At 71.5% G+C, this 115,343-nt stretch carries 97 protein-coding genes and 1 pseudogene (1 of these 98 running past the window's edge); 54 read left to right on the forward strand and 44 right to left on the reverse strand.

Features of this window, described 5'->3' with window-relative positions:
* Positions 1-919: 919 nt before the first annotated feature.
* Positions 920-1,498, reverse strand: coding sequence for a TetR/AcrR family transcriptional regulator (locus tag HCK04_RS19070; RefSeq protein ID WP_185948994.1), 579 nt, complete (start codon positions 1,496-1,498; stop codon positions 920-922).
* A gap of 203 nt (positions 1,499-1,701) precedes the next feature.
* On the opposite strand from HCK04_RS19070, the gene HCK04_RS19075 reads away from it, so the two are divergent.
* Together HCK04_RS19075 and HCK04_RS19080 are read left to right on the forward strand one after the other, a co-directional pair.
* Positions 1,702-3,135 carry an MFS transporter gene (locus HCK04_RS19075; protein WP_142648725.1) on the forward strand — a complete coding sequence of 478 codons (1,434 nt, stop codon included), beginning with the start codon at positions 1,702-1,704 and terminating at the stop codon, positions 3,133-3,135.
* Positions 3,136-3,154: 19 nt separating this feature from the next.
* On the forward strand, positions 3,155-4,057 hold the full coding sequence (locus HCK04_RS19080; RefSeq protein ID WP_142648726.1) for an oxidoreductase: 903 nt from the start codon (positions 3,155-3,157) through the stop codon (positions 4,055-4,057).
* Positions 4,058-4,074: 17 nt separating this feature from the next.
* Here the strand turns inward: HCK04_RS19080 and HCK04_RS19085 are convergent, their stop codons facing one another.
* The 7 genes from HCK04_RS19085 to HCK04_RS19115 form a co-directional block, all read right to left on the reverse strand.
* Entirely contained in the window at positions 4,075-5,769 is a 1,695-nt protein-coding gene (locus tag HCK04_RS19085; protein WP_142648727.1) for an AMP-binding protein, read from the reverse strand.
* A gap of 58 nt (positions 5,770-5,827) precedes the next feature.
* Positions 5,828-7,099 (reverse strand): TIGR02679 family protein, encoded by a 1,272-nt coding sequence (locus HCK04_RS19090; protein ID WP_142648728.1) that lies wholly within the window; start codon positions 7,097-7,099, stop codon positions 5,828-5,830.
* A complete protein-coding gene (locus HCK04_RS19095; protein ID WP_142648729.1) occupies positions 7,096-11,679 on the reverse strand; it encodes an SbcC/MukB-like Walker B domain-containing protein in 4,584 nt (1,527 codons plus the stop codon). The genes HCK04_RS19090 and HCK04_RS19095 overlap by 4 nt, the downstream gene beginning before the upstream one ends.
* Complete coding sequence (locus HCK04_RS19100) at positions 11,676-13,244, reverse strand: DUF2398 family protein (protein ID WP_142648730.1); 1,569 nt, start codon at positions 13,242-13,244, stop codon at positions 11,676-11,678. The genes HCK04_RS19095 and HCK04_RS19100 overlap by 4 nt, the downstream gene beginning before the upstream one ends.
* Positions 13,241-14,875, reverse strand: coding sequence for a TIGR02677 family protein (locus HCK04_RS19105; protein WP_142648731.1), 1,635 nt, complete (start codon positions 14,873-14,875; stop codon positions 13,241-13,243). The genes HCK04_RS19100 and HCK04_RS19105 overlap by 4 nt, the downstream gene beginning before the upstream one ends.
* A 432-nt stretch (positions 14,876-15,307) precedes the next feature.
* Entirely contained in the window at positions 15,308-16,168 is an 861-nt protein-coding gene (locus HCK04_RS19110; RefSeq protein ID WP_142648732.1) for a haloalkane dehalogenase, read from the reverse strand.
* A gap of 84 nt (positions 16,169-16,252) precedes the next feature.
* A complete protein-coding gene (locus HCK04_RS19115) occupies positions 16,253-17,068 on the reverse strand; it encodes an NAD(P)H-binding protein (protein ID WP_142648733.1) in 816 nt (271 codons plus the stop codon).
* Positions 17,069-17,597: 529 nt separating this feature from the next.
* Here HCK04_RS19115 and HCK04_RS42550 point away from each other — a divergent pair.
* On the forward strand, positions 17,598-19,055 hold the full coding sequence (locus HCK04_RS42550) for a family 43 glycosylhydrolase (RefSeq protein WP_142648734.1): 1,458 nt from the start codon (positions 17,598-17,600) through the stop codon (positions 19,053-19,055).
* A gap of 181 nt (positions 19,056-19,236) precedes the next feature.
* Entirely contained in the window at positions 19,237-21,690 is a 2,454-nt protein-coding gene (locus HCK04_RS19125) for an N-acetylmuramoyl-L-alanine amidase (protein WP_205830445.1), read from the forward strand.
* 55 nt (positions 21,691-21,745) lie between these two features.
* On the opposite strand, the gene HCK04_RS19130 is transcribed toward HCK04_RS19125, so the two are convergent.
* On the reverse strand, positions 21,746-22,399 hold the full coding sequence (locus HCK04_RS19130; protein WP_142648735.1) for a hypothetical protein: 654 nt from the start codon (positions 22,397-22,399) through the stop codon (positions 21,746-21,748).
* 324 nt (positions 22,400-22,723) lie between these two features.
* Between HCK04_RS19130 and HCK04_RS19135 the strand changes: the two genes are divergently transcribed.
* From HCK04_RS19135 to HCK04_RS19145, 3 genes are all read left to right on the forward strand, one after another.
* Complete coding sequence (locus HCK04_RS19135; RefSeq protein ID WP_142648736.1) at positions 22,724-24,016, forward strand: hypothetical protein; 1,293 nt, start codon at positions 22,724-22,726, stop codon at positions 24,014-24,016.
* Between the two features lie 117 nt (positions 24,017-24,133).
* Positions 24,134-24,685, forward strand: a complete 552-nt coding sequence (locus HCK04_RS19140) for a hypothetical protein (protein ID WP_142648737.1) — start codon at positions 24,134-24,136, stop codon at positions 24,683-24,685.
* Positions 24,686-24,797: 112 nt separating this feature from the next.
* Positions 24,798-25,025 carry a hypothetical protein gene (locus tag HCK04_RS19145; RefSeq protein WP_142617569.1) on the forward strand — a complete coding sequence of 76 codons (228 nt, stop codon included), beginning with the start codon at positions 24,798-24,800 and terminating at the stop codon, positions 25,023-25,025.
* 190 nt (positions 25,026-25,215) lie between these two features.
* Here the strand turns inward: HCK04_RS19145 and HCK04_RS19150 are convergent, their stop codons facing one another.
* Both HCK04_RS19150 and HCK04_RS19155 read right to left on the reverse strand, forming a co-directional pair.
* Positions 25,216-26,259 carry a glycoside hydrolase family 11 protein gene (locus HCK04_RS19150; protein WP_142648738.1) on the reverse strand — a complete coding sequence of 348 codons (1,044 nt, stop codon included), beginning with the start codon at positions 26,257-26,259 and terminating at the stop codon, positions 25,216-25,218.
* Positions 26,260-26,606: 347 nt separating this feature from the next.
* Positions 26,607-27,005 (reverse strand): ACT domain-containing protein, encoded by a 399-nt coding sequence (locus HCK04_RS19155; RefSeq protein WP_142648739.1) that lies wholly within the window; start codon positions 27,003-27,005, stop codon positions 26,607-26,609.
* 699 nt (positions 27,006-27,704) lie between these two features.
* On the opposite strand from HCK04_RS19155, the gene HCK04_RS19160 reads away from it, so the two are divergent.
* The gene (locus HCK04_RS19160) at positions 27,705-29,264 is read left to right on the forward strand and encodes an alpha-L-arabinofuranosidase B (protein WP_142648740.1); all 1,560 of its coding nucleotides are present in this window, start codon (positions 27,705-27,707) and stop codon (positions 29,262-29,264) included.
* Here the strand turns inward: HCK04_RS19160 and HCK04_RS19165 are convergent.
* On the reverse strand, positions 29,171-29,617 hold the full coding sequence (locus tag HCK04_RS19165) for a hypothetical protein (protein ID WP_142648741.1): 447 nt from the start codon (positions 29,615-29,617) through the stop codon (positions 29,171-29,173). The two genes, HCK04_RS19160 and HCK04_RS19165, sit on opposite strands and share 94 nt — an antisense overlap.
* Entirely contained in the window at positions 29,614-30,000 is a 387-nt protein-coding gene (locus HCK04_RS19170) for a PadR family transcriptional regulator (RefSeq protein ID WP_260617330.1), read from the reverse strand. Before HCK04_RS19170 ends, HCK04_RS19165 begins: the two co-directional genes overlap by 4 nt.
* A gap of 115 nt (positions 30,001-30,115) precedes the next feature.
* Here HCK04_RS19170 and HCK04_RS19175 point away from each other — a divergent pair, with 115 nt between their 5' ends.
* From HCK04_RS19175 to HCK04_RS19195, 5 genes are all read left to right on the forward strand, one after another.
* Complete coding sequence (locus tag HCK04_RS19175; RefSeq protein WP_142648742.1) at positions 30,116-30,685, forward strand: TetR/AcrR family transcriptional regulator; 570 nt, start codon at positions 30,116-30,118, stop codon at positions 30,683-30,685.
* Between the two features lie 19 nt (positions 30,686-30,704).
* Positions 30,705-31,880, forward strand: a complete 1,176-nt coding sequence (locus HCK04_RS19180) for a GDSL-type esterase/lipase family protein (RefSeq protein WP_142648743.1) — start codon at positions 30,705-30,707, stop codon at positions 31,878-31,880.
* Positions 31,881-32,110: 230 nt separating this feature from the next.
* Positions 32,111-33,460: a potassium transporter TrkG gene (locus HCK04_RS19185; protein ID WP_142648744.1), complete on the forward strand. Its 1,350-nt coding sequence runs from the start codon at positions 32,111-32,113 to the stop codon at positions 33,458-33,460.
* Position 33,461: 1 nt separating this feature from the next.
* Positions 33,462-34,115 carry a TrkA family potassium uptake protein gene (locus tag HCK04_RS19190; protein ID WP_240971594.1) on the forward strand — a complete coding sequence of 218 codons (654 nt, stop codon included), beginning with the start codon at positions 33,462-33,464 and terminating at the stop codon, positions 34,113-34,115.
* A gap of 227 nt (positions 34,116-34,342) precedes the next feature.
* Complete coding sequence (locus HCK04_RS19195; protein WP_142648745.1) at positions 34,343-35,383, forward strand: PP2C family protein-serine/threonine phosphatase; 1,041 nt, start codon at positions 34,343-34,345, stop codon at positions 35,381-35,383.
* A gap of 29 nt (positions 35,384-35,412) precedes the next feature.
* Here the strand turns inward: HCK04_RS19195 and HCK04_RS19200 are convergent, their stop codons facing one another.
* Entirely contained in the window at positions 35,413-35,886 is a 474-nt protein-coding gene (locus HCK04_RS19200) for a MarR family transcriptional regulator (protein WP_142648746.1), read from the reverse strand.
* A gap of 136 nt (positions 35,887-36,022) precedes the next feature.
* Between HCK04_RS19200 and HCK04_RS19205 the strand changes: the two genes are divergently transcribed.
* The 7 genes and pseudogenes from HCK04_RS19205 (at position 36,023) to HCK04_RS19235 (ending at position 44,012) form a co-directional block, all read left to right on the forward strand.
* A complete protein-coding gene (locus HCK04_RS19205; RefSeq protein WP_142648747.1) occupies positions 36,023-37,525 on the forward strand; it encodes an MFS transporter in 1,503 nt (500 codons plus the stop codon).
* Between the two features lie 160 nt (positions 37,526-37,685).
* Entirely contained in the window at positions 37,686-37,895 is a 210-nt protein-coding gene (locus HCK04_RS19210) for a hypothetical protein (protein ID WP_142648748.1), read from the forward strand.
* Between the two features lie 75 nt (positions 37,896-37,970).
* Positions 37,971-39,737, forward strand: a complete 1,767-nt coding sequence (locus tag HCK04_RS19215; RefSeq protein WP_142648749.1) for a thiamine pyrophosphate-dependent enzyme — start codon at positions 37,971-37,973, stop codon at positions 39,735-39,737.
* A gap of 209 nt (positions 39,738-39,946) precedes the next feature.
* A complete protein-coding gene (locus HCK04_RS19220; protein WP_142648750.1) occupies positions 39,947-41,200 on the forward strand; it encodes an MFS transporter in 1,254 nt (417 codons plus the stop codon).
* A gap of 135 nt (positions 41,201-41,335) precedes the next feature.
* A pseudogene (locus tag HCK04_RS19225) lies at positions 41,336-42,232 on the forward strand (NAD(P)-dependent oxidoreductase); the annotation flags it as partial.
* Positions 42,229-43,002: an SDR family oxidoreductase gene (locus tag HCK04_RS19230; RefSeq protein ID WP_142648752.1), complete on the forward strand. Its 774-nt coding sequence runs from the start codon at positions 42,229-42,231 to the stop codon at positions 43,000-43,002. The pseudogene HCK04_RS19225 and the gene HCK04_RS19230, both read left to right, overlap by 4 nt.
* Positions 43,003-43,064: 62 nt before the next feature.
* Entirely contained in the window at positions 43,065-44,012 is a 948-nt protein-coding gene (locus tag HCK04_RS19235; protein WP_142648753.1) for a hypothetical protein, read from the forward strand.
* 108 nt (positions 44,013-44,120) lie between these two features.
* Here the strand turns inward: HCK04_RS19235 and HCK04_RS19240 are convergent, their stop codons facing one another.
* Positions 44,121-44,978: an AraC family transcriptional regulator gene (locus tag HCK04_RS19240; RefSeq protein WP_260617331.1), complete on the reverse strand. Its 858-nt coding sequence runs from the start codon at positions 44,976-44,978 to the stop codon at positions 44,121-44,123.
* 106 nt (positions 44,979-45,084) lie between these two features.
* Here HCK04_RS19240 and HCK04_RS19245 point away from each other — a divergent pair, with 106 nt between their 5' ends.
* The 7 genes from HCK04_RS19245 (at position 45,085) to HCK04_RS19280 (ending at position 56,436) form a co-directional block, all read left to right on the forward strand.
* On the forward strand, positions 45,085-46,131 hold the full coding sequence (locus HCK04_RS19245; RefSeq protein WP_205830447.1) for a LacI family DNA-binding transcriptional regulator: 1,047 nt from the start codon (positions 45,085-45,087) through the stop codon (positions 46,129-46,131).
* Positions 46,132-46,436: 305 nt separating this feature from the next.
* Positions 46,437-48,650 carry an alpha-galactosidase gene (locus HCK04_RS19250; RefSeq protein ID WP_205830448.1) on the forward strand — a complete coding sequence of 738 codons (2,214 nt, stop codon included), beginning with the start codon at positions 46,437-46,439 and terminating at the stop codon, positions 48,648-48,650.
* Between the two features lie 46 nt (positions 48,651-48,696).
* Complete coding sequence (locus HCK04_RS19255; RefSeq protein WP_142648755.1) at positions 48,697-50,052, forward strand: extracellular solute-binding protein; 1,356 nt, start codon at positions 48,697-48,699, stop codon at positions 50,050-50,052.
* A gap of 185 nt (positions 50,053-50,237) precedes the next feature.
* Positions 50,238-51,191: a sugar ABC transporter permease gene (locus HCK04_RS19260; RefSeq protein ID WP_185948997.1), complete on the forward strand. Its 954-nt coding sequence runs from the start codon at positions 50,238-50,240 to the stop codon at positions 51,189-51,191.
* A complete protein-coding gene (locus tag HCK04_RS44260) occupies positions 51,188-52,099 on the forward strand; it encodes a carbohydrate ABC transporter permease (RefSeq protein ID WP_205830449.1) in 912 nt (303 codons plus the stop codon). The genes HCK04_RS19260 and HCK04_RS44260 overlap by 4 nt, the downstream gene beginning before the upstream one ends.
* A 176-nt stretch (positions 52,100-52,275) precedes the next feature.
* Positions 52,276-54,969 (forward strand): hypothetical protein, encoded by a 2,694-nt coding sequence (locus tag HCK04_RS19275; RefSeq protein ID WP_185948998.1) that lies wholly within the window; start codon positions 52,276-52,278, stop codon positions 54,967-54,969.
* A gap of 126 nt (positions 54,970-55,095) precedes the next feature.
* On the forward strand, positions 55,096-56,436 hold the full coding sequence (locus tag HCK04_RS19280; RefSeq protein WP_142648757.1) for a glycosyltransferase family 4 protein: 1,341 nt from the start codon (positions 55,096-55,098) through the stop codon (positions 56,434-56,436).
* Here the strand turns inward: HCK04_RS19280 and HCK04_RS19285 are convergent.
* Genes HCK04_RS19285 through HCK04_RS19295 form a run of 3 tightly spaced genes read right to left on the reverse strand, consistent with a single transcriptional unit; the run spans position 56,394 to position 58,490 of the window.
* Entirely contained in the window at positions 56,394-57,662 is a 1,269-nt protein-coding gene (locus HCK04_RS19285; protein ID WP_142648758.1) for a cytochrome P450, read from the reverse strand. The two genes, HCK04_RS19280 and HCK04_RS19285, sit on opposite strands and share 43 nt — an antisense overlap.
* Position 57,663: 1 nt before the next feature.
* Positions 57,664-57,864, reverse strand: a complete 201-nt coding sequence (locus HCK04_RS19290; protein ID WP_142648759.1) for a ferredoxin — start codon at positions 57,862-57,864, stop codon at positions 57,664-57,666.
* Positions 57,861-58,490, reverse strand: a complete 630-nt coding sequence (locus tag HCK04_RS19295; RefSeq protein WP_142648760.1) for a TetR/AcrR family transcriptional regulator — start codon at positions 58,488-58,490, stop codon at positions 57,861-57,863. Before HCK04_RS19295 ends, HCK04_RS19290 begins: the two co-directional genes overlap by 4 nt.
* A 125-nt stretch (positions 58,491-58,615) precedes the next feature.
* Between HCK04_RS19295 and HCK04_RS19300 the strand changes: the two genes are divergently transcribed.
* The 4 genes from HCK04_RS19300 to HCK04_RS19315 all read left to right on the forward strand — a co-directional run bounded on the left by HCK04_RS19300 (position 58,616) and on the right by HCK04_RS19315 (position 63,193).
* Positions 58,616-59,746 (forward strand): histidine kinase, encoded by a 1,131-nt coding sequence (locus HCK04_RS19300; protein ID WP_142648761.1) that lies wholly within the window; start codon positions 58,616-58,618, stop codon positions 59,744-59,746.
* Between the two features lie 200 nt (positions 59,747-59,946).
* Entirely contained in the window at positions 59,947-61,098 is a 1,152-nt protein-coding gene (locus HCK04_RS19305; protein ID WP_142648762.1) for a glutathione-independent formaldehyde dehydrogenase, read from the forward strand.
* A 140-nt stretch (positions 61,099-61,238) separates the two neighbouring features.
* The gene (locus HCK04_RS19310; protein WP_142648763.1) at positions 61,239-62,144 is read left to right on the forward strand and encodes a D-isomer specific 2-hydroxyacid dehydrogenase family protein; all 906 of its coding nucleotides are present in this window, start codon (positions 61,239-61,241) and stop codon (positions 62,142-62,144) included.
* Between the two features lie 302 nt (positions 62,145-62,446).
* Positions 62,447-63,193: a hypothetical protein gene (locus HCK04_RS19315; RefSeq protein ID WP_168066062.1), complete on the forward strand. Its 747-nt coding sequence runs from the start codon at positions 62,447-62,449 to the stop codon at positions 63,191-63,193.
* 116 nt (positions 63,194-63,309) lie between these two features.
* Here the strand turns inward: HCK04_RS19315 and HCK04_RS19320 are convergent, their stop codons facing one another.
* The 5 genes from HCK04_RS19320 to HCK04_RS19340 form a co-directional block, all read right to left on the reverse strand.
* Entirely contained in the window at positions 63,310-64,521 is a 1,212-nt protein-coding gene (locus HCK04_RS19320; protein ID WP_142648765.1) for a fumarylacetoacetate hydrolase family protein, read from the reverse strand.
* Complete coding sequence (locus HCK04_RS19325) at positions 64,518-65,699, reverse strand: mandelate racemase/muconate lactonizing enzyme family protein (protein ID WP_142648766.1); 1,182 nt, start codon at positions 65,697-65,699, stop codon at positions 64,518-64,520. The genes HCK04_RS19320 and HCK04_RS19325 overlap by 4 nt, the downstream gene beginning before the upstream one ends.
* An 8-nt stretch (positions 65,700-65,707) precedes the next feature.
* Positions 65,708-66,538 carry a carbohydrate ABC transporter permease gene (locus HCK04_RS19330; protein WP_142648767.1) on the reverse strand — a complete coding sequence of 277 codons (831 nt, stop codon included), beginning with the start codon at positions 66,536-66,538 and terminating at the stop codon, positions 65,708-65,710.
* Positions 66,538-67,350, reverse strand: a complete 813-nt coding sequence (locus HCK04_RS19335) for a sugar ABC transporter permease (RefSeq protein ID WP_205830450.1) — start codon at positions 67,348-67,350, stop codon at positions 66,538-66,540. The genes HCK04_RS19330 and HCK04_RS19335 overlap by 1 nt, the downstream gene beginning before the upstream one ends.
* 201 nt (positions 67,351-67,551) lie before the next feature.
* Entirely contained in the window at positions 67,552-68,691 is a 1,140-nt protein-coding gene (locus HCK04_RS19340; protein ID WP_168066064.1) for a sugar ABC transporter substrate-binding protein, read from the reverse strand.
* A gap of 263 nt (positions 68,692-68,954) precedes the next feature.
* Here HCK04_RS19340 and HCK04_RS19345 point away from each other — a divergent pair, with 263 nt between their 5' ends.
* Positions 68,955-69,722, forward strand: a complete 768-nt coding sequence (locus tag HCK04_RS19345) for an IclR family transcriptional regulator (protein WP_142648770.1) — start codon at positions 68,955-68,957, stop codon at positions 69,720-69,722.
* Between the two features lie 171 nt (positions 69,723-69,893).
* Here the strand turns inward: HCK04_RS19345 and HCK04_RS19350 are convergent, their stop codons facing one another.
* Entirely contained in the window at positions 69,894-71,237 is a 1,344-nt protein-coding gene (locus tag HCK04_RS19350) for an alpha/beta hydrolase-fold protein (protein ID WP_168066066.1), read from the reverse strand.
* A 788-nt stretch (positions 71,238-72,025) separates the two neighbouring features.
* Here HCK04_RS19350 and HCK04_RS19355 point away from each other — a divergent pair.
* Positions 72,026-74,986 (forward strand): immunoglobulin-like domain-containing protein, encoded by a 2,961-nt coding sequence (locus tag HCK04_RS19355; RefSeq protein WP_168066068.1) that lies wholly within the window; start codon positions 72,026-72,028, stop codon positions 74,984-74,986.
* Positions 74,987-75,076: 90 nt separating this feature from the next.
* A complete protein-coding gene (locus tag HCK04_RS19360) occupies positions 75,077-75,769 on the forward strand; it encodes an endonuclease V (RefSeq protein WP_142648773.1) in 693 nt (230 codons plus the stop codon).
* A gap of 24 nt (positions 75,770-75,793) precedes the next feature.
* On the opposite strand, the gene HCK04_RS19365 is transcribed toward HCK04_RS19360, so the two are convergent.
* The 6 genes from HCK04_RS19365 to HCK04_RS19390 form a co-directional block, all read right to left on the reverse strand.
* Complete coding sequence (locus HCK04_RS19365; protein WP_142648774.1) at positions 75,794-76,102, reverse strand: MTH1187 family thiamine-binding protein; 309 nt, start codon at positions 76,100-76,102, stop codon at positions 75,794-75,796.
* 69 nt (positions 76,103-76,171) lie between these two features.
* Positions 76,172-76,657 (reverse strand): DUF6194 family protein, encoded by a 486-nt coding sequence (locus tag HCK04_RS19370; protein ID WP_142648775.1) that lies wholly within the window; start codon positions 76,655-76,657, stop codon positions 76,172-76,174.
* Between the two features lie 124 nt (positions 76,658-76,781).
* A complete protein-coding gene (locus HCK04_RS19375; RefSeq protein WP_142648776.1) occupies positions 76,782-77,639 on the reverse strand; it encodes a universal stress protein in 858 nt (285 codons plus the stop codon).
* A 210-nt stretch (positions 77,640-77,849) separates the two neighbouring features.
* Positions 77,850-79,238 (reverse strand): cellulose binding domain-containing protein, encoded by a 1,389-nt coding sequence (locus HCK04_RS19380; protein ID WP_142648777.1) that lies wholly within the window; start codon positions 79,236-79,238, stop codon positions 77,850-77,852.
* 220 nt (positions 79,239-79,458) lie between these two features.
* On the reverse strand, positions 79,459-79,668 hold the full coding sequence (locus HCK04_RS19385; RefSeq protein ID WP_142648778.1) for a hypothetical protein: 210 nt from the start codon (positions 79,666-79,668) through the stop codon (positions 79,459-79,461).
* 152 nt (positions 79,669-79,820) lie between these two features.
* A complete protein-coding gene (locus HCK04_RS19390; RefSeq protein ID WP_142648779.1) occupies positions 79,821-80,528 on the reverse strand; it encodes a hypothetical protein in 708 nt (235 codons plus the stop codon).
* A 17-nt stretch (positions 80,529-80,545) separates the two neighbouring features.
* Between HCK04_RS19390 and HCK04_RS19395 the strand changes: the two genes are divergently transcribed.
* Complete coding sequence (locus HCK04_RS19395) at positions 80,546-80,737, forward strand: hypothetical protein (RefSeq protein ID WP_142648780.1); 192 nt, start codon at positions 80,546-80,548, stop codon at positions 80,735-80,737.
* Here the strand turns inward: HCK04_RS19395 and HCK04_RS19400 are convergent.
* The 3 genes from HCK04_RS19400 to HCK04_RS19410 form a co-directional block, all read right to left on the reverse strand.
* Entirely contained in the window at positions 80,722-81,474 is a 753-nt protein-coding gene (locus HCK04_RS19400; RefSeq protein WP_260617332.1) for a sulfite exporter TauE/SafE family protein, read from the reverse strand. The two genes, HCK04_RS19395 and HCK04_RS19400, sit on opposite strands and share 16 nt — an antisense overlap.
* Before the next feature lie 68 nt (positions 81,475-81,542).
* Complete coding sequence (locus tag HCK04_RS19405; RefSeq protein WP_142648781.1) at positions 81,543-81,986, reverse strand: protein-tyrosine phosphatase family protein; 444 nt, start codon at positions 81,984-81,986, stop codon at positions 81,543-81,545.
* Positions 81,987-82,056: 70 nt separating this feature from the next.
* Positions 82,057-82,308, reverse strand: a complete 252-nt coding sequence (locus HCK04_RS19410; protein WP_142648782.1) for a hypothetical protein — start codon at positions 82,306-82,308, stop codon at positions 82,057-82,059.
* A gap of 163 nt (positions 82,309-82,471) precedes the next feature.
* On the opposite strand from HCK04_RS19410, the gene HCK04_RS19415 reads away from it, so the two are divergent.
* A complete protein-coding gene (locus HCK04_RS19415; RefSeq protein WP_142648783.1) occupies positions 82,472-83,521 on the forward strand; it encodes a LacI family DNA-binding transcriptional regulator in 1,050 nt (349 codons plus the stop codon).
* 22 nt (positions 83,522-83,543) lie between these two features.
* Here HCK04_RS19415 and HCK04_RS19420 read toward each other — a convergent pair whose 3' ends face one another.
* The 4 genes from HCK04_RS19420 to HCK04_RS19435 form a co-directional block, all read right to left on the reverse strand.
* Positions 83,544-84,914: a GH1 family beta-glucosidase gene (locus HCK04_RS19420; RefSeq protein WP_142648784.1), complete on the reverse strand. Its 1,371-nt coding sequence runs from the start codon at positions 84,912-84,914 to the stop codon at positions 83,544-83,546.
* Positions 84,915-84,999: 85 nt separating this feature from the next.
* Complete coding sequence (locus HCK04_RS19425) at positions 85,000-85,839, reverse strand: carbohydrate ABC transporter permease (protein WP_142648785.1); 840 nt, start codon at positions 85,837-85,839, stop codon at positions 85,000-85,002.
* Complete coding sequence (locus tag HCK04_RS19430) at positions 85,832-86,737, reverse strand: sugar ABC transporter permease (protein WP_260617333.1); 906 nt, start codon at positions 86,735-86,737, stop codon at positions 85,832-85,834. The genes HCK04_RS19425 and HCK04_RS19430 overlap by 8 nt, the downstream gene beginning before the upstream one ends.
* 446 nt (positions 86,738-87,183) lie before the next feature.
* Positions 87,184-88,503: an extracellular solute-binding protein gene (locus tag HCK04_RS19435; RefSeq protein ID WP_142648786.1), complete on the reverse strand. Its 1,320-nt coding sequence runs from the start codon at positions 88,501-88,503 to the stop codon at positions 87,184-87,186.
* A gap of 949 nt (positions 88,504-89,452) precedes the next feature.
* Between HCK04_RS19435 and HCK04_RS19445 the strand changes: the two genes are divergently transcribed.
* Positions 89,453-90,478, forward strand: a complete 1,026-nt coding sequence (locus HCK04_RS19445) for an alcohol dehydrogenase catalytic domain-containing protein (RefSeq protein WP_142648787.1) — start codon at positions 89,453-89,455, stop codon at positions 90,476-90,478.
* Positions 90,479-90,572: 94 nt separating this feature from the next.
* Here the strand turns inward: HCK04_RS19445 and HCK04_RS19450 are convergent, their stop codons facing one another.
* Complete coding sequence (locus HCK04_RS19450) at positions 90,573-91,340, reverse strand: TSUP family transporter (RefSeq protein ID WP_142648788.1); 768 nt, start codon at positions 91,338-91,340, stop codon at positions 90,573-90,575.
* 150 nt (positions 91,341-91,490) lie between these two features.
* On the opposite strand from HCK04_RS19450, the gene HCK04_RS19455 reads away from it, so the two are divergent.
* The 3 genes from HCK04_RS19455 (at position 91,491) to HCK04_RS19465 (ending at position 94,336) form a co-directional block, all read left to right on the forward strand.
* Positions 91,491-92,804 carry an alpha-amylase family protein gene (locus HCK04_RS19455; RefSeq protein ID WP_142648789.1) on the forward strand — a complete coding sequence of 438 codons (1,314 nt, stop codon included), beginning with the start codon at positions 91,491-91,493 and terminating at the stop codon, positions 92,802-92,804.
* Positions 92,805-92,928: 124 nt separating this feature from the next.
* Entirely contained in the window at positions 92,929-93,489 is a 561-nt protein-coding gene (locus tag HCK04_RS19460) for a hypothetical protein (protein WP_142648790.1), read from the forward strand.
* Between the two features lie 340 nt (positions 93,490-93,829).
* A complete protein-coding gene (locus HCK04_RS19465; protein ID WP_142648791.1) occupies positions 93,830-94,336 on the forward strand; it encodes a pyridoxamine 5'-phosphate oxidase family protein in 507 nt (168 codons plus the stop codon).
* Between the two features lie 230 nt (positions 94,337-94,566).
* On the opposite strand, the gene HCK04_RS19470 is transcribed toward HCK04_RS19465, so the two are convergent.
* Positions 94,567-95,007, reverse strand: coding sequence for a GNAT family N-acetyltransferase (locus HCK04_RS19470; RefSeq protein WP_260617339.1), 441 nt, complete (start codon positions 95,005-95,007; stop codon positions 94,567-94,569).
* A gap of 280 nt (positions 95,008-95,287) precedes the next feature.
* Here HCK04_RS19470 and HCK04_RS19475 point away from each other — a divergent pair, with 280 nt between their 5' ends.
* Positions 95,288-96,511, forward strand: coding sequence for a beta-ketoacyl-[acyl-carrier-protein] synthase family protein (locus HCK04_RS19475; protein ID WP_142648856.1), 1,224 nt, complete (start codon positions 95,288-95,290; stop codon positions 96,509-96,511).
* Positions 96,512-96,519: 8 nt separating this feature from the next.
* Here HCK04_RS19475 and HCK04_RS19480 read toward each other — a convergent pair whose 3' ends face one another.
* On the reverse strand, positions 96,520-97,296 hold the full coding sequence (locus HCK04_RS19480; RefSeq protein ID WP_240971589.1) for a hypothetical protein: 777 nt from the start codon (positions 97,294-97,296) through the stop codon (positions 96,520-96,522).
* 106 nt (positions 97,297-97,402) lie between these two features.
* Between HCK04_RS19480 and HCK04_RS19485 the strand changes: the two genes are divergently transcribed.
* From HCK04_RS19485 to HCK04_RS19505, 5 genes are all read left to right on the forward strand, one after another.
* The gene (locus HCK04_RS19485; RefSeq protein WP_142648793.1) at positions 97,403-98,446 is read left to right on the forward strand and encodes an AAA family ATPase; all 1,044 of its coding nucleotides are present in this window, start codon (positions 97,403-97,405) and stop codon (positions 98,444-98,446) included.
* Positions 98,443-99,363, forward strand: a complete 921-nt coding sequence (locus HCK04_RS19490; protein WP_142648794.1) for a DUF58 domain-containing protein — start codon at positions 98,443-98,445, stop codon at positions 99,361-99,363. The genes HCK04_RS19485 and HCK04_RS19490 overlap by 4 nt, the downstream gene beginning before the upstream one ends.
* On the forward strand, positions 99,360-100,307 hold the full coding sequence (locus HCK04_RS19495; protein ID WP_142648795.1) for a VWA domain-containing protein: 948 nt from the start codon (positions 99,360-99,362) through the stop codon (positions 100,305-100,307). Before HCK04_RS19490 ends, HCK04_RS19495 begins: the two co-directional genes overlap by 4 nt.
* 80 nt (positions 100,308-100,387) lie before the next feature.
* The gene (locus HCK04_RS19500; protein ID WP_142648796.1) at positions 100,388-101,002 is read left to right on the forward strand and encodes a methyltransferase; all 615 of its coding nucleotides are present in this window, start codon (positions 100,388-100,390) and stop codon (positions 101,000-101,002) included.
* Positions 101,003-101,009: 7 nt separating this feature from the next.
* On the forward strand, positions 101,010-101,561 hold the full coding sequence (locus HCK04_RS19505) for an RNA methyltransferase (RefSeq protein ID WP_142648797.1): 552 nt from the start codon (positions 101,010-101,012) through the stop codon (positions 101,559-101,561).
* A gap of 164 nt (positions 101,562-101,725) precedes the next feature.
* Here the strand turns inward: HCK04_RS19505 and HCK04_RS19510 are convergent, their stop codons facing one another.
* Positions 101,726-102,289 carry an EF-hand domain-containing protein gene (locus HCK04_RS19510; protein WP_142648798.1) on the reverse strand — a complete coding sequence of 188 codons (564 nt, stop codon included), beginning with the start codon at positions 102,287-102,289 and terminating at the stop codon, positions 101,726-101,728.
* 71 nt (positions 102,290-102,360) lie between these two features.
* On the opposite strand from HCK04_RS19510, the gene HCK04_RS19515 reads away from it, so the two are divergent.
* The 6 genes from HCK04_RS19515 to HCK04_RS19540 all read left to right on the forward strand — a co-directional run bounded on the left by HCK04_RS19515 (position 102,361) and on the right by HCK04_RS19540 (position 108,252).
* A complete protein-coding gene (locus tag HCK04_RS19515) occupies positions 102,361-103,422 on the forward strand; it encodes an SDR family oxidoreductase (protein ID WP_168066070.1) in 1,062 nt (353 codons plus the stop codon).
* Entirely contained in the window at positions 103,419-105,089 is a 1,671-nt protein-coding gene (locus HCK04_RS19520) for a fatty acyl-AMP ligase (protein ID WP_142648800.1), read from the forward strand. Before HCK04_RS19515 ends, HCK04_RS19520 begins: the two co-directional genes overlap by 4 nt.
* Positions 105,086-105,382, forward strand: coding sequence for an acyl carrier protein (locus HCK04_RS19525; protein WP_205830452.1), 297 nt, complete (start codon positions 105,086-105,088; stop codon positions 105,380-105,382). The genes HCK04_RS19520 and HCK04_RS19525 overlap by 4 nt, the downstream gene beginning before the upstream one ends.
* A 113-nt stretch (positions 105,383-105,495) precedes the next feature.
* The gene (locus tag HCK04_RS19530; RefSeq protein WP_221889937.1) at positions 105,496-106,293 is read left to right on the forward strand and encodes a glycerophosphodiester phosphodiesterase; all 798 of its coding nucleotides are present in this window, start codon (positions 105,496-105,498) and stop codon (positions 106,291-106,293) included.
* A 138-nt stretch (positions 106,294-106,431) separates the two neighbouring features.
* Positions 106,432-107,781, forward strand: coding sequence for an MFS transporter (locus tag HCK04_RS19535; RefSeq protein ID WP_142648801.1), 1,350 nt, complete (start codon positions 106,432-106,434; stop codon positions 107,779-107,781).
* 126 nt (positions 107,782-107,907) lie between these two features.
* Entirely contained in the window at positions 107,908-108,252 is a 345-nt protein-coding gene (locus HCK04_RS19540; protein ID WP_030509898.1) for an RNA polymerase-binding protein RbpA, read from the forward strand.
* A gap of 121 nt (positions 108,253-108,373) precedes the next feature.
* Here the strand turns inward: HCK04_RS19540 and HCK04_RS19545 are convergent, their stop codons facing one another.
* The 3 genes from HCK04_RS19545 to HCK04_RS19555 all read right to left on the reverse strand — a co-directional run bounded on the left by HCK04_RS19545 (position 108,374) and on the right by HCK04_RS19555 (position 112,148).
* Positions 108,374-109,267 (reverse strand): universal stress protein, encoded by an 894-nt coding sequence (locus tag HCK04_RS19545; protein ID WP_142648802.1) that lies wholly within the window; start codon positions 109,265-109,267, stop codon positions 108,374-108,376.
* A gap of 119 nt (positions 109,268-109,386) precedes the next feature.
* Positions 109,387-111,576, reverse strand: coding sequence for an MMPL family transporter (locus HCK04_RS19550; RefSeq protein ID WP_142648803.1), 2,190 nt, complete (start codon positions 111,574-111,576; stop codon positions 109,387-109,389).
* A 23-nt stretch (positions 111,577-111,599) separates the two neighbouring features.
* A complete protein-coding gene (locus HCK04_RS19555; RefSeq protein ID WP_142648804.1) occupies positions 111,600-112,148 on the reverse strand; it encodes a TetR family transcriptional regulator in 549 nt (182 codons plus the stop codon).
* Positions 112,149-112,993: 845 nt separating this feature from the next.
* Here HCK04_RS19555 and HCK04_RS19560 point away from each other — a divergent pair.
* A complete protein-coding gene (locus HCK04_RS19560; protein ID WP_142648805.1) occupies positions 112,994-113,185 on the forward strand; it encodes a hypothetical protein in 192 nt (63 codons plus the stop codon).
* Positions 113,164-115,343, forward strand: partial view of a DUF222 domain-containing protein gene (locus HCK04_RS19565; protein WP_142648806.1) — the 5' portion only. It continues 616 nt past the right edge of the window; the window shows 2,180 of its 2,796 coding nt (coding positions 1-2,180); its start codon is at positions 113,164-113,166; the stop codon falls past the right edge of the window. The genes HCK04_RS19560 and HCK04_RS19565 overlap by 22 nt, the downstream gene beginning before the upstream one ends.

Below are 115,343 nucleotides of genomic sequence, written 5' to 3' on the forward strand. Positions count from 1 at the left end.
AGATGCGCCGGTGCCGTCGGGCTGTGACGAACAGGCGGCCAGCCCGGTGGCGGCCGCGAGGACCACCGCACCCATCCCGGCCGCACGCCGGCCGCTCGACCCTGGTCTCATGACGTGACCTCCTAGCGTTACGCGCCTGTTCCCGATCGGAGTCGAATCGGTTCGGCGAATCGGTTCGCCGACGATAGGCCCGCCCCGGTGCACCCGTCAATGGGGTACGCGGCCTGATTTCCGGGACGCCCGCCTGGAGGGAGCGCGCCGACATGATGACGACGATGTGCCGGAGAGGTTTCCGGTGCTTGACCGTTCGCGGCAGCGCCCTTATCGTCCGGTCGAATCGGTGCGCGAATCGATTCGACGCGTCCCGATCCCCGACCTCACTCACCGGGCAGGGGGCCGTCGCGGGTGAGCGCGGCCGGCCGGCGGACAGATCGGCGGACGACTCGGCGCCCCTGCCCGAATGGGACAGCGCATGGCCGTACCCTTGCCCGGGCGAGCACGCAGGCGCACGCCTCGCCCCCTTTCTCGCCCCGTCCGCGTGACGGCCGCGCTCCTCCTCGCCGCCGTGCCGGCGCACGCCCTTCCGGCGGACGGCGCCGCCGAACCGGCACTCGTCCTCCACTACGACTTCGACGGCGACCTGTCGAGCGGCGTCGTCGAAGACCGCTCCCCTCCGGCCTGGACGGGACCCTGTCCAATCCGGGCTCCGCCACGACCGCCGTGGGTCCCGACGGCACGCAGGCCCTGTCACTCCCCGGCGGGCCGACCGACTGAACGACCGCCCCTTCGTGACGATCCCGAACGGCCCGGCATCATCAGATGCGCTGAAGGTGGTCAAGCCGCTCGCCGGCAGCGGCGACGTGTACATCTACATGACCGACATCTACCGGAGTTTCCCCTACGAGTGGCCCGGCATGGTTCAGGCCGGGCGGGCCCGTACGCCGTCGAGGGCCATGCCCAGCACCCGCTCGCGCTGATCCTCGTCGACGAACCCGGCTCCGGTGATGCCGGAGACCATCCGCAGGACGTCGTCGAAGGTCACGTCGCCGCGGATCACCCCGGCCTCCCTCGCCCGGTCGAACAGCGGCTGCCCCGCCTCGTACATCGCGACGCGGCTCGACCGCATCATCTCCGAGTCGCGGTTGAGCGCCTCGTAGATGGCCCGTTTGGTGGCCGCGTAGTCCACGAACCGGCGCAGCCAGGCGGCCAGCGCCTCCCACGGCGGCAGGTCGGCGGCCTGCCGCGCGGCGTCGCACAGCTCGTCGATCTCGTCCAGGTAGACGCTGTCGAACAGGTCCTGCCGCGTGGGGAAGTTGCGGTAGAGCGTGCCGATGCCGACGCCGGCGCGCCGGGCGATGTCCTCCAGCGACGCATCCGTGCCGCGCTCGGCGAACGCCTCCCGCGCGGCGGCGAGCAGCGCGTCGAAGTTGCGCCGCGCGTCGGCGCGCTGGGGACGCCGCACCCTCGTCCGGGGGCCTTCGGCCGCCTTCTCGTTCACCGGTCTCCTCCCGAGGTTGAACCGGAGGGTTACCTCCGCTAATGTGGAGGCACGCCTCGACTTTAGCAGGCGGGCATTCGCGTTCGCGTCCCCCCCTGTGTCAACGCCCCCTGATCGTTCGCTTTGTCATGCGCCGTCCCCTCAACCGGGGCGTCGTCACCGGCGCGCCTCGTCGTGCCGGTTCCTCCTGTCGAAGGATCTCGATGTCACGCACCACCTCGCCGCAACGGCTGACCTTCCTCGCATTGGCAGCCGCCGTGGCCTCGTTCTCTCTGCTGCAGTCCCTGGTCAGCCCCGTGCTGTCCACCATCCAGCACGACCTCCACACCAGCCAGAGCGCGGTGACCTGGGTGCTCACCGCCTGGCTGCTGTCCGCGTCCGTCGCCACGCCGCTGCTGGGCCGCATCGCCGACATGATCGGCAAGGACCGCACGCTGCTCGTCGGGCTGGCCGCCATCGCGCTCGGCTGCGTCGTCGCCGCCGTCGCCCCCAACGTCGGCGTGCTGATCATCGCCCGGATCATCCAGGGCCTCGGCGGGGCCGTGTTCCCCGTGTCGTTCGGGATCGTGCGCGACGAGTTCCCCGCCACCCGGGTGCCCTCGATCGTCGGCATCCTGTCGGCCGTCATCGCGGTCGGCGGCGGCGTCGGCATCGTGCTCGCCGGCCCGATCGTGGACGTCGCCGGCTGGCGCTGGCTGTTCTGGATCCCGGCGATCATCGTGGTCGCCACCGCGTTCCTGGCGTACCGCAACGTGCCCCGGTCGCCGGTGCGCACGCCCGGCCGGGTCAACTGGGCGGCCGCGGCGCTGCTGTCCGGATGGCTGGTGGCGCTGCTGGTCCCGCTGAGCGAAGGGTCCGCCTGGGGCTGGGGTTCGGCCGCCGTCGTCGTGCCGCTCGCGGGCGCCGTGGTGCTGTTCGCCGCGTGGATCACGGTCGAGCTGCGCTCCCGCGACCCGCTGATCGACATGCGCATGATGCGGCTCCCGGCCGTGTGGACGACCAACCTGGTGGCCCTGCTGTTCGGCGCCGGGATGTTCGCCTCGTACGCGTTCCTGCCGCAGTTCATGCAGATTCCGGTGGGCGTGACCGGCTACGGATTCGGATCGAGCGTGACCGAGGCCGGGCTGCTGATGCTGCCCATGCTCGTCACGATGGCCGTCGCCGGCACCGTGAGCGGCCCGCTCTCGCGCGTCGCCGGGGTCAAGGCCCAGCTCGTGTGGGGATGCGCGCTCGGCGCGCTGTCGAGCGGCGGCATCGCCCTCTGGCACGACCGGCCCTGGCAGCTCGCCGTCGCGACCGCCGTCTTCGGTCTCGGTCTCGGCCTGGCCTACGCCTCGATGACCAACCTGATCGTGCAGAGCGTGCCGGCCGGCCAGACCGCCGTCGCCGGCGGGATGAACACCAACATCCGCACCATCGGCGGCTCCATCGGCACCGCCGCGATCAGTGCCCTCGTCACCGGCCACCTGCGCCCCGACGGCCTGCCGTACGAGTCGGGCTTCACCACCGCCTTCCTGGTGATGGCCCTGACCCTGGCGGCCACCGTCGCCGTTGCGCTGCTGGTGCCCGGGGCGCGCCGCCGTACGGCGCTCGCCGCCGAGGCGGCCGAGCGGGTCCCGGCGGGCGCGGCGCGCTGAAGATCAAGAGGAGATCATCATGCAGAGGACATGGCTCGTCACCGGCGCCTCCCGGGGCCTGGGACACGCGCTCGCTCACGAGGTGCTCGAACGCGGCGACCGCCTCGTGGCCACCGCCCGGCGGCCGGAACGGCTGGACGACCTCGTCCGGGCACACGGCGACCGGGTGCGCGCCGTCGCGCTCGACGTCACCGACGCCGCCGCGGCGCAGCGGGCCGTACGGCTGGCCGTCGAGGAGTTCGGCTCGCTGGACGTGCTGGTGAACAACGCGGGGTACGCGAACTCCTCGCCCATCGAGGAGACCTCCGACGAGGACTTCCGGGCGCAGTTCGAGACCAACCTGTTCGGCGTCGTCACCATGACCAGGGCCGCGCTGCCGGTGATGCGCGCGCAGCGGTCAGGTCACATCCTGCAGATCGGCTCGGTGGGCGGCCGGGTCGGGGGCACGCCGGGGCTCGGCGCCTACCAGTCGGCCAAGTTCGCGGTCGAGGGGTTCTCCGAGGTGCTGAACAGCGAGGTCCGCCCGCTGGGGATCACCGTGGTCATCGTCGAGCCCGGCGGGTTCCGTACGGACTGGGGCGGCTCGTCGATGCGCATCCCGCCGGTGGGACCCGACTACGAGCAGACCGTCGGCCGGGTCAACGCCTTCCGGCGCGAGGTGGACGGCGCCCAGCCGGGCGATCCCCGGCGGGCGGCCAGGGTGATCGCCGGGCTGGTCGACGTGGACGAGCCGCCGCTGCGGCTGCTGCTCGGCTCCGACGCGCTGCGCCTGGCCGAGCAGGCGTCCCGCGCCCGCGCGGCCCAGGCGGAGCGCTGGGCCGCCGTCAGCCGTTCGACCGACTTCGACGGCGTCGTGGGGCTGACCGAGGAGCCGGTCGCCCGCCTGCTCGGGCACGGGTCATCGGCACCCGGGGGACGCTGACGCCTCCTCCGGCAGGGTCAGGACCGCAGCTCGGGGAACTGGTCGTCCCGCCACTCCCCGGACAGCTCGGTGCCGGCCTGCGCGGCGTCGCTCTCCCTGGCCCGCAGCTCGACCCTGCGGATCTTCCCCGAGATGGTCTTGGGCAGCTCGGCGAACTCCAGCCGGCGCACCCGCTGATAGGGCGCGAGCCTCTCACGGGCGTGCCGCAGGATGGCCGCGGCGGTCTCCCGGTTCGGCTCCCAGCCCGCGGCCGGCACCACGTACGCCTTGGGCACGGCGAGCCGGATCGGGTCGGGGGCGGGCACGACCGCCGCCTCCGCGACGGCGGGGTGCTCGATGAGCACGCTCTCCAGCTCGAACGGCGAGATCTTGTAGTCGGACGCCTTGAACACGTCGTCGGTGCGTCCCACGAAGGTGATCGAGCCGTCCGCGTCCCGGACCGCGACGTCGCCGGTGTGGTAGAGGCCCCCGGACATGGCCCCTTCCTCACCGTCCAGATAGCCGGTCATCAGGTTGACCGGGCGGGCGGCCAGATCGAGGCAGATCTCGCCCTCGTCCGCCGGCCGGCCGGTCACCGGATCGACCACGACGACCGGGACACCGGGCAGGGGCCGGCCCATCGAGCCGGCCTTCACGGGGACGCCGGGCGTGTTGGCGATCAGCGCGGTCGTCTCGGTCTGGCCGTACCCGTCGCGGACCGTCAGCCCCCACGCCCGCTCCACCTGGGCGATGACCTCCGGGTTCAGCGGCTCGCCCGCGGCGACCGCCTCCCGCAGGCTGCCCGGGCCGTCGCCGAGGTCGGCCTGGATGAGCATCCGCCAGACCGTGGGCGGCGCGCAGAACGTGGTGACCCCGGCCCGGCGGATCTGCCCGAGCAGGGCGGCGGCGTCGAAGCGGGAGTAGTTGTGCACGAACACCGTCGCCTCGGCGTTCCACGGCGCGAAGAAGCAGCTCCAGGCGTGCTTGGCCCAGCCGGGCGAGCTGATGTTGAGGTGCACGTCGCCCGGCCGCACCCCGACGAAGTACATCGTCGTCAGGTGGCCGACCGGGTAGGACACCTGCGTGTGCCGCACGAGCTTGGGCCTGCTCGTCGTCCCCGAGGTGAAGTAGAGCAGCAGCGGATCGCCGGGCGAGGTCCGGGCCTCGAACGGCTCCGGCTCGGGCGTCGCGTAGGCGTCGCCATAGCGGAGCCACCCGGCCGCCTCGCCCACGCAGACGCGGCCGAACTCTCCCGGCACGCCGTCGAACTTGTGCGTGTCGGCCGCGTTGGCGATGACGTGCCGGACCCGCCCCCGCTCCACGCGGTCGGCGAGGTCGGCCGTGCCCAGGGCGGTGGTCGCCGGCATGATCACCGCGCCGAGCTTCATCACCGCCAGCATCGACTCCCACAGCTCGACCTGGTTGCCGAGCATCAGCAGCACGTGGTCGCCCGCGCCCACGCCCTGAGCGGCCAGCCACGCCGCCACCTGATCGGAGCGGCGGGCCATCTCGTCGAAGGAGTAACGCCGCTCGGAGCCGTCCTCCTCCACGATCCACAGCGCCGTCCGCGGGTTTCCCCGGGCGATCGCGTCGAACCAGTCCGTGGCCCAGTTGAACCTGTCGCCGAAGACGGGCCAGGCGAACTCGCGTGCCGCCCGCTCGGGGTCCTCCCTCAAGGAGAGCAGCAGGTCACGGGCTTCCCGGAAGACATGGGTGCTGGTCGTCTCGCTCACGGTGACTCCTTCGTCGCGCAGGCCACGGAGGTCAACGTACGACCGTGCCTCGCGCGTGTCACCCCCCAAGATCCGCCAGCAGGGGCTCGGCGACGGCCTCCTCGTAGACCGCGATCCCCTTCTCGCGCATAGAGTCCCCGAGGGCGGGATCCCAGGGTGCCGGCACCGGCCGCCCGGTGAGCCGCAGGTGCTCGTCACCTTCGAGGAGATCGCCGAGGTTCGCGAGACCCGCGAGGTAATCTGCGGCGGTCATGCGCCAGGGTTCCGCGCCGTAGCGCCGCGCCACGGCACCGGCCATGTCCACTCCCGGCCAGTCGAAGTCGCCGTGGTAGCGCAGCCGGGCCCCGCCGTGTACGGCTGTCCCCGCCAGCCGGTGGAAGGCCGTCGAGGGGCGTCCCTCGGTGCAGACGAGGGGCGGGCAGTCCGGCCCCAGCTCGGCGGCCGCGCGCCGCAGCACGGCCGGGTTCTCGCACACGTGCACCACCGGGGCGCGCAGGGTGATGGCGAAGGTGCCGAGCTGGTGGAGCGTGACCTGGAACGGCGTGCCGAAGCGGGCGGCGGCGGTCAGCCACTCCCCCAGCCCCTCCCCCTCCGCCGGCAGGTTCAGGACGAGGATCCGGCTGGCGAGGTCGTCGACGACCACCTCGTAGCGGTCCCACAGCTCCCGGCGTTCCTCCGCCGTGCCCGGGGCCGGAACGCCCGCGCGTATCGCCAGGGCCCGCAGCACCAGGGTGGACAGGCCGGCCGGATGGTCGAGGGTCTTGGGATGACCAGTGATCTTGGCGGCCAGCCCGGCGAGGGTGATCTCCGCGTCGTCCTCGGGTCGGGTCGTGAGGAACTCCAGGACACGGGCGGCCCTGGCGAGCGTCCCGGCCGTGCGCGGGCGGCCGGCGAGCCGGCTCGCGGTGCCGTCGCGGCTCACCGCGTCGAGCCACTCGCGGTACCACTCCGCGCTCTCGTACAGCAGGCTCTCCATCGCGGGCCGCACGGCCTCGTCGCGGGCGGCCCGGGCGAGGGCCGCCTCTCGGGGGCGGTTCCGCAGCGGCGGGCCGAGCGTCTCCAGCAGGTCGACCAGGCCAAGGCCACCGGTCCCGGCGCGTACGACGGCGTCGAGCTCGCGCAGGGTGACGCCGATGCGCTTGACGCCGGGTTCGCTGTAGCGGCCGGTGATGCCGATGAGCGCCTTGCGCTCCGCCTCGTCGGGATCGCCGACGCCTATCGAGCCCTCCAGGGTGCCGCCGTTGCCTTCCAGGCGGCGCCGCGCGGCCTGGAGCAGGCGGCGATACTCCGGCCCCCGGTAGCGCTCCACCGCTTTCGCGGCCATGGTCATACGCCGGCCTCCACCTCGTCGGGTTCGTCGTCGCCGTCGGCGGCGAGGAGGGTGCCCTCGGTCAGGGCGGGGGCACGGCGGCTCGGCCGGAAGCCGAGCAGCGTCTCGGCCAACTCCTCGTTGCCGGAGAACCCGGCGTCGGCGTCGATGGTCTGGGCGCCGTCCCAGAGCATCAGCATCGCCGACACCGCGTGCGCGCTCTTGTCGTGGTGCATGTCGTAGTGCGCGGCCATCGGCACGGTGTCGAAGTGGATCCACAGGTCGTGGCCGGTCATGAACAGATCGAGGCCGAACTTCACGGTCAGGCCCAGCAGCTCGGGCTTGTAGCGGTCGTCGATGCCGGCGAACGCCTCGTCCAGCGCGATCATGCGCGGGCACGTGGGCTTGGCGGACGAATAAAGGGCGTTGGCCGCGGCGAACAACGGGAGGTGGATGGCCGCCGACTTCTCGCCTCCGGACATCTCCTCGTGCTTGGCCCGGGTGAGCTTGACCTCCTTCTCCCCCGGCACGGCCAGCACCAGCTCGAAGCCGTACCAGGTGCGGTAGTCGAGCACCTCGGCCAGCGCCTGCCTGTAGGTGGCACGCGGGTGGGCGGCCCGGTAGTCGCGGATCATCTCCCGCAGCAGGCCGCGCAGCTCGGCCAGCCCGGCCGCGCCGAGCCCCTGCGCGTCCCTGTCGAGAAGCCGCGACACCGCGACCTGCCGGTCGTTCAGCCGGTCGGAACGGCCCCATCGGATGCCGATCCTGGTGCCGGACGACATGGGCCGTGACCGGGTGTCCTCGTTCATCCCGCGCACCAGGTCGCGCGCGGTGCGGACCCGGTCGTGCACCTGCTGGGCGAGCGCGGTCAGCAGCTCGTCCTCCAGCACGGTCCGCTCCCGCTCCTCCAGCAGCATTCCCTGCTCCTGGACGCGGTCGGCGACGCGCCGGGCGAACGCGGCGACCGGGTTGCGGCCGCCCTCGTCGCTGACGTAGACCATGACGACCCCGGTCGGGTCGTGCTCCAGGCGGTAGTCCTCGGCACAGCCGTCGAGTGCGTCCTGGAACGTCCGCAGCGAGCCCGACAGCCGGCTCGCGGTGTTCTTGAGCGCGCTCTCCCCGGGCACGCGGATGTCGGCCATCTCCGCGGCGAAGGCGTCGAGCAGCGCGGCCACGTCTCCCGGCAGCACCCGGCCCACCAGGGCGGCGGGATCCGGCGGCAGGCCGCCCCCTGCTCCGTCTCCTCGGGCTCCTGCTCCGGCCCCTTCCGCAGCGCCCTCCCCGTCTCCCTCCCCCGCGCTCTTTCCGGCGGCGGAGCGGGCGGACAGCTCGGCGGCCACCGACGCGGCCGCCTCCGCCGGTTCCGGCCAGCCGACGTGGACGGGCCACGGCGCGGTGGCGGTGACGCCGAGCAGCGGGCGCAGCTCCGGATGCGCGTACGGCCCGAACGCCGCGACGTGCTCGAAGAGGTGGCCGAGCGCCTGGCCGAGGGACGCCTGCCCGTGTTTGAGGTCGTTCTGCGCGACGATCAGCGCCTCGTTCTCCCGCGTGGCGGTGGCGGCGTGCTCCCCGCAGCGCTTGCGAACCTCGGCGAGGCGGCGCTCGGTCTCGTCGATCTGGGCGAGCACCTCGCGCAGCGGCGCGTCGAGTGCCTCCTCGCCCGCCCTGAGCTCCTCGGCGTCGGCCCGGTGCTCCCGCTCCTTCTCCTCCAGGGCGCGGGAGTCGGCGTCGTGCCGCTCGCGCTGCCGGGCGATGGCCGCCTGCCGCGACGCGAGGTCCCGCTCCTCGGACGCGGCCCGCTCGCGGCCGTCGTGCAGCCGCTGCGCCGTCGTGAGGAACTCGTCCACGGCCCGCGCGACCGCGTCGACCTCCTGTTCCGCGACGGGCATGCTCCGTTCCGCCGCGACCTGCCGCAGCCGCCTGCGTGCCGCGTCGACCTGCGCCACCGCCGCGTCGAGATCGCGGCGGCGGTCCGCGAGCACCGACCGCGCCTGGGCCAGCAGCGCGGACTCGCGGGAGACGCGGGTGACCGCCGCGACGACCTCCGTGACGGACGGCAGCTCCCGCCGGGCCCGGGCGAAGTCCGCCAGGCGGCGGTTCGCGCGGGCCAGGTCGCGCTCGGCGTCCTCGTGCGCCCGGATCGTCTCGCCGATCGTCTCGTCATACTCGGCGAGCCTGGCCGCACGGCGGTTCGCCCGGTTGGTGGCGCCGATGTATTCGGGTGACGACTTGGGCCGGGCGCCGAGGAGGAGCCCGAGGCCGAACTGGGCCCGGATGGTCACCGTCGGCACCGGTCCGCCCCGTCGTTCTCCCTGCCGTTCTCCCTGCCGTTCTCCCTGGCGATCCGCCTGCCGATCCCCGGGCCGATCCCCCGGCCGATCACTGTGGGGTGTGATCGCGTCGGCGACCACGACCGACCTCAGCACGTCCGCGACGACCGCCGCCGGCACGAGGTCCTGCTCCTCCGGCACGAGGACGTCGGCGAGCGTACGGCCGGACGGGCGGCTCTCCTCGGGAAGCGGGAGCAGGTAGCCGTCGGATTCCAGGACCGCGACGGCGTCGAAGGTGTGCCGCGCCTCCGGGTGCACCCAGGCGGTCAGCAGCCCCGCGCCGTACAGTGCGCCTTCGAGGCCGGCCGCCTCCTTCTCGTCGAGGCCGTCGGCGAACCGGACGAGCCGCCACAGCGGCGCCCCCGGCCGCCCGTCCCGGTCCGCCGTTCTGCGGTCGTCGTGCGGCGGCGCCTCGTCGCGTTCGGCCGCGATCTCCTCGCGTTCACGACGCAGGCGGACGAGGTCGGCGGCGAGGTCGCGCACCCGGGCGGACAGGCGTTCGGCGGACCTGGCCGCCTCCGTCCGCCGTTCCTCGGTCCGCACGCTGTAGACCTCGGCCAGGGACGGCGCCCCGGCGTCTCCGGCCTGGGCGAGGGCCTCCGCCAGCGCCGCCACGTCGGCGGGGCCGGCCACCGCCTCGTCTCCCGGAAACTCGCTGCGCGGGGACTCGTTGCCCGAATCACTTCCCGGAGACCCGCTACGCGCGGACTCATTGCCCGGGTCACTTCCCGGGCCCTCATCTCGGGGGGCCTCATCTTCCGGAGCCTCTGCCGGGCGGGCCCAGCGAGCGGCCCAGGCGTCGAGCGCCTCCCGCGCCCGGTCGCGTGCCGTCACCAGCGCGGCATCGGCGGCCTCGCACCGCGATTCCCGTTCCTCGACGTCCTTGTCCGCCTTGTCCCTATCGGCCTCCGCTCGCAGGCGGTCCCGCTCCGCGCCCGACACCCTGGCGATCTCGTCGCGGACCTTCGCGACGTCGTCCTTGCGGGCGGTGGCGCGTGCCCGCGCCGTCGTGAGCAGGTCCGCGCCCGTGTCGGCCGGGCCGTCCCCGTCGTGGGCGATCCCGGCCCGCTCCGCCGCGTCGGCGAGATCGGTGGCGTGCCGGACGATCGCCGCCCGCGCGCCCTCCAGCCGCTCCGCGAGCTCGCCCGCCTCCCCTTCGAGTGCGGCCAGGTGATCGGCGCCGTCCGCCAGCCGGGCGCGCTCGCGCTCGATCTCCTCGCCGGTCTTGACGATCTGGCGGCGGCGCAGCTCCAGCTCGCTCCGCGCACGGTAGGCGTCGTCCGCACGCAACGCGGCGAGGCGGCGCTCCAGCCCTTCGCGTTCGGCCTCGGCCGCGGAGGCCGCCGCCGCGGCGGCCTGGCGTGCGGCCGCCGCCCTCGTGCGTGCCTCCTCGGCGCGCACGAGCGTGCGGGCGTGCTCCACCGCGCCGTCCATCTCGGTCTGGATGCGGGCGAGCCGAGCCTTCGCATGAGTGCGCAGGTAGGCCACGTAGTCGGTCAGGAACGCGCGTACGGCCGCGTCGGCGACCGCGAAGTCGTCGAACTGCTTCTGGACCGCCGCGAGGTTCTCGAAGTCGCGGGCCGCCTGGTCGACGAGCTCCTCGTCGACGGGGCTGAGGCCCGAGGTGAGCGTGCCCGAGACCTTGTCGGGGTCGAGGTCCTTGGCCAGCAGCGGGCGGCGCAGCGCCAGCAGCAGGTCGAGGAGCTGCGTGTAGCGCTCCCTGCCCAGCCCGAACAGCCGGGCGTCCACCGCGTCCCGATACTGGGTGGCGGTCTCGCAGTGGGCGTCCGGGCCGAGGACGGCCTTGAGCTGCCGCTCGGTGAGGGGCCGGGAGTCGGGCGCGAGCAGCCCGAAGTCGACACCGAGGCGCTTGTCGGTGACGAAGAACGAGGTCCGCACCCCATCCCTGTGCCGGTGCGCGCGGATGCCGATGATGAGCGTGACGGTCTCGTCGGTCGCGTCGGGCTCCGCCCCGATCTCGCGCCGGGCGAACTCCATCCAGACGTAGCCGTACTCGGCTTCCTGGCCCCGGTAGAGCAGGTTGGACTTCATCGTGCGGTTCTCGCCGCTGAACGGGTCGAGCCGCCGTGCGTCCGCCACGCCGTCGAGGATGAACGGGAAGAGCACCTCCAGCGCCTTTGTCTTGCCCGAGCCGTTGTGCCCGCGCAGCACCAGACGCCCGTCGGCGAAGGCGAACTCCTCGTCCACGTAGTCCCAGACGTTGATCACACCGGCCCTGCTGGGCTGGAACCGGTCGCTCGGCGGCGTCATCGCCCCTCCTCCTGCGTGAACGAAACCTCCTGGCCGGCCGCACCCTGCCTCCCGGACGGACCCTGCCCCCCGACCCCACCCTGCGCCTCGGACGAACCCTGCGCCCCGGACGGACCCTGCTGCGCGGACGATCCCTGCTGCGCCGTGGTGTCCGGCTGCGCTGGGATGTCCGGCTGCGGTGAAGTGTCCTGCCGGGCAACCGGCTCGGGCAGCGCCACCAGCGCCAGCTGACCGCCCGATGTACGGGTGGGCAGGGCGGCCCGGATGTTGCGGTATCGCAGCGCGGCGGGCAGGACGAGCACGCCGCCCGGCACCGGCCTGAGCAGCAACAGGTCCGCGAGGAACCCGATGACGGCGTCGAGCAGTCCACGGGGATCCTGCTGCCAGGCGGAGGTGAACGAGGCCGCCCCGAACTCGTCGTACAGCTCGGTCGTCATCGTCTCCAGGCGGCTGCGCGACACGAACGGCGCCTCGGCGGGCACGGGCCGGTCGTCGGGCGACGACGGCTCGGCCTCGGACGGAGACCAGGCCAGCTCGGCGACGACTCCGTCGCGGGGCAGTCCCGCGTCCATCCGCGCCACGAGATCGGCCTGGTCGTCGGCGAGCGCGGGAACGGGCAGCGGCTCCGGCACGTGCTCGGGGTCCTCCAGCAGGTCGGCGATCTTCGCCAGCAGCAGCCCCGCCGCCCGGCTCACCGCGTTGCCCCGGCCAGGGAACGGCCGGTCGGTGAAGACGCCGCCCGGGTCGGCGAGCATGACGCCCTCCGCGCGCCGCTCCAGGACCAGGCCGGTGAACCGTACGAGGTCCTCGGCGAGGCCGGGGGCGCGCAGCGCGTCGGCCACATCGGGCTCGACGTCCGCGTAGTAGACCACGGGAAACTCGACGAGCAGCCGCCGCGCCCTGCGGGCCGGGTTCGTGTGCGGCGGCTCGTGCACCAGACCGGCCGCACTGGTGAGGTGCTGGACCGGCCGGGCCGGCTTGAACAGCACCGCGCAGATGTCGTGGTCGATGTCGTAGAGCGCGTCGCCTCGCTCGGTGTCGCGCGCCCACCACTCCAGGCTGCCGTCGGACAGCCGGAGCGCGCCGCGGTCCACCAGCCAGCCCAGCACGTCGACGACGGCGGCCTTGTGCGACCCGATCGCGGGGTCGAAGCCGAGGCCGTCGATGGAGTTGGCCAGCGGCGTGAAGACCCGCACCAGGTCGGCCAGGCTGATCTCGATCCGGGAGCGCTGGAACGACCCGAGCACCAGGCACAGGTACGCCAGCCGGCGGCGGTCGAACGGCTTGCCCTTGCGGGAGAAGATCGAGCGCTGCGTCTCGTCCAGGACGTCGAGATGGCGGACCAGCCGCACGTGGTGGGTCGTGGCGATCAGCGTGTAGCCGAGCAGCTCGCGGAAGTCGCGCGTCATCTCGTCGGCCCAGCGCAGCACCTGGTCGAGCACACCGGGACGCGGCCGGTCCTTGGTGATCAGGTCGCAGGTCAGCACGCGGCGAACCGCCTGCTGGTAGGAGCCGAGGTCGGCGGCGGAGACGCCGGCCGCGACCCGGGTGCGAGGCGTCGTCACCGGGCACCCCCTGCTTCCAAAGCTCGTGCTTCCAAACCCCGTGCCTCCAAACCCCGTGCTTCCAAGCCCTCCGCCCTCGAACCCGCTGCTTCCGAACCGGCCATTCCCGAGCCCGCCACGGGCGTCCGCCCGGCCAGCTCGACCCGGAACCCGGGCAGGTGGAGGAGCCCCTGCGTGGTGCGTACGGTGCTTCCGGTGTCGCACGGCACGAGCCGCACCATCACGGCGTCGTTGGCGCCTGACCCTCTCCTCAGGCGGCCTGCGACGACCGTGCGGCCCTCCAACGCCCGCGTCATCAGTTTCAGCAGCACCCGGGTCTCGGACTCGTCGAGCACCCTGCCGTGCGCGCCCAGCTCGGTCAGGTGACCAGCGGCCTCGCGCTCGGCCGCGCGTTCCGCGGCCTGCTCGCGCCGCAGCGCCGCCCGCGCGCCGGGGTTGCCGCGCACCGGCGTGGGCACGCCCGGCGTGGGCGCCTTGCCGCTGCGGAAGAGCGTGACCGACACCTCCACCCCGGGCGCGTCCCACCAGGTGGCCCGGGGCGAGATCTGTTCGGTGTCCTCGTGGGCCGTGCCCAGGTGCCGCGCGCTGCGCAGGTTGAACGCCGCGCCCATGAGCGCGTGGGCGGCGCCCTCGTCCGGGGCGTTCCAGACCCACTCGGCCAGGTGCCGCAGCTGGGTGGCCCGGTTGACGCCGCCGCGCTGCGCCTCCGAGATCTGCCGCAGCAGCGCGATCACCCCGGACACCGCGATGCGCGTCGCGTTGCGCAGCTCCGCCGCACGCGACTCCTCCGGCCCCTCCGGGGCGAACCACGCCCGCAGGACCGACCAGCGGCGGCGCCAGTCCTCCAGCCGTTCGTGGCGGTCCATGAAGGGCCGCTCGTCGGCGGCCGCCGCCCGGTCGAGCAGCGAGGCCAGGCCGCTCGCCTCGACGTCGCGTACGGCGGTGGCCAGGCGGGGCAGATAGCGGTCGAGCTCCGCCATGAACTCGGACATGTGCGTCAGCAGGGCGTTCTTGTAGCGCAGGAACGTCTCTGGGGAGGCGTCGGTGGAACGGATGATCTCGCCCAGCGTCACGTGGAAGTGCGCCGAGCGGCGCCCCATGTCCTCCATCACCGAGTCGAGCCGCGACAGCCGCCGGTAGACCTGCTCGCCCTCCCCCGCGCGGTTGGCCGCCGCGAGGGCCTTGAGGTCCTCCAGGATGTCGGAGAAGACCAGCCGCGACAGGTTGGCGTCCTGGATGCGGGCCGCGAGCAGCCCCTCGACCGAGGTGTACGCCCAGTAGCCGAGCTCGCTGAACTGGTAGACCGACTGCCTGTTGCGATAGCGGACGAGGTTGCCGGCCCGGGACGCGTCGTCGAACCGGTGCAGCACCCCGTCCGCGTGCAGGGCGTCGAGCCGGTCGCGCAGGTTGCCGTCGAACGTGGGGACCTCGTCGTGGAGCCGGGCCAGCTCGCTCAGGGCCGCCTGCACCTGCCCGGCGTCCACCTGCACCTGGTGGACCTCGCGCAGCCGGTCCATGGCCCGTAGGACCCAGAGATAGGCCACATGGTCGTCGCGCCTGGTGAAGTTGAACAGCCTGAACCGATCGCTGATCGCCAGCGAGTCGAGGTCCAACGCCCTGCGGTCCGCCATCCGGTCCCCCCGATCCGTGTCACCAAGCCGCGTCACCGAGCCGCGTCACCGAGCCGGGTCACCGCTCCGTGTCGCACCCACCCGATCGCGGAGTCCCGCCCACCAGGAGAGACGGGCGGGGCTCCGCGTGCCGAGAAGACCGTATTGGAGGGCACCGACAGTTGCGACTCGCGCGCGGCGGAGGACCCGCGGGGCTCAGCCGACGGAGAGGGGGCGACCGCCGGTCCGGAAGTCCATGCCGCCGCTCGACGACGTGACCGGCGTAGCCGGACCGGACGTCGCCGAGCGTCACGCGCCGGACCACCTGCCGGACCACCTGTTCGTCCCGAGCCGGTTCAGGACCGCCCTGACGTCCCCGGCACGCCGCGAAAACGCCTGGTCAAGGCTGCCCTGTCCCGAACCGCCCGGGAAGCCTCCACGCCGGCGAGGGTGTCACCGGAGCCCGTGCGCCTCGGCCCAGTCCGCGACGGCCGTGGCGATCAGCTCCGGGTGGTCTTCCGGGGTGTGGTGCCCGGCGACCTCGTCGAACCGCCGGATCTCCAGGCCGGCGAAGGTGGCCGCACACCAATCGATCATGTCCTGGTGCACCATCGTGCCGGGTCCGGGCGCGAAGGCGAGCAGCAGCTTCGGCACCTGCGGGCTGGCGGCCAGCCACGCGTCGTACGCCTCCACGCGTGCCACCACGTCGGCGGGCTCACCGCCCAGCGGCATCGAGCGCGCCCACCGCAGCAGCGGCAGGCGGCTCTCCCGCGTCGGGTACGGCTTGCGATAGACGGCCAGGTCACCGGGGTCCATGGGAACCGCGACGGTGCCCGGCAGCCCCTGTTCGATGAAGGCGTCGTCGTCCAGGATCATCTTCTCCCCGACACCCTCGGTCTTGATCGCCGCGAACAGCTCCCGGCCTCCTTCGGGGAACTCCTCCCAGGTCATCGGCTTGACGATGGTCTCGGTGACGGCGATGCCCCGCACCCGGTCCGGGTGGCGGGCGGCCCAGTCGAAGGCCAGCGCGCCGCCCCAGTCATGGCCGACGAGGACGACGTCGTCCAGGCCGAGCGCGTCGAACCAGGCGTCCAGATAACGGGCGTGGTCCGCGAAGGTGTACGCGATGCCGGGCTTGCCGGACTCACCCATGCCGATCAGGTCGGGGGCCAGCCGGCGGCCTCCGCCGATCGCGGGGATGACGTGCCGCCACAGGTGGGACGACGTGGGGTTGCCGTGCAGGAAGACCATCGGCGCCCCGGTGCCGGTGTCGTGGTAGTGGATGGCGGAGTCGAGAACGTGCTGAAGCGGCACGACAGGTCCTTTCGAGGGTGAGCAGCGTTGTTCGTTTCCGATCGGGCTGGGCCGGGCTCATCGGAAGGTCGGGCTGGGCCGGGCTCATCGGAAGGCGGCGGCGTTGCGGCCGGCCCAGTCGGCGAAGGACCGGGGAGCACGGCCGAGGACGCGCTCGACGTCCGGGCTCACCCGCCGCTCCGCGTCCACCGGCTCCCCCAGGATGGCGAGCGTCCCTTCGACCACCTGCTCGGGCATGAACCCCAGCATCTGCGCCCGCGCCTCCTCCCTGGTCTGCTCGGCGAACCGCACCGGCGCGCCGATCGCGGCGCCGATCGCCGCCGCGCGTTCCCGCGGCGTGGTCGGCGCGGGGCCGGTCAGCTCGTAGACGCGGCCGGCGTGCCCGTCCTCGCGCAGGACGGTCGCGGCGACCTCCGCGATGTCGGCCGGGTCGATGGTCGGCAGGCCGACGTCGCCGAACGGGGCGGCGGCCGTACGGCTCGCGCGGATGGGCTCCGCCCAGGCGTAGGCGTTGGAGTGGAAGCCGCCGGGCCGCAGGATCGTCCACTCCAGGCCGGACCGGCGCACCGCGTCCTCGAACGCGACGGGGTGGCGGTAGAACTCCGGCCTGGTGCCCGCTCCCTGCGAGGACAGCAGGACGACACGCCTCACGCCGCCCGCCCGGGCCGCGTCGAGGATCGCCTGCGGGTCCTGACCGGCCACCAGCAGGAACAGCGCGTCGGCGCCGTCGAAGGCGTCCTTGAGCCCGGCGGGATCGTCGAGGTCGCCCCGCACGTGCCGTACGCCCTCGGGCAGGTCGGCGGTGCGCCGGGAGACGGCGGTCACCCGCTCACCCGCGGCGGCGAGCAGGGCGACGACCTGGCCGCCGACGTTTCCGGTGGCACCCGTGACCACGATCATGATTGCTCCTCAGCAAGTTAGTTAGTTGACCGACTGAGAAGAACCGTAGCGACCGACGGAGCTCCTGTCGAGTCCAAGTGAGCCGACCGACTCAGAAGCCGGAGAGCGGCTCCGGTCCGGCCGTGCCCGGCATCTCGTTTCCCATGAGCACGGACATAAATGGCGATCAAGCCGGCTGAAACTTACACCGCCCTTGGTCGCGGACAATGCCTCGCCTCACCGTGGAACCACGGCGGCCGGTCCGGGCCGGGAAATCCGGAAAGACGGACGGCACCGGCCCCGCGACAAGAGTTTCCCGCGCGTTCTCAGCGGTCGCGCGCATTCGACCGGGCAGGCGCCGCATGGTCCGGCCTCGGATGACGGACCTTGACGACCCGGGAGCCGCCGCTGACACTGGGCGGCGACCTCCCGGAAACACCCTTGCAAAAAGGAGCGCCGGACGACCCGGATTGTTAGCGCTCACATAATTGCGTTCTCCTATTCATGTCCATTCACCCACCGCACCGCGTTCCGACGAGAGGCACGCCCCATGGACACCTCCGTACGCTCTCCCGCGTGGCCGCGCCGCGTCCTCGCGCTGGCGATCCTGGCGCTGCTCGCGATCTGTCCATCACTGGTGGCCGCCGGCCCCGCGCACGCGGCGTCCATCGACACGAGCGCGTCGTACGTGCTGGTCAACCGCAACAGCGGGAAGGCGCTGGACGTCTACAACAAAGCGACGAACGATGGCGCGCCCCTGGTGCAGTGGGCCCGCAACGACGGCGCCAACCAGCAGTGGCAGTTCGTCGACTCCGGCGGCGGCTACTACCGGCTCATGTCCCGCCACAGCGGCAAGGTCGTCGACATCTCCGGCCGCTCCACCGCCGACGGCGCCGACGTGATCCAATACACCGACAAGAACGGCACCAACCAGCAGTTCCGGGTCGTCGACACCGACAGCGGCTACGTCAAGCTGATCAACCGCAACAGCGGCAAGGCCCTCGAAGTGTGGGAGTGGTCCACCGCGGACGGCGGCCGCATCTCGCAGTACACCGACCTCAACGGCGCCAACCAGCAGTGGCAGCTCGTCAGGCTCGGCGGATCAGGCACGCCGACACCGCCCGTCTCCTACCCCGACCCGGGCTACGTCACCGGTGACGTCAACACGCACGACCCCGAGGTGACCAAGAAGCCGGACGGCACCTACCTGCTCGCCTACACCGGCAACGGCATCCGGCTCAAGACCTCGACCGACCGCACCAACTGGCGCGACGCGGGCGCGGCGTTCCCCGGTGGGGCCTCCTGGGCGCACGCCTACACCAACGGCGGCAACGACCTGTGGGCGCCGGACATCACCTACGTCAACGGCCGCTACTACATGTACTACGCGGCCTCGACGTTCGGCTCCAACCACTCGGGCATCTTCCTGGCCACCAGCACGACCGGCGCTTCGGGGTCGTGGACCAACCAGGGCCTGGTCATCGAGTCGAACACCTCCGACGACTGGAACGCCATCGACCCCAACCTCGTCATCGACGACCAGGGCCGCTGGTGGCTCGACTTCGGTTCGTTCTGGTCGGGCATCAAGATGGTCCAGCTCGATCCGGCCACCGGCAAGCGGCTGGACGGCACGATCCGCAGCATCTCGGGCCGCAACGGCGGCGCGATCGAGGCGCCGTTCATCTACCGGCACGGCGGCTACTACTACCAGTTCGTCTCCTTCGACCTGTGCTGCAGGGGCGCGTCCAGCACCTACCGCATCATGGTGGGCCGCTCCACCTCGATCACCGGCCCGTACGTCGACAGGAACGGGACGGCGATGACGTCGGGGGGCGGCACGCAGGTGCTGGCCGGGCACGGGAGCATCCACGGCCCCGGCCACCAGGCCGTGCTCGCCGACAACGACGGAGACATCCTCTTCTACCACTGGTACGCCGACGACGGCTCCTCCCGCCTGGGCATCAACAAGCTCGGCTGGGACAGCGCCGGCTGGCCCTACGTCTACTGACCACGGTGAGAACGCGAAGACGTGATCGACAGGCGAGGATTTTCATCTGACTCATCCTGTCTGGCGAAAAGTTACGATCTCGACGAGATTTGCGTGGCGCTCTGGCGTACGGCGGCGCGCAGAGGTGTGATTGCCCCTGCCTGATCACCCCCACAGGCATCCGAGAAGGGGTCGCACAACGTTGAGAACTCCACATCGAGGCGTCGCCGTCGCGGTAGCCGCGGCGGCGGCGCTGTTCCCCGCCGCGCCGTCCGCCCTGGCCTCCACCGCCGCGGCCGGGCCGCGGGTCTCCTGCACGGCGACGCTGTCGGCGCCGACACGCGACGCCGCCTTCGGCGAGGCGGCCAAGGCGACGGGCGCGCCGGAGCCGCTGCTGAAGGCCGTGGCCTACATGCTGTCCCGCTGGGACGACCACCAGGGCAAGCCGAGCTCCGACGGCGGCTACGGCGTGTTCGACCTCGGCGACCGGGCGCCCGAGGCGTGGGACGGCGCGGACAAGGGACGCGCGTCCGCGGCCACGAGCCAGATCGCGGCGGCGGCCGAGCTGACCGGGCTGACGGCCGACGCGCTGCGCCGCGACCCGAACGCCAACATCTGCGGCGGGGCCGCGCTGCTGGCGTCTTACCACGACGGCGGCGACGGCCTGAATTCCTGGCGGGACGCGGTGGCGCGGTTCGGCGCGAAGAACGACTTCGTCCGGCAGGTCTACCAGACCCTGCGCAGCGGCCAGAGCCGCGTCACCGCCGACGGGCAGCGGGTCACCCTCGCCGCCGACGAGTCGGTCGCCCTGCCCGCCGCGAAGCTCGCCGCCGACGCCGGGGTCGACTGCCCGGCCGGCCTCGACTGCGAGTGGCTGGAGGCGCCGTACGCCAAGGGCTCCCCCACCCTGCCGGACGGCACGACCGACTATGGCAACCACGACCTCGCCGACCGCACCGGGCCGGGCGGGCCGGAGATCGACTACATCGTCATCCACGACACCGAGGGCTATTTCGACCCCTCCGTACGGCTGGCGCAGGACCCGACGTACCTCGCCTGGAACTACACGATCCGGTCCTCCGACGGCCACATCGCCCAGCACCTCGACGCCAAGGACGTCGGCTGGCACGCCGGCAACTGGTATGTGAACATGCACTCCATCGGCATCGAGCACGAGGGCTTCGCCGGGACCGCCGCGTGGTTCACCGAGTCGATGTACCAGACCTCGGCCGCGCTGGTGAAGCACCTCGCGCAGAAGTACGGCGTCCCGCTCGACCGGGCGCACGTCATCGGTCACGACCAGGTGCCCGGCACCGTCCTCGGCGCCACCAAGAGCATGCACTGGGACCCGGGGCCCTACTGGGACTGGGACCACTACTTCGACCTGCTGGGCGCCCCGATCGGCGGCGACCGGAAGACCACCGCCGACGTCGCCCCGGGCGACGTGGTGGAGGTCCGCACCGGCTATCAGGACAACCCCCAGCCGGTGACCGGCTGCGCCGCCGCCTCCCCGCCCTCCCCCGACTGCGTCCAGGGAGCGGGCACCAACTTCCTGCCCCTCTACCAGTCGCCCTCCGAGACCGCGCCCCTCGCCGCCGACCCCGGCTGGAAGCCCGGCTCGACCGCGGGCACGACGTACGCGAGCGACATCAGCGCCCGCGTCGTCTCCGGCCACAAGTTCGTCGTCGCCCAGGTGCAGGGCGACTGGCTCGGCGTGTGGTGGGCCGGCTCCCTCGCCTGGCTGCACAACCCCGCCGACCGCCCCGTCGTGGTCCGTACGCAGGCCAAGACGGTGATGGTGAAGTCGGCGACGACCCCCGCCGACGTCTACGGACGGGCCTATCCCGAGGCGTCCGCCTACACCGGCACCGGCATCCCGGTGCAGGCGCTGTCGCCGCTGGAGTACAAGATCCCGGCCGGGCAGACGTACGCCGTGAGCGACGACGACGTGGTCACCGACTACTACCGGGCGACCACGTTCGACGGGTCGGGTCCCGGCGACCGCACCGACCTCAAGGGCCAGGACCGGTACTACCAGCTCTGGTACGCCCACCGGCAGGTCTTCGTCCGTACGGCCGAGGTGGACCTGCACGACGCCCAGCCGTCGCCGGTCTCCAGCACCGCGCCGCCGGTGATCAGCGGGGCCGTCAAGGTCGGGGGTGAGCTCACCGCCTCCCCCGGCACCTGGTCGCGGCAGGTGGCGGGCTTCACCTACCAGTGGTATGTGAACGGCGCGGCGGTCCCCGGGGCCACCGGGCCGACGTACCGTCCGGGTGTCCGGGACCTCGGCAGGAAGGTGCTCGTCGAGGTGACCGTCGACGACCCGTACTTCACCGCCGCGTCGGCACGCTCGGCGGCGACCGCGCCGGTGGCGCCCGGGACGTTCACCTCGGCCGAGCCGCCCATCGTGAGCGGAACGCCGAAGATCGGCCGCACGCTGACCGCCTCCCCCGGCACCTGGACGCCCTCGCCCGACAAGGTCGCCTACCAGTGGCTGCGCGACGGTGTCCTGGTCAAGGGCGCCACGGACCGCACCTATCACCTCAAGGGCCACGACCGCGACGCCCGCATCGCCGTACGGGTGACCGTGTCGGCGAAGGCCTACGCGAAGGCCACCGCCACCTCGGCGGCGACCCGGCCGGTGACCGCCCACTGAAAGCACGGCGGGGCCGGGGAAGCTCTCCTCCCCGGCCCCGCCGTCAGGCGTGCCGTCAGGGGTGGCGCGGGTAGGCCTTGACGAGCTTCGCGGCGGCCTTACGCGCCAGCGTCATGGTGTCCTTCCAGTGGTTCGCGCCGACGCTGATCCCCTGGACGACGGCGACCGCCGATCGGTGCCGGATCACCACGTAGTCGAAGTGGTACAGCTTGGTGCCCTGCCCTTCGTATACCGGGTTCGAGTCCTGGACCTCGAAGGCGTAGGCCTCCTGGCCCAGTTTGCCCGGCGCACGCTTGACGATCTTCACCATGTTACGCCGGTCGCCCGCGCCGTCGCAGGCCGTGGCGACCCGCTGGGCGGCGGAGGTCATCTTCTTGAGCGTGGCGGCGTCGCCCGTGTAAAGGCGCTCCCCTCCGGAGATCCGCCACAGGACGAGGGCGCTCTGCGCCGGCCGGTCGAACACCGCGTCGAACGCCCGCGCGGCGGTCAGGCAGCGGGCGTCGTCCATCTCAAGCCCGGTCAGGTCGAGCCGCTTGAGATCCATGGGCACCGTGCCCCCTGCCTTGCCGAGGTCCTTCGTCGTGACCAGCAGCTTCTTGAGTTGCGTACGGCTGAGCGGCCGGTCGGACGCCGCCGAGGCCGGGACCACGGCGGCGAGCGAGGCGGCGAGCGTCAGTGCGGTCACGGCGATCCGGGCCGGGTTGTTCATGCGGACGTCCTTTGCCGGTCGGGGGGAAACCTTGATCACATACTGACACCGACCGGCCGCGACCCGGGGGTATCGGGCCATTTTCTGGCGAAAAGTGGCATGCGAATGTCGCAAACACGGGGATCGCCCTTCATGAAACCCCGTGGCCTTTCCGCTCGGATAGAGGCGGGTGTCCTCCCACAGAATTTCCTCCTGTGCAGCGGCCTTCGTCCACGGGCCGCAGCGCAAGGGCCACTGAGCTTTCTCATGGGATTTCCCGGCATACTGTGACGCGCAGCGCATTGCGAGGAACCGCTTTCCCTGCTCGCACTTCAGGAGCCGACGATGGACGACGAGATTGAGCTGATCAGCGACGGCGATGGCCTGGCGGTCATCGGGAATCCGGCGGCCGTGGACCGTTTCCTCATGTCCGAGGGACTGCCGTCGAAGGATCTCGGACTGAAACGGCTCAGATCCGCTCTCGGCGCCGGGGCCGAAGCCGTACAGGTGGGGTCCGATATAGCCGCCAAGGCGGGCCGTTGGGTGAAGCTGACCGAGAAGTCCGCCCAGGCGATGAAAAAGTACACCCTGATGAAGGGGTCGAAAGGGGACGTCAGCCGAGCCGTGCTGACGGAGAACGGAAAGATCAAGGGACTCATGGAGATCGTGAAGCCCGGATCGTTCCTGACCAACCCGGCGGTCCTGGCCGGTGCCGCGGGGCTCATGGCGCAGCTCGCGATGCAGCAGACCATGGAGGAGATCACCGACTATCTCGCCGCCATCGACGAGAAGGTCGACGACGTGCTCCGCGCGCAGAAGGACGCCGTGGTCGCGGACATGATCGGAGTGGACCTCCTGATCGAGGAGGCCATGACCATCCGGGAGCAGGTGGGCCGGGTCTCCGAGGTCACGTGGTCGAAGATGCAGGCCACGCCGGTGACGATCGCACGGACCCAGGCGTACGCGTTGCGTCAGCTCGACGCTATCGCCGAGAAGATGGACGACAAGGCCAAGATCGGCGACCTCGCCAAGACGGCCAAGGAGGCCGAGGTCAAGGTCCAGGAGTGGCTGGCCGTTCTGGCCCGCTGCTTCCAGTTGCAGGACGCGATCGCCGTGCTCGAACTCGACCGGGTGCTGGAGGCGTCTCCGGAGGAGCTGGACGAGCATCGCCTCGCGCTTCGAGCCGCACGGCAGAACCGCCTGGAGCTCATCTCCCGGTGCACCGAGCACCTGCTGGCCCGTATGCAGGCGGCCGCCGCCGCGGCCAACGCGAAGGTGCTGCTGCACCCGACCACGGTCCCGGCCCTGGTGCAGTCGAGCAACCACGTCTCGACCGCCGTCGTCGACTTCCACGGACGGCTCGGGATCGAGCGCGATCGGCAGTCGATGGACGCTAGGCGATGGGCGGACGCGGCCGCGGAGGTGCGCGACAAGGTGCTCGAGACCGGAGCGGAGGGCCTCGACGTCGCCGTGCAGCTCGGCACGGAGACGTTCGGCCGGGCCAGATCCGTGATGGGCAGGCTCTCCAGCGAGATCGCCGAGCGGGCGCTCCGCCAGTTCGGGGACGCGTTCGGGGACGCGACAGGCGCACCGAAGCGGCCCGACGGGCCCGGCCCGGCGGAGAAAGCGACACCATGATCGTGTGGCCGGGACCCACATGGGTGGAGAGAGCTTCCACCGGAGGGTAGGAAACCACCTCAGCCGACGTCAGCGACGTTTGGCGTGCGCATGACTACTCCATGTAACCTCCTGGCCATGACGACGATCAATCGGGGGACGCTCCTGGAGCTGGTCCGCAACCGCCCCCTGCTCGCGGCGGAGCTCCTCGGGGACGCCTTCGCCACCGGCGACGAGGAGCCTGCCGGCGGAAAGGCGCTTCTGTGGCGGTTTCCCCGTCAGGACCACATGAGCCAGGACCGCATGAGCCACGACCACGTGGGCCCCGACCACATGAGCGCGGACGGGCCCGTCCTCGCCGCTCGTTATCGCGAGATCGTGGCCGATGCGCGCAGGGCCCGCGCACATCGGGCGGAAGCCGTGCTGGCGGGGCTGATCGCATTCCTGCGCGCCCGCGTCCGTGAGGATCTGGACCAGGCGCGCAGGAACGCGGACGCCGGGGAGCCCGGCTCGCACAAACTGGAGCGGGACCTGGCCGCGAAGCGGAGCCGTCTGGATTACCTGGAATCCGTGCTCGTCAAGGAGCTCTACCTGGCGATCGAGGAACATGCCCAGGCGGAGCATCTGCTGAGGCTTGAGGCGTCCGCGTACAACTGGCACGCCGATTATCAGGAAGCCTGGCGGCCCTGACCGGCGGCCGGCCCCCGTCCCGCCCGCCGCTCGGGGGTAGCGCGGAAAGGCGGCGGCCCCAAGACCGGGGGTTGGTTGTGACCAGTTCCGCGAGCAGCACATACTTGACGAGATGAAGCCAGCCAGCGGCGCGTCCCGCCGTCACCTGCCCACCAGTCCCTTCAAGCCCCCGCCCCCCGCTCCGCCTGTCGAGCAGTTCAGTGTGAACGACCAGGTCAGCCATGATTCGTACGGTCTCGGCGTGGTCGTGGAAGTCGAGGAGGGGGTGGCTGTGGTCGTCGATTTCCGATCGCAGCAGGAAAGAATCCTGACCCCGTACAAGAAGCTCCACAAACTCTGAGACAGGTGCGCCGCGGGCGAGGCGCGTCGCGCGAGCACGGCTCGCCGCGGCACGCCGCCGGACGCCCACGCGGCCGTCCCCGGCCTGCTGGAGTACGCGCCCCAGCGCCCCGCAGCCGAGCGCCGGAAGCACAGTGGCGCGGCGGCCGTCGGCCGCCGCGCCATGAGGTGCGGAAGGTGCGGGTGCGGGATCAGCCCGCGCTACAGGAGACCGTCGGCCATGTCCAGTTGCCGTTGTGCTGGATGGTCACGCCGAAGTTGTTGCCGTTGCCGTTCGGCTTGGCGATCATCACCTGCGAGCTGGGCCAGTTGGCGTTGGTGTTCCAGGTGGCGATGATCTTCGCCGGGTTCGGGACGTTCATCGTCACGGTCCAGTTGTTCGAACCGCTGACCGAGACGTTGAGGTTGTAGCGGTCGCTCCACGACTGGCCGGCGGACAGCGTCGCGGTGCAGCCGCCACCGCCACCGCCGCCACCGCCGCCGCCACCGCCGCCGCCGCCACCGCCGCCGCCACCGCCGCCGCCGCCACCGCCGCCGCCACCGGAGGTCTCGCCGAGGGTGATGTTGGAGTTGCCGCTGCTCTGGTAGCCCTCGGTGGCGAGGATCTGGTAGTCATGGCTGCCGAGCGACATGCCGGCGCGGGCCCACGCGTCGAAGTGGTTGCCGATGGTGATGGTGCCGCCGGTCCGCTTCTGCTGCCGGACGCTCCAGTACTGGTTGAACGTCCGGGTGCCCTCGATGGACGGCTGGTTGTAACGCGTCGTCTGGTAGATGTCGTACGTGCCGCCGTCGGAGGTGACGGTGCCCTTGTACGTCCCGGTGGGCCGGTAGGTGCCCCAGTTCTCGACGATGTAGTACTCCACCAGCGGGTTCCTCGTCCACCCGTACAGCGCCAGGTAGGCGTTGCCCGAGGGGTTGAAGCTGCCCGAGTAGGTCACCGTACGGCGGCCGCCGGTGCTCCAGCCCTTGCCGGCGACGAAGTTGCCGGTGTTGCGCCAGGAGGTGCTGTAGTTTCCGCCGGAGCCCAGCTCCATGGAGACCGTGCCCTGGCTGTCGGTCCAGAACGAATAGAAGTATCCGTTGTTGGTGCCGGTCTGGTTCGTCGTCACGGCCGCGTTGGCGACACCGGGCAGCAACGCCACGGCCGCGGCCAGCGCCACCGCGCAGACACGGGCGATGAGCACCCTGACGCGGCCGGGTCTATGGCCTAACGATTGGGCGGGGGCGTCGATCATGCGCGCTTCCTCCTACTGAAGCCTGACGGGTGGTCAGACGGCGTACGGCGACTCTGCGGGGCGCGTAAGCGGGCGGGTGGTGGCGGCCATCCCACGACGGTGCCGTACGCCTACGCTTCCGAAAACTATCGGAGCTTTGACGAAAGTATCGGATCGAGATCGCACAGTTGTCAATGATTCCCGTAACGCTGCCGAAACCTTAGGGTGAGGGGAATCGCCATCAGACCTGGTGAGAGGCGTCCGCCCATTCGGTAAGGATTTCGGCGACACAGTCAGAACGCAGGTCAACGTCCTTGAAAGTTTCAAACCCGCAGGTCGGGCCGCATCAGCGCGGGCGGCGTCCGAGGTCAGGCGGAGCGGCGCGCGAGGTCCTCCAGCAGGGCCACCGCGTCGGCGACGCGCTCGTAGGGCACGAAGAGATGGTCGTGGTGGAAACCCGCGACGACGTTGCAGCTCAGGCCGGCGGCGGCGAGCTCCCGCGCGACGGCCGCGGTCAGGCCGACCGCCTCAAGCGCCGAGTGGACGCGCAGCGTGATCCAGCCCGCGACGTACTCGTACGCCAGCCCGGCGGCGTCGGCCTCCTGCTGCGGCAGGACCAGCGTCAGGCCCTCCTCCTCGGCGACCGTGACGACGGGCCGGGCGCCGGCGGGAACGCCGCCGTCCACCGTGGTGAACACGTAGCGGCCCGGGTTCAGTCGCGGCCGCATGCCGCTCAGCAGCATGCGCAGGTCGGTCTCGCCGGTCACACCCGGCACCGTACAGGCAGCCCGCGCATCGCCGCGTAGCACCCCGGCGGCCATACCAGGCCACATGCCAAGCCATGCCGGGGCGCGCCGGCCGGCATCCGCGATCGCACCGCCGTGGCGGCGACGCATGGCCACGCCAGGGCCGCCGCGGATCGACACCTCGCGACGCGGCCGGATGATCGCGATTAACGGATGTTATCCATAACATTCAGCTCCGTCGTTCGAGTCGGAAACGACAGGATGAGACGCGCCCGTGGGCGGCGGGCGGGGCGGGCGTCTTCCCGCCACTGTGGGCCATTCCGGCGGGCCGGTCAAGGCCGGTAAAAGCTGGTAAAGGGTCGAGTGACGGCGCGGGCACGTCGGTCCTGAAACTTTCACGACTTTGCGGAGCCGCCCGGCGCCCCAGAGACAGACCTGACATCACGAGACATTCACTGAGCAGGGACAACACGACAGAGTCAACCCGAGACCGGTCGCGCTCCCTCACCCTGGGGAATCGGCCGTCGACAACACCCGCATGGCGCGGGCAAACGTCCCATCGGCCGAATTGGGGCCTTGACGGAGACGGGCAGGACGCCAAAACTGAGCGCACCGATCCCCATACACGACTGTGAGACGGCGGGCTCACAGTGACAATTGTTAGCGCTAACACCTCACTGGCACGAGGCACGCCACCAAAGGAAGGCACGGAAAGCCATCATGATTTTCCGATCAGGGCACCTGAAGAGGACGGCGCTGTCCGCGGGCGCGGCGATCACGCTCGCCGCCGGCCTGCTGGCCGGCCTTTCCGCACCGTCCGAGGCCGCCACGCAGGGGCCGTGCGACATCTACGCCGCGGGCGGCACGCCGTGCGTGGCGGCGCACAGCACGACCCGCGCTCTGTATGGCAACTACAACGGCCCGCTTTACCAGGTGCGCCGTTCCTCCGACAACGCCACCCGCGACATCGGCGTGCTGAGCGCGGGCGGCGTCGCCAACGCCGCGACGCAGGACTCGTTCTGCGCCGGCACCACCTGCGTGATCACGATCATCTACGACCAGTCCGGCCGCAACAACCGCCTCACCCAGGCGCCTCCCGGGGGGTTCTCCGGCCCGGCCGCGGGCGGCTACGACAACCTCGCCGTCGCGACCGCCGCGCCGGTCACCGTCGGCGGCCACAAGGCGTACGGCGTCTACATCTCTCCCGGCACCGGCTACCGCAACAACAACACCAACGGCGTGGCCAGAGGCGACCAGCCCGAGGGCATGTACGCCATCTTCGACGGCACCCACTACAACAACGGCTGCTGCTTCGACTACGGCAACGCCGAGACCAACAGCCGCGACAACGGCAACGGCACGATGGAGGCCATCTACTTCGGCAACAACAACTACTGGGGCTACGGCGCGGGCAACGGCCCCTGGATCATGGCCGACCTGGAGAACGGCCTGTTCTCCGGCGTCAACCAGCACTACAACGCGGGCAACCCGAGCATCAGCCACCGGTTCCTGACCGCCATCCTCAAGGGTGAGCCCAACCACTGGGCCATCCGCGGCGGCAACGCCCAGTCGGGCGGCCTGTCGACCTTCTACAACGGAGTGCGGCCCAACGTCGCGGGCTACAACCCGATGAAGAAGGAAGGCGCCATCATCCTCGGCATCGGCGGCGACAACAGCGTCAGCGCCAGGGGCACCTTCTATGAGGGCGTGATGACGTCCGGTTATCCGTCCGACGCCACCGAGAACGCGGTGCAGGCCAACATCGTCGCCGCCGGATACGCCACGGCGTCGGGCGGCGTCCAGAACGGCACGCTCACCCCCGGCTCGGCGATCTCGCTGCGCGCGACCACACCGGGCTACACCGACCGCTACATCCGGCACCAGAACGACAACGCGATCACCTCGGTGATCACCTCGTCCAGCTCCACGCTGGACAAGAACGACGCCACCTGGATCGTGCGCAGCGGCCTGGCCAACAGTTCGTGCGTGTCGTTCGAGTCGAGGAACTACCCCGGCGACTACCTGCGGCACAGCTACTACCAGCTCTACCGGCAGCGCGACGACGGCAGCTCGCTGTTCGCCCAGGACGCCACCTTCTGCCCGCAGGCGGGCAAGAACGGCCAGGGCACGTCGTTCGCCTCCTACAACTTCCCGAACCGGTTCCTGCGCCACTACAACAACACCGTCTACATCGCGAGCAACGGCGGATCGAACGCCTTCGACAACGCCAACCAGTGGAGCAACGACGTGAGCTGGGTCGTCTCCCAGCCCTGGGCATAGCTCCCGGCTCCCCCGCACGACCGATGCCGCCCCCGGCCACCGGGGGCGGCTTTCCCGTCGTGGGACCTCTTCCCGCGTCCACACCCCGCCGCGAGCGGGAGCACGAGCAGGAGCCGGGCCCGCCGCGCGGGCAGGCGGGGCGGCGGGGCGTCGCGATGGAACCCGGTCGACAGCGCCAGCGCCGGGACCAGGGCAGGCAGGAGCGAGCAGGCCCAGCGCACCGCGTTCTCCCACCCCGTCATGGGCGGCGGCACCAGCACGCAGGACAGGACGAGGACCGCGACGGCCAGCAGCCGCAGCCACCGCCGGTAGCGCTCCTCGAGCACGCTGCGTTCGTCGTGGCGCTCGCTCATGCCGGCCCTCCCGCCTCGCTGAGCCCCTTACTGAACCCCTGTCTGGGCCCCTGTTTGAGCCCCTGCCTGAGCCGCAGCCGTTCGACGGCGCGGCGCGCGTTGTCGGCCAGCCGTACGGCCTCCTCCTCCAGCGCCCGCGCCCCCTCGTCGGTCAGCCGGTAGTAGCGGCGCAGCCGTCCCTGCCGCACCTCCTCGCGGTCCGCCTCCACCCACCCGTCGGCGGCGAGCCGGTCGAGCACGCCGTACAGGGTGCCGATCTTGAGGTGGACATGCCCTCCGGAGAGCCGCTCGACCTCCTGCGCGATGCCGTAGCCGTGCCGCGGCTCGTCGACGAGTGCGGTGAGAACGAGGAACGCCGGTTCCGTCATCGCCCGTGATGTCACCACTCCAGAATATATCGGAATCCATGATATTCAAGTGGACCGCACATCGAAGCGCGATTTGCCTATAGGCATTAGGAAATTACATAATCGTTGAAGGCAACGTAGGGAGAGGATAGTGGCGCGTGCGGGACTGACCACGGAACGCCTGATCAGGGCGGGAGCGGAGCTGGCCGACGAGGTCGGCTTCGAGCATGTGACGATCTCGGCGCTGGCCCGGCGGTTCGGCGTCAAGGTCGCGAGTCTGTACTCGCATGTGAAGAGCTCGCATGACCTCAAGACCGGGATCGCCCTGCTGGCGCTGGAGGAGCTCGCCGACCGGGTCGCCGACGCGCTGGCCGGGCGCGCCGGCAGGGACGCCCTGGCGGCCTTCGCCGCCGCCTACCGCGACTACGCCCGGGAGCATCCCGGCCGCTACGCCGCCGCCCGGTTCAGGCTCGACCCCGAGGCGGCGGCAGCCAGCGCCGGTGGCAGGCACGCCCAGATGACCCGGGCCATCCTGCGCGGTTACGACATCGCGGAGCCGGACCAGACACACGCGGTGCGGATGCTGGGCAGCGTCTTCCACGGCTACGTCGACCTGGAGATGAGCGGAGGCTTCAGCCACACCGCCGTCGACCCGGACGAATCGTGGTCCTGGATCGTCGACTCCCTCGACTCCATGCTGCGCAACCGGACCACGCCCTGATCACGAACAGGCTGAGGCGATGAGCATCGAACACGACCGAATCACCACACCCGTCACCGCCGACCTCCTGCGCGGCGCCCTCGACGTGGAACGCACGGCGCACGGCCTGCTGCCGCACCGGCTGCCCGCCTGGGCCCGCCGGCAGATCCCCGACGGGCAACTGGCCATGGCCGAGGCCCAGCCGTCCGGCGTACGGCTGGCGTTCCGGACCCGGGCGACCACCGTCGAGCTCGACGCGCTGCCCACCAAGAGGGCCTATCTGGGCCTGCCCGCCCCGGCGGACGGCGCCTACGACCTGCTCGTCGACGGCCGCCTCACGGCCCAGGCGACCGTGAGCGGCGGCAACGTCCGGGTGATCGACATGGCCACCCAGTCGGTCGAGCTGCGGGAGGGGCCTCCGGGAACCGCCCGGTTCGCCGATCTGCCCGCGCGCGACAAGACCGTCGAGATCTGGCTTCCGCATACGGAGATCACCGAGCTGATCGCCCTGCGCACCGACGCCCCGATCGAGCCGGCGCCGGACGGCGGGCGCAGGGTGTGGCTGCACCACGGCAGCTCCATCAGCCACGGCTCGAACGCCGCCCACCCCACCGCCATCTGGCCCGCCCTCGCCGCCGCCGCGGGCGGAGTCGAGCTGATCAACCTGGGGTTCGGCGGCAGCGCGATGCTCGACCCGTTCACCGCCCGCACGATACGGGACACCCCCGCCGACCTGATCAGCGTCAAGATCGGCATCAACATCGTCAACGGCGACGTGATGCGCCTGCGCGCGTTCACCCCCGCGGTCCACGGCTTCCTCGACACGATCCGCGAGGGACACCCGGCCACGCCGCTGCTGGTCGTGTCCTCCATCCTGTGCCCGGTGCAGGAGGACACCCCCGGCCCGCTCGCGCCCGACTTCCAGGGCGGGACCGTGCGGTTCAGGGCCACGGGCGACCCGGCCGAGCGCGCCGCCGGGCGGCTGACGCTCAACGTCGTACGCGACGAGCTCGCCCGGATCGTGCTGCGGCGGGCGTCCGACGACCCGCACCTGCACTACCTCGACGGCCGCGACCTTTACGGCGAGGCCGACTACGCGGAACTGCCGCTGCCCGACGAGGTGCACCCCGGCCCTGCGGGACATCGCCGCATCGGCGACAACTTCGCCCGGCTCGTGTTCGGCGCAGGCGGCCCGTTCGCGGCCACGTCCGGCTGATCGGAATTCCCTCCGGCGGTGACAGCCCCGATGTGCCCGGGCGGAAAGGTGCTGTTACGGTAGGCCGCGGTGTGCCGGGAAGTCGGGTCGGCGCCGTCGTCCGCTGCCCCCACGGAGGTCTCGGTGGTATCGCAGTCGGCCCGCCGCCTCGGCCACGGGCGCGGGATCCCCGCCCGACGTGGCCGCCCGCGCGGACGCGTACGGGACCGCGACGGCGGAGAGCCTCGCGCATGAAGCTGTTCTGGGCCATGGTGGCGCGTTTCAACCAGCCGGCGCAGGTGATCACGACGGTGTTCGGGGTGACGATCATCCTGGGGACCGTCCTGCTGTCCAGCCCGCTCGCCACGGCCTCCGGAGTGCCCGCGGACTGGCTCACCGCCCTGTTCACCGCGACGTCGGCGGTGTGCGTGAACGGGCTGACCGTCGTCGACACGGCCACGCACTGGTCGGCGTTCGGCGAGGTGGTCATCGCCGTGCTGATCCAGGTGGGCGGTCTCGGCATCATGACCCTGGCTACCGTCTTCACCCTGCTCGTCTCGCGCAGGCTGGGCCTGCGGGCCCGGTTGTCCGCGCAGGCCGAGACCCGGGTGCTCAACGGCAGCGACCTGCGCCGCGTCGTGGGCAAGGTGGTGCTGTTCAACCTGACGTGCGAGGCGGTCGTGGGAACCGTCCTCACGCTCAGGTTCGTGCTCGGCTACGGCGAGCCCGTCGGGCGCGGCCTCTACCTGGGCCTGTTCCACGCGGTCTCGTCGTTCAACAACGCCGGTTTCGCGCTGTGGCCCGACAGCCTCATGCGGTTCGCCGCCGATCCCTGGGTCTGCCTGACCGTCGCGGCGGCGGTGATCGTGGGCGGGCTCGGCTATCCCGTGGTGTTCGAGCTGCGCCGATCCTGGCGCCGCCCGAGCCGCTGGTCGCTGCTGACCCGCATCACGCTCACGGTCACCGCCGTCCTGCTGGCGGGCGGCACCCTGGTCTTCCTCGTCACGGAGTGGACCAACCCCCGCACGCTCGGGCCGATGGACGAGCACGGCAAGCTGCTCGCCGCGTTCTTCACCGCCGTCATGCCGCGCAGCGCCGGGTTCAACAGCCTCGACATCACGCAGATGCACCCCTCAAGCTGGCTCGTCACCGAGCTGCTGATGTTCGTCGGCGGCGGCAGCGCGGGCACCGCGGGCGGCATCAAGGTCACCACGCTGGGCCTGCTGACCTTCATCGTCTGGGCCGAGCTGCGCGGCGAGAGCCGGGTGAACATCGGCCACCGCCGCCTCACCGAGGCCGCGCAGCGGCAGGCGGTCTCGCTGACCGTGCTGAGCGTGGCCCTGGTCGCGCTCTTCACCTACGTCCTGCTGGTGCTGTCGCCGCAGTCCCTCGACCACGTGCTGTTCGAGGTCGTCTCAGCCTTCGGCACGACCGGGCTGTCCGTCGGCGTGGCCTCGGCCGCCTCCCCCGCCGCGCAGGTGCTTCTCACGCTGCTGATGTTCGTCGGCCGGATCGGCCCGCTCACGCTGGGCTCCGCCCTGGCGCTCAAGGAGCGCGGACGGCGCTATGAATTACCGGAGGAGGAGGTCATCGTTGGCTGACATGAGAAACGACCCCGTGGCCGTGATCGGTCTCGGCCGCTTCGGCACCGCGCTCGCCCTGGAGCTGGTGCGGCGCGGCACCGAGGTGCTCGCCATCGACCACCGCCCCAAGGTGGTGCAGAGCCTCGCGGGCCAGATCACGCACATCGCCACGGCCGACGCCACCGACCCCGAGGCGTTGCGCCAGCTCGGCCTGCCGGACTTCTACCGCGCGGTGTGCGCCATCGGCAGCGACCTGGAGGCGAGCATCCTCACCTCGTCGCTGCTGGTCGAGATGGAGATCGACGACATCTGGGCCAAGGCCGTGAGCCGGCAGCACGGCCGCATCCTCAGCCGGATCGGCGTCCAGCACGTGGTCTTCCCCGAGCACGACATGGGCGAGCGCGTGGCCCACCTGGTGAGCGGGCGGCTGCTCGACTACATGGAGGTCGACGAGAACTTCGCTCTGGTCAAGACCCTCCCGCCCAAGGAGTACGTCGGAGTGCCCCTCGGCGAGTCGAGCCTGCGCCGCAAGTACGGGGTGACGGTGGTGGCGGTCAAGCGGCCGGACGAGGAGTTCACCTACGCCACCGCCGAGACCGAGCTCGGCTATGGCGACGTCATCATCGTGTCCGGCCGTACGGACCAGGTCGAACGCTTCGCGGAGCTGCCGTGACGGCGAGCGAGGAAGGCCGGATGTCCTGCTTTACCGGCCACGGCGTCACGAATTCGAGTAACGTCACTACTCGTAGTGATCAGGTGGGGCCCGCCGCGACTTGACCGTCCGGCCCGAAATGGTGCCATCCGTCGCGGGCATAGGGGAGTGTCGTGTTCACTACGCGGGAAAGAGTAAAGCCACCAAAGGAATCATGTGCTGACGTGGGGGCCGGCTATGGAGTCGCGATGAGTTCCCAGAGCATCTTGCGTGCGTTGCCGTTCATCGCGATTCTCCTGGTCGTCATCGTCGACCTGATCACCGGGCCGGGGGTGGGCTTCCTGCCGCTCCTCACGCTGGGCCCGGCCTTCGCGTCGGTCGCGGGCAGCGTGCGCCGCACGGCCATGGTGGGGCTGCTGGCCCTCGTCATCTGCGTCCCCCTCGCCGTGTACGACGGCCTGCTCGGCCGTACGAGCAACAATCTCACCCTGACGGCGATCGTCGGCGTCACCGGCGCGAGCATGCTGGCCAGCCGCCTGCGCAACCGGCGCGAGCGCGAGCTGGCCAACGTCCGGCTGGTCGCCGAGGCGGCCCAGCGGGTGCTCCTGCGCCCGGTCCCCCGCCGCGCGAGCGACCTGCGGATCGCGCTCTCCTACACCTCCGCCGCGGCGGAGGCCCAGATCGGCGGCGACCTCTACGAGGTGGTGACCACCCCGGAGGGCGTGCGGATCCTCATCGGCGACGTGCAGGGCAAGGGCCTGGAGGCGGTGGAGACCGCGGCGTGGGTGCTCGGCGCGTTCCGCGAGGCGGCCTACGACCAGTCCGAGCTCGCCGGTGTGGTCGAGCGGGTGGAGACCAGCCTGGCCCGGCACCTGAGCGGCGAGAAGTTCGTCACCGCCATACTCGCGGAGGTGCACGAGGGGGAGATCTCGCTGCTCAACTGCGGCCACCCCGCCCCGCTCGTGCTGCGGCGCGACGGCGGCGTGTATTTCGCGGAGCCGCAGGAGGAGGCCCTCCCGCTGGGGCTCGGCGGGCTCGGCTCGCCGCGGCCCAAGCCCCACCGGGTGCCGTTCGAGGAGGGCGACCAGATCCTCTTCTACACCGACGGCGTGATCGAGTGCCGCGACCGGCAGGGCCGCTTCTACCCGCTCACGGAGCGGGCCCATCTGCTGCGCGGCACCGATCCCCAGGTGGCCCTCGACGGGCTGCGCGCCGACCTGCTGCGCCACGCCGGCGGCCCCTTCCCCGACGACGCCGCGATGCTCCTGCTCCGTCGTCATCCCGGATGAGCGGGCTCTCCGCCGGCCTCCTCTGACCGCTATCGGCCCGGGCGCTCCCGCGCGCCCGCCGTCGCGCGCTCGGTCATGGCGACCGAGCGGCGCAGAAAGTCGTGGATCACCGCGAGCTGCTCGTCGCTGTAGTCCTCCAGCAGCTCGTCAAGCGTCCTGACGCCGGCCTCCATCGAGGCGTTGATGGGCAGTTCGTGCTCCGGGATCGGCTCGATGATCACTCTCCGCCGGTCCCCGGCGTCGCGGACCCGGCGGACGTACCCCGGCTTCTCCAAGCGGTCGATCACGCCGGTGACGGCGCCGCTGGTCAACCCGGTGAGCTCGGCGAGCTGACCGGCGGTTATCGGCCCCTTCCTGCTCAGGATGTCGAGACACCGGGCGTCGGTGGCGTTCAGCCCCATCTGGTCGGCGATCGCCTGACTGTAGAGGACCGCCCTGGCCGTGTAGGCCCGCACCGCCTCCCTGATCGACACGAGCAGCTCCGGACGCGAGACCTCCGCCATTGACGTCGCCTCCAAATTCTCTTAGTCTCCTAAGAGACTTAGCTCAGTGAAGTAAATTGCTTGCTCTGCAAAAGAGACTACTTCGGCCGGGATCCCGGGGCCCTCCTCGATCCCCGGCAGTCAGGAGCGTCGTTCCATGTCCGTCACGTCACAGGACGCGCGAGCGTCCGGTCCCGAGGCAGGGCCGAGCGCCAGGCGGTGGCCCGCGCTCCTTGTCGTTCTCCTCGCCGCCTTCATGGACCTGGTGGACAACACCATCGTCACCGTGGGCCTGCCGGAGATACAGAAGGACCTCCGGGCCACCGACGCCGACCTGCAGTGGGTGGCGGCCGGCTATGCCCTGGCCTTCGCGCTCATGCTCATCACCGGCGGCCGCCTCGGCGACGTCTTCGGCCGCAAGAAGACCTTCCTCGCCGGCATCGTGGGCTTCACGATCGCCTCGGCGCTGGCGGGGGCCGCGCAGGGCCCCGAGACCCTGATCGGCGCGCGCGTCCTGCAGGGCGCGCTGGCCGCGGTGATGATCCCGCAGGTCCTGACCTACATCCAGGTCGGTTTCAGCGCCGCGGAGCGTCCCCGGGCACTCGGCCAGTACGGCATGGTCCTGGCCCTCGCCGGTGTCAGCGGGCCGCTGCTGGGAGGTCTGCTCATCGACGCCGACCTCTTCGGCTGGGACTGGCGCACCATCTTCCTGATCAACGTTCCGATCGGTGCCGCCGCCTTCCTCGGCACCGCCGCGCTCATGCCCGAGTCCCGGGCCGAGCACACGCGCCGGCTCGATCTCGTCGGCGTCGTGCTCATCACGCTCGCCCTGGTGGCGGTGTTCTACCCACTGGTGCAGGGCCGCGAGCTCGGCCGGCCTCTGTGGACCTTCATCTCGATGGCGGCCGCTCTCCCCCTGCTGGTCATCTTTGTGGCGTACGAGCGGGGCAGGACCCGCAGGGACGACTCCCCGCTCGTCGACCTCGGCCTGTTCCGGGAGCGCGGCGTCATTCCCGGCCTGGTGGTGGCCTTGGTCTTCTTCACCGGCGGCAGCTTTTTCTTCGTCCTGACGCTGCACCTGCAGATCGCGCTCGGCTACACCCCGCTCCGCGCGGGCCTGACCTTCCTCCCGTTCGCGTTCGGCGTGATCATCGGCTCGGGGGCGGCCACCCGGCTCGCCCCGCGTGCCGGCCGCCTGGTGGTCGCCGTCGGCTCCGTCGTGATGGGGGGCGCGGTGGCCGGCATGATCTACACCCTGCACCGCAACGGCGCCGGCCTCAGCCCCTGGAATCTGCTTCCCGCCATGGTCGTCGCCGGCATCGGCCTGGCCTGCGTCTCGGCGACCCTCGTGAACATCGCCCTGGCCCGGGTCTCCGCGCGCCACGCGGGCTCGGCCTCCGGGGTCGTGAACACGACGGTGCAGCTCGGCTCCGCGGCGGGAATCGCCGTCATCGGCACCGTCTTCTTCAGCCTGCTGGCAGGCAACGCCACGGAGACGGCGGCCACCGTCGCGGTCTTCCTCCGCTCGAGCGAGCAGGCCCTGTGGGTCATCGTCGGCCTGCTGGGGGTGAGCTTCCTGGCGAGCTTCCTGCTGCCCTCCGGCCCCGTGAAAACCGGGCAGGCCGGGCAGGCCGACGAGACCGGTCGCGAGGCGACGTGATGCGCCGGTCTGCCGCACCCCAAATCCCCGTGACCTGCGGCGTCGTTTACGCGTACGGGTGCCGGGAAGGGCCCATCGGGCGAGCCGTTCGATGCCGGATCACGAAGGTGTCGATCACGAAGGTGTCGATGACGCAGGTGTCGCATACGAGGTGTCGATCATGAACGTGCAGAGCACCGTGGTGAAGCGCGCGGGCGACACCCTGACGTCGGCGATCGGCAGCGTGGCGGGTGCCGTGGCCGATCCGAAGGGCGCCCTGAAGCAGGTCAGGTCGGTCGTGTCGTCCCCGAAGCGGCTGGCCGTCGCCGCCGGTCTCGTCTCCGCGTACGCCCTCGGCTGGTGGTGCGGCCACCGTGCCGCCTCCCGCTGACCGGGACCGTCGCGGAACGCTGAACGGGATCGCCGCGGAACCCGCCCGTACGGTCGAATGCAATCGGAGGCGGACATGACCGAGATCGTGGGTGAGAGCCTGGCCCGGCGGCTGGTGGAGTGGGGGGTCGACACGATCTTCGGGCTCCCCGGTGACGGGATCAACGGCCTGATGGAGGGGTTCCGCCGGCACCGGGAGAAGCTGCGCTTCATCCTGGTGCACCACGAGGAGGCCGCCGCGTTCATGGCGACCGGCTACGCGAAGGCGACCGGCCGACTCGGCGTGTGCGCCGCGACCTCGGGACCGGGCGCCATCCACCTGCTGAACGGCCTGTACGACGCCAAGCTCGACCACGTGCCCGTGCTGGCCCTGACCGGCATGCAGGAGACCTCGGTGCTGGGCACCCACTATCAGCAGGAGGTCCACCTCGACCGTCTCTATCAGGACCTCGCCGCCTACAACCTGATGGTCACCAACCCGCAGCAGATGCCCGGCGTGGTCGACCTCGCGGTGCGCGCCGCGCTGACCAGGCGGACGGTGTCGCACCTGACCTTCCCCAACGACATCCAGGTGGCGCCCGCGAGCGAGGACCCCTACCGGCACGTCAGCCCCGGCACCCCTCCCGCGAGCCTGACGACCTGCTCTCTCCCGCCGCTGCGGCCGGTCGAGGAGGACCTGGCGCGGGCGGCGGAGGTGCTGCGGCAGGGCCGGAAGATCGCCATGCTCGTCGGCGTCGGCGCGCGGCACGCCCGCGAGGAGGTGCTGGCGGTCGCCGACAGGCTGGGCAGCCCGATCGTGAAGACCCTCCCCGGGAAGTTCGTGGTGCCCGACGACCACCCGCTCACCACCGGCGGGCTCGGCCTGCTCGGCACCGCGCCGAGCGAGGAGCTCATGGAGGAGTGCGACACGCTGCTGATGGTCGGCACGTCCTTCCCCTACGGGAAGTACCTGCCGCCCGAGGGGCAGGCCCGGGTGGTGCAGATCGACGCCGATCCCGCCCTGCTCGGCATCCGGCGGCCGACCGAGGCCCCGGTCGCCGCCGACGCCAGGCTCGCGCTGCGGGCGCTGCTGCCGATGCTCGGCCCGGCGAAGGACCGGTCGTTTCTGGAGAAGTACCAGCGCAGGATGGACGCCTGGCGGCGCGACATGCGGGCGCTGGAGGACCCGAGCCGTGATCCGATCGCCCCGCAGTACCTCATGGGCTGCGTCGACGAGGCGGCCTCCGGCGACGCCATCCTGACCTGCGACTCCGGGACCATCGCGACGTGGGCCGCGCGGCACTGGACGATCCGCGACGGACGGGAGTTCTACCTGTCGGGCAACCTCGCCACGATGGCCCCCGGCCTGCCGTACGCCATCGGGATGCAGCACGCCTTCCCCGGCCGCCAGGTGATCGCGTTCGTGGGCGACGGCGGGTTCGCCATGCTCATGGCCGACTTCCTCACGGCCGTGCGGCACGACCTGCCCATCAAGGTCGTGGTCAACAACAACAACAGCTACGGGCAGATCCTCTGGGAGCAGATCATCCTCGGCTACCCCGAGTACGCCGTGCGGCACCGGCGGCCCGAGGCCGACTTCTCCGCCTGGGCCCGCGCCTGCGGGGCGTACGGCGCGAAGATCAAGGACCCGAAGGACCTGCCGGGCGCGATCCGGGAGGCACTGGCGCACGACGGGCCGGCGCTGGTGGACTGCGACGTCAATCCCAACGAGCCGCCCATGCCGGGCAAGGTCAGGTATGAGCAGGCCAAGCACTTCACCGAGGCGTTCCTGCGCGGCCAGCCGCACAAGGCGGGCGTGCTCGCCACGGTCGCCCGCGACAAGATCAACGAGCTGCTGTCCTGACGGTCGCGGGAGCCGGCCGGAGTCGGCAGGGGCGGGCGCGAGGGCCGCCGACCGGGTCATCGCCGCCTACGATGTACGTCGCATCACGGGCCTGACCCGGCTCGGTGTGAGGGAGCTCACATTCCCAACATTTCGAGATTTTTGGAACTAAATCCGGGGCGCGGCGGTTACAACCGTTCGAACTATTTCGAACCATAGCCGGAGCCACGATGACAAGTCGCCTGCACGAACGACAGCACGCCCTCGACACCCCGGCGGTGAGACGCCGCGGCCTCCCGGCCCTGCCGCGCGCGGCGGCCTTCTGGCTGGTGGCGGGCACCACGGCCATTCTGCTGTCCGCTTCGAGCGCGCCGAGCCCCCTTTATCCCGTCTATCAGGCCGAGTTCGGCTTCAGCGCCCTCACGCTGACGGCGATCTTCGCCGTCTACGTGCTCGCGCTGCTGGTCAGCCTGCTCACCGTGGGGCGGCTGTCCGACTTCCTCGGCCGCCGCCCGGTCCTCGCCGTGGCGCTGGTCGCCGAGGCGGCCGCGATGGCCGTCTTCCTCGGCGCGAACGGCGTAGCCGCCCTTGTCGCCGCCCGCGTCGTCCAGGGCCTCGCGACCGGCGCCGCGATCGGTGTGGTCGGTGCGTACCTGCTCGACCTGCAACCCGCCGACGGCTCGCGGCTGGGATCGCTCATCAACGGCGCGGCCACCACCGCGGGCCTGAGCATCGGCACGGTCGGGAGCGGGGTGCTGATCGAGTACGCGCCGCACCCCACCCGGCTGATCTTCGTGATTCTCACGGCGGCGTTCGTCGTCCTCGCGATCGCGACGGCCGTGCTTCCCGAGACCGTCGAGCGGACTCCCGGCGCCGCCGCCACGCTGCGCCCGAGGGTGCTCGTCCCCGCGCCGGCCAGACGCGCGTTCCTGCGCGCGGTCCCGGTCATGCTCTCCACCTGGATGCTCGGCGGCCTGATCTTCTCCGTCGGGGCGTCGCTGCTCGGCGCGGTGTTCGGCGAGCACAACCACGCGGCGATCGGCCTCGTCCTCGGCGCGCTCGCCGCGGTCTCGGCGCTCGTGTCGGTGCTGCTCAGGAATCGCGCGCCGGAGCGCCTCCAGCGCGAGGGAACGGTGCTGCTCCTCCTCGGGACGATCCTGCTGATCGTCGCCGTGGCGTCGTCGTCGCTGCCCCTCTTCGTCGTGGCGGCGCTCGTCGCGGGCGCCGGGTGGGGGCCGGCGTACCTCGGCGCCTTCCGGACGGTCAGCCAGCTCGCGGCGCCGCACGAGCGGGCCGCGCTGATCTCGGCGATCTACGTGGTGAGCTATCTGGCGTTCAGCATCCCGGCGCTGGTCGCCGGGGTCGCCATCACCACGCAGGGCCTGCGGGGCACCTCGCTGGTCTACGGCGCCGTCGTCGCCGTCGTGGCCGCCGCAACCCTCGTCTACGAGGCGCTGAGCCGGCGCGAGCCGGCCGCTGCGTGACGACAGCGACGGCAACGGCGACGACGACAGCGGCGGCGACGGCGAGGGCGGCACAATCGTTCAAGACCTCCGCCGCGCCGTCGCCTACAACGGTCCCCGGCGTGCCGCCGCCGCGGCACGGGACGTACGCAGGGAGGCGAACGGATGGACGTGGGCTTCGTCGGTCTCGGGATCATGGGTCAGCCCATGGCGCTCAACCTGGCCCGGGCGGGAACCCCCCTCGTGGTGTGGAACCGTACGGCCGCCAGGGCCGAGCCGCTGCGCGCCGCGGGCGCGCGGGTTGCGGGCAGCGCGGCCGAGGTGTTCCGGCGGGCGCGGGTGGTGATCCTCATGCTGGCCGACGAGGCCGCGATCGACGCGGTGCTGGAGCGGGGCACGCCCGCCTTCGCCCGCAACGTCGCCGGCCGGATCGTGGTGCACATGGGCACGACCTCACCCGCCTACTCCGCGGAGCTGGAGACCGACGTGCTCGCGGCCGGGGGCCGCTACGTCGAGGCGCCGATCTCCGGCTCCCGGGTGCCGGCCGAGCAGGGGCGGCTGGTGGCGATGCTCGCCGGCCGCCCGGACGCCGTTGAAGAGGTCCGCCCGCTGCTGAAGCCGATGTGCGTCAAGACGGTGGTGTGCGGGCCCGCGCCCAAGGCGCTGCTGACCAAGCTCGCGGTCAACATCTTCCTGATCACCACGGTCACCGGCCTCGCGGAGTCGCTGCACTTCGGCGAGCGCCAGGGCCTCGACATCGAGCTGCTCGTCGACGTGCTCAACTCGGGCCAGATGGCGAGCGACATCTCGCGGGTGAAGGCGGTCAAGCTGGCCGGGCGCGACTTCGCCCCCCAGGCCGCCATCGCCGACGTGCTGAAGAACAACCGGCTCATCGCCGAGGCGGCCCGTGGGGCCGGCATCGCCTCACCGCTGCTGGACGTCTGCCATAGCCTCTTTGGCGAGACCCTCGCGCTGGGCCACGCCGACCTGGACATGGCCGCCGTCGTCCACGCGATCGAGGCCAGGACGGACGGGGAAGGAGCACGCCGATGACCTCTCACCCGGTCGTCATCGTCACCGGAGGGACGCGCGGGATCGGCCGCAGCACGGTGCGCCGCCTGTGCGCGGACGGGTTCGGCGTCGTCTTCACCCACTCCGGCTCCGACACGGACGCCAAGGCGCTGGAGGACGAGCTCGGCCGCGACGGCGCCCTCGTCCGCGGCGTACGGCTCGACGTGACCGGGGAGGACGCGCCGGAGCGGCTGTTCGAGCTGGCCGAGGCGGCCGGGGAGGTCACCGGCCTGGTCAACAACGCGGGGGTGACCACCAGGATCGGGCCGTTCACCGGTCTGACCGACGCCGACCTGCGGCGGGTCGTCGACGTGAACCTGGTGGCGCCCGTGCGGCTGTGCCGGGAGGCGGCGCGGCGCTGGACCGCGTCTGCGTCCGCGTCCGCGTCGTCGTCCGCGTCGTCGTCCGGGAGGGTGATCGTGAACGTCTCCTCGGTCGCGGCGCGCACGGGCTCGCCGCACGAGTACGTCGCCTACGCCGCGACCAAGGCTGCGGTCGAGACGCTGACCGTGGGCCTGGCCCGGGAGCTCGCCCCGGCCGGCATCCGGGTCAACGCCGTCGCGCCGGGGACGATCGACACCACGATCCACGCCCGTTCCGGAGAGCCGGGGCGGGCGGAGCGGGTGGCGGCCCGCATCCCGATGGGGCGTCCGGGCAGGCCGGAGGAGATCGCCGAGGCGGTCGCCTGGCTGCTGTCGGACCAGGCGTCGTATGTCACCGGCGCCGTGCTCAACGTCGACGGCGGGCTCTGAGTGCCCGTCCTGACAGGACGCGACCACCATCCTTGATGTCGGCATCGTGCGAAGATGTCGGGATGCTGTCTCGAATAGCGCCGGCCGCCGTGGTGGCCGGCGCGACGTTCATGATCATCCCCCAGGCCGAGGCCGCGACGGCCCCGCCCGTGATCCGCTATGCGGGTCTCGGGTCCTGTCTCCAATCCGACGGCGGCCGCCAGCCCTGCGGCCCGTTGAAGCTCTGGCTGAGCGACGGCCGCGTCGTCGCGCTCCCCGGCGCCCGCAGGACCGTGGCACCCGGCGAGTACACCGTCGCCGGCGTCGTCGCCGTCTCCCAGGACGGCGCCCACGCCGCGTACTTCGCGGGCAAGGACGGCGTGCTCACGATCTGGGCGGCCGCCACCGGCAAGACGCGCGAGGTGCCCACCGTCACGTGGCCGGACGACCTCCGGATGGACGCGCTCACCCTCTCCCCTGGCGGCCGGTTCCTCGGCATGCGCGGGGTGAACGCCTCCGAATGGGAGGTGAATCGCGTCGCGGACACGACTACGGGGAAGGTGTTCAGCCTGCCGAGGGGATACCAGACCTGGGACTTCAGCCCGGACGGCAAGCGCATGATGGCGGGCGACAACCGGAGAGCGGTGCTCTACGCGACCGGCACGTGGTCGGTGACGTTACGGCGGTCCGTCTACATGCGGGGTGATCTCGGCCCCGACGGCGTCACCGTGGCCTCCCCGAAGTGGACGAAGACCGGCGGTTCGGTGAAGAACGTGGTCGTCACCCGCAACCTCGCCACCGCGAAGAAGAGCAGCATCCCCATCCGGCTTCACAAGGGCGAGACCGCCCTGGCGGCCCGCTGGGACAGGGCGGGCCATCTCGACGTGCTGACCCGCTCCGATCGTCACGTGAACGGCGACCTGCGCAGGACGCACACCTGGTATCGGGTGAACCGCACCACGCACCGGCTGCGCAGGCTCGACTCCTTCGTCATCCCGTCCTCGGTGGGAGGCTACGTCCTCGCCCAGTGACGGCCCGGAAGGCCGACACATGCCACCTGGGCTCAGAAGCCGACGCTGGAGATGATCGCCGGCACGAACCGCGCAACGCACCCAGCCGATGGAGTACGGCGCCGATCGTCAGGCGAGCGCGGCGGTCCACTTCGCGGGCGTGAGGCCGTAGGCCCGCTTGAACATGCGCGACATGTGGGCCTGGTCGGCGAACCCGGCGAGCTGGGCCGCCTCGGCCAGGGGCGCGCCGTCGCGCAGCAGCCGCCGGGCCAGGTCGAGTTGCCGCATCGTGCGGAAGCGTGTCGGGCTGGTGCCGAACGCCTCACGGAACTGCCGCGCGACCGTCCACCGGTCGAGGCCCGAGACCTGCTCGAACTCCGCGAGCGTGTGCCGCGTCGTCGGGTCGTCGGCGATCAGGTCGCGCACCCGGGTCAGCGCCTCCAGCGCCAGCGGAGCCCGCCTGCCCGGCCTCGCGGAGGAGTGACGTACGAGCGTGCGGACCACCCGGAGCGTGAGCGTCAGCCGTTCGGCCTCGTCCAGCGGGTCGTCGATGTCGCGCAGCCACGCGGCGAGCGCGGGATCGGCGTCGCGCCGCGCGATCACGGGGTCGGCGACGAACGGCAGCGGCGCCCCGCCCAGCGCCTCCTGGACCAGGGCGGGGTCGAGGTAGATGATCCGGTAGCCGAACCCCTCGTCGGTGCCCGCCACGCCGTCGTGCGGCTCGTCGGGGTGCAGGACGTGCCAATCCCCCGGCAGGCAGTGCCGCTGCTCACCGCGATAGCGGAACGTCTGCACGCCCCGCAGCGTCATCCCGATCGCGTACGTGTCGTGGCGGTGCGTGGAGAATCCCTCGCCGTCGAGACACGCCTCAAGCCGCTCGATGCCCGCGGCGCCGGAGCCGAACCGCAGCCGGTGGCCGGGCCGGGTCCCGCCGTCCGGCAGATGCCGGCGCAGGTCCGCACCGCTGTCCGGTGACTCGTGCCGCACGCGCCGAGACTACCGGCGTCCGCGGCCGTCGTACGGACCGGGGACGTGTGATCGCTCGGTCGCGGCGGTTTTGACCCCGGCTCGCCCCACCGATCACGATGGGGGCGTGAACGAAACCCCTGTCGAGGTGCCCGCGCCGCGTCCCGGCCGGGAGCCGGTGCCGAGCATCCGCGACGTCGCGGCGGCGGCCGGCGTGTCCCGCCAGACGGTGTCCCGGGTGCTCAACGCCTCGCCCAAGGTGAGCGCCGAGACGCGGCGGACCGTCATGGAGGTCATCGAACGGCTGCGGTATAGGCCCAACCGGGTGGCCCGGGCGCTGGGGTCGGGGCGGGCGCGGGGCGTGACGGTGGTCACCTCCGACACCATGCTGTACGGCTACGCCTCGACGCTGCAGGGCATCGAGGAGGCGGCCCGGGTCGAGGGCCTGGCCGTCGGGGTGCGAGTGGTCGAGTCCGACCGGGAGAGCGACGTCCGCAACGCCGCCGACTACGTCAGCGATCCGAGCGCCGGGGGTGTGATCGTGATCGCGTTCGACGCGGCCGGCATCGCCGTGCTGCGCGCGCTCCCCGAGTCGCTGCCCGCCGCGGCGGCGATCGAGCCCGGCGTGCCCGTGGTCGGCCGCCCGGCGATCTGCCTCGACGAGCAGCAGGCGTCGGCCGAGGCGACGCGCCACCTGCTGGCTCTCGGGCACCGGACCGTCCACCACGTGGCCATCCCGTCGGAGTCGGAGCACAACGGACGTCTCGCGGGCTGGCGTCGTGCGCTGGACGAGGCCGGGGCGGCCGTCCCCCCGGTGGTCCCGGCCGGCTGGGACGTGCGGTCGGCGTACGAGGCGGGGCGGGCGCTGGCCGCCGACCCCGGCGTTACCGCGATCCTGTGCGGCAACGACGACATCGCGCTGGCGGTGCGCCGCGCCCTGTTCGAGGCGGGCAAGGACGTGCCGGGTGACGTGAGCATCGTGGGCTTCGACGGGGTGCCCGGCTCGGCGTACTGGACGCCGGCGCTCACGACGGTGGAGATGGACTTCGCCGGGCTGGGCCGCGCCACGGTGGCGGCGGTGCTGGCCGAGCTCGCCGGGGAGCCGCAGCCTGCCGTGTCGCTGACGCCGCCGCGGCTGGTGGTGCGCGAGTCGACGGCGCCCCCGCGCGGGTAAGCCGGGTTCACGGGGCGGTGCCCCACGGCCGCGCCCTCGCGTCGCCCGCCGCTGCGCCCTCGCGCAGCCCGCCGCCGAGGTGGCGCTGACGATCGGCCCGGGCGCGTCGCCGGATGTTGTTAACAACACCGTAACGGGCCCTTCCCCTTACTGATGTGACCGGTCACACTCGCATTCGTGCGGATGTGACCGGTCACACGCATACAGGGGAAGGGCTCGCCCGCCGCCGTTCTCCCCGCGAGGGGCCGTCGCCCGCACGCCGCAATGACCTCCGGAGAACCCGGCGCGATCGTCAGGAGACGCAGGTGAACGCACGGCACACCGAGACCAGCCTGGTGTGGGGGCACTCGGCACTGCGGGTGGTGATCGCCATATCACCCGACGGTGTGGTGAGCATCCGCGAGCTGGGCGCGGGCGACCCGGGGCCGAGGCCGCCCGCCCAGCCGCTCGTGGAGGTGCTGCTGGCTGGACAGGGCCGCGCACGGGCCTCCCACCGCTTCTCCGACACCGCCGTGGGCCGCCGCTTCACCTACGTCGGGGCCGAGCAGGCCCGCGACGGGCGGTGGCACGAGCTGCGGATCACCCTCCGCGACGAGCACACCGGTCTGGAGGCGCACGCGCACCTGCGCTCGGCCGAGGGCGTGCCGGCCGTACGGTCCTGGACGACGATCACCAACCGGGGCGTCCGGGAGGCGGTGGTGCTGGGCGTGACCTCGTTCGCCGCCGGGTTCCCGGCCGGCTCGGCCGACGGGCTGCAGGTCGTACGCGCCGACAGCGAGTGGCTCGGCGAGAGCCGCTGGCGCGTACGCCCGCTACGTGAGGAGATGGCCGACCTCAACCTGCCGCTGCACGGCCAGGACGGCCGGGGCCGCCTGGCCGTCACCAGCACGGGCGCCTGGTCGACCGGGCAGCACCTGCCCACGGCGGGCCTGCTCGACCCGCACTCGGGCCGGGCCTGGCTGTGGCAGATCGAGCACAACGGCCCGTGGCGGTGGGAGATCGGCGAGCGCAGGGACGGCGTCTACGTCGCGTTGCTCGGCCCCACCGACATCGACCACCAGTGGCACACCGTCCTCGCCCCCGGCGAGTCGTTCACCACGGTCCCGGCGTCGGTCACCGTCTCCTCCGGCGGACCGCACGGTGCCTATGACGGCCTGCAGGGTGCCTATGACGGCCTGCAGGGTGCCTATGACGAACTACAGGGTGTCTATGACGGACTGCATGGCGCGGCCGCCGCGCTGACCGCCCACCGCCGCGCGCTGCTGCGCCCTCATCCGGACCGGACCCGCCTGCCCGTGGTGTTCAACGACTACATGAACACCCTCATGGGCGACCCGACGACCGCGAAGCTGCTCCCGCTGATCGACGCCGCCGCCGAGGCGGGCGCCGAGGTGTTCTGCATCGACGCCGGCTGGTACGACGACGACGGCGACTGGTGGGACAGCGTGGGCGAGTGGCAGCCGTCCCAGACGCGGTTCCCCCGGGGCATCGAGGAGGTCCTCGGCCGCATCCGCGAGCGTGGCATGATCCCGGGGCTCTGGCTGGAGCCCGAGGTGATCGGCGTGCGCAGCCCGATGGCCGACAAGCTGCCCGCCGAGGCGTTCCTGCAGCGCGGCGGCACGAGGATCGTCGAGCACGGCCGCTATCACCTCGACCTGCGGCATCCGGCCGCCGTCGCCCACCTCGACGAGGTCGTCGACCGGCTCGTGGAGCAGCTCGGCGTGGGCTACTTCAAGCTCGACTACAACATCGACCCCGGCGCGGGCACCGACGTGCACGCCGTCAGCCCGGGCGCGGGGCTGCTCGCCTGCAACCGGGCCCATCTGGCGTGGCTGGAGGCGGTCCTCGACCGTCATCCCGGCCTGATCCTGGAGAACTGCGCCTCCGGCGCGATGCGCATGGACTACGCCCTGCTGTCGCGGATGCAGCTCCAGTCGACCAGCGACCAGCAGGACCCCCTGCGGTATCCGCCGATCGCGGTGGCCGCTCCCCTGTCCGTGCTGCCGGAGCAGTCCGCGAGCTGGGCCTACCCCCAGCCGGACATGGACGACGAGCGGGTCGCCTACAGCCTGTGCACCGGCATGCTGGGCCGTCTCTACCTGTCCGGCCACCTGCCCACCATGACCGCCGCGCAGCGCGAGTCGGTCAGGGCGGCCGTCACCGCCTACCGGGGCATCCGCGCCGGCCTGGCCGAGGCCGCACCCGTCTGGCCGCTGGGTCTCCCGGGCTGGGCCGACCCCTGGCTCAGCCTCGGGCTCGTCACCCCCGGTCACACGTACGCCGGGGTCTGGTGCCGTACGGACGAGCCGGCGGCGGCCTCGCTGTCCCTCCCGCACCTCGCCGGACGCCGGGTGGACGTCGAGGTCGTCTATCCCCGCCATCTGCCCGCCTGGGACGTGGAGTGGGACCAGGAGCGGGGCCGGCTCACCCTCACCAAGCCGGTTTCCGGCCCTTCCGCCCGAATATTGCGTATTTCACCCGTCTCGTCATCCTCGCCCGTTTCATCCCCCCTGCTCTGAAATCCCGGGCCTGCGGTCCGGGCGCCCCCGGAAGAGAGATCGACCCATGAAGAAATGGCAGACCCTGGCGGTCGTCGCCGCCCTCGCCGCGGGGGCCGCGGCCTGCAGCGACCCCTCCGTGGACCCCTCCGTGGACCCCTCTGCGGACTCCGCCGCGCAGGCCGGCGGCACCGCGGGCGGTTCGGCCGCAGTCACCTGGCCCGAGCCGACGGCCAGGCTGGACGGCGTCACCCTGACGATCTGGGCCGCGCAGAACAGCAACACCGTGCCCAAGCAGGTCGTCGACGCGTTCGGCAAGGCCACCGGCGCGAAGGTCGACATCGTCACCATCCCCGACCCGTACGAGCAGGGCGTGCAGACCAAGGTCGCCACCGGGGACAAGCCCGACCTGGCGTTCTGGCAGCCGACCGCGTCCATGCTCACGGCCGTCAACGCCAGGGCCAACCTGCAGCCGCTGGACCAGGCCCCCTGGCTGTCGAAGCTCGCGCCGCAGCTCAAGGACATCACCGGGATCCTGGACGGCACGCGGTACGCCGCCCTCATCACCAGCCCGGCCGTCGAAGGCGTCTACTACAACAAGGAGGTCTTCGCGGCCAACGGGATCACCGAGACCCCGAAGAACTTCGACGAGATGATCGAGCTCGGCCGCACGCTCAAGGCCAAGGGCGTCACCCCCTTCTACGAGATGGCCGGCGACCGGTGGGCCACGCAGTGGTGGGTCCAGGTGCAGCTCGCCGACGCCGCCAGGGACGGGCTCTGGGACAAGATCAACAAGGGTGAGGAGACGTTCTCCAGCCCGGTCGTGCTCGACGCGATCAAGAAGTACAAGTCGCTGATCGACGAGGGGCTGTTCAACAAGGACATCAAGACCGCCACGTTCGAAGACCAGGGCAAGGCCCTGCTCGACGGCAAGGCGGCCATGGTCGTGCAGGTCAACTCGTTCTTCGGCCAGCTCCAGGCGACCGCCGACACCGCCACGCTCGACAAGAGGATCGGCTTCTTCCCGATCTCCCCCAGCGGCAACGTCGGCACCTTCATCCCCGACCAGTCCAACGCCCTCGTGGCGTTCAAGACCGGTGACGCCAAACGCGAGGCCGCCGCGCGCCAGCTCCTTTCGTACTGGATGGGCCCCGGCTACAAGGACTTCGTCGCCGACCGCAACACCGTGTCCCTGGAGACCGACGTGCCGAGCCCGGCCTCGGTGCCCAAGGCGCTGCAACAGGTGCACGACTCCCTCGGCGAGGCCGTCGGCTCCATGCAGGCGCTCGCCGTGGCCAACCCGGACCTGTACATCAACCTCGCCGACATGATCACCGGCACCATGACGCCCGAGCAGGTGGCCTCCGCCACCCAGGAGCAGTTCGCCCAGCTCGCCAAGGCCGCCGGCGCGGCCGGTTTCTGACCCACGAGAACACCCGCCCGAGGACACCCGTAAAGGACACCCGCCCGATCCACACCCGCCCGACGACCCGCGCCCACCGCCAGGTTATCGCCAGGTTCATTGACAGGTTCAACGACAGGTCTATCGACAGGGCGCGGAGACCGCGGCTCGCCCGCCTCTCCGCGCCCGGCACCTGAGGACATGCCATGCTGACTGCCACGGACACCCCCGTCCCGGACCGGCCGCTCGCGCCGCCGCCCGCCCCGCGCGGTCCCGCCGGCCGCACCCGCCGCAGGCCGGACCGGACCCACCCGATGTGGTTCATGGCCCCGGCGCTCGCGATCCTGCTGGTGTTCTTCTTCCTGCCGACCGCGTTCAACTTCGTCTACGCGTTCACCGACTGGTCGGGCTTCAAGAGCGCCATCCGACCGGTCGGGTTCGACAACTTCGCCGACCTCGCCTCCAGCGGCACGCTGTTCTCCGCGCTGCGCATCACCGTCGTCTACGCCGTGCTCGTGGCGGTCTTCCAGAACCTCTTCGGGCTGGGCCTGGCTCTCCTGCTCGAACGGGACACCTGGGTCAACCGCACGCTGCGGGTCTTCTTCCTCATCCCGGTGCTGATGTCGGCCCTGGCCGTCGGCTACGTCTTCCAGGCGCTGCTCAAGCCCGAGGGCAGCCTCAACCAGCTCCTGTCGCAGCTCGTCCGGCACGACGTGGACTACGCCTGGCTCGGCGACACCCGATGGACCATCGTCGCGGTCGCCGTCGTCCACGCGTGGAAGTGGATGGGCCTGTCGATGCTCATCTATCTGGCCGGGCTCAAGACGATACCGGAGGAGATCATGGAGGCGTCCCGCATCGACGGCGCCTCGCGCTGGCACGCGTTCCGGCGGCTGCGCTTCCCGCTGCTCGCCCCCGCGATCACGTTCAACGTCGCCACCGCCCTGCTCGGCTCCATGAACGGCTTCGACATCGTGCAGGCCACCACCGGCGGCGGCCCGGCCCGGACGACCGAGATCCTCAACATCTTCATCTACCGGACCTTCGGGCAGGGCCTGTTCGCCCAGGCCACGACCATGAGCCTGGTGCTGTTCCTGCTCGTGTCGCTCATGGCCTTCCCCGTCATCCGCATCCTGCGCAAGCGCGAGGAGATCCTGTGACGCCGCACTCCCCCGCCCGCCGCAGCCCTGCCCGCCAGAATCCTGCCCGCCAGATCCCTGCCCGCCGCAGCCCCGCCGCCTCCGGGCGTGTCTCGTTCGCGACCCGCCTGCAGCCGTTCGCCGCCACGGCGCTCGCACTGGTCACCATCGGCATCCCGCTGTGGCTCGTCGTGGCGACCGCGGGCAAGTCGCGGGGCGAGGCCCTCATCCCGAACCTCACCCCGCCCGCCCACTGGCACCTGCTGGAGAACCTGGGCGAGGTGTGGCGCGAGGGCGAGGTGCCCGCGGCGTTCTTCGGCAGCCTCCTCGTCGTGGTGCCCGCCGTGATCGGCGTCCTGATCTTCGGGTCGATGGCGTCCTGGATCCTCGCCCGGCGCGCCACCCGGCTCAACGCCGTCCTGTACGCGCTGGCCATCAGCGGCATCATCCTGCCCCCTGCGGTGGTCACGGTCGTGCTGCTGCTGCGCCAGCTCGGCCTCGCCGGCAGCGCCGTCGGGATGATCGGCGTCTACATGGGCATCTACATGTCCACCGTGATCTTCTTCGTCACCGGTTTCGTCCGCACCATCCCCGTCTCGCTGGAGGAGGCCGCCCAGATCGACGGGGCGGGGCCGGTGCGCGTCTTCTTCCACGTCGTGCTGCCGCTGCTGCGGCCGGTGCTGGCCACCGCCACGATCCTCGTCTGCCTCTACGTCTGGAACGACGTCTTCTACGCCTTCTTCGTGGTGGGCGGCCGCCTCGACACCCTGCCGCTCAACCTCTTCCGCGTCGCCGGCGCGGGGCTGTATCTCAACAACTGGCACCTCATCTTCGCCTACGTAATCCTCATGAGCCTGCCGCTCGTCGTGGTCTTCGCCGTCGCCCAACGCAAGATCATTTCCGGCATCACCAGCGGCGCCGTGAAGTGAGCGCCATCACGTGAGCGCCTCCGGCCGGCCACGGCCGGCGCTGTTTTCGCCTCCCGGCGGTGCCCGCCGAGCCCGCCGTACCACCCCCGCCGTATCACCCCCTCCGGGGCGCCCGCGCGTCCCGGTGACAGGAGAGGACACCCATGCACCGACAAAGGTCATTCCGGCGTGCCCGCGTGACGGCCGTGACCACGGCCCTCGCCGCCGCGGCCCTGAGCACCGGGCCCGTCGCCGGACCGGCGGGCGCGGACACCGCCGCCGAAACCGCCCCCGGAACCGCCGCCGAAACCGCCCCCGGAACCGCCGCCGGAACCGCCGCCGGAACCGCCGCCGGAACCGCCGCTGGAACCGTCACCGACACCGCCGCCGCCGCCGACGTCGTCGCGGTGGACTTCGCACAGCGCACCGGGCCGGTTCACGGCGGCGCGACCGGCATGCTGTACGGCCTGTCCGACCCCGGAGTCCCGGGAGACCCCCTGATCGCCGGTGCCCGGCCGCGTACGGTCGCCCAGAAGGCCCCGGACGGCGACCAGCATCCCAACGGCGACGCGCTCAAGATCGCGGACGGATTCTTCGCCGCGGGCGGGGAGGAGATCGTCGTCTACATGCAGGACGTCTACAGCAAGTGGCCCTATGAGAACCTCGGCATCGACGACTACCTCGCCAAGGTCGACGCGATGGTGCGCAAGGTCGTCGCGGAGCGCCCGCGGGACAAGGACAGGTTCGTGTGGGTGCCGTTCAACGAGCCCGACGGCATCTGGTATCAGAACTGGTCCACGATGAAGCAGAAGTTCTTCGCCGACTGGAAGGCGGTCGTCGAGCGCATCCGCTCCATCGACCCCGGCGCCCGCATCGTCGGCCCCAACGAGGCCCGCTACAACCCCGGCCGCCTGCGCGACTTCCTCACCTGGGCCAGGGACACCGCATGCGGCGGCAGGAGCTGCCTGCCGGACATCATGGCCTGGCACGAGCTGTCGCACGGCAGCCTCGCCGCCTACCGGGGCCACTACGCGGACTACCGGCAGATGGAGCGCGACCTCGGCATCGGCCCGCTGCCGATCAACATCGACGAGTACGGCAACCGGCGTGACATGTCCGTGCCCGGCCAGATGATCCAGTGGATCGCCATGTTCGAGGACACCAAGGTGGACGCCGACATGGCGTTCTGGACCTACGCCGGCAACCTGTCCGACCACGCCGTGCGCACCCGCCAGGCCAACGGCGCGTGGTGGCTGCTCAAGTGGTACGCGGACCTGACCGGGCAGACGGTGAAGGTGACCCCGCCGCGGCCGGACGTCCCCGACACGGTGCAGGCCCTCGCGGCCGTCGACCCCTCCGTACGGCGGGGCACCGTGCTGGTCGGCGGCGGCGCCGCGCCGGTCCGGCTCGACGTCTCCGGGCTCGACCCGGCGGTCTTCGGCAGGCAGGTCGACGTCGTCGTGTCCAGGACGACGTGGACCGGATATGAGGGAGACGCGACGCAGCCGCCGGTCGTCGCGGCCACCCGGACCACCCTGCACGACGGCACACTGCGGGTGGACCTGCCGGGCGGCGACGTGATGGCCGCCTACCGGGTCACGATCGTCCCGTCGAGCGGCGGGGCGCCCGCGGCCGACGCGCCGTGGAGCGTCTCGGTGGAGGCCGAGTCGGCCACGCTCACCTCGGCCCAGGCGTACGACCAGGACACCACGGCCGACCCGCAGCTCTACGCGACCTCCGGCAAGCGGGACGTCGGCTCCATGAACACGGCCCGCTCCGCCGTCACGTTCCCGGTGACCGTGCCGCGCGACGGCCGCTACCGGCTGGGGATCTTCCAGGGCGCGAACAAGGCCCCCGGCAGGCACGCGCTGTTCGTGGACGGGAAGCTCGACCGGATCGTGCAGTATTCGGCCGACCTCGGCTGGACCTACCGCGGCCGCACCGACGTGGAGGTCGAGCTGACCGCGGGCACGCACGAGCTGTCCCTGCGCACCAGCACCGACGGCACGACCCCGCTGCCGGGCAGCGACGTCACGCTCGACAGGTTCGACCTCACCGAGATCACCGGCCCCGAGCGGGCGGCGTACCCGGCCGACGAGGCCCGGCTGTCCGGCGGCGCGGGCGTCGTCCGCGAGGGCAGGGGGCCCGCCGTCACGCTCGGCGGCACCGCCCGGGCCACGTTCTTCGCCGCCGTGAGCGAGGACGGCTACTACGACCTGACCTTCTCCTACAAGGCGGCCCGGGCGGGCGATCTCGACGTCCGCGTCGACGGGCGGCGGATCGCGGGTGTGCGGGCGACCCGCCCGGGCGAGGCGGCCTCCCGGGCCCGCGTCTATCTCCCGGCCGGCGTCTCGGTGGTAGAGGTGGGCGGCCCGGCCGGCCTGCGGCTGCGCGGCCTGACCACGGTCAGGGCCGAGGAGGCGGACGCCGCGGCCCACCGGATCGAGGCCGAGCAGGCACAACTCGCCGGAACGGCCCGCGTGGTCACCGTCCCGGCCACGAGCGGCTCGAACGCCTCCGGAGGCGCCTATGTGGGCGACCTCGGCAACGGCGCGGGCAACACGCTCACCCTCACCAGGCCCGCCGGGTTCGGCCCCGGCGAGTACGTCCTCGTGGCGCACTACGCCAACGCCGACAGGAACACCGGTCACCCGTACAACACCGACGTGATCAGCCGGTTCCTCGACATCACCGAGACGGGCGGGGCGACGACGCGCGGCGTGTTCCGGCACGACTACGCGTGGGACAACTTCTGGTCCCAGGCGACGCCGCTCACCCTGACGACCCCCTCCGGGGCACTCGTCCTCGGCAACGCGACGGCGTACGCGCCCAACCTCGACCGGCTCGAGCTCGCGCGGCTCGTGCTGGAGGTCGACAACAGGGCCACGTGACCGGCCCGGCCCGCCGTACCCCCGTGCGGTGGGCCTTCCTCCCCTCGCGCCCACACGAACGGAACGACCGGGGTGTCTCCGGGGCCGTCTTGGCCGGGCGCGGGGTGAGCGGCTAGGTTCGCGCCCATGCCCTCCGCCGATCACGTCTCCCCCGGCGTCCGCGTCTACGCCGTCTGCTCGGAGGTCCCGCCCGACGTCGTCGGCGGGCTGGGCCGCTACGCCGAGCGGATCATGGACGCCCTGCGGGATGCGGCGGCGCCGGTCGTGGTCTTCGGCGCCATGGCCCGCCGTGGCCCGGCGCCCCGGACGGAACGCCGGGGCGACGTCACGCTGCACCGCCTCCCCACCCCCGGTTACGGCCGGCGCGAGGGCTCGGGCGTACGCCGGCTCGCCAGGATCGCGGGACTGCTCGCGTTCAACGTGCGGGCGGCCGCCCGGATCATGGCGGCCGAGGCGGGACGGACCGGGGCGGTCGTCGCCGTGCACGACTGGATGGGCTGCGTGGCCGGGATCCTGTGCCGTGTGCTGGGGCGGCTGCCGGTGGTGTTCCATGTGCACACCCGCGAAATGAACGCCTGCGATCCCGGGCGCCGGTCGGCGTACGCCGTCCTCCTCGACCTTCTGGAGACGGCCCAGGCGAGGACGGCGCGCCTGATCGTCGTGCCGAGCGTCCGCATGCGCGACGGCCTCGCCGCCCGCGGCTGGCCCGCGGACCGGATGGTCGTCGTGCCGCACGGCTTCGAGGATCCCGATTTGCTGCGGCTGGCCGGGCTGCCCGGCGGCGACCGCGACCGGATACGCGCGGAGGTGCGGCGGCGCTACCTGCCCGGCGGGCGGGGCCGGCTCGTGGTGTTCGCGGGGCGGCCGTCGCCGCACAAGGGGGTCGGCACGCTGATCCGGGCGGTGCCGCGGGTCGTCGCCGAGCACGGCGACGCGCGGTTCGTGCTGATCGGCGCCGCGGCCCCGCAGACCGGCGACGCCGAGACGGTGGCCCGGCTGATCGAGCGGACGCACACCCGCGGGCACGTGGTCGCCGGCAACCGCTTCCTCGCCCCCGCCGAGGTGTTCGCGCACTTCCTGGCCGCCGACGTCTGCGTCTTCCCGTCTGTGTACGAGCCGTTCGGCCTGGTCGCGGTCGAGGCGATGGCCCTGGCCCGCCCGGTGGTCGTCGGGCCGGGCTACTCGCCGGAGGTCATCGGCGACGGCGCCGTCCGCTGCGCCGCCGACGATCCCGGCGAGCTGGCCGCGGCCCTGCTGCGCCTCCTCGGCGACGCCGGGGAGGCGGACCGGCTCGCCCTGCGGGGAGCCGCGTACGTGCGGGAGCGCTACAGCTGGGCGCGCACCGCCCGGCGCACCCTGGAGGCGTACGCCGTCGCCGCGCGCCGCCGCGGGGACGTGACGACGGCCGGGCCGCCCGGCGGTGGTCAGCCGATGCGGAGAGGAAGCGTGCGCGGTCCCCGCACCTGACCGGGGGCCCAGGTCACCGCCGAGGGGTCGGCGAGGCCGAACACGGGGAGCCGCTCCAGCCAGACCTCCAGCGCGACCCGGAGCTCCATGCGGGCCAGATGGGAACCGACGCAGCGGTGGATGCCGAGGCCGAACGCCACGTGCCGGTTGATCTCGCGATCGATGATCACCTCGTCGGCCCGGTCGAACTGCGCGGGATCACGGTTGGCGGCCGGGAACGACAGCAGGATCCAGTCGTCGGCCTTCATGTCGACGCCGCGCCAGTGCATGTCCTCCTTGACCAGCCGCGCCATCGTGACCGGCGCGTACGCCCGGAGGAACTCCTCCATCGCGGTCGGCAGCAGGGCCGGCTCGGCGACCAGGCGCTCGCGGTCGGCCGGGGTCTTGGCCAGGTGCCACAGCGAGGCGCCGATCGCGCTCCACGTCGTGTCGATCCCGGCGATGAGCAGCAGGGCCATCGTGCCGGACACGTGCGAGGGTTCGAGCTTGCGGCCGTACAGCTCCGCGTCGATCAGATAGGTGGTGAGGTCGTCGCGCGGATTGGCGACGTGGTCGCGGATCTGCTCCAGCAGGTAGTCGAACAGCTCCGCCATGTTCGCCATCCGCTGCTCCGGCGGCAGGTTGACGCCTTCGAGCGCGTGCTCGACGAACTCCCGGAATTTGGGCCCGTCCTCGGGCGGGAAGCCCAGCATGTCGGAGATGACCCGCATCGGGATGTGCTGCGCGTAGTCACGGGCGGCGTCGACGATCTCCGCGCCCTCGAACCCGTCGATCAGCGAGTGGCAGAACGCCCGCGCGGCCTCCTCCCGCTTCGCCACCTCCTTCTTGGTGAACGCCGGGAGCAGCAGCTTGCGCGCGTCGTGGTGGAACGGCGGGTCGGAGGAGATCGGCGGCACGGCCCCCACCGGCGCGATCTCGAGGGGCGGCCGGTAGTTGCTCATGACGACCGCCCGGGAGGAGAAGCGCTCGGTGTCGTACGCGATCGCCGCGACGTCCTCGTATCGCGTCGGCAGCCACCCGCCGCCGAACCTCTCCGTACGCGCGATCGGGCAGCGCGCCCGCAGATCGTCCTGGATGGGGTACGGATCGGCGGCCCACTCGGGCTCCATGTGGGAGAAGTCGGTCGTCCAGTCGGAGACCGGGCCGGTGATGATCTCGCTGCGCACACCGAGGGGCTGCTCCTCCCCCTCCCGGAAGTCGCGGACGAAGCGATCGTCGACGGTCATCTCAGGCCTCCTCGGCGAGGACGATCGCCTTCTCCGGGCAGTTGGAGGCCGCGACCCGCGCAGCGCGCTCGCCACCCGGCGGCACGAGGCCGTCGCCGGCGACCTGGCCGTAACCCTCGTCGTCCTCGGTGAACAGGTCGGGCGACAGGTCGTAGCAGCGGCCGTGTCCCTGGCAGCGCGCGGGATCGATCTGCACTTTCACTGGTGTTCCCCTTGTTTCGGTGGCGTCCGCGAAGTCGGGTCGGTCGGGGCGATGGCGGCGACGAGGCGGGTCAGCAGGGCGGTCCACTCCTCGTCACCGACGGCGTGCAAGTCCGGGGTGAGCAGCGCGCTGCCCATCGCGAGCAGGAGGCACAGGTGGGCGACGGCGCCGGGTGAGAGCGCCGGATCGATCTGGCCGTCGTCCTGGGCGGCGCGCACGAGCCCGGCGAGCCAGCCGGCCCGCTCGCCGACGTAGTCGTGCATCGGGCGGGCGACGTCCTCGTCGCGGCGGGCCGCGACCAGCGCCTCGGCGATCAGGGAGCCGCGGGCGTCGGGACGGCACGGGAGCCGGCGGCCCACGGCGACGAACAGCTCCGCGACCGGCAGGCCGGGGTCGGCGGCCAGCATGTCGGCCAGCAGCCGCGGCCCGTGGGCGCGCAGCGCGGCCACGATCAGCTCGGCCTTCGAGCCGAAGTGCGCGTACAGGGCGCCGTTGCTCACACCGGCCGCCGCGGCGATGTCCGCCACGCGCGTGCCGTCGTACCCGCGCCGGGCGAACACGTCGACGGCGGCGAGCAGCAGCCGCTCCCGCGTCTCGGCGGCGGTGACACCAGCGATCCGGCCCACCAAAGAATTAAATGGTCGTTCATTTGATTGCGTCAAGACCACGCCCGCCGGCATGTAGGTAATCGCCGGGCAAAAAAGGAAGGTCAATGGGCCAGAGCACCGGATAAAAGTCGCAAAATAGCAGAGTGTTGAACAAATGGGACGCACATCGCGACTGGCTCGTCGACGTGGCACTGGCCGCGGCCGTCATCGCGTTCACCATCCCCACCACGCTCACCGGCTACAGCTTCTCCCTCTGGGGCGGTGCGCCGGACGCTCTCGAGATCGTGGCAGGGGTGCTCACCGCGGCGGCCATGATGGTGCGGCGCCGGACCCCCTGGCCCGCGATCATCACCTCGGTGGTGTGCGCCTGCGTCACCGGGCAGGTCGTGCCGATGATCCTCGCCGTCTTCTCGATGACGGCCGAGCACCGCGTGCGCCGGTGGCAGTACATCGCCCTGGCCCTGACGGTCTTCTACTTCGCCGTCGACTACCGCAGCCCGCACAGCGACCACTCGGTCTACCTGAACCTCGTCCGCGCGGTGACCCTCATCTATCTGCCCGCGGTCGTCGGCACCTGGGTCAACGCCTACCGCCGGCTCATCCGGGAGCTGCGTCTCGGCGTACGCGAGCGCGAGGAGATCGCCGCCTCCGAGGAGCGCCGCAAGATCGCCAGAGAGATGCACGACACCGTCACCCACGCGGTCACCGCCATGGTGCTCAACGCGGGCATGGCACGCGACGCCACCGAGCCGGACGAGATCCGGTCGCTGACGGCGACCATCGAGGACAAGGGCGTGCAGGCGCTCGGCGAACTGCGGCAGCTGCTCACCGTGCTCCGGCGCGACGAGGGGGACCTCGCCGAGGGCACCGACGCCATCGCCCGGCTCGTCGGCGAGGCGAAGGCGAGCGGGCTCAAGGTCGATCTCCGCCTCCACGCTCCCCCGGGGGCGTTGCCACGGCAGGTCTCGCACGCGTGCTACCGCCTGGTGCAGGAGGGGCTGAACAACGTGCGCAAGCACGCGCCGGACTCCATCGTCAAGGTCACCTGCCAGGTCACCGGCGACGAGGTGGACGTCTCCGTGGTCGACGCCCCGGACCACGCCAACCCCGGCGCGAAGGCGGTCAAGCCGGCGCCCTCCCTCGGCGGCGGCTACGGCCTGGCCGGCATAAGGGAACGCGTCTTCCTCGCGCAGGGCCGGTTCTCCTCCGGCCCGACCCCCGAAGGCGGGTTCGCCCTCGCCGCCCGGCTTCCCCTCCGGGTCTCCCACGATTGAAGCGGTTTTTCCCTCATCCAGTGGGGTAGGTGCCTGTCGTACCCACGGGTACGGCGGGCACCTGAGCCCGAAAACGCAGCGGCCCGGAGCGCAGTGGCCGGTCCGCACGGGCCCGGCTCGCATCGACGCCGGGCCGCCGTCGCGGAAGCGGGGCGGCACGCCGCTTCGCACGCGCCAAACGATCTCGTTTGAGGGTAGCCATGAAAGCCGTGGTCTACGAAGGCCCCCGGCGGGTCAGCGTCACCACCGTGCCGGACGCCCGGATCGAACGGCACACCGACGCGCTTGTCCGCGTCACCACCTCCAACATCTGCGGCTCCGACCTGCACATGTACGAGGGCAGGACCACCTTCGAACCCGGCCGGGTCCTCGGGCACGAGAACCTCGGCGAGGTCGTGGAGATCGGAGACGCCGTCGACCGCGTCAAGGTCGGCGACATGGTGTGCCTGCCGTTCAACATCTCCTGCGGCTTCTGCGCCAACTGCGAGCAGGGCCTGACGGCCTTCTGCCTGACCACCAACCCCGCACCGGGCCTGGCCGGCGCGGCGTACGGCTACGCCGACATGGGTCCGTACAACGGCGGCCAGGCCGAGCTGCTGCGCGTGCCGTACGGGGACTACAACTGCCTCGTCCTGCCCGAGGACGCGTGGGAGAAGCAGACCGACTACGTCATGCTGGCCGACGTGTGGCCCACCGGCTGGCACGCCACGGTGCTCGCCTGCGTGCATCCGGGCGACACCGTCGTGGTCTACGGCGCGGGCCCGGTCGGGCTGATGGCCGCCTACTCCGCCCTGCTCAGGAACGCGAGCTGCGTGATGGTCATCGACCACCATCCGGACCGGCTGGCCAAGGCCGAGGAGATCGGCGCGATCGCGATCGACGACTCCCGGTCCAACCCCGTCGACCAGGTCCTCGAGCTCACCCAGGGAATGGGCGCCGACCGCGGCTGCGAGTGCGTGGGCTTCCAGGCGCACGATCCGGAGGGCGGCGAGCACCCCAACATGACCCTGAACAACCTGGTCAAGTCGGTCAAGTTCACCGGGTGCATCGCCGTCGTCGGTCTGTACGTCCCCCGCGACCCCCGCGGTGGGAACAACCTCTACAAGCGAGGCGAGGTGTCCATCGACTACGGCACCTTCTGGACCAAGGGCCAGACGATGAGCACCGGCCAGTGCAACGTCAAGAACTACAACCGCCAGTTGTGCTCCCTCATCCACGAGGCCGGCGCCCGGCCGTCCTGGATCGTCTCCCAGGAGCTGGGCCTCGACGACGCCCCCGAGGCGTACGCGCACTTCGACGCGCGGGAGAAGGGCTGGACCAAGGTGGTGCTGCACCCGAACGGGTTTCCCTGACCGCGCGGCGGTCGCCCACCTGGCGTCGCGCCCCGATCACGATCCGCCGGACCCCGTGATCAGGCGAAGCGGACGGACCCTACTCTTGGGGAGGAAAGCCGCGCCAGGGAGGCGTTCGGCGCGACCAGGAAGGGACGGGCGTGCTCACCGTCTGCGTTGCCCCGGCGGACCCGCCGCTGATCGTCGAATCCGTCCGTGCCGCCGGAGGCGAGGTCGTCGGCGATCCCCACCGGGCGGAGGCGCTGGTCTGGACCGACCCGCGGCCGGAGGGCGTGCGGGATTACCTGACGCCGAGCGTGCGCTGGGTCCAGCTCCCCTCCGCGGGTGTCGAACGGTGGACGCGGGAGAGGCTCGTCGACTCCACCCGCGTCTGGTGCTCGGCCGCGGGAGCGTACGCCCCGCAGGTCGCCGAGCACGCCCTCGCCCTGCTGCTCGCCGGGGTGCATCGGCTGGCCGCCGCCGCCCGCAGCCGTACGTGGCACCGCGACCAGCCCGGCACGCTGCGCGGGAGCACGGTGGCCGTCGTCGGCGCGGGCGGGATCGGCAGAGCCGTCATCCCCCCGCTGCGCGCCCTGGGCGCCGGCGTCATCGCGGTCAACCGCTCGGGTGAGCCCGTCGAGGGCGCGGACGAGACCGTGCCGTTCGAAAAGCTGGCCACCGTCTGGACCCGCGCCGATCACGCCATCCTGGCCGCGCCCGCCACCCCGGAGACCTACCGGATGGTCGGGCGTGACCAGCTGCGGGCCCTGGGCCCGCACGCGTGGCTGGTCAACGTGGCCCGGGGCGAACTGGTCGACACCGACGCCCTGCTCGCCGCGCTGCGCGCCGGGGAGATCGGCGGCGCCGCCCTCGACGTCACCGACCCCGAGCCGCTGCCGGACGGGCACGGCCTGTGGGCCGAGCCGAACGTGCTGGTCACTTCGCACAGCGCCAACCCGCAGGACCGCCTCACCGAGAGCCTCGCCGAACGGGTGCGCGAGAACGTCGCCCGCTATCTGCGCGGAGAGCCGCTCCTGGGCCGCATCGATCCCGTACGGGGCTACTGACACGACACTGCCGACGCGGGCCCGCTGACCCGGCAGCCCGCACGGTTCGCACGCTCTACGCGGGCGAAGCGAGCGCGGTTTGCGAGCGGCCGGGGCGGTTTTACGCGCGGCCTGGCGCGCGCGGCTCGCACGGCACGGCAGGCGTGGTTTACGCGGACCGGGCGGGCGCAGCTCTCGCGGCGCGGGAGGCGCGGGAGGCGCGGGAGGCGCGGGAGGCGCGGGAGGCGCGGGAGGCGCGGGAGGCGCGCGGCAGGGGCAGACGCGGTTCGCGCGGATTGTGCGGGTGCGGCGAAGATCGCCGGATGGTCTCCCCCAGCCCGTCGCGAGGGCGATTCGCGCTCTTCGCGCTCGCCGCCGCCATCGTCTGCGTCTGCTTCCCGCTGGCCGAACCGGCTCTGTGGAACGCCGACGGGAGCCTCAGGCCGAAGCTCCTCATCATGTTCGACCAGGCCGTGGAGCCGGTCGCGATCTTCGTGCTGGCGCTGCCGCTGGGAGCGCTGGTCGACCGGGCACGGCCCCGGTCCGTGCTTGTGCTGTCGGCGCTGCTGGGAGCGGTGGTCATCGTGTCCGTCGATGAGCGCGCCCGCGTACGTCCCGCCCGGTTTCGGGGCGCTGGCGGCGCTGCTGCTGCACCGCAGGCTCGGGGCCTTCCGTCTGGCCTGGTGGGCCCTGATCGTGACCGGACCGTTCACCCTGTTGCTCGCCTGTCCGGCACCGGGCCCGGGTGGGTCTGGTACGTCCTCGGGGCGGCCGTCCCGGCGACCGGAAGGCTGGTCGCCTCCGTCGCCCTGCTCAGTCATCGGCAGGCAGTCACGCCCCACCGGCTGCTCGGACGGACGGGCGCCGTGCTGGTCGTCCTCACCAGCGTGGCCGACGGCGTGGCGGGCCTCTTGGAGAGGCCCGCGGAGGGGCTGGCCGAGCTGGGCGGCGTCGCACCTGCGGCCCTCGCCACCCTCGCCGCGCTCGCCGCCGCCGTCCCGCTGCTGCGGGCCCGGCGATCCGCCGATCACGTTGCCACACGGCCGCCTATCCCGGAGCGTGCCGGCTGACGGACCGTGGTGGCAGGACGAGCCCGGCGGCCACCTGGGCTCCCGTCACTCCTGCGCCGGCGGCGAGGCGACCAGGCGCGGCGTCGGCCGTGTGGTGGAACGACCGACGACGATGATCACAGGAGTCCCCTCTTCACGAGATTCCCCATGAGATCGCGGACTCCGAAGTTCCATGGCTCGCACTCCTCGGCGTGCCGCACGCGGTTCACCAGGGTGCCGAGCGCGCCGGAGCTGATCCTGACGATGTCGCCGACCTTGTGCGTGAACCCCTCGCCGGGGCGGTCGCGGTCCTGGATCGGCGCGAACATGGTGCCGAGCATGAGGACCGCGCCGTCGGGATAGTGATGATGCGGGCCGATCATCTGCCGCACCAACGCCTCCGGATCACGTGACATCCGCGCCATCTCCGAGACGGTCTCAAGGCGGAAGCCGTCCACGCCCTCGATGTCCAGGCCCACCACGAGGCCGCGTACCCGTTCCAGGTCGAACCGCTCGTCGAAGAGCCGGATCAGCGGCCCCAGCGCGCACGAGGCGTTGTTGTCCTTCGCCCTTGGCAGCAGCAGCGCGGATCGGCCCTCGACATCACGGAGGTTCACGTCGTTGCCGAGGGTCGCCCCCACGATCCGGCCGCTCGACTGGACGATGAGCGCCACTTCGGGCTCAGGGTTGTTCCAGGTCGAGGCGGCGAGTACGCCGACGGGGACCGCGGTTCCCATGGCCGAGAGGATCTGACCCTTGGTGAAGATCTCGGCATCCGGTCCGATCCCGACCTCCAGGTACTGACTCCAGATGCCCTCGGCGACGAGGAGGTCCTTCAGCCGGGTCGCCTCCTCCGAGCCCGGTGACAGGCCGTGCAGGTCGGCTCCGAGGCCGGCGAGGATCCGCTGGCGAATGTCCGCCGCGAGCAGCAGGTCGCCGCGGGCCCGTTCTTCGATGATGCGCTCGATCATCGAGACGGCGAAGGTCACCCCGGCGGCCTTGAGCGCCTGGAGGTCGACCGGTGCGAGCAGCCAGGGCCGGGTGCGGTCCCGGTCCGCGGCTCCGGTGTTGGCGAGCACGTCACCGAAGCTGCCGACCCGCCGGCCGTCGAGCCTGGACACCACCGCGGCAGGGTCCGGCAGTTCACAGACGTCGCGGATCGTCGGGAACTCGGCACTGATGTCGAAGACGTCGCCGTCGCGGACGACGATGGGTGACGGCCCTTCGACGCCGGGATCCCAGATCCGGCCGATCAGGATGCTCTCCTCGGCGTCGTCCGGCAGCGCGTCGGCGGCCGTGCCGAACCAGTCGGCCTCGGCGGGGTACGCCTCGGACGATGCCCGGCTCATACGTCATCTCCCAGGTTGAAGAAGGACCGCTCGTCCGAGGGCCGGATGTCGAAGACGGCGTCCCGGAACATCCGCAGGGGGTGGGGTGTGAAGGGGTGCCGCGCGATCGCCTCGAGATCGAGTTCGATGCCGAGTCCGATCCCTGTCGGGATGATGACGTCGCCCTCCTTCGTGAGCACGAGTCGTTCGTTGGTGATCTCCGGGCGCCATGGCACGTCGGTCGCCATGATTTCCAGGTATCGGAAGTTGGGCAGGGTCGCCCCGAGTTGCAGTGTCGCCGCGGTGCTCAGCGGCCCGCTGGGATTGTGCGGGGCGAACCCGACGTAGCTGGTCGCGGCGAGCGTCGAGATGAAGGCCAGTTCGGCGATGCCGCCGGCGTGCGTCACGTCCGGCTGGACGAAGTCGACCGCCTGGCGGGCGATCGCCGGCGCGAAACCCTGCCGGCCGAACCATCGCTCTCCGGCGGCGATGGGCACCGGAGACGCCCGGCGGATGTCCACGAGGGCGTCGAGGTTGTCCGGCGGGCACGGCTCCTCGAACCACACCGGGTCGAACTGCGCGATCTCACGTGCGACCTTGATGGCGTGGCGGACGTCGAACCGGCCATGGCCCTCGATGAACAGCTCGACGTCGCGCCCGACGGCAGAGCGGACAGCGTCGATCTGCGCGAGCACGCGGTCCAGCTGCCGGGATGTGATCGTCAGGTCGAAATTCTCGAAGGGATCCCACTTGAGACCGCGGAAGCCGCTGTCGACGGTCCTCCTCGCGGCGGCCGCGTAATCCTCCGGCGTGACGGCTCCCGAGAACCAGCCGTTGGCATAGGCGCGAACGCGATCCCGGGTGGCGCCGCCGAGAAGCCGGGAGACCGGGACACCGAGCTCCCGTGCCGAGATGTCCCACAGTGCCATTTCGAGCGAGCTCAGCGCGGTCATGATGACCGGGCCGCCTCGCCAGTACCAGTCTCTGGCCAGCTCGTACAGGATGCCGGAGATACGGGTGGGATCGAGCCCCACCACGGCTTCGGCGACTTCGGCGATGGCCCCCTGGACGGCGCGCTCCTTGCCCTCCAGGGTCGCTTCGCCGAGTCCGACGATCCCCTCGTCGGTGGTGACGCGGACGATCACGAGATTGGTGCGGTAGAAGTCGACGACGAGGGTGTCGACCGAGATGATCTTCATGCTCCCGTTTACCCCTTCACGGCGCCGGCGGTCATGCCGGCCACCACATGCCTCTGCGCGAACAGGTAGAAGACGACGGCGGGCAGCGTGAACATGAAGGCGACCGCCATCACCGTCTGGATCGGCGTGCCCAGCTCGCCGATGAAGTTCGCGATCCCCACCGAGGCAGGCTGCTTCCCGGGCGTGAAGATGAATGTCACGGCGAACACGTACTCGTTCCAGGCGTGGAAGAACGCGATGACCGCGGTGGCCGCGATGGACGGCGCGATCAGCGGCACGTTGATGCGCGTCAGCACCGTGAGCGGCCGTGCTCCGTCGACACGCGCGGACTCCTCCAGCGCGCGCGGTATGCCGTCGATCGCACCCTTGAGAATGAGGGCGACGATCGGCAGGACGAAGGCGGAGTTGACCAGGATGAGGCCGCCCAGGGAGTCGAGCAGGCCGAACCGCCGGAAGAGCGAGAACAGCGGCACGACCATGAGCGCCTCGGGAAGCATCTGCGTGAACAGCAGAAGCACGGTCACGACGGCCTTGCCCCAGAACGAGAACCGCGAGAGCGCGTAGCCGAGCGGAATGCCGAGCCCGATCGAGAGGACCGTCGTGCCGACGGCGATCACCAGGCTGTTACGCAGCCAGCCCAGCGCCTTGCCTTCGGCCAGCGCGTCGATGAAGACCCCGAAATGGGAGAAGTCGGGGACGAGCCGAGCCTTCGCGGCGAACAGATCCGAGTTGCTCGACAGCGCCGTGACGATCATCCAGTACAGGGGGAAGACGGCGACGCCGAGCACGACGAGAACGCCGAGGATGCGCAGGGTCAGACCGATGCGAAGCGGCCTCATCAGCGGGCCTCCCTTTCGGCGGCGCGGGCGACGAACCGGCTGTCGGCGACGACGATGAGCGACACGACCACGCCGACCATGCCGATCGCCGCCGCGGAACCGAGCTGCTTGGAGTCGAAGGCCTGTGAGTAGAGGTCGATGACGAGCGTCTCGGTCGCGCCGACCGGTCCCCCCTTGGTCATCAGCCAGATGAGCTCGAACCGCCGCAGCGACCAGATGGTCATGAGGATGGCGAGCAGTCCGATGGTGGGCTTGATGACCTGCCAGGTGACGGCGCGGAAGGTCCACCACCGCCCCGCGCCGTCCACCGTCGCGGCCTCGGTCAGGTCCGAGGGCACGGACTGCAGCGCGGACAGCAGCACCACCGAGGTGAACGGGAACAGCTGCCAGATGGTCGTGGCGAGGATCGCCGGGAGGGCGTACGTCGGGCTGTCGAGGATGGCGCCGCCCGGGACGCCGAGGCCGACCGCGTCCAGGAAGCGGTTCACGATCCCGTAGTCCGGGTTGAGCATCCACGTCGCGATGAGCGCGACCGCGATGCCGGGCGCCGCCCACGGAATGGTGACCAGCGCGCGCGCCCACCCCCTGCCGCGGAATCCTTTGTTGAGAAGCAGGGCGACGGCGAGCCCGGATCCCACCGCGCCGACAACACACACGATCACGTAGATGAAGGTGGTGAGAAGGGTGCGGCGGAAGTCCTTGTCACCGAAGATGTGGGAGAAATTGTCCAACCCCACCCAGGTGCTGTGCGTGGGATTCAGCAGCGACGTCCGCGTGAAGCTCAGGAAGATCTCCTGAACCAGCGGAACCACCTGGAAGACGAGGATGAAGACGGCGGCGGGCGCCAGGAAGAGGTAGGGGGTCCATTTGCTCCCCCGTGGGCTGCCTCGACGCCGGGTCTCGGTTCGAGACCCTGAGGTTCGCTGTTGTTTCTGCACAGTCATCGCGTTCGGTCCTTGTACGGGTAGGACGCCGCCGGCGCGAGGCGTGCTCGCGCCGGCGGTCTCGTCCGATCAACCGACCAGTTGGGTCGCCTGCTCCTGGGCGCGGTCCAGCGCGGTCTTCAGGTCGACCGTGCCCTGGAGCGCCGCGATGACGTTCTGCACGACGATCTTGCGGATGTCCGGCGTCTTCGCTTCGAATCCCAGGACGATCTGGGGCAGGCTCGATTCGGTGAGGTCGTCGAACACCTTGAGGAACGGCGTCTCCTTGAGCTTTTCGGCGCTTCGCTGGGTGACCGTCGCCACGCTGCTCGCGCCGAGGATCTCCTGCAGCTTCACCTGGTTGGCCGGCTCGAGCGCCCAGCGGATGAAGGTGGCGGCCGCCTCCTTCGACGGACTCGCCTCGTTGATGACGATGGGCGCGAGGATCGCACCCTGGCTGCGGACCGGGAACGGGATGGGCGCGACGCTGAAGTTCAGATCGGGGTTCTGGCCGCGGGTCGCGGTCACGTAGCCACCGTTGTTGAGCTCCATGCCGACCTTGCCCTCGGCGAACATGCGGCGGAACGTCGCCGCGTCCGCGCCACGCGGGATCACCTTCGCGTCGTACAGGTCCTTGTACGCCTGCAGGCCCTTGAGGTTCTCGGGCGAGTTGATGGTCAGGTTCTTGCCGTCCGACCACTTGCCGCCGAAACCGTAGACGTAGTTGAAGATGTCCTGCCAGACACCGGCCTCCTCGGCCTCCGTCTGGCGGAACGCCAGGCCGTAGACGTCGCCCTTGGTCAGCGACTTCGCCGTCTTGACGAACTCCTCGTAGGTCGTCGGCGGCTTCGGGATCAGGTCGGCGTTGTAGAACATCGCGTAGTTCGACGCCTCGAAGATGATCCCGTCACGCCTGCCGTTGTGGACCATGAACTGGTCCGGCTGCTTGAGCAGGTCATACTTGCTGACGTCGATCAGGTCGTCGAGCGGCGCGATGAGGCCGGCGTCCGAGGCGGCCTCGAACTCGGGCATGTCGAAGCGGATGAGGTCGGGCCCCTTCCCGCTGCCCATCTGGGTCAGGACGGTCTGGCCGAAGGTCGGGTACGGCACCGCCGCGGCGGACACCTTGATCGCGCTCTGGCTCTTGTTGAAGTCTTCGAGCCACTCCGTGAGCAGCGGCCCGCGACCGGGGTCGCCGAACGTCGAGGCGGCGAAGGTCAGCGTGGTCACGCCGCCGGATCCGCTGCCGGAATCACTGTCAGAGCCGCAACCACTCAGGAAGGCGACGGCCGTACAGATGAGACTGGTCGCCACAGCCAGGCTACGGCGAACGCGATGTTGCTCCATTAGTTACTCCCATTTCCAACCGTTCGTTCCCCCCGAAACGCCGTTTTCTGCAACGATCGTAGCGACATGTGCAACGCTGTCAAGAAGTGCACGGTTGCGTGCCCTATGCTCTACATTGCGCATAGTGCAACGCAGGGAGGGCAGTAGTGGCACAATCCATCCAGCGTGCGATCAACCTGATCCGGGTGGCAGCGGAGCATCCGCTGACGCTCACAGAGGCCTCGGACGTGCTCGGCGTCCACAAGTCCACGGCTTTGCGGATCTTGCAAGCGCTCGAGGCCGCACGGTTCGTACGCAAGACAGGAGCGGGGACCTACGTGTTCGGAAGCGGGCTCATCGAACTGTCCGAGCTTGCGCTCAGTTCGATGGACCTGCGCCAGCTCGCGTCCGCGCATCTGCGCCGGCTCCAGCGGCAGACGGGCCATACCGTCCACCTGGCGCAGCTGACCGGCGACGAGATCATCTATATCGACAAGGTCGACAGCCCCGCGTTCGACGCGGTGAAACTACCGTCTCGGATCGGCCGGGCCGTCTCACTCTATGCGAGCGCCGTCGGAAAGGCGATCCTCGCCTACCTCCCCAGAGAGGACCGCGATCGCCTGCTCGCGCACGTCACGTTCGAGCGGCACACCGACACGACCATCACCGATCGCGACTCCTTCGAAGCCGAACTCGCCCAGGTCCGCGAGCAGGGCTGGTCCGTCGACAACGGCGAGCACGACGCCTACGTCATGTGCGTGGCCGCACCGGTCAGGGATTCCCGGGGCAAGGTCGTCGCCGCCGTCTCCGTCACCGCGATCGAGGTGATCGAGACCTTGGACCAGTTGAAGGAGAAACTTCCGCTGGTGCTGGAGACCGCGGCGCTGATCTCGGAAGAGGCCGGATACACGCCGGAGCCGCCGTCGGCGAGCTGAGTCGCGGCCTGTGGAGCATTTCGAGGTGCCGTCGGCGTTGGCCTGACACGCCGACTTCTCCCAAGACCTCCCCAGGCCGCGGGCTCGGATCGTTCGGAGGCCTTGCCGTGGCGTCCCCGCAGGTGAGAGGCGCCACGGCAAGGCCTCGCCGGATCGGCGGGATGAATCAGATCAGTCGACGGTCACCTGCGTGCTCTGTGATGCGTTGAACAGTTTGTCGCCCGGGTAGCGGGCGACGACGGGGTTGTCGAGAAGCGCGCGGTCGACGGCCTTGCGGAAGGTGGCGACACCGTTCTTGACCGGCGCGGATCCGAGGTGGGTGTCACCGGCGTAGAACTCGACCTTGCCGGTCGGGGAGGCGACGTTGGCGGTCACGGCGCCCACCGCGGCGGTCGCGGTGAGCCTGACGTTGTGGGAGTTCCCGGCGGGCGCGGCGGTGACGTCCAGGCCCGTCGTGGTGGTGCGGAACGCCACGTCACGCAGATAGAAGTCGAGCATCGGACGCCAGACATGCCAGGTGTGCATGCCGTCGACGTAGTACTCCTTGATCTCGACGCCGGCGGACCGCAACGCCTCGGCGCGCGTGTGCAGGCTCTGGGCACTGGTGCCGTCCTGCCGTCCGGTGCCGAAGAGGAGGCCGCCGGGCACCGTCTTCAGGCGGTCGATCTGCGCCTGCGAGGCGGCCGGCCCGCCGATGCTCCAGGCGGCGTCGTAGGCGAACAGGTCGGTGTTGTCGTACATGATGGTGAACGCACGACTCCCGCCCGCGGAGAACCCGCCGAACGCGCGGTCCTCCGGCCGGGTCGAGACGTGGTAGTTCTGCTCCACGAACGGGATGACGTTGTTGCGCAGCTCGTCGGCATACCCCTGATTGCCACCGGGCAGGCCGTTGAAGTCGGTGGACACGACCACCATGGGCTGCGCCACGCCGTCCTTGATGGCGTTCTCCACGATGTGGTGGGCCACGCCCTGCATCGTCCAGGCGATCGAGCTGTCCCCGGCGCCGTGGCTCAGATACAGCGTGGGGTAGGGCGTCGCCCGGTTGGGGTCGTAACCGTGCGGCGTGTAGACGACGATGTCATGCACCCCGGCCGGGTTGGTCGACAGCGGCGACGGATACCGCCGCGACTCCAGTTTCCCGGCCTCATGGGCTTTGACCGGCGCCTGGTAGCCGTTGTCGTAGGTGGGGAACTTCTTGCTGCCCGGCACGTAGATCGTGCTGCGCACCGCACCCGGCGCGCTCGGGTACTGGGGCTGCACTTCCCACCGGTTGGCCGGGTCGTCGTGCAGGGCGCAGCCGGTGGCCTCCACGTCGGTGCAGTCGTGGGTGAAGGCGTAGCGGAACGTTCCGGCGGGTAACGGGACGGTGATCTCCCATATCCCGTCGGCGCCGAGTTGCATGGGCAGGATGCGCCAGGGAGTGGCCGCGGTGTCGCCCGGCTGCCACTGTGACGGCGCGTGGTTGTCACCGACGTTGTCGGGCTGAGCGAAGAACCAGTCACCGTAGATTTGCACGCTGTCGACACCGGCGGGTGCCTGGTATCGGAACGTCACCGCGTACCCGGTCGGGGGTGCGTCGGTTTTGACCAGGGTCGGCCCCAGCGGCTTCGCCGGTGCCGCCGAGGCCGGAGGCGCCGACACCCCCACTCCCGTCACTGCGGCCGCGACAGTCAGGCCGGCCAGAAGCGACCTCAGCCTTCTACCTCGTTGGGTCCTCGGCGAACGATGGGGATAGGCGACCTGCACGTTGCTCTCCCTCCGAGAGTGAAATGTGGTCAGACGTAACGAATCGGACCTGACCGTTGCCGTGATCGTATGTGGGCACTCAACGATGTCAAGAGAAAATTGCATATGAGGTTTCAGGCGTTGCAGCATACGCAATGCAGCGCGCCCCGCTCGATCGGCAGCAGGTCCTCGATCTGCACTGACCGCGACGAAGCCACGACCCGGCCGAGATCTTTAGCCTAGTCCAGAGCGACTTTCATCTATTGACTCACAAAGTTTGCTCATGTTAGCGCTATCTTTCGCTGCGCCCGAAGGTTATGGTCGGCATTCAAGACCCGGACACCTGCGTCATATGGACCAACACCCCCAGTTCACGCCGTCCCCCCACAACTGACAGCGAGGTGACCCTTGCCTGTGCTGCCCTCGTCCCATCGGGGCGCTCGACGGGGCCTGATCACGCTTGGCCTCGGCACGCTGACCACTCTTTCCGGGCTTCGCCTCTCCGCGCCCGCGGCCGGCCCCGCCCCGGACAGGGCCGTGCCTCACGTGTCCACGGCGACCGGATCAAGGAGAATCGATTGAGATCGCGACAGCAAGGATCGCGTCGCAGACCGGGCCGAACGGGGAGAGGTGTCGCGGGCCTGGCGCTGGGTGCGCTTCTCTCGGTCTCGCTCGCGGCGACGCCTTCACAGGCTGCCGAGGAGCAGCTCGACGAGGGCCTGGTGCACCACTTCGCCCTCGACGAGACCAGTGGGACGACGCTGGTCAACTCGGGTAGCGCGGGCCCGGCGGCGAACGCCACGCTCGTGCATCCGGAAAAGGCGACCTTGACCGGCGATGGAGTCAGGTTCAACCCCGACTCTTACGAGAGCGCACTCGACGGTGCGTACGTGGCTCTGCCGGACGACATCACCGCCGGCATGTCGAACCTCACCGTCGACTATGACGTGTGGATCGACCCGGCGAACGTCGGCGAGCACCAGATGTGGAGCTTCGGCGCGAAGTCCGGCTCGTGTGACGCCGACACCGGCGCTCAGGGCTCCATCTTCGCGTCCAACACCCAGCGGTTCCGCATCGCGGTGGGTTCGGCGAACCTCCAGCAGAATCGGGTCCGCATGCCCGAGGGAGCCTGGACGCACGTCACCTACACCCAGTCGCTCAACGCGAACGGCGCGAGCTGGACCGGCCGGCTTTACCTCGACGGCGTGCTGCACGCGACGGCGACGAACCTGACCACACCGCCGTCGCTGAACGCCGCGGGGACCAACTGCAACTTCCTCGCCCGCTCGCAGACGTCGGGCCACTACTCGTTCCGCGGAACGATCCGGGATTTCCGGGTCTACGACCGGGCAGTGAGCCTCGACGAGACACTCGCCCTGGCGGAAAGGACCGTCTCCGATGGCGTGCGCGCCGACGCCGAGGCCATCGATCTCGGTCTGACCAGCGCGATCGTACGCGACATCGTTCTGCCCAAGGTGGGCTCCGTGGCGGGCTCGGCCATCACGTGGACGAGTTCTGACCCGTCGGTCGTCGAGGTCCGCACCCCGCCGGCCCTCCCCAGCGCACGCAAGGTCGCGGTGATCGGCAAGATCACCCGGCCCGCGCGGGGACGGCCCGACGCGACGGCCACGCTCACGGCGACCGTCCGCAAGGGCGCCCAAGAGGTCACCACACGGGAGATTCCCATCGTGGTGAAGGCCGAGTTCGACGACGCGCAGGCGGTCGACCGTGACGCATCCGACCTGACCCTGCACGCCGCCGACCACGTGCGGGGAAACATCGACCTCCCCGCCACCGGCGAGTTCGGCTCCGCGATCACCTGGAAGTCGACCACCGACCTCATCACCCCGACGGGTGAGGTGACCCGCCCCGCCTTCGGCCGTGCGGACGTCGACGCCGTCCTGACGGCGACCATCACCAAGGGCTCGGCCTCGAAGACGAAGTCGTTCCCGGTGACCATCACCGCCATGCCCCGGTCCGAGGAGTACGAGCGGTACTTCATGGGGTACTTCAAGGGCGAGGGGATCGCCGACGGCGAACAGATCATGTTCGCGACGTCCAACGGGAACACCGCCCTGGACTGGACCGGTCTGACCGGAGGCCGGCCGTCGCTCATCTCGCAGCTGGGCGACCAGGGCCTTCGTGACCCCCACATCGTCCGCTCCCCCGACGGCGACACGTTCTACATGATCGCCACCGATCTGAACTGGTACGACCAGGGCGGATACGCCATCAACGACACCCAGTACATCGAGGTGTTCGAGTCGCACGACCTCGTGCACTGGACTCCCCAGCGACACGTGAAGATCGCGCCCGACAACGCGGGCAACGCCTTCGCACCCGAGTCGCTGTGGGTCGACGAGATCGGCGCCTACGCCGTCTTCTGGGCACAGTCGCTGTGGAACGACCCGGTGAACCGCACCGGTCAGGGGAACGCTCAGATGTGGTACGCCACGACGCGCGACTTCCAGACGTTCTCGGATCCGCAGGTGTGGCAGAACCCGGCCCCGCTGTCACGGATCGACACGACCGCCATACGCGTCGGCGACTACTACTACCGCGTGACGAAGAACGAGGCCGGCAACCAGGGCTCGGACATCTTCTCGGAGAAGCACACCGACTTCCTGGACAGCGACATCGACCACTGGACGTTGGTCGCTCCGGCTCTGGGGCGCACGACGTGGGTCGCCAACCAGGGGTACGAAGGGCCGATCATCTTCAAGGCCAACCCCGGCGACACCTCCTGCCCCGGCCAGTTCTACCTCTGGGGTGACCGGTACACGAACGGCGGCGGATACCAGGCCGCATGCCACGAGAACATCGAGGCTCCGACCTGGAACGCCAAGGCGCTCACGATGACCAACGCGGGCGTGGCCCGTCCGCGGCACGGCACCGTGATCCCAATCACCCTCCGCGAGTGGAACGACATCCGCGGGATCCCGAACAGCGACGTCACGACCACCACCGAGGTGGCTGTCGAGCCGTACGCGACCGGGGCCCAGACGACCACGGCCACCGCCACGGTCGAGGCGGCCGACGGGTTCGAGACCGGCGGTCAGGTGCGGTTCAGCGTCGGCTCGTGGTCGAAGCTCGCCCACCTGAAGGACGGCACGGCCACGGTCACGCTGCCGGCGGATCTGCCTGCGGGTGCCCGCACGGTGAAGGCCGAGTACCTCGGCTTCGACTACCTGAAGGCATCGGAAGGCACGGCGTCGTTCCAGGTGCCGTCCGGCCAGAACGCCGTCAAGGTCAAGGCGAAAACCGCGCCCGCGTCGGTCGTCCGCGGGAACACGTTCGCGCTGGACGTGACCGTCGGTCCGGCGGGCGGGCAGAAGAAGAACGCTCCGACCCCGACCGGCGAGGTCACCGTCACCTTCGGCGGCACCGTGCAGGTCGTGCCGCTGGCGGACGGCGAGGCCGTCGTCACACTGCGGACCGCCGATCTGCAGCGCGGGGTCTACCCGGTCCACGTGGCCTATTCCGGCAATCCGACCTACCGGCCCCACGCCGCCGACTACCAGAAGTTGACGGTGCGATAGCCGGCGAGTGGCGGGCCGGCGACCTCGTCTCGCCGGCCCGCCACGAGCGCCCTGTGCGGGTCGGCGACCACGGCGTCTATCGTTCCCGGCATGAAGGTCTGTTCCATCGCCGCTCCGGCCTCGGCGGAGGAGGCGGAGGCGATCCAGGACGCCCTGCGGCCCAGGCTGGACCTGACCGGCCCGGGCCCCCGCGACCCCGCCCTGGTGGCGGGGGTGGACGTGGCCTACGCCGGCGACCTGCTGGCCGCCGCGGTCGTGGTGCTCGACGGGGCGAGCCTGGACGTGGTCGAGCAGGTGACGGTGCCGGGACGACCCGCCTTCGGCTACGTGCCCGGCCTGCTCGCCTTCCGCGAGCTGCCCAGCCTCGTCGAGGCGCTGGAGCGGCTCACCGTCACGCCCGACCTGATCGTCTGCGACGGGTACGGCCTGGCGCATCCCCGGCGGTTCGGCCTCGCCTGCCACCTCGGGGTGCTCACCGGCCTGCCCACGATCGGCGTCGGCAAGACGGCCTTCGTCGGCTCCTTCGAGCCGCCCTGCCGGGAGCGCGGCTCGTGGAGCGAGCTGCTTCTGGACGGCCAGGTGGTCGGCCGGGTGCTGCGTACCCAGGACGGCGTGAAGCCGGTCTTCGTCTCCGTCGGCCACCGGGTCGACCTCGACACCGCCTGCCACGACGTGCTGGCCCTGACCCCGCGTCACCGGCTTCCCGAGACGACGCGCGCCGCCGACCACCTGTCCCGTTCGGCGCTGAAGGCCGCCCTGGCCGGCTCCTCCGCCATCACCTGACCGTGGCCCACGCCCCGGCCCGGGTCAGGAGGCGCCTTCGGCCAGGTGGCGTTCGACGGTGGCGACCTTGGCGTCGAGCCTGCCCTCACCGGCGCGGGCGTCGGCCTTGAGCACCAGGCTGACGCGGGAGCAGCGGGCCTCCACGGCGGCGACCGCGTCCTTGACGACGGCGAGCACCTCGTCCCACGTCTCGCCCTCGATGGTGGTGAACATGGCGTCGGTGCGGTTGGGCAGCCCCGACGCGCGGACCACGCGCACCGCCTCCGCCACCATCTCGCCGACGTCCTCACCGGCGCCGATCGGCGTGACGCTGAACGCGACGAGAACCGACATGGAACCTCCTCGGAGATCGCATCCCCGGCCACGCTAACACCCGCCACCGGGCGGCGGCGGGCGCGGGGGTCACGCCCGGGTGGTGCACTCGCCCGTCCTGTGGCGGGCGGCCGCGCGGGTGTGCGCGCCGGTGAGGAGAGCGCGCACCTGCTCGGCGGTGCCGTCGCCGGGGTTGAGCACGCAGACCCACGACTGGGTGGCGTACAGGGGATGCGGCAGGATCCGGTCGGGCACGCGGTAGTCCAGCGCCTCGTGGTGGTCGGCGTGGGCGGCCGGCGGATAACCGAGCAGCTCCTCGAACACGGCGCGGCCGACCCCGATGTTGACCCGGAACACCCCGGGCCGGTTCAGGTCGGAGGCGGTGTCGAACCCCTCGTAGTCCTTCACGACGATGGTGGCGAAGGGCATCTTCCGGTTGGCCGGCTCGTCGTCGGGGTCGTAGTAGAAGAAGGTGTCTCCCCATGCCGCCTGCGGGGCGCCGTTGTCCTCCGCGGCGGTGAAGGCGACGACACCCGGCAGGCCGGACACGAATGCGATGACGTCGTTCTCGGTCACACGAGGTCCTTTTCTCGCTGGATTCCTCCTTCAAGTTTCTCATTCAAGTCCTTTATAAGGCTTTTCCGGGAAATCCGCTGACGACCGTGCGTCAACCCTCAAGTCGGGGGTGGAACCTCCGCGCTCAGCTCCGGGGAGCCCGCACCACGGCGACGGGGCGGTGCGCGTGGTGCAGGACCGCCCGGCTCACCGAGCCGAGCACCGCCGCTCCGACGGCGCCGCGCCCGCGCGACCCCACGACGAGCAGGTCGGCCTTCTCCCCCGCCTCCACCAGTGCGGTGACCGGATGCCCGCAGACGGCCCGCATCTCGGCGGCGACGTCGGGATACCGGTCCCGGTGGGCCCGCAGGGCCCCCGCCACGTAGTCCTCCTGGGCCTTGCGCACCTCGTCGACGTCGTACGCGATCTCGGGAGCGAAGGGGTGCACGGGAAGCTGCCAGGCATACACGGCGAGCAGGCGGCAGTCGCGCAGCCGCGCCTCCTCGAACGCGTAGGTCAGAGCGGTGGCGGCCTCGTCGGAGCCGTCGACGCCGACGACGACAAGCCCGTGGGGCGCCGACACCCCGGCCCGCACCACGACGACGGGGACGTCGACCTGACCGGCGACGTGCATGCCGACCGACCCGAGGAGCATGCCGGTGAACCCGCCGTGGCCCCTGCTGCCGATCACGATCTCCGCGGCGTTCCCGGCCTCCTGACGCAGCACCCGGGACGGGTCGCCCTCGATCATGGCGGTGGTCACGCGTACGGCCGGGTGGGTCTCGCGCACGGCCTGTTCGGCCTCCTCCAGGATCCGCCGGCCGGCCCGGTCGAGCTGGTCCTCGATCGGGATGGGATAGCGTGCGATCTCGTACGGCAGGCGGTCCACCGCGTGGACGATCCGCAGCGGCAGGCCCTTGCGTGCCGCGTCGCCCGCTGCCCATTCCACCGCGGCGGCCGCGGGGCGTGATCCGTCGGTGCCGACGATGACGGGTTCGGCCATGGCTCCTCCTTGTGCTCCTGCCTCCATCCGACCGCCCGCGCGACGTCCGGGGCAGGGCCGCTGGTCCCCGCCCGGCGGGACCTTTCTCCTCCCCGTGTCAGGGTTCATGGGCGGGCATGACGCGGCCGGCTCGCGCGGCGACGAGGCGCGCGAGCCGGCCGGAGGTCGGGAACGGAAGCCGGGAGCAGGCCCGAGAGTCAGGAGCAGAACTCAGGAGCAGGTGAACCCGCTCGCCCCCGGTGAGGAGGGGCCGGACGCCTGGAAGCCGAAGCTCGCCGACGCGCCGGGCGCGAGGTTCGTCGCCCACGAAGGCGCCTTGGCCGTCCAGCGGGTGCCGCCGGCGGTCACGGTCGCGCTCCAGCCGCTGACGAGGCTCACTCCGGACGGCATGTCCCAGGTGACCGTCCAGTTCTGCCAGGTCGTCGTGCCGGTGTTCTTGACGGTGACGTTCGTCGTGAAGCCGTCCTGCCAGGAGCTGGCCACCTGATAGGTCACCTGGCAGGTGCCCGGATTCGCCGACGGCGACGGGCTGGGGCTGGGCGACGGGGAGGGGGACGCGGAAGGAGAGGCCGACGGCGACGCGGACGGGGACGCCGAGGGCGAAGGGGAGGCCGAGGCAGACGCCGACGGCGACGGGGACGGCGAGCCGCTGGGCGTGGTCGTGGTGTAGCTCGCCGCGGTGTAGTCCGCGCCGCACTGCGATCCGCAGGACGCGGGCAGGGAGAAGCTGTAGACCCGGCCGCCGTTCAGCAGCGCGTCGGACGCGTCGCGCACCCGGATCTGGAACTGCGTCGCGCCCTGGGTGACCCCGCCGATGATGTACGACTGGCCCATGTCGGAGTTCATCTGGGCCTGCTTCCAGGTGCCGTCGGCGTAGTACTCCACTCCGTGGATGCCGTTGGGCAGGTGGGAGACGGCGATCGCGGGCCACCACGCCTGCGCGCCCTTCATGAACCCGATCCTGATGTCGCCGCTGTAGCCGGGCGCCGGGACGAACGACCAGGTCACGTGGCGGTTGTTCCAGTGGTTCGGGTACATGTCCCCGACCGGCGCCCCGTTCTTGACGAACTTGTTGAGCGACGGCTTCGACAGGTCCAGGTGATACCGGTCGTCGCGGCACCAGCCGTTGGAGTCGCCACAGCTGTCCGCGACGAGCATGGTGAGCGTCGCGCCGTTGTACGCGTCGGAGACCCACGAGCCGTTGCGGCAGAACGCCTGGCCGGGCGCGCCGTCGTTGACGCCGGTGCAGTAGTCGGAGATCGTCACCTGCACATACCGGCCGCAGTTGAGACCGTTGTTCCACAGCCCGGCCTTGGACGCGTTCGCGCCGGTGAGCGGCCGGGGGTAGAAGGAGTAGTCGCCGGGCGTGTCGTACACGTTGAGCGCGACGAAGTCCTGCGAGTCCAGCTCCGACTGCGGCAGCCCGCAGCCGCCGTACGGCGAGCCGAGGGCGTCGAAGTAGGTGGCGCTGCCGGTCACCGGCGCGGGCGGATCGTCGACGGCGCCGGCGGGTGACGCGGCGGGCCAGGCGGTGAGCAGCACCGCGGCGACGGCTGCCGCCCATATGCGGCGTCGGACGGAGGTTGGGCGGCCGGTCATCGGGCTCCCTGCGCTTACGGTCGGGCGTGGGACGCGCAGATCGTGGCGCGGGGCGATGGCCCGGTCAAGGCATGCTCGCGGGTCGGCCCGGTGAGCTGGGCGATCCTCAGTGAGTGCCTGCAACTTTCAGCAGCACACCAAACCGAAGACGCGCGTGATGCACACCGAGGCGCGCGCCCGGCTGACCGGGGTGTCCTCGGGGTGACCGCCGCCGCGGCGCTCAGCGTGACTCGTGCAGCCGCGCCAGGTCGCTCTCCATCTTGGCGATGACCCGCTGGTACCCCTCCCAGCCGTACAACCGGAACAGCTCGGACTTCATGCGGAGCGTCTCCTCCTGCACCGCCTCTGGACCCTGGCGGCGTAGGGCGTCGAGTGCGAGACGCGCCTGCCTCTCCCGCTCGGTGGTTCCGGCGAGATCCTCGCGTCTCATCTCAGGAGTAGGCATGGGGCTCTGCCCTCCGGGTCTGGACGAACGGTGCCTACACCTGACGCGCCTCGACGGCCCTAGGTTGACCGCTGTGAGAAAAACTTTGAAACATGTGCGTACCGGCCGGTAGTGAGACCGGTTTCGCCGATGACCGGTCAGGGCGCCTCGCCGCCGGGGACGTCGACCGCGATCTCCCCGCCCAGCCGGTGACCCCCGCTCAGCGCCAGGTTGTCGCCGCTCCAGAACCTCCCCGGGTCATACCAGTTGGGACGGCGGCCGGCGGGCAGCAGGCCCATCGCCTCGTACGTCACGGCGACGACCTCGGCACAGTAGGCCGTCTCCAGCGCACGATCGATCGCGCCCTCCCCCGCGCCGTCCTCCGTACCTCCACGGGCACCTTCCGCCGCGCCGATCCGCGCCGCGCGGCGCAGCGAGGGCAGCCGCCCGCGCAGCCAGCGCCCGGCCAGGCGGGCCGTGGACGGGAACGGCGTGCCGTCCAGCCGCGCGATCGTCCGCAGGACGGCATCCTCCATCTCTCTCGTGGCGGACGGCTCGAGCTGCCGCAGCCAGGCGCGCTGGCCGTACCTGGCCGCCCAGACGCGGACCGCGTCGCGCAGGTCGTGCAACTGGACGCCGCGCTGGTGCGTGCCCGACCACATGTCGGGCAGCGACCGGCCGAGCTCGGCGTGCCACATGAGCGGCGGCAGGTCCTCGATGACGACGGCCATGCCGACGTGGTTGACCGGGCTGTTGGTGGTGACCTGGATGGCGCGGTCCGGTGCACTGCGTCCGCGGAACACCCAGACGTCGCCCGTGCGGGCTAGTTCGAGCGCTTTGTCGAGACTTATCCGCGTATGAGCCACGGCAGTAGCCTAGGCACATGCGCTGGTGGAAGATACTCGGTCTGGCGGCCTTCGCGGGGGTCGCGGCGACCGGTGTCGTGATCGCCCGGGCCGAGCGGCGGCGGCGTGCGTACACGCCGGAGGAGATCCGGGAGCGCCTGCGTGCCCGGCACGCCGAGGCCGTCGCCGCGGCGGAGCAAACCGGGATCGCCGCTCAGCCGCCGCGGTAGGCGTCGACGCCGAGCTTGACCGCGACCGCGAGGCCGCACAGGGCCGCGGCGATCCGCAGCGTCTGGCCGGGCAGGCGGCGCGCGACCGCCGGGCCGAGCCAGCCGCCCGCGAGGAACCCCACGGCCAGCGGGCCCACCGCCGCCCAGTCGACCGGGCCGAGCAGGGCGAACCAGACGGCCGCGACGGCGTTGGCGAGCGCCGAGACGATGTTCTTCACCGCGTTGACACCCGCCGCCGGCCGGTCGAGCGCCGCCGCGAGCACGGCGAACATGATGATCCCGCCCGCGGCGCCGAAGTAGCCCGTGTAGACGGCGACGCAGAAGACGCCCGCGCGCAGCGCCAGACCGCTCTCCCCGCCGAGGCCCACCTGCCCGGGACGCTGCGGGCGCAGCAACAGCAGCAGCGAGGCGCCCGCGATCAGCCACGGGGCGACCATCTCGAACGTCCGCGACGGCGTGACCAGCAGCAGCCCGGCGCCGGCCGCGCCGCCCAGCCCGGCGGCGAGCCCGAGGCGGCCGAGGAGACGTCCCTGACCTGCCAGCTCGGGCCTCGACCCGGCCGCCGCTCCCACGCCGGTGAAAAGCAGCGCGACCGTGTTGGTGACGTTCGCGGCCAGCGGCGGCAGGCCGAAGGCCAGCAGCGCGGGGTACGACACGATCGTGGCCAGGCTCACGACCGTGCTGACGACTCCTGCGACCAGGCCGATCCCGGCCAGCTCCAGCACGTCCACAAGCACAGAGGCACCCAACCATACGGATTTCGGACGACCGCTACCGGCCTCCTCCTCCCGGCGCCCGGCGTCCGTCAGAGGGCGGGAAAGCGCAGCACCCAGCGGCGCTGCCAGGGTGTCTCCACGGCCCGCGGGTGATATTCGGCCCGGGCCCAGGCGACGGCCCGGTCGGCGGGCAGGCCCGACAGGACGGCCAGGCACGCGATCACGGTGCCGGTGCGCCCGACTCCCCCGCCGCAGGCGACCTCGACCCGGCGGCCCGCCCGCGCGTGCGCGTGCAGCTCCCGGATGCGGCCGATCGCGTGCTCGTGGTCGCGGGGCAGGAGGAAGTCGGGCCAGTCGATCCACTCGTGCGGCCAGGTGAGGGCGTGGTCGTGCTTGTCCCTGAGCCGCCGGCCGCCCAGGTAGAGACCGTGGTCGGGCAGGGCGCCCGGCGGCGTGGGCCTTCTCAAGCCGCGGCCCCGCACCGGGGTGCCGTCCGGGAGCCGGATGGCGCCGGGAAGATCATCGATGGCCATGCCTCATCCTCCCCTCCGAGGTGGCGGCCTTGCAGGCGATTTCCGGGCTCATCCGGACGCGAGGTCGAACTCAGCGCCGCTCCAGCCACTCGACCCGCCCCGCGAGCTCGCCGTCCACCGTGACGGCGAGCATGTTGTCGGCTCCCGCCAGGAGCCCGCGCGTGCGCAGCGCCTCGCGCAGCGCGATGGTCGGAGTGAATCCGAACCACTGGTGCGGGGTCGCGCCGCTCTCGCTCTGGAAGGCCGCGTCGAAGGCGTCCAGGTCGGCTTCCGTGACGGCCGAAGGGCCAGGTGGTCGGGCATCAGAGACGCCCTTCCTCACATGTCGTCCGAGTGACGGCGGCCTCGCGCCGTGGCGTTCCCGTGGCCGCTCCGGCGGCACGCAGGCGCAGCCCGAATCATGCCATTCCGGCCCGTCCCCAACGCCGTCCGGCCGTCCGCGCGAAACCGGAGAGCGCTCTCCACCTCGTGCTATAAATGGCTGCATGAGCACCGATCTCCCGCGCACGTCGGGAGCCCCCACGCTGGAGGATGTCGCCCGTGTGGCGGGAGTTTCCCGGGCGACCGTCTCGCGTGTGATCAACGGGATCCGCAACGTCGCGCCGGACATCCAGGAGGCGGTGCACCGCGCCATCGAGACGACCGGCTATGTGCCGAACCGGGCCGCCCGCTCGCTCGTCACCCGCCGTACGGGGGCGGTCGCGCTGGTCGTGTCGGGCGCGGGCGACGCGAAGGGCGGCGAGCCGTTCGAGTCGCGCGTCTTCGCCGACCCGTTCTTCGGCCGGGTCGCCAGCGGCGTGGTGGGATATCTGCGGCCCCGGGGCATCCATCCGGTGCTGATGCTCGCGGACTCGGCGCAGACCCGCGACGACGTCGTGTCCTACCTGCGGCAGGGCAGCGCCGACGGCGCGCTGGTCGTCTCGACGCACGCGGAGGACCCGCTGCCGAAGCTGCTGGTGGACGCCGCGCTGCCCGCCGTGCTGTGGGCGCGGCCCGCCCGGCCGATCCCGATCAGCTTCGTCGACCTCGCCCACCGGGCCGGCGCGGCGCTCGCGGCCGACCGGCTGGTGGCGCGCGGCTGCCGCCGGGTGGCCACCATCAGCGGCCCCTTCGACGTGCCCGCCGCGCAGGACCGGTTGTCAGGGTTCCAGGAGGCCATGGCCGGGCACGGCCACCCGTACGTGCCGGCCGTGGAGGGCGACTTCATGCCCGCGAGCGGAGAGGCCGGCATGCACCGGCTCATCAAGGAGCACCCGGACATCGACGGCGTCTTCGTCGCCAACGACCTCATGGCGCAGGGCGCGCTGCTCGCGCTGCGCGACCTCGGGCGCCGGGTGCCCGAGGACGTCGCCGTCATCGGGTTCGACGACAGCGCCGCGGTGACCTGCCGCCCGCCGCTGACGACCGTGCGCCAGCCGATGGAGGACATGGCCGCCGAGATGGCCCGCCTGCTGCTCGCGCACGTCGCGGACCCGGACTTCCAGGTCACCTCGGTCATCGTGCAGCCGACGCTGGTGGTCCGCGAGTCGGCCTGACGGACCACCGGCGCCGCGTCCGTCACGCCACGCGCAGCCCCTTGCTCGCCTTGACGATCTCGGCGTAGCGGTGGCCGCTCGCCTTCACGGTCCGCGCCTGCGTCTCGTAGTCGACGTGCACCAGGCCGAACCGCTTGTCGTATCCGTACGCCCACTCGAAGTTGTCCAGCAGCGACCACGCGAAGTAGCCCGCCACCGGCGCACCCTGTTCGATGGCCCGGCCGCAGGCCGCGATGTGGTCCTCCAGGTAGGCCAGGCGCTCCGGGTCGTCCACCGTCCCGTCGGGGCCGACCGTGTCGCGCCAGGCGGACCCGCTCTCGGTGACGTACAGCCGGGGCGCGGCGTACTCGCGGGCGAGGCGCACCAGCAGACGCTCCAGACCGGTCGCGTCGACCTCCCAGCCCATGGCCGTGGTCGTCGCCCCCGGCACCTCCAGCTGCCGCGCGTACGGCACGGGCCCCTCGGGGTCGGCCGTCACCACCTGGCGGAAGTAGTAGTTGACGCCCAGGTAGTCGAGCGGCGCGGCGATCGTCTCCAGGTCGCCCGGCCGGATCGGCAGGTCGACGCCGTACACCGCGAGCATGTCCTCGGGGTAGCCGCGGCCGGTCACCGGGTCGAGCCACCAGCGGTTGACGTGCCCGTCGAGGCGGCGCGCGGCGGCGTGGTCCTCCTCGCCGTCGGTCGCGGGGTCGATCGGGCTGAGGTTGTTGACGATCCCGATCGACGGCGTGAGCCGCGCCGCCGCCCGTACGGCCTGCACCGCGAGGCCGTGGCCGAGGTGGAGGTGATAGGAGGTGCGGACGGCCGCTTCCAGGTCGCGCACCCCGGGGGCCATGGAGCCCTCCAGGTGGCCGTGCCAGGAGCAGCACAGCGGCTCGTTGATCGTCGTCCAGTCGGCGACGCGGTCGCCGAGCCGTTCGGCCACGACGGCGGCGTAGTCGGCGAAGCGCTGGGCCGTGTCGCGCTCGGGCCAGCCGCCGCGGTCCTGCAACGCCTGGGGCAGGTCCCAGTGATAGAGGGTCACGAACGGCCGGATGCCGGCGTCGAGCAGGGCGTCGACGAGGCGGTCGTAGAAGGCGAGCCCGCGCGGGTTGACCGGTCCCGTGCCGTCGGGCACCACGCGGGGCCAGGCCACCGAGAAGCGGTAGGCGTCCAGGCCGAGCTGTCCGAGCAGGCCGACGTCCTCACGCCACCGGTGGTAGTGGTCGCAGGCCACCTTCCCGGTGTCGCCGCCGTCGATCGCCCCGGGCACCTCGCAGAAGGTGTCCCAGATCGAGGGCAGCCTGCCGTCTTCGAGGGTCGCGCCCTCGATCTGGTAGGCCGAGGTGGCGACGCCCCAGACGAAGTCGGTGAAAGCGGTTACATCGGGGACATGGCCGCGCTGCGGCTCCATTCGCTGGTTCTCCTTGATTCGGGGGTATCGATTCGGGGGTGTCGATTCGGGGGTGTCGATTCGAGGGTGATGGATCACGGAAGGGTCACTTGACGGCGCCCGCGGTGAGCCCCTGCACGAGGTAGCGCTGCAGCAGCAGGAACCCGGCCACCACGGGGACGCTGACGACCAGGGAGGCCGCCATGATCTGGTTCCAGTAGACGTCGTTCTCGGTGGCGTACCCCTGGAGGCCGACGGCGAGGGTGCGGCTCGACTCGTCGGTCATGACCGACGCGAACAACACCTCTCCCCAGGCGGTCATGAAGGCGTAGATGGCGACGGCCACGATGCCGGGGGTCGCGGCGGGCAGGACGACCCGCAGCAGTGCCCCGATAGGGCCGCTGCCGTCCACCTGGGCGGCCTCGTCCAGCGCCGTCGGGATCGAGTCGAAATATCCGGCCAGCATCCAGATCGAGAACGGCAGCGAGAACGTCAGATAGGTGATGATCAGCCCGGTGCGGCTGGCGTACAGCTCGACCCCGATCGCGGTCCCGAGGTTCACGTAGATCATGAACAGCGGGAGCAGGAAGAGGATGCCGGGGAACATCTGCGTCGACAGCACGGTGACCGAGAAGATCCGGCGTCCCGGGAAGCGGAAGCGGCTGATCGCGTACGCCGCGAAGATCGCGATGAGCACCGAGACCAGCGCGGCCACCGACGCCACGATCAGGCTGTTGGCGAAGTAACGCGCCAGCGGGACCGTCCGCCACATGTCGGAGAACGGCCGCAGCGTGATCGTCGTGGGGATCCAGTGGAAGTCCCCCTGCACGTCCTGCAGCGGCTTGATCGCCGAGGTCAGCATCACGTACAGCGGGGTCAGGGTGAACAGGCCGAGCAGGCCGAGGCCGGCCCACCGCGCCCACGGCAGCCAGCGGGGGTCACGCATCGCTCCTCCTCCGGGACGTCGCCACCAGATACACGGCGGTCACCACCAGCAGGAACAGCAGGAGCAGCACCGACATGGCCGATCCCGAGCCGAAGTTCCAGGTGACGAACGAGCTCTGGTAGATGTGGATCGAGATCAGGTCCGCCTCGTGCGGCGCCGACTTGCCGAACAGCACGTACGGCGTGTTGAAGTCGTTGAACGTCCACAGGAACAGCACCAGGACGAGCACCTGGTTGACGGGGCGCAGCATGGGCAGCGTCACCGCGCGCAGCCGCCGGCCCCAGCCCGCGCCGTCGATCGCGGCCGCCTCGTACAGGTCGCCGGGGATGTTCTGCAGCCCGGCCATCAGCACGAGGAAGGCGAACGGCCACGACCGCCAGACGCAGACCACGATGAGGGACCAGAAGCTGTTGGACCCGATCAGCCAGAACGGCCGCTCGCCGAACAGGTGCAGCTGGTCGACGAGCACGTGGTTGACCAGCCCCGAGTCACGCTGGAGCAGGAAGCTCCAGGTGATCACCCCGGCGTAGACCGGCAGGGCGTACGGCACGAGGAACAGCGCGCGCAGCACGGCCCTGCCCCGGAACGAGCCCTGCATGAGCACCGCGCCGCAGATGCCGAGCAGCCACGACAGCCCGACGGTGAGCAGGGTGAACACGACGGTGACGAGGAACGAGTGCAGCAGCGAGCGGCCGACCGCGCCGTCGAAGTCGACGGCGACGCTGTAGTTGTCCAGCCCCGCGAACGGCGCGGCCGACCAGTTGCGCAGGAAGAACTGGGTGAGCTTCAGGAAGCTCATCCCGATGCCGATCAGCATCGGAATGAGGTGGACGAGCAGTTCGAGCAGCACGGCCGGGAGGATCAGCAGGTAGGGCAGGGCGGCGCGGCGCACCCGCACCGGCACCCGGTCCGCGAGCCCCCGCCTCCGGCCGCCGGGAGACGGAGGTCTCCCCGGAGAAGAAGGCGTTTCCGGAGACGTGGAGCCTCGTGGCGACGAAGGCTTTTCCGGGGGTGCGGGCCTGCGTGCCGCGCCGGGCCGGGACGCGGTGGACGACGTGATGGACGACGTGATGGACGACATGGCGGACGACATGGCGGACACCGCAGCCGGATCCGGTGCGGGCTCCGCATGGGGGGAACGCGTGCCGCCCGATGCCGTCCTGGTGCGCCCGGCAGGGGCATCGGTCAGGGTTTGGCCGTCTTCTGCCCCGGCCACCTCGGCCGGGCACAGCGAGAAGCCGTCCTCTTCAGGGGACGGAGGAGTCACGGACTTCCTCTCGATGTCGAGGGTCTGCGTCGGGGCGCCGGGCGGAGGCTCCGCCCGGCGCCGGGTCACCGGGCCGCTCAGCCGCCCATCTGCTGGTCGGCCTCGGTCAGCTTCGCCTTGACGGCATCGGCGGTGACCGGCTTGCCGCTCGCGACGTCGGCGAACAGCTGGTTCATCGCGTTGCCCACGAGCGTCTCGAACTGGCTCTCCTGCGCCACCTGCGGCAGCGGCGCGGCCGTGCTGGACAGGATCTGCTGGAACGTCTTGATCGTCTCGCTCTCGAACGCCGGGTCGTCGTAGGCGTCCGTGACGGTCGGCAGCGAGCCGTACGCCTTGTTGAGGTTCTGCTGGGTCTGCTTCGACGTCATGAACTGGGCGAACTTCAGTGCCCCGTCCTTGTTGGCGGCCGTCTTGAACACGGCGAGGTTGATGCCGGCGACCATCGCGTTGACCTGCTTGCCGCCCTGCGACGGGTCGGGCAGCGGGATCGGGGCAAGGCCGTAGTCGTCCTCGGTCCAGCCGGCCTGCTTGAGCTGGGTGGCGATCGACTGCCACATCAGCATGCCGGCCTTGCCGGAGACGAAGTCCTGCACCGCCTCGGTGCCGTTGGCATACTCTGCGTTGCTCGGGTTGACGATCTTGTGGACGGCCATCAGGTCGAGGTACTGCTTGATGGCCGCGACCTCCTGGTCGGAGTCGAACTGCGGCTTGCCGGAGGCGTCGAACAGCTCCGCGCCGTGTTGCTGGCCGAAGATGAAGGCGTGGTGGGAGTTCTCGCTGACGCTCGCGCCCTCGACCGCCAGGCCCCACTTGCCGTCCTTGGTCAGCTTCTTGCCGTCCGCGATCAGCTCGTCCCAGGTCGCCGGCGGCTTGTCGATGCCGGCCTCCTTGAACATCTTCTTGTTGTAGAAGAGGCCGTAGGTCATGCCGTAGATCGGCACGGCGGTGGGCGGCTGGCCGGGGGCGCCGGTCGCGGCGAGGCTGGGGCCGAGGAAGCGCTCCTTGCCGCCGAGCGTCTTGAGCAGTGCGTCGTCCCAGGGCACGAACGCCCCGGTCGCCTGCAGCGAGGCCGACCAGGTGTTGCCGATGTTGACGACGTCCGGGCCCTTGCCCGACGTGGTCGCGGCGAGGATCCTGTTGAGCAGGTCGGCCCACGGGACGACCTCCAGGTTCACCTTGATCCCGGTCTCCTTGGTGAACCTGTCCAGCTCGGGCGTGAGCACCTCCTTGTCGTTCTCCAGGCTGGTGCCCTGGTTGGACGCCCAGTAGGTGATCGTCTGGGCCGCGCTCCCACCGGCCGAGCCGGCCGTGGACGACGAGTCGTCGGCGCCGCAGGCCGTCGCGGCGAGCACGAGGGCTCCGGTGACGGCGAAGAGATATGGCTTGCGTCTGCGCACGGGTGTTGTCCTCACTCTTGCGGTGCGACCGCCCGCCCGTGAGGGCGGGGCGGCCTGGGGGGTGAACAGTCCTCACGCCGGTGACGGCCCGGTTCCGGACGGCACGAGCCGTCACAGCGCACGCCGATGAACTGCGCGCGTCGTGGCAACGCGTGCCGACGAACAGCGCGCCGTCACAGCGCGGTCCTGCGGCAGCACTGCGGACGGCCCCGCCGCCGCGGGAGTCGTCCCAGGTGAGGGGGTGCCGGCCAGGCGAGCACCGGCTCTCCTCACCGCCGTCGGCTTGGAGAGCGCTCTCCAAGCAGGAGAGTGTCGCGGAAGGCGGAGAGTGTCAAGGGGCGATCCTCCGCCGCACCCGCACGGCCGACCGGCCCGGTTCGGTTTCTCCTAGATGACCTGCAGGTTTCCCCGGTGTTGAGCGCCGGCCTTGACAGGGCGGCCGTCAGGCTTCACGCTCTGGGAAAGCGCTCTCCCGTCCGCTGTTCCCGCTGTTCCCTCTGTTCCCGCTGTTCCCGCTGTTCCCGCTGTTCCCGCTGTTCCCTCTGTTCCCGCTGTTCCCGCTGTTCCCGCTGTTCCCGCTGTTCCCGCTGTTCCCTCTGTTCCCGCTGTTCCCGCTGTTCCCGCTGTTCCCTCTGTTCCCGCTGTTCCCGCTGTTCCCTCTGTTCCCGCTGTTCCCGCTGTTCCCACATCTCCGCTCGAAGCTCTCCGCAGCTCCACCGAAGAGGGGCCGCCGTTTCCCCACCACACGCCGGGCACGTCCCCGGCCATCCCGGCCGCCGGCCGCAGCACCGCCCCGCCCGGCCGTACGCGCCCGTCCGCAGCACACGTGACCCGGCTCGATGCGTCGAGCCGGCGGCGGCAGGTGCCGTACGTCCGGATCGGGCGCGGGGTTACGATCAAGAAAACGGACGGATCAAGGGGGAGCGGCGATGACGCGAGGGACCAGGCCGTGAGGGCAGCCCGGCTGCACAAGGTGGGCGACATCCGGCTGTCCGAGGAACCTCGCCCACAGCCCGGGCCCGGCGAGAGCCTCGTGCGGGTCACCGCCGTCGGCCTGTGCGGCTCCGACCTGCACTGGTATTCCGAGGGCGGCATCGGCGACGCGGTGCTGGACGATCCGCTCGTCGTGGGGCACGAGATCGCCGGAGTGATCGAGGGCGGCCCACGTCACGGCACGCGGGTCGCGGTCGATCCCGCCATCCCCTGCGGCCGGTGCGTGGTGTGCGCGACGGGATATGGCAACCTGTGCCCGGACGTCCGCTTCGCCGGGCATGGCACGCTCGACGGCGGCCTGCGCGAGTATCTCGCCTGGCCCGACGACCTGCTGCACCCGCTGCCCGACGCGCTCTCCGCCGCGGATGGGGCCATGCTCGAACCGCTCGGTGTGGCGATCCACGCCGTGGATCTGGCACACGTGGGGCTCGGGGCGCCCGTCGCCGTCGTCGGCTGCGGGCCGATCGGGCTGCTGGTCATCCAGCTCGCCCGGCTCACCGGCGCCTCGACCGTGATCGCCGTCGATCCCCTGCCGCACCGCCGCGCGGCCGCCCTGCGGCTCGGCGCCGACCACGCCCTGTCCCCGGAGGACGCGGGACCGGCCGCATGGACCGATAGCGACGGGCTCGACGGCCTCGGCGTACGGGTGGCCTTCGAGGTGGCGGGCAACGACGACGCGGTGCGCACGGCCATGACCGCGGCGCGGCCCGGCGGCCGGGTCGTGCTGGCCGGCATCCCCGACGAGGACCGCACGTCGTTCCCCGCGTCGCTGGCCCGGCGCAAGGGCCTCACGCTCGCGCTGGTCCGGCGGATGAACCTCACCTATCCCCGGGCGATCCGCCTCGTCGAGAACGGGTCCGTGGACGTGTCGTCCCTGGTCACCGACCGCTTCCCGCTCGCGGCGACGCCGGACGCCTTCTCAGCCGCCGTGTCCCGGCGCGGGCTCAAGGTCGTGGTCGAACCCACGCCCGCCGCGCCCTGACGCCGCAAACCGGGCAGACACGGTCGAGTTGCCAGTCACGCCGACGCTGCCGCGACGACACGCGGGATCGCGTCGGCTCGCAGGTCGGGCGATCTCATCGACTGAGGAACTGGTCGTACCCGAGCTTGGCGACCAGGGCGGCAACCACGCACAGCAGGACGACGCGGACGAACCCCGCTCCCCGGTTGAGCGCCATGCGCGCGCCGATCTGCGCTCCGGCGATGTTGCAGACGGCCATCCCCAGGCCGAGCGCCCACACCACGTGGCCCTGCGCGGCGAAGACGACGAGCGCCCCGAGGTTGGTGCCGGTGTTGACGACCTTCGCCGTGGCGGACGCGTGGACGAAGTCCATCCCGAGGATCGAGGTGAACGCGATGAGCAGGAACGTGCCGGTGCCCGGCCCCACGATGCCGTCGTAGTAGGCGATGCCGACGCCCGCGACCGCGACCCCCGTCACCACCCGGGCACCCGTACGCAACTGCGGGTGGGGCAGGCGGCCGAACCCCGGCCGCAGCGTCACGAACGCCCCCACGCCGAGCAGCACGACCATCACCAGCGGCTTCAGCACGTCCGCGTCGAGCAGCGCCGCCGAGGCGGCGCCGAGGCCGGCGAAGGCGACCGCGAGCGCCGCGGCCGGCACCGCCACCGCCCGGTCGAGCTTCGTCTTGCTCGCGTAGGTGATGGCGGCCGAACCCGTCCCGAAGATCGCGGCGGACTTGTTCGTCGCCAGCGCCTGGACCGGGGTGAGACCGGCCAGCAGCAGCACCGGAAGCTGGAGCAGTCCTCCCCCGCCCACTACGGCGTCCACCCATCCGGCGGCCACGGCGGCGAGAAGCAGGAGCACCACCTGTCCGGCACCCATATGGCTCCATTCCCCCTTTTTGTATCCATTTGACGGATCCGACGAGCGAGCCTATCGGGCGGCGGGCAGCCCGGGTGGAGGGGGCGGCGACGCGGGAGGGGGCGGCGACGACGACACTGTGATCAGAGGGACGAACGGTGAGGAGCTGATGTGACGTCGTGGAGCGACCACGCGATCTGGTGGCATGTCTACCCGCTGGGTTTCACCGGCGCCCCGTTGACGGCGCCGCCCGAGGGAGCGCCGGTCTCGCATCGGCTGCGGCGTCTGGAGAACTGGCTCGACTACGTCGTGAACCTCGGCTGTTCCGGTCTCCAGCTCGGCCCGATCTTCGCGTCCGAGACGCACGGATATGACACGGTGGACCATTTCCGCGTCGATCCCCGGCTCGGGGACGACGACGACTTCGACCACCTGGTGGCGCAGGCGCGGCGGCGCGGGCTGCGGGTCCTGCTCGACGGCGTCTTCAACCACGTGGGCAGGGGGTTTCCGGTCTTCGCGCGGGCGCTCGCGGAGGGGCCGGACTCCCCCGCCGCCCGCTGGTTCCGTCCCGGTGACGGCGCGGGCGGCTTCGCCGTGTTCGAGGGCCACGACCACCTCGTGGCGCTGAACCACGCGGAGCCCGCCGTCCTCGACTACGTCGTACGAGTGATGGGCCACTGGCTCGACCGCGGCGCGTCCGGCTGGCGGCTCGACGCGGCCTACGCGGTGCCGCGCGCCTTCTGGCGGGAGGCCGTCACCCGGGTGCGGCGGGAGCATCCGGACGCCTGGTTCGTCGGCGAGGTGATCCACGGCGACTACACGGCGTACGTGACCGAGGGCGGGCTCGACTCGGTCACGCAGTACGAGCTCTGGAAGGCCATCTGGAGCTCGCTGAACGACGGCAACTTCTTCGAGCTCGCCTGGGCGCTCGACCGGCACAACCGGCTGCTGGAGGTGTTCGCGCCGATGACGTTCGTCGGCAACCACGACGTGACGCGCCTGGCCAGCAGACTCACCGATCCCCGTCACCTGGGGCACGCGCTGGCCGTCCTGCTGACGGTGGGCGGGGTGCCGAGCCTCTATTACGGCGACGAGCAGGCGTTCCTCGGGATCAAGGAGGAACGCGCCGGGGGCGACGACGCGATCCGGCCCGCCTTCCCCGACGACCCGGGCGACCTGCCGCCGGACGGCATGCCCGTCTACCGGCTGCACCAGCGGCTGGTCGGCCTGCGCCGCCGGCACCCCTGGCTGGTCCGGGCGCATACGAAGGCCGAGCACGTCGCCAACCGAGCCCTCGCGCTGCGCAGCCAGGGACCGGAGGGGGACGTCGTCACGCTGCTCAACATCGGCGACGACGCCTACCGCTTCCCGGTGGACGTCTCCGGCCTGACCGTGGCGGACGGCTGCGCCGGTGCGGGCGGGGCGGACGGGGATCCCGCTCTCGTGCCCGCACACGGCTGGCGGATCCTTGTCCACAAGCCGTGACCGTACGGCACGGTGCTCGCGGCGCGTGCGAGACCATCGGACCGTGAACCGCGTCCTCGCCCCGCTGTTCGACGGCGTGACCTACCGCAGGTGAGCCTGCCTGATCGTCGGCGGGGCGCTGCTCATGCCCTACATGATGGCCGGAGAGGTCGCGACGGCGTTGTGGCGTCCGACCGGCGATCCGCTGCTGCCGGTGCAGCCGTTGATCTTCATCGGAGTGCTCCCCGCGGTGGCCGTGACCGGGCTGCTCCTGCCGATCCGGGCCTTCGAGGCCGCGGCCGCCCGGGTCGCGCTGGAGACGATCGAGACCTCCGCCCGCAACGCGCTGGACGAACTCGACCACGTCATCGGCGTGCTGCGCGAGGGCGCGGGGCGGGCCTCGCCGGAGCCGTCCCTCGACGACCTTCCCACGTTGCTCGACGCCGCCGTCACCGGAGACAGACCGGTCGTCCGGAGGCTCGGCGACCTGTCCGGCGTGCCTCCCGTGATCTCCCGGGAGGCCTACCGCGTCGCGCAGGAGGCGCTGACCAACGCGATCCGGCACGGCACGGGCCCCATCGAGGTGGACGCCGGCGTCCGCGATCGCGTCCTGGAGATGCGTGTGCGCAACGAGGTCGGTGCGAGTCGTCGGCGGACCCTCACCGGATCACATCGGCGCGGCAGGAGCGGCGGCACAACGTCCTGACCAAGCTGAACGCTCGGGACCGCACGCAGGCGGTGGTCGCCGCCTACGAGTCGGGCTTCGTCTCCCCCGGCTGAGCCCCGTTCAGGCCCGGCTGATGCAAGACGAACCGCGTGGCCCGGCGCGACCGCGGGAACGGCACGCAATCTCACCCGGCCTGACCGGCCGAGGGAAGCGCCGCGAGCCTGATGACGCCGGCGGCGGCCCGGTTCGGCGGTGTGGCTGGGCTGTCATGGCGGTGGGCACCGGAAAAGTTGGGAATTCGGGGGCCGGCGGATGTCGAGAATGCTCCGACGGCTCCGTCCCTGAGGTGGATCACGACAACGACCCTGGAGGGACGGCTATGCGAGCGAGCGAGATCATCGAGATCCTGGACCGGCCGATCAGCCGAGAGCTGCTGGCACGCGACGTGACCCGGCTGGCCTACGTGGCCAAGGACGGCACGCCCCGGAACGTCCCGATCGCGTTCACCTGGAACGGATCGGAGATCGTCATGTGCACCACGAAGAACGCTCCGAAGCTCCCGGCCCTGCGCGAGAACCCGATGGTCGCCCTGACGATCGACACCGAGGTGCACCCGCCCAGGATCCTGCTGATCCGCGGCCGGGCCCAACTGGACGTCGTCGACGGTATCCCGGACGAGTACCTCCAGATGAACGGCTCGTACACGATGACGCCCGAGCAGCGGGTCGAATGGGAGGCCGAGGTCCGCTCGCTCTACGACGGCATGGTCAGGATCGTGGTGACGCCGACATGGGCGAAGCTGATCGACTTCGAGACGACCCTGCCGAGCGCGGTCGAGGAGCTGGTGCGGCGGCGGGCCGAGCGTGAGCGCCTCGCCCGCCGGTGACCGAAGGTCCGTTCGACGAGACCAAGGGCCTCGTCGCCGACCGGATGATCATCGACGTGGGGTCCCGGGACCGCGCGGCCGGCTCGCCGGGCGCGTGTGGCCGGACGACCTGCCGGGCGACTCCCAGGCCGGCTGATCGGCCTGGCGAAGGTTCCTCGACGGCGCGCCGGCACCTCCCGGCAGCACAGCCAGGTACGTGTCGAGCTCCTGCGCGAACGCGCCCGGAGGACCTAGAGGCTCCGCGGGTCGCGCACCCGCAGGCCGAAGGCCGACAGGCCCTGCTCGTGGTGCTCGATCAGCCCGAGGCGGCGGTAGAAGGCGTGGTTGGCGGGGCCTTCCGAAGTGGATTCGTGGTCGGTGGTCAGGACGAAGTAGCGGCAATGCGCGTACCGGTCCTTGAGGTGCTCCAGCAGCCGGCGGCCGACGCCCTTGCCGTGGTGCCGGGCATTGACCAGCAGCTCCTGCACATAACAGACGATCTCGTCGTCGGACACCGTCCGTGCCAGGCCGAGCAGTCGGCCCGACTCGTCTCTGGCGGTGATGACCAGGTGCGAGTTGGCCAGGCTCCGGCACACCCGAGCGATATCGCGCGTCCATGGGTGCCAGCCGACCGAGTCGTAGAGCTCGAACACCTCCGCCTCGTCGAACGCCGTCTCCTGAGCGATGATCACCAATTACGGGCCTCCCTTATCTTTTCGACGTATAGCGACGTATCCGAGCCTATTGCCCTTCAAAAAGACGTCCACGAGATTCGCATGCCGCTTCACGGCAGGCGGACCACGGCCCGGTGCCGAGCGGGGGCGGGCAGCACGGCATCCACAAATCTTCCGCGGCTTTTTGGTTGATCATCACGCCTGACCGAAATGGTGGCGCTGCGGCAGCGTGAGATCCGGAAAGCGCACCGCGATGGAGAACCAGCCGGTGCGGCCAGCACAGAGCAGGGGGTCGTCGATGGGAGACGGGATCAGGACGCGGGTGTCGGTCACCGGGCTGGGCGCCACCACGCCGCTCGGCGGGGACGTGGCCGCCACCTGGGCGGGCCTGCTGGAAGGACGGTCGGGCATCCGCCTGATCCAGGACGACTGGGCCGAGGGCCTGCCCGTACGGATCGCCGGCCGGCTGCAGGTGGACCCCGCCGAGGTGCTGGGCCGGGTGGCGGCGCGGCGGCTCGACCGCTGCCAGCAGGCGGCGCTGGTCGCCGCGCGGGAGGCGTGGGCGGACGCGGGCGCGCCCGGTGTCGAGCCCGAGCGCCTCGCCGTGGTGATCGGCACAGGGGTCGGCGGCGTCCTCACCACGCTGACGCAGAACGAGATCCTCGAAAGGTCGGGGCCGCGCCGGATCTCGCCCTACACGGTGCCGATGCTGATGCCCAACGGACCGGCGGCGGTGGTCAGCATCGAGCTCGGCGCGCGCGGAGGCGCGCACACGCCGGTGAGCGCGTGCGCCACCGGCGCCGAGGCGATCGCGATGGGCCTCGACCTCATCCGGCTCGGGCGCGCCGACGTGGTGATCGCGGGCGGCGCGGAGGCGTGTGTCCACCCGCTGACCCTGGCCGGGTTCGCCCAGGCCAAGGCCGTGTCCCAGCGCAACGACGCGCCGCAGGAGGCGTCGCGGCCGTTCGACGTGGGGCGCGACGGCTTCGTGCTGGGCGAGGGTGCCGCGCTGGTGGTGCTGGAACGCGAGGAGTTCGCCGCCGCCCGCGGCGCCCGGGTGCACGCCGCCCTCGCCGGCGCCGGGGTCACCTCCGACGCCCACCACATCACCGCCGCCGACGCGGCGGGACAGGCGCGCGCGATGCGGCTCGCCCTTGCCGACGCCGATCTGGACGCGCTCGACGTGGGCTACGTGAACGCCCACGCCACCTCGACGCCCACGGGCGACCTGACCGAGAACGCCTCGATCGCCGAGGCGATCGGCACGCACCCGGCGGTCACCGCGATCAAGTCGATGACCGGTCACCTGTGCGGCGCGGCCGGGTCGCTGGGCGCGATCGCCACCGTGCTCGGCCTCCGCGACGGGGTGATCCCCGCGATCCGCAACCTCGACGTCCCGGACCCGGAGGTGAAGCTCGACCTGGTGGCCGGCGCGCCGCGCAGCGGCCGATGGACGGCCGGACTGGTGAACTCCTTCGGCTTCGGCGGGCACAACGCGTCGCTGGTGTTCACCAGCGCCTGACGGGTGCGTCAGATGGGGCCGCGGCCGTCGAAGAGCTCGTCCGGCCAGGGGCTCTCGCTGCCGTCGCCGCTGCCGGACGGGCCGGGAGTGGGCTGCTGCGGCTCGGGCGAGGCGGGCTCGGGCGGCGGAGTGGGCACGAACTGCGTGTTCGGCAGCGGCCGGGGCGGCTCCGGGTCCTCCTCGCTGCGGAACAGCAGCATCCAGGTGACCAGCAGCAGCGCGAGCACGAGCGTGGCCAGCAGCGTCGAGGCGAGCACGACCGCGCGCCGGGTGGCCACCGGCGGCGGGGGCGGCGCGGGCGGGGCGGGCAGCGCGGGAGTGCGGTCGCCCAGCCAGTAGTGCGCGAAGTCGGGCCCGTGCCGCCGCCCGATCAGCGTGCCGGACACGGGGACCGGGTCGAGGAACCGCTCGGCCCCCGGCCCGTTCGGCACGTACGGCACGGCCACCCAGGGCGCGGGACCGCCCTGCATCGCCAGCACGGGAGGCGTGTCGGGGGGCACCCGGCCGCGCACCCGGTCGACCAGGGAGGCGCCCCACCCGCGTACGCCCATCCAGCCTTGTGCCTGCCTGGCCGCGTTGCTCTGCGCCTCCTTGATCGCGGTGACGAACCGGTCCCTTGCGGCGGCGTCGAGGGCGGCGCCGCTGGACAGGACGGCCACCGACACCACCCGTCCGTCCGGCGCCTGGCCCAGGTAGACGAGCCCGGCCGGGGCCGTCTGCAGACGCGCCTGCAGCGCGAACGGCCCCACGTGGGGCGGATCGCCGTACTGCAGCGGAGTCACCATCACCCACATGAAAACACACGGGCGCGTCAGGGGGTGTGGCACGCGCCGGGACGGGCAAATGGGAGAGAAATGGATTCTCCAGCCGAGTCACGATTGAATAACGAGCATGACCGTTGCCGATGAACGCAGTGACCCGGAGCCCGGCGAGGGCGTGACGGAGCAGGAGGAGGGCGAAGCGCGGCTGGACGCCCTGCGGGAGGCGCTGGCCGAGGTCCGGCGAGTGATCGTCGGCCAGGACCACATGGTGGAGCGGCTGCTGGTGGCGCTGCTCGCCCGTGGGCACTGCCTGCTCGAAGGCGTCCCGGGGGTCGCCAAGACGCTGGCCGCCTCGACGCTGGCCACCGTCGTGGGCGGCACGTTCGCCCGCATCCAGTTCACCCCCGACCTGGTGCCCAGCGACATCGTCGGCACCCGCGTCTACCACCCGAGCTCGGAGCGGTTCGACGTCGAGCTCGGGCCGGTGTTCGTCAACTTCCTGCTCGCCGACGAGATCAACCGCGCTCCGGCGAAGGTGCAGTCGGCCCTGCTGGAGGTGATGGCCGAGCGGCAGGTCACGCTCGCAGGGCGCACCCACCCGCTGCCCCGGCCGTTCATCGTGCTGGCGACGCAGAACCCGATCGAGTCGGAGGGCGTCTACCCGCTGCCCGAGGTGCAGCGCGACCGGTTCCTGTTCAAGGTGCGCGTGTCCCACCCGAGCGCGCACGAGGAGCTGGAGATCCTGCAGCGGATGAGCGTGCGCCCGCCCGTGCCCAGGCCGGTGCTCGACCCGGCCACGCTGGTGCGGCTGCAGGACCTGGCCGAGGAGGTCTCGGTGCACCAGCTCGTGGCCGACTACGTCGTACGGCTGGTCATGGCCACGCGCGCCCCGGTGGACTACGGCCTGGCCGACCTGCAGGACACGATCGAGATCGGGGTGAGCCCCCGGGCGACGCTGGGCCTGATCGCGGCCGGGCGTGCCCTGGCCCTGCTGCGCGGGCGCGACTACCTGCTGCCCGACGACGTCCGCGACGTGGCGGTCGACGTCATGTCCCACCGGCTGATGCTCACCTTCGACGCGCTGGCCGACGAGGTGGACCCCGACGACGTCGTACGCCGGGTGCTGCAGGCGGTGCCGCCGCCGCTCGTCGTGTGGAACCAGGGCATGCGATGAGCGGGGCGAACCCCGACCAGGCGCTGCGGCGGCTGGAGCTGACGGTGGTGCGGCGGCTCGACGGGCTGCTGCAGGGCCGCCACCAGGGCCTGATCCCCGGGCCGGGCAGCGAGCAGGGCGACAGCCGCGTGTACGTGCCCGGCGAGGACGACGTACGCCGCATGGACTGGGCGGTGACGGCGCGCACGACCGTGCCGCACGTGCGCGACCTGATCGCCGACCGGGAGCTGGAGACCTGGGCGGTGGCCGACCTGTCGGCCAGCATGGAGTTCGGCACGGCCGACATGTCCAAGCGCGACCTCGTCATCAGCGCCGTCGGGGCGATCGGAATCCTGGCCGGCCGGGTGGGCGACCGGTTCGGCGCCTACATCCTGTACGGCGACGACGTGCACCGCTATCCGGCCAAGCCGGGCCGGCCCCGGCTGTACGCTCTGCTGCACTCGCTGCTGAGCGCGCCGCCCGCGCAGGGCGCGGTGGACCTCGGGGAGGCTCTGGAGATGATGGCGACGGCGCACCGCAAGCGCGGGCTGCGGGTGATCGTCTCCGACTTCCTCGACTCGCCCGACTCCTGGGAGCCGCCGCTGCGCCGCCTGGCCGCGCGCCACCAGGTGCTCGCCGTGGAGATCATCGATCCCCGCGAGCTGGAACTGCCCGATGTCGGGTTCGTCACCCTCGCCGACCCCGAGACCGGGCGCTCGCGCGGCGTCCACCTGTCTCAGTCGCTCAGACAGCGGTACGCCGAGGCGGCGGCCGGTCAACGGCAGGACACCCGGGCGGCGCTGCGCCGGGCCGGGGCGGCCCACCTGGTGCTGCGCACCGACCGCGACTGGGTTTTCGACATCGCCGAGTTCGTGCTGCGCCAGCGGCGGGCCTCCCATCTGCTGCGCCGCGCCGCGAACAGGAAGGCGGGCGCATGACCTTCCTCGCCCCCGGGTGGCTCTGGCTGTTCGTCCTGGTCGCCGCGCTGGTCGCGGCGTACGTCGCGGCGCAGTTCGCGCGCCGCCGCTACACCGTGCGCTTCACGAACCTCGCGCTGCTGTCGCTGGTGGCGCCCGAGCGGCCCACCTGGCGGCGGCACGTGCCGGCCGTGCTGTTCCTCGTCATGATGAGCCTGCTGGTCCTCGGCGCGGCCCGGCCCGCGGGCGAGGTGAGGGTGCCCCGCGACCGCGCCACCATCATGGTCGCCGTGGACGTGTCGCTGTCGATGGAGTCGGCGGACGTCCCGCCCAGCCGGCTCGTCGCGGCCAAGCAGGCGGCCCAGCAGTTCGTGAAGGACCTGCCCGAGCGGTTCAACGTCGGCGTGGTGGCCTTCGCCCGATCGGCCGCCGTCGTGATCTCCCCCACCACCGACCACGCGGCCGTGAACACCGCGATCTCCAGCCTGACCACCCGGCCCGGCACGGCGATCGGCGAGGCCGTGTTCAACTCGCTCGACTCGATCAGGTCGTTCGACCAGCGGGCGGTCACCGATCCGCCCCCGTCGGCCATCGTGCTGCTGTCGGACGGCGACAACACCTCCGGGCGTTCGGTCAACGAGGCCATCGAGGCGTCGGTCAGCGCGAAGGTGCCGGTCTCCACGATCGCGTACGGCACGCCCGACGGCACGGTGACGATCGACAACCGGGCGGTGCAGGTGCCGGTGAACAAGGCCACGCTGAAGTCGCTGTCGGACGGCACCGGGGGCCGGGCGTACACCGCGGAGTCGGGCAGCGAGCTGCGCGACGTGTACACACAGATCGGCACCTCGCTCGGCTACAAGGTGGTGCACCAGGAGATCACCCAGCGGTTCCTCGTCGCGGCGATCGTCGCGGGCCTGCTGGCCGCAGTCGCGGCGATGCTCCTCGGCGCCCGCATCCCCTGACCGCACACGGCACGATCCCGGCGGCAGCGCCCCCGCAGGCGCGGAGATCACCGGTCTCCGGCGTTGGTACGTTTGGGCACGTGGCCCATTACTTCGAGGAGAGTCCCCAGGCGGCCAGCCGGCCCGGTTCGGTCGCGCTGGTCCTCCCGGATCTGCACCTGCGGCTGGAGACCGACCGCGGGGTGTTCTCCCCCGAACGCGTCGACCCGGGGACGCGGGTGCTGCTGGAGACCGTCCCGCCGCCCCCGGCCGAGGGCGACCTGCTCGACCTCGGCTGCGGCTACGGGCCCATCGCGCTGACGATGGCCTCACGGGCGCCGAAGGCCACGGTGTGGGCCGTCGACGTGAACCGGCGTTCGGTGGAGCTGTGCGCGCGGAACGCCGCGAGCGTCGGCCTTGACAAAGTAAGGTCGGTGCATGCTGACGAGATGCCCGAGGACGTCAGGTTCCGGGCCATCTGGTCGAATCCTGCCATCCGGATCGGCAAGGCCGCGCTCCACGAGATGCTGACCCGGTGGCTCGACCGGCTCACCCCCGACGGCAGCGCCTATCTGGTCGTGCAGAAACACCTCGGCTCCGACTCCCTGCAGCGCTGGCTGGGCGACCGGGGCTGGCCCACGTCCCGGCTGGCCTCCCGGTCGGCCTACCGCGTCCTGCGGGTCGACGCCCGCACCGCAGAAATTCAGGAGCGATGACCGCCCGATGAGCACTCCCAACCCGCGCAGGCAGCTCAAGCCGACCGACGTCAAACGGCTCAACCGCACCTGGCGCCGCAACACCGAGGGCCGTCTCGCGCTGATCCTCGAATCGGTGACCGGTCCGTTCAACATCGGATCGATCTTCCGTACGGCCGCCGCCTTCGGCGTGGAGACGATCTGGCTGGCCGGCAACGCCACCCCGCCCTCCAATCCCAAGGCGCAGAAGACCGCGCTCGGCACCGACCGGCTGGTCGAGTGGCACGAGCCGGTCCCGGTCGCCGAGGCCGTACGCGCCGCCAGGGAGGACGGCTTCCGGGTGGTCGCGGTCGAGCTGACCGGCGACGCCGTTCCCCTGCACGAGGCCAAGCTCGGCGGCGACGTCTGCCTGGTGCTCGGCAGCGAGGACCACGGCTGCTCCCCCGCCTGCCTGGAGGCGGCAGACTCGGTGGCCTACATCCCGCAGGTCGGCAGGGTCGGCTCGGTCAACGTGGCGGTCGCCGCGGCCATCTCGATGGCGGAGGCCCGGCGGCAGGAGTGGGCGTCGGCGGCCGGATAGCCGGCGTCCAGCCCCGGGCGCGCCAGGCGGTGAGACCCGCGGCCCGCGCCGGCCGCGAGCCTCACCGCGTGTCTTTCGAAGTCGCGAGCCCCGCCACGCGCCTGAAAGTCGCGCGCCTTCAAGGGCCCGGGCCTCGCTCCGCGCCCCGGACCGCCGTACGGCGGTCAGCCCAGCGCGGGGAGCGGGCCGAACAGCCAGTTGCCGCGAGATTCCGGGTCGGGGCTGCGGAAGAACTGCTCGTTGGCCACGTGCAGCTCCTGCCGGCTCAGTGAGCCGTTGCCGTCGAGGTCGAGACGCTCGAACGCGACGGCGGCGTTCGCCTCCGACAGGCGGAAGGCGCTCTCGGCCATCCGCAGGTATTCGATCCGGGTGATCCGCCCGTCCCCGTCGGTGTCCATCAGGTCGTAGAAGGCGTCGGCGACCGGCGCGATATGGGTGTGGTAGCCCGTGCCGGGCTGGGTGACGAACCGGTAGAACCCGGCCGTGAACTCCTTCAGCTCGACGCGCTCGTCCCCGTCGGCGTCCATGGGCAGGGTCACCTCGTCCCACAGCCTCGCGTACCGCTCCCGGACCCGCCGCGACTCCGTGGAGCCCGGTGCGAACCCGAACGCGTTCACCAGCCGGTCGGCCGAGGCGGTGTAGTCCATCTTGTCGACGGTCCCGTCGTCGTCCACGTCCAGAAGCGTGAACAGATGAGCCAGCTTGCGCTGCTGCAGGTCGTTGAGCATGCACCCTCCCTGGTGTCACTGTGAGCGATCGTGACTTTACCTTCCGCTACCTCTTGTGGGAAGGTGCCGTGGTGCGGGTTCACGTGATCGACGGGGCCAACGGCTTCGTGGCCTCTCATCTCATCGGCACACTGCTGGCCCGGGGCGAGGAGGTGATCGCCCTCGCTCGCGCGTCCGCCGAGGTGGTGCGCCGCCGGGTCGCGGACGCGCTGCGCTGCCTCGGCCTCGACGAGTCCCCGGCGGGACGCCTGCGGGTGCGCGGGCTGGCGCTGGACGAGCCGGACCTCGGCCTCCCGGTCACCGAGGTCTTCGCCGAGCCCTGCGTCTACTGGCACGTCGCCGCGCTCGTCACCTTCTTCCCACGCCGCGAGGAGGAGCTCCTGGACGTGAACGTCGCGGGATCGGCCAACGCGCTGGCCACGTACGAGCGGCACGCCCGGCCCGGCTCGCGCTACATCCTCGTCGGGACGGCCTACCAGTGCGGGCTCGACACCGAGGGCCCCGTGCCCGAGGACTGGCCGTCGCAGGCCCCGCCGGACCGGTTCCGGAACTTCTACGAATACTCCAAACGGCAGGCGGAGATCGCGCTGGCCCGGTCGCGGTCCGTCCGCGAGGGCGCCGCCCTGGTGGCCCGGCTGGGCGTGATGGTCGGGCACTCCCGCACCGGGCGGGCGCTGACCGACTACGGCCTGTACGACTTCCTCCGGGTGATCGCCTTCTTCGCCCGGCGCACGCCGGGGGAACGGGTCCGCCTGCCCTGCCACCCGGACGCCAACCTCCATCTGACCCCCGTCGACACGACGGTCTCCCGGCTGGTCGCGCTCGCCGCCGCCGACCGGCCGTCCCCGGTCTCCCACGTGGTGAACGGAGCCACCGTGCGGGTGCGCGACCTGTTCGAGGTGATCAACGCCCGCCTGCCGATCGAACTGGTCGCCGCCACAACCGAAGAGATCCGCGACAGGCCGTTCGGCCGGTTCGAGGCGGTGGTCAACATGCGGGCCAAATACACCGCGACCTACTTCCGGCACCACTACGACTTCGCGTGGCGGCACGCGATGGCCCCACCCGCCGTCACTCCCGCGACCCTCGACCGGCTCGTCTCCTGGTACGTACGGGAGGGACTGCCCGAATGACCGATTTCGTGACACACGTACGGAACCGCATCAGCGACGATCGGGAGTTCGTCTTCGTGCGGGACGACGGCGGCACGGACCGGCTCACCTTCACCGAGCTGGACCGGCGGGCGCGCGCCACCGCCGTGTGGCTCGCCGCACACGGCCTGACCGACGAGCCGGTGCTGCTGCTCTACCCGGCGGGGCTCGACTTCACGGTGGCGTTCCTCGGCTGTCTGTACGCCCGGGTGCCGGCGATCCCCGCTCCCCTGCCGGACGTGGGCGCACCCCATGCGAACCGCGTACGGACGCTGATGCGGGACGCCGGCGCGCGGCTGGTCCTGACCGATCACGCGCACGCGTCCGGGTTGTCCGATCTTTCGGCCCGCGTGCCCGACACCGCCCCCGCCGATCCGGACGCCTGGGCCCCGCCGGCCATGTCCGCAGGAACCCTCGCCTACCTGCAGTACACCTCCGGCTCGACCAGCGACCCGCGCGGCGTCGAGGTCTCGCACGGCAACCTGCTGCACAACCTGGAGCTGTTCCGGCTGCTGGCCCGCAGGCCGTTGCGGCGGCTGGCCGGGTGGCTGCCGCACTACCACGACATGGGCCTGGTCGGCCTCCAGCTCCAGGCGCTCCACGCGGGCGCCGACCTGGTGTTCATGTCGCCCGGCGCGTTCGTCGCGCGGCCGGTGCGCTGGCTGGAGCTGATCACCCGGTACGGCGCGGACTGGACCGTGTCGCCGGACTTCGGGTACGCCTGGTGCACCCGAAGGATCACCGACGAGCAGCTCGCCGGGCTCGACCTGTCCACGCTGGCGATGGCCATCAGCGGAGCCGAGCCGATCCGGGCCGCCACGCTCGCCGCGTTCGAGCGGCGGTTCGCACCGGCGGGCTTCCGGCCGGCCACCTGGAATCCCGGCTACGGCCTGGCCGAGTGCACCCTGATGGTCACCTGCGTGCCGCAGGGGCAGGGCGTGACCGTACGGCGGTTCGATCCCGCCGCGCTGGAACGGCACCGGGCGGTCCCGGCGCCCGAGGGGACGCCCCTGGTCGCCTGCGGGCCGGTCTCCGGGCTCGACCTGCGGATCGTCGATCCGGACGGCCTCCGGCCCCTCGCCGACGGCGAGATCGGGGAGATCTGGGTCTGCGGCCCCAGCGTCGCCCTCGGCTACCGGGGCCGCCCGGCGGAGACCCGCGCGACCTTCCACGCAGGCTTCCACTCGGGCGACGGCCGTTGGCTGCGCACCGGCGACCTGGGGTTCCTGCTCGACGGCCAGCTCTACGTGACCGGGCGGATCAAGGATGTGATCATCGTCAACGGCCGCAACCTCTACCCGCAGGACCTGGAGGAGGCCGCCGCACGGGCCAACCCGGCCGCGGGCCGCAGCGCCGCCTTCGGCGTACGACGCCACGACGGCGGGGAACACGTCGTCCTGGTCCAGGAGATGCGGCGGGGACAGCCGGGCGACCTCGGCGAAGCGGCCGACCGGATCATGGATCGGGTGACGCGGGAGTTCGGCATCCCGCTGAGCCTGCTGCTGGTGCCTCGTGGCGCGGTGCGGCAGACCACCAGCGGCAAGCTCCGCCGCCGGCACATGCGGGAGCTGTTCCTCAGCGGCCGCCTCACCCCGCTGCACGCCGAACTCGAACCCGCGGTCAACGACCTGCTTGAGACCGTCGCATGAGCGCCGCCTCCGCTCCGATGTCCCCCGATGCCCTGCGCCGATGGCTGATCGAGCGGGTGGCCGCCTATCTCGGCCTGCCGCCCGCCGATATCGACCCGACGGTGAAGCTCCGCACGTACGGCCTGGACTCGGTCCACGCGCTCGGCCTGTGCGTCGACGTGGAGGAGACGGTCGGCGTGCTGGTCGAGCCGACCATGCCCTGGGACCACCCGACGATCGACGACATGACCGCCCATCTGGCCGATCTCCTGCCGGAAGATCGAACCGTACAGGCCCCGCCGGACCCGGAGTGAACCGCGACACGGTGAAGCGGAACTTCCGCCCCGAAGATGACAATGGACTCTTGTGACGCAAATGTTCACCTTGGCGCGCTGACTGTTTCGCCGGAACCCGGCATACTCCTCTCGTGCATCGCCGTTTCGCGTTCCTCGACCACCCCGGACCGCTCGCCTTCGCGCATCGAGGCGGAGCGGCGGAGGCCCGCGAGAACACCATGGCCGCCTTCTCCCGGGCGGTCGAGCTCGGCTACACCTACCTGGAGACCGACGCGCACGCGACCGCCGACGGCGTCCTCCTCGCGTTCCACGACCACACCCTCGACCGGGTCACCGACCGCACCGGCCGCATCTCGCGGATGCCCTACCGTGAGGTGCGCGAGGCCAGGATCGGCGGCCGGCACGAGATCCCGCTGCTGGAAGACCTGCTCGGCACCTGGCCGGACGTACGCTTCAACATCGACGTCAAGGAGAGCGCCGCGATCGCGCCGCTGGCCCAGGCGATCCGACGCACCCGCGCGTACGACCGGGTGTGCCTGACCTCGTTCTCCGACGCGCGGCTGGCCCGGGCCCGGCGGGCGATCGACCGGGAGGTCTGCTTCTCGCTCGGCCCGCGCGGCCTGGCCGCCCTGCGTACGGCCGCGATGGGAGGCGGGTACGGCCGGCTGCTGTCCGGGCTCGCCCGGGCGGGCGTGCCGTGTGCGCAGGCGCCGATCGGGTTCCGCGGCCTGCGGGTGACCACCCGCGCCCTCGTGCGCACCGCGCACGCGATCGGGATGCAGGTGCACGTGTGGACGGTGAACGACCCGGTGACCATGGCCCACCTGCTCGATCTCGGCGTCGACGGGATCATGACGGACAACATCAGCGGCCTGCGCGACGTGCTCAAGTCGCGCGGGCAGTGGCACCCCCGCCCGGCTGAGCCGTGACCACGGACCATCCCGCCCGGCCCGGACCACCCCGCTGACGCCGTCTGTCCCCCGGCTCACCGACCCTGTCCCCTGACGAAACCGGCCTGCGCCGACCTCCCGGCCCCCGGCGACGCTCCACCCCCGTGAGGAGAGACCATGACCGCTCCCCAGGTCGTCCACGAGGAGACCCCCGGCACGCGGCGGCGCGAGCAACGTGGCTGGTACTGGTACGACTGGGCGGACTCCGCGTTCCAGACGACCGTCCTGACCGTCTTCCTCGGGCCGTACCTGACCACGATCGCCACGACCGCGGCGGGCGGCGAGGGCGGCTTCGTGGCGTTCCTCGGCCTCGACCTGCGGCCCAAGGCGTACTTCACCACCATGGTGACGATCTCGGTGCTGCTGCAGATCGTGATCATGCCGGTGGTCGGCGCGCTGGCCGACCACACCGGCCGCAAGAAGCAGATTCTGGGGGTCTTCGCCTACCTGGGCGTGGTGGCCACGCTCGGCTTCTACTTCGTGTCCGGTGACGCCTACCTGCTCGGCGGCGCGCTGTTCCTGATCGCCAACGTGACCTTCGGCGCGGCGCGCGTGGTCTACGACTCCTTCCTGCCGCAGATCGCCGGGGCGGAGGAACGCGACGAGATCTCCAGCAGGGGGTGGGGCTTCGGCTACCTCGGCGGCGGCCTGCTGCTCGCGCTCAACCTGGTGATCTACCTGTTCGCCGACATCGAGACGGGCCTGGCGGTGCGGATCAGCCTGGCGTCGGCGGGCCTGTGGTGGGGCGCGTTCACCCTGATCCCGATGCTGCGCCTGCGCAACCGGCGGGTGCCCGTCCCCGAGGCGACCGCGGTGCGGGCCGTGGCGGGCAGCGTCCGCCAGCTCGGCCGTACGATCGCCGACCTGCGGCGCTACCCCCGCACACTGCTGTTCCTCGCGGCCTACCTGGTCTACAACGACGGCGTGCAGACGGTGATCAGCTTCTCCGCCACGTACGCCGACCAGGAGCTGGGCCTGGGCCAGACGCACCAGATCGGCGCGATCCTGATGGTGCAGTTCATCGCCGTCGGCGGCGCGCTCGGGCTCGGACGGCTCGCGCTGAGGTTCGGGACCAAGCGCACGGTGCTGGCCAGCCTGGTGGTGTGGACGGTCGTCGTGGGCGTGGCCTACTTCCTGCAGAAGGGCTCGGCCGTCCAGTTCTACGCGATCGCCTTCGCCATCGCGATCGTCATGGGCGGCACCCAGGCGCTGTCGCGCTCGATGTACTCCCTGGTGATCCCGCCCGGCCGGGAAGCGGAATACTTCAGCATCTACCAGATCAGCGACAAGGGGTCGGCGTTCCTCGGGTCGCTGGTGCTCACACTGGCGCTCCAGGTCACCGACAGTTACCGCACCGCGATCGTCTCGCTGGTGGTGTTCTTCGTCCTCGGATTCGTCCTGCTCAGCGTTGTCAACCTTCCCCGGGCCATCCGTGAGGCGGGGAACGAGGTGCCCGACCACATCTGAGACCAGTGGGACGGAAAAAGCGCGATTGGATCAGGTCTCCGCTGGGAATCCACACACGGTATCAGGCGTTGTACGCGGTGGCGAACGAACCCCTCGAAGGCGGGGACCTCAGGAGGATTAAAGACTATGGGCGAGCGTGCACTTCGCGGTACCCGGCTCGGCGCGACCAGCTACGAGAACGACCGCAACACCGACCTGGCCCCGCGCCAGGAGGTGTCCTACACGTGCCCGAAGGGCCATCTCACCACCGTTCCGCTCGCCGTCGAGGCCGAGATTCCCACGACCTGGGAGTGCCGTCACTGCGGCAGCCCGGCACTGCGGGTGGACGCTGAGCAGCCTCAGCAGAAGAAGGCGAAGCCCCCGCGGACCCACTGGGACATGCTGCTGGAGCGCCGCTCGATCGAGGACCTCGAAGAGGTGCTGAACGAGCGTCTCGCCATTCTGCGCGAGCAGCGACGCAAGAGCGCGTAGGGCGCCGGCAAACGCCCCCGGCGGCCCGGACGAACCGGGCCCGCCGGGGGCGTTCGGCATTTCCGGGCCGCTCTGTTCGGGGCGCTCTGTTCGGGGCGCTCTGTTCGGGGCGCTCTGTTCTTCAAGGCTGCGGGGTTCGGCACGGACCGCTCAGCCGGCCGGTGGACGCCGAGGTGCGGACGACGGCCATGGGGCCGGTCGCGTGGTGGATCATGGCCTGGCAGACCGACCCGAGGACGAGGCCGGTGAACCCGCCGCGCCCCGCGGAGCCGATGACGAGCAGGTCGGCGCCCGCCGACGCCTGCCGCAGCACGTCCACCGGATGTCCCCGGACGACCTCCTCGACGATCTTGACGTCGGGGTAGAGCTCACGGCGGCCGGCGACGGCCTCCCTGACCATCCGCACCTCGACCTTCTCCTCGTCGAAGTCGTCGGGGAGCGGCGCGAAGCCGCCGCCCCCCTCCAGCGGGCTGTAGGCGTGCACCACCCGCACGCCGGTCCCGCGCAACGCCGCCTCGGCGAAGGCGAAGTCGAGCACCTTGCCGCACGCGGGCGACGCGTCGATGCCCACCACGATCTCCGGCCGCGGCGCGGAGGGCACCTCCCGCACGACGACCACGTCGCACGGGGCGTGACCCACCACGCCGTACGCGACCGAGCCGAGCAGCAGGCCGCGGAAGCCGCCGAGCCCGTGGTTGCCGACCACGAGGAGATCGGCTTCCATGGCAGCCTCGACGAGCGCCGGGCGCGGGTCGCCGGCCAGGATCGCGGTGTCGATCGGCACCCCGGGCGCCTCCGCCTGGGCCCGCTCGGCGGCGGCGCCGAGCACGGCGGCCGCGCCGTCGCGCATCCACGCGGCGACGTCCGTGTACGGGCCCTGCTGGGCGGTCGAGCACGCCCAGGCGGGGATGGCGTTGGCGATGCGCAAGGGGACGCCGCGCAGGGCGGCCTCCCGGGCCGCCCAGCAGACGGCCTCCATGCCGGCGTGTGAGCCGTCGACACCCACGACGATCATGACGCCCTCCCCTCGTCCGGTCCCTCCATCACATCGTTCCCCGCCGTGCCGTACGAGCATCGAAGGTCCCGCAGGGGCGGGACCTCCGGCCCCCGGCGCCCTCTACGACACCCCCGCTCCTACAACAGGGCGCGCTCCGGCTCGACGGCGGCGCGGGTGGTGAGGTGGTGACGCAGCCGCTCGCCCTCGACGTCGAGGTCGGGAAGCGCCCGGTCCAGGACGCGGGGCAGCCACCATGCGGCGCGGCCGAGCATGGACATCACGGCGGGGACGAGGGTCATCCGGACCACGAAGGCGTCCACGAGCACACCGACGGCCAGCGCGAAGCCCATCGACTTGATGATCGGGTCGTTCATGAACACGAACCCGCCGAACACCGCCGTCATGATCAGCGCCGCGGCGGTGACCACCCGCGCGTTGTGCCCCATGCCGTTGATCGTCGCCTGGCGGGCAGTGTCGCCGTGCACGTAGTCCTCGCGCATCCGCGAGACCAGGAACACCTCGTAGTCCATGGCCAGGCCGAACAGGATGCCGATGAGCAGGATCGGCAGGAAGCTCACCAGCGGGCCCGGCACGTCCACGCCCAGCAGACCGGCCAGGTGACCCTCCTGGAAGATCCACACGGTGATGCCGAAGGTCGATCCGACGGTGAGCAGGAAGCCCAGCGCCGCCTTCACCGGCACAAGGATCGAGCGGAAGACGAGCATGAGCAGCAGCACCGACAGGCCGACCACCAGCAGCAGGTAGACCGGCATGGCGTCGGCGAGCTTGTCGGACACGTCGATGCCCACGGCCGTCGCGCCGGTGACGGCGATCTCCGCGCCGCCGATCGTGGCGACCTTGGCGCGGATGGCGTGCACGGCGTCCTCGGTGGCCGCGGCGGTGGGCCCGGCCTTGGGGATGATGGTCAGCAGCGCGGTTGTGCCGGCGGCGTTCGGCTGCGGCGGGGCCACGGCCAGCACACCGGGGGTCTGCTGGATCAGCTTGGCGGCCTCCCCGGCGGCGGCCGTCGTGGCCGCGCGGTCGGCGGCGGTGACCACGGCGATCAGGCGGGCGTTGAAGCCCTCGCCGAACCCCTCGCTGGTCAGGTCGTACGCCTCGCGAGCCGGAGTGCCCGGGGCGGCGGTGCCCGCGTCGGGCAGGGCCAGCCGCAGGTCCTGGGCGGGCAGCGTCAGCGCGCCGAGGCCGAGGACCCCGGCCAGCAGGATCGGCACGCGCAGCCGGGTGACCACCCGCCCCCAAGTGTGTCCGAAGCCGGCGTGTCCGAAGCCGGCGTGGCCGAAGCCCCGGCCGCCCGCGTCCGCGTTTTCGCCGGTGCGCTGCTTGCGGGGCAGCACCCGGGCCCCGGCGTACGACAGGAAGGCGGGCAGCAGCGTGAGGGCGACCAGCACGGCGACGGCCACGGTGCCGGCGGCGGCCAGGCCCATCACGCTCAGGAACGGGATGCCGACCACCGACAGACCGGCGAGCGCGATGACCACGGTGGCCCCGGCGAACACGACGGCCGATCCGGCCGTGCCGACCGCCCGGCCCGCGGCCTCCTCCGGCGCCACGCCCTCGGCCAGGAACTGGCGGTAGCGGGAGGTGATGAACAGCGAGTAGTCGATGCCGACGGCCAGGCCCAGCATCAGCGCCAGCACCGGCGTGACGGAGGTCAGCTCGACGAGGCCGCTGAGCGCGAACAGGCCGCCCATGCCGGCCCCCACGCCGATCAGCGCGTTCAGCAGGGTCATCCCGGCGGCGACCAGCGAGCCGAAGGTGACGATCAGCACCACCGCGGCGATCACGACGCCGATCCCTTCGGACCCGCCCACCTCCGGCGCGGCGTTCAGGACCTCGCCGCCGTGCTCGACCCGCAGCCCCTTGGCCGATGAGCCGGCCTTCAGGTACGCCGCGCGCTGAGCCTCGGTGACGTCCTTGGCCCCGCGGTCGAACTGCACCTGCACCAGGGCGTAGCGGCCGTCGGCGGAGACGGCGCCGGACTTGAAGGGGTCGAGGGCGGCGACGACGCCGGGGATGCCGGCGGCCTCCTTGACCACCGGTGCGACCTCGGCCGGGTCCAGCTTCCGGCCCTGCGGAGCGGCGACGACGATGGTGCCGGTGGCACCGCTGGCCTGCGGGAACTCCTTGGCCAGGACGTCCAGCGCCCGCTGCGACTCGGTGCCGGGCATGGCGAACTTGTCGCCGGTCGGGCCGTGGAACGCGGCGGCGGCCAGGCCCAGGACCACGAGGAGCAGCAGCCACACGGCGGCCACGCGCCCGCGTCTGCGGAAGGAGAACCGGCCCAGCCGGTACAGCAGGGTTGCCACAGCAGATCTCTTTCTTCGGGAGGTCAGTCGGCCGGCAGGCCGAGCGTGCGCGACGCACCGCGGGTCAGCTCCGCGCGCAGCGTCTCGTCGGGGAGCGCGAGCTCGCTGGCGCTGGTCAGGATGATCCCCAGCATGGCCATCCAGGCCCAGACCCGGGCCTGGGGGGCGGCCGAGCGGCCGGCCAGGGCGTCCGCCAGCCGTTCGGTCAGGCCGTCCACGTCCGGCAGCTCCGGCCGGTTGATCAGCGCGTCGACGTCCTGCAGCAGGATCTTCACCTGCAGCCGGAAGCGCAGCGACAGGTCGACGAGCCCGGCGACGGCGGCACGGGCCGCCTCCTCGCCGTCGAGCCCGGCGATCCTCTCCTCCAGCGCGGCGAACTCCGGCCCGACGGGGGCCAGCAGCTCGGTGAGAATCGCGTCCTTGTTCGTGAAGTGGTAGAGCAAGGACGCCTTGGAGCAGCCCGCGTCCGTGGCGATGTCCTGCAGGGAGGTGCCGCGGAAGCCGTGCGCGGCGAACAGCCGCACGGCCGAGTCCAGGATGTCCGCCCGCGTGGTGGTTGCGGAACGTGCCATGCGGACACCCTAACTGACCGATCGGCCAGCTTTTGACCGATCGGCCAGTAATCGACCCCGAGCCGCCCACCTGCGCCCCATGCCGGCCGCCGCCCGGCACCTCTCAGCACCCTGTACAGCAGGTCTCCGTCGGCCCCCTATCCGCTGAACGCTGACCAGCTAGGCGGCCGACGCCCCCTTTCCCTCGGCGATCTGAGGCTCCAACCCTTCGCTTCGCACGGTTGTCACTCGCTCACAGAGTGTGAGAGAATCCATACGTCAGTTCGAATCGAGCGGGGAGGGTGTGGTGGATCTGTTCGACTTTGATCCTGAGCGCCTTCGTCATTCGAACGATGCCGGCGGTGAGTGGTGGGACCGTCTGATCGCCGATTCGCCGCTGTGGTCCTCTGATGGCTCGTCCGCCCGGGAGCCCTTCCCGATCATCAACTTCGAGCCCCGACAGCGCGGCGACGCACCCGATGCCGCAAGCACGGACGCCCCAGGCGCGGACGTTCCAGGCATCGATACCGGCAGCGCAACCAACGACGGCGCGGATGCCACGAGTGGGGCGGCCACCGGTACGTATGCCGCTGGCGTGAGCGGTGCTGGCACGGACGGCGCTGACGCGAACGCCGTGTGTTGGACCGCCGACAGCGCGGGATCTGACGCGGGTGCCGCCCGTGGGGCTGCCGATCGTGCGGCTGCCGCCGGTGCGGACGCCGCTGGCGCGGATGGTGCTCGCGCGCACGCCGCGCGCGGGGCCGCCGAGAGTGCGGCATTCGCCGGTGCGAATGTGGGTGGCGCGAACGGCGCTAGCGCGAATGCCGCCCGTGAGACTGCCGAGGACGCGGCTCCCGCCGGTGCGAATGGCTCCGGCTCTGGCGCTAGCGCGGATGGCGCTGGCGCGGGCGGCTCTGGCTCGGGTGCGGGCGCAGGTGCGGGTGCTTCCGGCGGTGTGGGTGGGCGTGATCGTGGCCGTGGTCGTGGTCGGGGTCGTGTGCGGTCGTCGTGGGTGGTGGTGGGGTCGGTTCGTGAGGTGGCCCAAGAGCTGGCGCTGACCCCGCTTCCCGATGACGTGGACATGTGCCTGGCCGAGGCGGAGGAGCTGCTGTTCGCCCGGGATCGGATCACCAGCGCCCTGGCCGACCGCGTCGGCCGGGTCCACCGAGCGGGGCAGGCCAAACAGCACGGCCATGCCTCCACCCGCTGCTGGTTGCGCACCAGTGGGGGGATGACGGTGGGCGGAGCTGGCCGCCTGCTCACCCTCGGCGCGGAACTACCCCGCCTCCCCAAGGTGCGGGAGAAGTTCGCCACAGGTGAGCTGGCGGCCGGGGTGGTGGAAGCCATCTGCGCCGCTGTGGCCGGACTAACCGACGAACAGGCCACCCTGGCCGAGCCGATCCTGGTGGACCTGGCCAGCAAAGCGGGGGCGGCGGAAGTCGCCAAAGCCGGCCGCCACCTGCGGGCGGTGCTCGACCCCGACGGCGAAGAACGCGACGAGCGGGCCGATTACGGGCGGCGGTTCCTGCGGGTCCGCCCGGGCAAGGGCGGCGGCGTGGAAGGAGAGTTCTACCTGCCGCGTGAGGCCGGCGCCCGGTTGATGACGTTGTTGCAGGCGTACGCCAAGCTGAGGGCACAGGGGGATGACCGCCCGCTGACGGTACGCCAGGCGGACGCCTTGATCGCCCTGCTGGAGCAGAAGATCGCCACCGAGCTCCTCGTCGTGGTCAGCGCCGAATCCCTCCCCACCGACCCCGAAAACACCGACCCCACCGCCGACCCGGCTACCGAAGACACCGACCCGGCCACCCAAGACCCCGCCGACCCCGCCGCCGACGACACCGACCCCACCGACCCCACCGACGACAACCCATACCCCGCCGACCCGGCCACCCAAGACCCCGCCGACCCGGCCACCCAAGACACCGCTGCCCCTGCCGCCGATGACGACGTCAGCGACCATCTCGTAGACCTCGGCGACAGCGCGCCCAGCGACTACCTTCCCGACACCGCCGGGACCACTGACGAGCCGAGCCAGGCCGACGACACCGCCGACCACGTCGACGACACGCGGGACGCCGAGGGCTTCGGGGAAGGCCGGGACGACACGGGCGACTCTGCTCCCGGCGAGGCCGGGGCAGATGCCGGTGCGGAGAGCGCCGACGACACCAACGCCTACGCCCCCGACGCCACCGGAAGCGCCGACGACCTGAGCCGGGCCGATGACGCCGTTTCCGGCGCGTTGGGCGACCCCGGCGCTGCGGGCGGCGCTGACGACCCCGACATCCCGGAGGAGTTCGACACTGCCGAAGCTGAGGCCGAGGCGGATGCCGGTGCCGGGAGCGCCGATGACACCGCCCCTGCACCCGCCGAGGCCGACGACGTCAGCGACGACCTCGCGGACCTCAGCGACAGCGCCCTCAGCGGCCACGCTCACCACGCGACCGGAAACCCCGAGGCCCCGAACGAGACCGTTGCCACCGGCGACTGCGACGGCGACGCCGAAAGCACCGACTCCTCAACCGACTCCCCCTATGCCACGAGCGGGCTTCGCGACGGGGAGTCTCGCGGCTGTGGAGCCGGTGAGCGCGGGACCGGTGAGCCTGGGGCCGGTGAGCGGCGGCCCGGCGAGTGCGAGCCGCGCGACACCGTGAACACCGCCACTGCCGAGGGCGACCACACCGCGAACGCCGCCTCCCCCAAGGGCGACGAGACCATCAGCACCCGCTCTGCCGAGCGCGACGAGACCGCGCTCGGCAAGGGCAGAGACGGCGACCGCGCCGCGACTCAGGCAAGAGCACCGCACGCCACCCGGCACGCGTCAGCATGCCCAGCCGACGGTGGCGAGCATGGGCCCACAGCACCTTCGCACGCTGCACCTTCGGACACAGCACCTTCGGGCGCGACGGCTTCGGACGCACAACCATCGCAGGCAGCGCCTTCGGAGGCGGCGCCTTCGGAGACAGCGCGGCCGGATCCTCCGCCCGAGGACGCCTCCGCGCCTCACACCCACGCCGGGCCTCGGCCTGCGGGGGACTACCGGCATGGCCAGGGCACGTGCCGGTGCTGCGGCGAGGCGCGCTGCTCCCGCGCGACGCAGGCGCCGGGGACGCCGGGACTGTCGGGAGCGACACCCGGCGGACCTGGACCGGAGCAGAAGACACCACCCAGGAGGGCATCAGGAACAGCACCAGGAGCCGGGCGTCGGACGCCGGG

Origin of the sequence: Microbispora sp. CL1-1 (assembly GCF_012034195.1) — a bacterium.
Lineage (GTDB): Bacteria > Actinomycetota > Actinomycetes > Streptosporangiales > Streptosporangiaceae > Microbispora.

Excerpts from the sequence above, each read along its gene's own strand:
- HCK04_RS19075 (WP_142648725.1), top strand. The coding sequence starts at position 1,702 with ATGTCACGCACCACCTCGCCGCAACGGCTGACCTTCCTCGCATTGGCA.
- HCK04_RS19080 (WP_142648726.1), top strand. The coding sequence starts at position 3,155 with ATGCAGAGGACATGGCTCGTCACCGGCGCCTCCCGGGGCCTGGGACAC.
- HCK04_RS19090 (WP_142648728.1), bottom strand. The coding sequence starts at position 7,099 with ATGACCATGGCCGCGAAAGCGGTGGAGCGCTACCGGGGGCCGGAGTAT.
- HCK04_RS19095 (WP_142648729.1), bottom strand. The coding sequence starts at position 11,679 with ATGACGCCGCCGAGCGACCGGTTCCAGCCCAGCAGGGCCGGTGTGATC.
- HCK04_RS19105 (WP_142648731.1), bottom strand. The coding sequence starts at position 14,875 with ATGGCGGACCGCAGGGCGTTGGACCTCGACTCGCTGGCGATCAGCGAT.
- HCK04_RS19115 (WP_142648733.1), bottom strand. The coding sequence starts at position 17,068 with ATGATCGTGGTCACGGGTGCCACCGGAAACGTCGGCGGCCAGGTCGTC.
- HCK04_RS42550 (WP_142648734.1), top strand. The coding sequence starts at position 17,598 with ATGGACACCTCCGTACGCTCTCCCGCGTGGCCGCGCCGCGTCCTCGCG.
- HCK04_RS19130 (WP_142648735.1), bottom strand. The coding sequence starts at position 22,399 with ATGAACAACCCGGCCCGGATCGCCGTGACCGCACTGACGCTCGCCGCC.
- HCK04_RS19135 (WP_142648736.1), top strand. The coding sequence starts at position 22,724 with ATGGACGACGAGATTGAGCTGATCAGCGACGGCGATGGCCTGGCGGTC.
- HCK04_RS19140 (WP_142648737.1), top strand. The coding sequence starts at position 24,134 with ATGACGACGATCAATCGGGGGACGCTCCTGGAGCTGGTCCGCAACCGC.
- HCK04_RS19145 (WP_142617569.1), top strand. The coding sequence starts at position 24,798 with ATGAAGCCAGCCAGCGGCGCGTCCCGCCGTCACCTGCCCACCAGTCCC.
- HCK04_RS19150 (WP_142648738.1), bottom strand. The coding sequence starts at position 26,259 with ATGATCGACGCCCCCGCCCAATCGTTAGGCCATAGACCCGGCCGCGTC.
- HCK04_RS19160 (WP_142648740.1), top strand. The coding sequence starts at position 27,705 with ATGATTTTCCGATCAGGGCACCTGAAGAGGACGGCGCTGTCCGCGGGC.
- HCK04_RS19165 (WP_142648741.1), bottom strand. The coding sequence starts at position 29,617 with ATGAGCGAGCGCCACGACGAACGCAGCGTGCTCGAGGAGCGCTACCGG.
- HCK04_RS19180 (WP_142648743.1), top strand. The coding sequence starts at position 30,705 with ATGAGCATCGAACACGACCGAATCACCACACCCGTCACCGCCGACCTC.
- HCK04_RS19185 (WP_142648744.1), top strand. The coding sequence starts at position 32,111 with ATGAAGCTGTTCTGGGCCATGGTGGCGCGTTTCAACCAGCCGGCGCAG.
- HCK04_RS19190 (WP_240971594.1), top strand. The coding sequence starts at position 33,462 with ATGAGAAACGACCCCGTGGCCGTGATCGGTCTCGGCCGCTTCGGCACC.
- HCK04_RS19195 (WP_142648745.1), top strand. The coding sequence starts at position 34,343 with ATGAGTTCCCAGAGCATCTTGCGTGCGTTGCCGTTCATCGCGATTCTC.
- HCK04_RS19200 (WP_142648746.1), bottom strand. The coding sequence starts at position 35,886 with ATGGCGGAGGTCTCGCGTCCGGAGCTGCTCGTGTCGATCAGGGAGGCG.
- HCK04_RS19205 (WP_142648747.1), top strand. The coding sequence starts at position 36,023 with ATGTCCGTCACGTCACAGGACGCGCGAGCGTCCGGTCCCGAGGCAGGG.
- HCK04_RS19210 (WP_142648748.1), top strand. The coding sequence starts at position 37,686 with ATGAACGTGCAGAGCACCGTGGTGAAGCGCGCGGGCGACACCCTGACG.
- HCK04_RS19215 (WP_142648749.1), top strand. The coding sequence starts at position 37,971 with ATGACCGAGATCGTGGGTGAGAGCCTGGCCCGGCGGCTGGTGGAGTGG.
- HCK04_RS19220 (WP_142648750.1), top strand. The coding sequence starts at position 39,947 with ATGACAAGTCGCCTGCACGAACGACAGCACGCCCTCGACACCCCGGCG.
- HCK04_RS19230 (WP_142648752.1), top strand. The coding sequence starts at position 42,229 with ATGACCTCTCACCCGGTCGTCATCGTCACCGGAGGGACGCGCGGGATC.
- HCK04_RS19235 (WP_142648753.1), top strand. The coding sequence starts at position 43,065 with ATGCTGTCTCGAATAGCGCCGGCCGCCGTGGTGGCCGGCGCGACGTTC.
- HCK04_RS19255 (WP_142648755.1), top strand. The coding sequence starts at position 48,697 with ATGAAGAAATGGCAGACCCTGGCGGTCGTCGCCGCCCTCGCCGCGGGG.
- HCK04_RS19260 (WP_185948997.1), top strand. The coding sequence starts at position 50,238 with ATGCTGACTGCCACGGACACCCCCGTCCCGGACCGGCCGCTCGCGCCG.
- HCK04_RS19280 (WP_142648757.1), top strand. The coding sequence starts at position 55,096 with ATGCCCTCCGCCGATCACGTCTCCCCCGGCGTCCGCGTCTACGCCGTC.
- HCK04_RS19285 (WP_142648758.1), bottom strand. The coding sequence starts at position 57,662 with ATGACCGTCGACGATCGCTTCGTCCGCGACTTCCGGGAGGGGGAGGAG.
- HCK04_RS19305 (WP_142648762.1), top strand. The coding sequence starts at position 59,947 with ATGAAAGCCGTGGTCTACGAAGGCCCCCGGCGGGTCAGCGTCACCACC.
- HCK04_RS19315 (WP_168066062.1), top strand. The coding sequence starts at position 62,447 with ATGGTCTCCCCCAGCCCGTCGCGAGGGCGATTCGCGCTCTTCGCGCTC.
- HCK04_RS19320 (WP_142648765.1), bottom strand. The coding sequence starts at position 64,521 with ATGAGCCGGGCATCGTCCGAGGCGTACCCCGCCGAGGCCGACTGGTTC.
- HCK04_RS19325 (WP_142648766.1), bottom strand. The coding sequence starts at position 65,699 with ATGAAGATCATCTCGGTCGACACCCTCGTCGTCGACTTCTACCGCACC.
- HCK04_RS19330 (WP_142648767.1), bottom strand. The coding sequence starts at position 66,538 with ATGAGGCCGCTTCGCATCGGTCTGACCCTGCGCATCCTCGGCGTTCTC.
- HCK04_RS19360 (WP_142648773.1), top strand. The coding sequence starts at position 75,077 with ATGAAGGTCTGTTCCATCGCCGCTCCGGCCTCGGCGGAGGAGGCGGAG.
- HCK04_RS19365 (WP_142648774.1), bottom strand. The coding sequence starts at position 76,102 with ATGTCGGTTCTCGTCGCGTTCAGCGTCACGCCGATCGGCGCCGGTGAG.
- HCK04_RS19375 (WP_142648776.1), bottom strand. The coding sequence starts at position 77,639 with ATGGCCGAACCCGTCATCGTCGGCACCGACGGATCACGCCCCGCGGCC.
- HCK04_RS19380 (WP_142648777.1), bottom strand. The coding sequence starts at position 79,238 with ATGACCGGCCGCCCAACCTCCGTCCGACGCCGCATATGGGCGGCAGCC.
- HCK04_RS19385 (WP_142648778.1), bottom strand. The coding sequence starts at position 79,668 with ATGAGACGCGAGGATCTCGCCGGAACCACCGAGCGGGAGAGGCAGGCG.
- HCK04_RS19395 (WP_142648780.1), top strand. The coding sequence starts at position 80,546 with ATGCGCTGGTGGAAGATACTCGGTCTGGCGGCCTTCGCGGGGGTCGCG.
- HCK04_RS19405 (WP_142648781.1), bottom strand. The coding sequence starts at position 81,986 with ATGGCCATCGATGATCTTCCCGGCGCCATCCGGCTCCCGGACGGCACC.
- HCK04_RS19415 (WP_142648783.1), top strand. The coding sequence starts at position 82,472 with ATGAGCACCGATCTCCCGCGCACGTCGGGAGCCCCCACGCTGGAGGAT.
- HCK04_RS19420 (WP_142648784.1), bottom strand. The coding sequence starts at position 84,914 with ATGGAGCCGCAGCGCGGCCATGTCCCCGATGTAACCGCTTTCACCGAC.
- HCK04_RS19425 (WP_142648785.1), bottom strand. The coding sequence starts at position 85,839 with ATGCGTGACCCCCGCTGGCTGCCGTGGGCGCGGTGGGCCGGCCTCGGC.
- HCK04_RS19450 (WP_142648788.1), bottom strand. The coding sequence starts at position 91,340 with ATGGGTGCCGGACAGGTGGTGCTCCTGCTTCTCGCCGCCGTGGCCGCC.
- HCK04_RS19460 (WP_142648790.1), top strand. The coding sequence starts at position 92,929 with ATGCCCTACATGATGGCCGGAGAGGTCGCGACGGCGTTGTGGCGTCCG.
- HCK04_RS19465 (WP_142648791.1), top strand. The coding sequence starts at position 93,830 with ATGCGAGCGAGCGAGATCATCGAGATCCTGGACCGGCCGATCAGCCGA.
- HCK04_RS19475 (WP_142648856.1), top strand. The coding sequence starts at position 95,288 with ATGGGAGACGGGATCAGGACGCGGGTGTCGGTCACCGGGCTGGGCGCC.
- HCK04_RS19480 (WP_240971589.1), bottom strand. The coding sequence starts at position 97,296 with ATGGTGACTCCGCTGCAGTACGGCGATCCGCCCCACGTGGGGCCGTTC.
- HCK04_RS19485 (WP_142648793.1), top strand. The coding sequence starts at position 97,403 with ATGACCGTTGCCGATGAACGCAGTGACCCGGAGCCCGGCGAGGGCGTG.
- HCK04_RS19490 (WP_142648794.1), top strand. The coding sequence starts at position 98,443 with ATGAGCGGGGCGAACCCCGACCAGGCGCTGCGGCGGCTGGAGCTGACG.
- HCK04_RS19495 (WP_142648795.1), top strand. The coding sequence starts at position 99,360 with ATGACCTTCCTCGCCCCCGGGTGGCTCTGGCTGTTCGTCCTGGTCGCC.
- HCK04_RS19505 (WP_142648797.1), top strand. The coding sequence starts at position 101,010 with ATGAGCACTCCCAACCCGCGCAGGCAGCTCAAGCCGACCGACGTCAAA.
- HCK04_RS19510 (WP_142648798.1), bottom strand. The coding sequence starts at position 102,289 with ATGCTCAACGACCTGCAGCAGCGCAAGCTGGCTCATCTGTTCACGCTT.
- HCK04_RS19520 (WP_142648800.1), top strand. The coding sequence starts at position 103,419 with ATGACCGATTTCGTGACACACGTACGGAACCGCATCAGCGACGATCGG.
- HCK04_RS19525 (WP_205830452.1), top strand. The coding sequence starts at position 105,086 with ATGAGCGCCGCCTCCGCTCCGATGTCCCCCGATGCCCTGCGCCGATGG.
- HCK04_RS19535 (WP_142648801.1), top strand. The coding sequence starts at position 106,432 with ATGACCGCTCCCCAGGTCGTCCACGAGGAGACCCCCGGCACGCGGCGG.
- HCK04_RS19540 (WP_030509898.1), top strand. The coding sequence starts at position 107,908 with ATGGGCGAGCGTGCACTTCGCGGTACCCGGCTCGGCGCGACCAGCTAC.
- HCK04_RS19545 (WP_142648802.1), bottom strand. The coding sequence starts at position 109,267 with ATGATCGTCGTGGGTGTCGACGGCTCACACGCCGGCATGGAGGCCGTC.
- HCK04_RS19555 (WP_142648804.1), bottom strand. The coding sequence starts at position 112,148 with ATGGCACGTTCCGCAACCACCACGCGGGCGGACATCCTGGACTCGGCC.
- HCK04_RS19560 (WP_142648805.1), top strand. The coding sequence starts at position 112,994 with ATGGCTCCGGCTCTGGCGCTAGCGCGGATGGCGCTGGCGCGGGCGGCT.